Origin of the sequence: Dactylosporangium sp. NPDC048998 (assembly GCF_043197855.1) — a bacterium.
Taxonomy (GTDB): Bacteria; Actinomycetota; Actinomycetes; order Mycobacteriales; family Micromonosporaceae; genus Dactylosporangium.
In genome coordinates, this window is record NZ_JBICTV010000005.1 from 168,939 (window position 1) to 282,122 (window position 113,184).

At 73.3% G+C, this 113,184-nt stretch carries 100 protein-coding genes, 6 tRNA genes and 1 pseudogene (2 of these 107 running past the window's edge); 71 read left to right on the plus strand and 36 right to left on the minus strand.

The genetic code is table 11. From position 1 onward, the window contains the following. A protein-coding gene (locus ACGFI8_RS14485; RefSeq protein ID WP_392804383.1) for an SCO7613 C-terminal domain-containing membrane protein crosses the window boundary here: on the minus strand, nt 1–3,303 show its 5' portion. It extends 582 nt beyond the left edge of the window; the window shows 3,303 of its 3,885 coding nt (coding positions 1–3,303); the start codon lies at nt 3,301–3,303; its stop codon lies off the left edge, out of view. Nucleotides 3,304–3,449: 146 nt separating this feature from the next. Here ACGFI8_RS14485 and ACGFI8_RS14490 point away from each other — a divergent pair, with 146 nt between their 5' ends. Then, nucleotides 3,450–3,713, plus strand: a complete 264-nt coding sequence (locus ACGFI8_RS14490; protein ID WP_392804385.1) for a hypothetical protein — start codon at nt 3,450–3,452, stop codon at nt 3,711–3,713. Between the two features lie 4 nt (nt 3,714–3,717). Here the strand turns inward: ACGFI8_RS14490 and ACGFI8_RS14495 are convergent, their stop codons facing one another. From ACGFI8_RS14495 to ACGFI8_RS14515, 5 genes are all read right to left on the minus strand, one after another. After that, nucleotides 3,718–4,350: a response regulator gene (locus ACGFI8_RS14495; protein WP_392805365.1), complete on the minus strand. Its 633-nt coding sequence runs from the start codon at nt 4,348–4,350 to the stop codon at nt 3,718–3,720. Nucleotides 4,351–4,505: 155 nt separating this feature from the next. Next, complete coding sequence (locus tag ACGFI8_RS14500; protein WP_392804387.1) at nt 4,506–6,068, minus strand: DUF5931 domain-containing protein; 1,563 nt, start codon at nt 6,066–6,068, stop codon at nt 4,506–4,508. 1 nt (nt 6,069) lies between these two features. Next, nucleotides 6,070–6,744 carry a uracil-DNA glycosylase gene (locus tag ACGFI8_RS14505; RefSeq protein WP_392804389.1) on the minus strand — a complete coding sequence of 225 codons (675 nt, stop codon included), beginning with the start codon at nt 6,742–6,744 and terminating at the stop codon, nt 6,070–6,072. Nucleotides 6,745–6,902: 158 nt separating this feature from the next. After that, nucleotides 6,903–7,532 (minus strand): class F sortase, encoded by a 630-nt coding sequence (locus ACGFI8_RS14510; RefSeq protein WP_392804391.1) that lies wholly within the window; start codon nt 7,530–7,532, stop codon nt 6,903–6,905. After that, complete coding sequence (locus tag ACGFI8_RS14515) at nt 7,529–7,975, minus strand: hypothetical protein (RefSeq protein ID WP_392804393.1); 447 nt, start codon at nt 7,973–7,975, stop codon at nt 7,529–7,531. The genes ACGFI8_RS14510 and ACGFI8_RS14515 overlap by 4 nt, the downstream gene beginning before the upstream one ends. A 252-nt stretch (nt 7,976–8,227) precedes the next feature. Here ACGFI8_RS14515 and ACGFI8_RS14520 point away from each other — a divergent pair, with 252 nt between their 5' ends. Together ACGFI8_RS14520 and ACGFI8_RS14525 are read left to right on the plus strand one after the other, a co-directional pair. Continuing rightward, nucleotides 8,228–9,511, plus strand: coding sequence for a citrate synthase (locus tag ACGFI8_RS14520; protein ID WP_392804395.1), 1,284 nt, complete (start codon nt 8,228–8,230; stop codon nt 9,509–9,511). 123 nt (nt 9,512–9,634) lie between these two features. Further along, nucleotides 9,635–10,294: a hypothetical protein gene (locus tag ACGFI8_RS14525; protein WP_392804397.1), complete on the plus strand. Its 660-nt coding sequence runs from the start codon at nt 9,635–9,637 to the stop codon at nt 10,292–10,294. A gap of 286 nt (nt 10,295–10,580) precedes the next feature. Here the strand turns inward: ACGFI8_RS14525 and ACGFI8_RS14530 are convergent, their stop codons facing one another. Together ACGFI8_RS14530 and ACGFI8_RS14535 are read right to left on the minus strand one after the other, a co-directional pair. Continuing rightward, nucleotides 10,581–10,970: an STAS domain-containing protein gene (locus ACGFI8_RS14530; RefSeq protein WP_392804398.1), complete on the minus strand. Its 390-nt coding sequence runs from the start codon at nt 10,968–10,970 to the stop codon at nt 10,581–10,583. Between the two features lie 35 nt (nt 10,971–11,005). Next, nucleotides 11,006–11,971: a sodium:calcium antiporter gene (locus ACGFI8_RS14535; protein WP_392804400.1), complete on the minus strand. Its 966-nt coding sequence runs from the start codon at nt 11,969–11,971 to the stop codon at nt 11,006–11,008. 659 nt (nt 11,972–12,630) lie between these two features. Here ACGFI8_RS14535 and ACGFI8_RS14540 point away from each other — a divergent pair. The 10 genes from ACGFI8_RS14540 (at nt 12,631) to ACGFI8_RS14585 (ending at nt 15,003) form a co-directional block, all read left to right on the plus strand. Continuing rightward, the gene (locus ACGFI8_RS14540; protein WP_392804402.1) at nt 12,631–12,876 is read left to right on the plus strand and encodes a hypothetical protein; all 246 of its coding nucleotides are present in this window, start codon (nt 12,631–12,633) and stop codon (nt 12,874–12,876) included. An 82-nt stretch (nt 12,877–12,958) separates the two neighbouring features. After that, on the plus strand, nt 12,959–13,579 hold the full coding sequence (locus tag ACGFI8_RS14545; protein ID WP_392804404.1) for a hypothetical protein: 621 nt from the start codon (nt 12,959–12,961) through the stop codon (nt 13,577–13,579). An 88-nt stretch (nt 13,580–13,667) separates the two neighbouring features. Beyond that, on the plus strand, nt 13,668–13,793 hold the full coding sequence (locus tag ACGFI8_RS14550) for a hypothetical protein (RefSeq protein ID WP_392804405.1): 126 nt from the start codon (nt 13,668–13,670) through the stop codon (nt 13,791–13,793). Nucleotides 13,794–13,953: 160 nt separating this feature from the next. Then, a tRNA-Leu gene (locus ACGFI8_RS14555) sits at nt 13,954–14,026 on the plus strand. A 63-nt stretch (nt 14,027–14,089) separates the two neighbouring features. Next, nucleotides 14,090–14,533 carry an HNH endonuclease gene (locus ACGFI8_RS14560; protein WP_392804407.1) on the plus strand — a complete coding sequence of 148 codons (444 nt, stop codon included), beginning with the start codon at nt 14,090–14,092 and terminating at the stop codon, nt 14,531–14,533. Nucleotides 14,534–14,586: 53 nt separating this feature from the next. Continuing rightward, nucleotides 14,587–14,659: transfer RNA gene (locus ACGFI8_RS14565), tRNA-Ala, on the plus strand. 12 nt (nt 14,660–14,671) lie between these two features. Next, nucleotides 14,672–14,744, plus strand: a tRNA-Leu gene (locus ACGFI8_RS14570). Between the two features lie 5 nt (nt 14,745–14,749). Beyond that, nucleotides 14,750–14,835 (plus strand) — tRNA-Ser (locus ACGFI8_RS14575). 1 nt (nt 14,836) lies between these two features. Continuing rightward, nucleotides 14,837–14,909 (plus strand) — tRNA-Arg (locus ACGFI8_RS14580). Between the two features lie 8 nt (nt 14,910–14,917). After that, nucleotides 14,918–15,003 (plus strand) — tRNA-Ser (locus ACGFI8_RS14585). Between the two features lie 186 nt (nt 15,004–15,189). Here ACGFI8_RS14585 and ACGFI8_RS14590 read toward each other — a convergent pair. Further along, complete coding sequence (locus tag ACGFI8_RS14590) at nt 15,190–16,092, minus strand: glycosyltransferase family 2 protein (protein ID WP_392804409.1); 903 nt, start codon at nt 16,090–16,092, stop codon at nt 15,190–15,192. Nucleotides 16,093–16,239: 147 nt separating this feature from the next. Here ACGFI8_RS14590 and ACGFI8_RS14595 point away from each other — a divergent pair, with 147 nt between their 5' ends. Further along, nucleotides 16,240–17,562 carry a hypothetical protein gene (locus ACGFI8_RS14595; protein WP_392804411.1) on the plus strand — a complete coding sequence of 441 codons (1,323 nt, stop codon included), beginning with the start codon at nt 16,240–16,242 and terminating at the stop codon, nt 17,560–17,562. A gap of 29 nt (nt 17,563–17,591) precedes the next feature. Here ACGFI8_RS14595 and ACGFI8_RS14600 read toward each other — a convergent pair whose 3' ends face one another. Beyond that, nucleotides 17,592–20,732, minus strand: coding sequence for a DEAD/DEAH box helicase (locus ACGFI8_RS14600; RefSeq protein WP_392804413.1), 3,141 nt, complete (start codon nt 20,730–20,732; stop codon nt 17,592–17,594). Nucleotides 20,733–20,860: 128 nt separating this feature from the next. On the opposite strand from ACGFI8_RS14600, the gene ACGFI8_RS14605 reads away from it, so the two are divergent. Continuing rightward, the gene (locus ACGFI8_RS14605) at nt 20,861–24,007 is read left to right on the plus strand and encodes a penicillin acylase family protein (protein WP_392804415.1); all 3,147 of its coding nucleotides are present in this window, start codon (nt 20,861–20,863) and stop codon (nt 24,005–24,007) included. A 132-nt stretch (nt 24,008–24,139) separates the two neighbouring features. Here ACGFI8_RS14605 and ACGFI8_RS14610 read toward each other — a convergent pair whose 3' ends face one another. Next, nucleotides 24,140–24,676 carry an AAA family ATPase gene (locus tag ACGFI8_RS14610; RefSeq protein WP_392804417.1) on the minus strand — a complete coding sequence of 179 codons (537 nt, stop codon included), beginning with the start codon at nt 24,674–24,676 and terminating at the stop codon, nt 24,140–24,142. A gap of 86 nt (nt 24,677–24,762) precedes the next feature. On the opposite strand from ACGFI8_RS14610, the gene ACGFI8_RS14615 reads away from it, so the two are divergent. The 11 genes from ACGFI8_RS14615 to mgrA all read left to right on the plus strand — a co-directional run bounded on the left by ACGFI8_RS14615 (nt 24,763) and on the right by mgrA (nt 37,361). Continuing rightward, a complete protein-coding gene (locus ACGFI8_RS14615) occupies nt 24,763–25,146 on the plus strand; it encodes a hypothetical protein (protein ID WP_392804419.1) in 384 nt (127 codons plus the stop codon). 309 nt (nt 25,147–25,455) lie between these two features. Further along, nucleotides 25,456–26,466, plus strand: coding sequence for a LacI family DNA-binding transcriptional regulator (locus ACGFI8_RS14620; protein WP_392805367.1), 1,011 nt, complete (start codon nt 25,456–25,458; stop codon nt 26,464–26,466). Between the two features lie 19 nt (nt 26,467–26,485). Further along, nucleotides 26,486–27,301 carry an exodeoxyribonuclease III gene (locus tag ACGFI8_RS14625; protein WP_392804421.1) on the plus strand — a complete coding sequence of 272 codons (816 nt, stop codon included), beginning with the start codon at nt 26,486–26,488 and terminating at the stop codon, nt 27,299–27,301. Between the two features lie 495 nt (nt 27,302–27,796). Further along, nucleotides 27,797–28,798 carry an ABC transporter permease gene (locus ACGFI8_RS14630; protein WP_392804423.1) on the plus strand — a complete coding sequence of 334 codons (1,002 nt, stop codon included), beginning with the start codon at nt 27,797–27,799 and terminating at the stop codon, nt 28,796–28,798. 182 nt (nt 28,799–28,980) lie between these two features. After that, complete coding sequence (locus ACGFI8_RS14635; protein ID WP_392805369.1) at nt 28,981–30,741, plus strand: ABC transporter substrate-binding protein; 1,761 nt, start codon at nt 28,981–28,983, stop codon at nt 30,739–30,741. A 150-nt stretch (nt 30,742–30,891) separates the two neighbouring features. Then, the gene (locus tag ACGFI8_RS14640; protein WP_392804425.1) at nt 30,892–31,893 is read left to right on the plus strand and encodes an ABC transporter permease; all 1,002 of its coding nucleotides are present in this window, start codon (nt 30,892–30,894) and stop codon (nt 31,891–31,893) included. Between the two features lie 52 nt (nt 31,894–31,945). Continuing rightward, a complete protein-coding gene (locus tag ACGFI8_RS14645) occupies nt 31,946–33,025 on the plus strand; it encodes an ABC transporter ATP-binding protein (RefSeq protein WP_392804427.1) in 1,080 nt (359 codons plus the stop codon). Between the two features lie 107 nt (nt 33,026–33,132). Next, entirely contained in the window at nt 33,133–34,167 is a 1,035-nt protein-coding gene (locus ACGFI8_RS14650; protein ID WP_392805371.1) for an ABC transporter ATP-binding protein, read from the plus strand. Nucleotides 34,168–34,246: 79 nt separating this feature from the next. Continuing rightward, complete coding sequence (locus tag ACGFI8_RS14655; protein WP_392804429.1) at nt 34,247–34,507, plus strand: hypothetical protein; 261 nt, start codon at nt 34,247–34,249, stop codon at nt 34,505–34,507. Nucleotides 34,508–34,615: 108 nt separating this feature from the next. Then, the gene (locus ACGFI8_RS14660; RefSeq protein WP_392804431.1) at nt 34,616–36,313 is read left to right on the plus strand and encodes a S8 family serine peptidase; all 1,698 of its coding nucleotides are present in this window, start codon (nt 34,616–34,618) and stop codon (nt 36,311–36,313) included. Nucleotides 36,314–36,356: 43 nt separating this feature from the next. Continuing rightward, nucleotides 36,357–37,361 (plus strand): L-glyceraldehyde 3-phosphate reductase, encoded by a 1,005-nt coding sequence (gene mgrA / locus ACGFI8_RS14665; RefSeq protein WP_392805374.1) that lies wholly within the window; start codon nt 36,357–36,359, stop codon nt 37,359–37,361. Here the strand turns inward: mgrA and ACGFI8_RS14670 are convergent. Beyond that, a complete protein-coding gene (locus tag ACGFI8_RS14670; RefSeq protein ID WP_392804433.1) occupies nt 37,338–37,889 on the minus strand; it encodes a hypothetical protein in 552 nt (183 codons plus the stop codon). The genes mgrA and ACGFI8_RS14670 overlap by 24 nt on opposite strands. A gap of 132 nt (nt 37,890–38,021) precedes the next feature. Between ACGFI8_RS14670 and ACGFI8_RS14675 the strand changes: the two genes are divergently transcribed. Further along, nucleotides 38,022–39,401, plus strand: a complete 1,380-nt coding sequence (locus ACGFI8_RS14675) for an MFS transporter (RefSeq protein WP_392804435.1) — start codon at nt 38,022–38,024, stop codon at nt 39,399–39,401. A 2,355-nt stretch (nt 39,402–41,756) separates the two neighbouring features. Then, on the plus strand, nt 41,757–44,723 hold the full coding sequence (locus tag ACGFI8_RS14680) for a hypothetical protein (RefSeq protein ID WP_392804437.1): 2,967 nt from the start codon (nt 41,757–41,759) through the stop codon (nt 44,721–44,723). Between the two features lie 136 nt (nt 44,724–44,859). Here the strand turns inward: ACGFI8_RS14680 and ACGFI8_RS14685 are convergent, their stop codons facing one another. From ACGFI8_RS14685 to ACGFI8_RS14700, 4 genes are all read right to left on the minus strand, one after another. Beyond that, nucleotides 44,860–45,873 carry a transmembrane transport protein gene (locus ACGFI8_RS14685; RefSeq protein ID WP_392804439.1) on the minus strand — a complete coding sequence of 338 codons (1,014 nt, stop codon included), beginning with the start codon at nt 45,871–45,873 and terminating at the stop codon, nt 44,860–44,862. A 5-nt stretch (nt 45,874–45,878) separates the two neighbouring features. Further along, the gene (locus ACGFI8_RS14690) at nt 45,879–46,697 is read right to left on the minus strand and encodes an ABC transporter ATP-binding protein (protein ID WP_392804441.1); all 819 of its coding nucleotides are present in this window, start codon (nt 46,695–46,697) and stop codon (nt 45,879–45,881) included. 83 nt (nt 46,698–46,780) lie between these two features. Further along, the gene (locus tag ACGFI8_RS14695; protein ID WP_392804443.1) at nt 46,781–47,629 is read right to left on the minus strand and encodes a hypothetical protein; all 849 of its coding nucleotides are present in this window, start codon (nt 47,627–47,629) and stop codon (nt 46,781–46,783) included. A 58-nt stretch (nt 47,630–47,687) separates the two neighbouring features. Beyond that, nucleotides 47,688–48,587, minus strand: a complete 900-nt coding sequence (locus ACGFI8_RS14700) for a LysR family transcriptional regulator (RefSeq protein ID WP_392805377.1) — start codon at nt 48,585–48,587, stop codon at nt 47,688–47,690. Between the two features lie 80 nt (nt 48,588–48,667). Between ACGFI8_RS14700 and ACGFI8_RS14705 the strand changes: the two genes are divergently transcribed. After that, the gene (locus tag ACGFI8_RS14705) at nt 48,668–49,612 is read left to right on the plus strand and encodes a DMT family transporter (RefSeq protein ID WP_392804444.1); all 945 of its coding nucleotides are present in this window, start codon (nt 48,668–48,670) and stop codon (nt 49,610–49,612) included. 79 nt (nt 49,613–49,691) lie between these two features. Here the strand turns inward: ACGFI8_RS14705 and ACGFI8_RS14710 are convergent, their stop codons facing one another. Beyond that, a complete protein-coding gene (locus tag ACGFI8_RS14710) occupies nt 49,692–50,471 on the minus strand; it encodes an arylamine N-acetyltransferase (protein WP_392804446.1) in 780 nt (259 codons plus the stop codon). Between the two features lie 240 nt (nt 50,472–50,711). Here ACGFI8_RS14710 and ACGFI8_RS14715 point away from each other — a divergent pair, with 240 nt between their 5' ends. Next, nucleotides 50,712–51,515, plus strand: a complete 804-nt coding sequence (locus tag ACGFI8_RS14715; protein ID WP_392804448.1) for a class I SAM-dependent methyltransferase — start codon at nt 50,712–50,714, stop codon at nt 51,513–51,515. Nucleotides 51,516–51,749: 234 nt separating this feature from the next. Here the strand turns inward: ACGFI8_RS14715 and ACGFI8_RS14720 are convergent. The 4 genes and pseudogenes from ACGFI8_RS14720 to ACGFI8_RS14735 all read right to left on the minus strand — a co-directional run. Beyond that, nucleotides 51,750–52,883, minus strand: a pseudogene (locus ACGFI8_RS14720) (glycosyltransferase 87 family protein); the annotation flags it as partial. Then, entirely contained in the window at nt 52,859–53,500 is a 642-nt protein-coding gene (locus ACGFI8_RS14725; protein WP_392804450.1) for a class I SAM-dependent methyltransferase, read from the minus strand. The pseudogene ACGFI8_RS14720 and the gene ACGFI8_RS14725, both read right to left, overlap by 25 nt. Continuing rightward, complete coding sequence (locus tag ACGFI8_RS14730) at nt 53,497–54,156, minus strand: DUF2064 domain-containing protein (RefSeq protein ID WP_392804453.1); 660 nt, start codon at nt 54,154–54,156, stop codon at nt 53,497–53,499. The genes ACGFI8_RS14725 and ACGFI8_RS14730 overlap by 4 nt, the downstream gene beginning before the upstream one ends. 29 nt (nt 54,157–54,185) lie before the next feature. Next, complete coding sequence (locus ACGFI8_RS14735) at nt 54,186–54,839, minus strand: glycosyltransferase family 2 protein (protein ID WP_392804455.1); 654 nt, start codon at nt 54,837–54,839, stop codon at nt 54,186–54,188. A 113-nt stretch (nt 54,840–54,952) separates the two neighbouring features. On the opposite strand from ACGFI8_RS14735, the gene ACGFI8_RS14740 reads away from it, so the two are divergent. Both ACGFI8_RS14740 and ACGFI8_RS14745 read left to right on the plus strand, forming a co-directional pair. Beyond that, entirely contained in the window at nt 54,953–55,993 is a 1,041-nt protein-coding gene (locus ACGFI8_RS14740) for an NAD-dependent epimerase/dehydratase family protein (protein ID WP_392804457.1), read from the plus strand. A 75-nt stretch (nt 55,994–56,068) separates the two neighbouring features. Then, nucleotides 56,069–56,923 (plus strand): NAD-dependent epimerase/dehydratase family protein, encoded by an 855-nt coding sequence (locus tag ACGFI8_RS14745; RefSeq protein WP_392804459.1) that lies wholly within the window; start codon nt 56,069–56,071, stop codon nt 56,921–56,923. A 73-nt stretch (nt 56,924–56,996) separates the two neighbouring features. On the opposite strand, the gene ACGFI8_RS14750 is transcribed toward ACGFI8_RS14745, so the two are convergent. Next, a complete protein-coding gene (locus tag ACGFI8_RS14750; RefSeq protein ID WP_392804461.1) occupies nt 56,997–57,392 on the minus strand; it encodes a DUF2267 domain-containing protein in 396 nt (131 codons plus the stop codon). A 163-nt stretch (nt 57,393–57,555) separates the two neighbouring features. On the opposite strand from ACGFI8_RS14750, the gene ACGFI8_RS14755 reads away from it, so the two are divergent. The 4 genes from ACGFI8_RS14755 (at nt 57,556) to ACGFI8_RS14770 (ending at nt 60,559) form a co-directional block, all read left to right on the plus strand. Further along, a complete protein-coding gene (locus ACGFI8_RS14755; protein ID WP_392804463.1) occupies nt 57,556–58,131 on the plus strand; it encodes an Hsp20/alpha crystallin family protein in 576 nt (191 codons plus the stop codon). Between the two features lie 31 nt (nt 58,132–58,162). After that, the gene (locus ACGFI8_RS14760; RefSeq protein WP_392804464.1) at nt 58,163–58,981 is read left to right on the plus strand and encodes a DnaJ C-terminal domain-containing protein; all 819 of its coding nucleotides are present in this window, start codon (nt 58,163–58,165) and stop codon (nt 58,979–58,981) included. Between the two features lie 27 nt (nt 58,982–59,008). Beyond that, a complete protein-coding gene (locus ACGFI8_RS14765) occupies nt 59,009–59,584 on the plus strand; it encodes an HdeD family acid-resistance protein (protein ID WP_392804466.1) in 576 nt (191 codons plus the stop codon). A gap of 339 nt (nt 59,585–59,923) precedes the next feature. Next, complete coding sequence (locus ACGFI8_RS14770; RefSeq protein ID WP_392804468.1) at nt 59,924–60,559, plus strand: hypothetical protein; 636 nt, start codon at nt 59,924–59,926, stop codon at nt 60,557–60,559. 162 nt (nt 60,560–60,721) lie between these two features. Here ACGFI8_RS14770 and ACGFI8_RS14775 read toward each other — a convergent pair whose 3' ends face one another. Genes ACGFI8_RS14775 through ACGFI8_RS14785 form a run of 3 tightly spaced genes read right to left on the minus strand, consistent with a single transcriptional unit; the run spans nt 60,722 to nt 64,617 of the window. Further along, nucleotides 60,722–61,951, minus strand: coding sequence for a (Fe-S)-binding protein (locus ACGFI8_RS14775; protein ID WP_392804470.1), 1,230 nt, complete (start codon nt 61,949–61,951; stop codon nt 60,722–60,724). Further along, nucleotides 61,951–63,141 carry an FAD-binding oxidoreductase gene (locus ACGFI8_RS14780; protein WP_392804472.1) on the minus strand — a complete coding sequence of 397 codons (1,191 nt, stop codon included), beginning with the start codon at nt 63,139–63,141 and terminating at the stop codon, nt 61,951–61,953. Before ACGFI8_RS14780 ends, ACGFI8_RS14775 begins: the two co-directional genes overlap by 1 nt. A gap of 18 nt (nt 63,142–63,159) precedes the next feature. Continuing rightward, nucleotides 63,160–64,617: an FAD-linked oxidase C-terminal domain-containing protein gene (locus ACGFI8_RS14785; protein ID WP_392804474.1), complete on the minus strand. Its 1,458-nt coding sequence runs from the start codon at nt 64,615–64,617 to the stop codon at nt 63,160–63,162. A gap of 166 nt (nt 64,618–64,783) precedes the next feature. Between ACGFI8_RS14785 and ACGFI8_RS14790 the strand changes: the two genes are divergently transcribed. Next, nucleotides 64,784–65,992: an RNA-guided endonuclease InsQ/TnpB family protein gene (locus tag ACGFI8_RS14790; RefSeq protein ID WP_392804477.1), complete on the plus strand. Its 1,209-nt coding sequence runs from the start codon at nt 64,784–64,786 to the stop codon at nt 65,990–65,992. Between the two features lie 12 nt (nt 65,993–66,004). Here ACGFI8_RS14790 and aceB read toward each other — a convergent pair whose 3' ends face one another. Then, a complete protein-coding gene (aceB, locus tag ACGFI8_RS14795; protein ID WP_392804480.1) occupies nt 66,005–67,564 on the minus strand; it encodes a malate synthase A in 1,560 nt (519 codons plus the stop codon). 131 nt (nt 67,565–67,695) lie between these two features. Here aceB and ACGFI8_RS14800 point away from each other — a divergent pair, with 131 nt between their 5' ends. Continuing rightward, complete coding sequence (locus tag ACGFI8_RS14800) at nt 67,696–68,670, plus strand: FKBP-type peptidyl-prolyl cis-trans isomerase (RefSeq protein WP_392804482.1); 975 nt, start codon at nt 67,696–67,698, stop codon at nt 68,668–68,670. Between the two features lie 78 nt (nt 68,671–68,748). Here the strand turns inward: ACGFI8_RS14800 and ACGFI8_RS14805 are convergent, their stop codons facing one another. After that, the gene (locus ACGFI8_RS14805) at nt 68,749–69,969 is read right to left on the minus strand and encodes a hypothetical protein (RefSeq protein ID WP_392804485.1); all 1,221 of its coding nucleotides are present in this window, start codon (nt 69,967–69,969) and stop codon (nt 68,749–68,751) included. 65 nt (nt 69,970–70,034) lie between these two features. Between ACGFI8_RS14805 and ACGFI8_RS14810 the strand changes: the two genes are divergently transcribed. Together ACGFI8_RS14810 and ACGFI8_RS14815 are read left to right on the plus strand one after the other, a co-directional pair. After that, nucleotides 70,035–71,804, plus strand: coding sequence for a thiamine pyrophosphate-dependent enzyme (locus ACGFI8_RS14810; RefSeq protein WP_392804487.1), 1,770 nt, complete (start codon nt 70,035–70,037; stop codon nt 71,802–71,804). Nucleotides 71,805–71,811: 7 nt separating this feature from the next. Beyond that, nucleotides 71,812–72,069: a DUF6343 family protein gene (locus tag ACGFI8_RS14815; protein ID WP_392804488.1), complete on the plus strand. Its 258-nt coding sequence runs from the start codon at nt 71,812–71,814 to the stop codon at nt 72,067–72,069. Nucleotides 72,070–72,071: 2 nt separating this feature from the next. Here the strand turns inward: ACGFI8_RS14815 and ACGFI8_RS14820 are convergent, their stop codons facing one another. Continuing rightward, nucleotides 72,072–72,422, minus strand: coding sequence for a hypothetical protein (locus ACGFI8_RS14820; RefSeq protein WP_392804491.1), 351 nt, complete (start codon nt 72,420–72,422; stop codon nt 72,072–72,074). An 85-nt stretch (nt 72,423–72,507) separates the two neighbouring features. On the opposite strand from ACGFI8_RS14820, the gene ACGFI8_RS14825 reads away from it, so the two are divergent. Then, nucleotides 72,508–72,846 carry a DUF952 domain-containing protein gene (locus ACGFI8_RS14825; RefSeq protein ID WP_392804494.1) on the plus strand — a complete coding sequence of 113 codons (339 nt, stop codon included), beginning with the start codon at nt 72,508–72,510 and terminating at the stop codon, nt 72,844–72,846. 130 nt (nt 72,847–72,976) lie between these two features. Continuing rightward, nucleotides 72,977–73,492 (plus strand): gluconokinase, encoded by a 516-nt coding sequence (locus ACGFI8_RS14830; RefSeq protein WP_392804497.1) that lies wholly within the window; start codon nt 72,977–72,979, stop codon nt 73,490–73,492. A 26-nt stretch (nt 73,493–73,518) separates the two neighbouring features. Here ACGFI8_RS14830 and ACGFI8_RS14835 read toward each other — a convergent pair whose 3' ends face one another. Continuing rightward, on the minus strand, nt 73,519–74,028 hold the full coding sequence (locus tag ACGFI8_RS14835; protein ID WP_392804498.1) for a GNAT family N-acetyltransferase: 510 nt from the start codon (nt 74,026–74,028) through the stop codon (nt 73,519–73,521). A gap of 109 nt (nt 74,029–74,137) precedes the next feature. Between ACGFI8_RS14835 and ACGFI8_RS14840 the strand changes: the two genes are divergently transcribed. After that, nucleotides 74,138–74,563, plus strand: coding sequence for an SRPBCC family protein (locus ACGFI8_RS14840; protein WP_392804500.1), 426 nt, complete (start codon nt 74,138–74,140; stop codon nt 74,561–74,563). Here ACGFI8_RS14840 and ACGFI8_RS14845 read toward each other — a convergent pair. Continuing rightward, nucleotides 74,543–75,550: an LLM class flavin-dependent oxidoreductase gene (locus ACGFI8_RS14845; protein WP_392804503.1), complete on the minus strand. Its 1,008-nt coding sequence runs from the start codon at nt 75,548–75,550 to the stop codon at nt 74,543–74,545. The genes ACGFI8_RS14840 and ACGFI8_RS14845 overlap by 21 nt on opposite strands. 128 nt (nt 75,551–75,678) lie before the next feature. Here ACGFI8_RS14845 and ACGFI8_RS14850 point away from each other — a divergent pair, with 128 nt between their 5' ends. From ACGFI8_RS14850 to ACGFI8_RS14880, 7 genes are all read left to right on the plus strand, one after another. After that, the gene (locus tag ACGFI8_RS14850; RefSeq protein WP_392804506.1) at nt 75,679–76,788 is read left to right on the plus strand and encodes an amidase family protein; all 1,110 of its coding nucleotides are present in this window, start codon (nt 75,679–75,681) and stop codon (nt 76,786–76,788) included. Between the two features lie 93 nt (nt 76,789–76,881). Then, complete coding sequence (locus ACGFI8_RS14855) at nt 76,882–78,165, plus strand: hypothetical protein (protein ID WP_392804508.1); 1,284 nt, start codon at nt 76,882–76,884, stop codon at nt 78,163–78,165. A 76-nt stretch (nt 78,166–78,241) separates the two neighbouring features. After that, on the plus strand, nt 78,242–79,450 hold the full coding sequence (locus ACGFI8_RS14860) for an AAA family ATPase (protein WP_392804509.1): 1,209 nt from the start codon (nt 78,242–78,244) through the stop codon (nt 79,448–79,450). After that, nucleotides 79,447–80,676, plus strand: coding sequence for a VWA-like domain-containing protein (locus ACGFI8_RS14865; protein ID WP_392804511.1), 1,230 nt, complete (start codon nt 79,447–79,449; stop codon nt 80,674–80,676). The genes ACGFI8_RS14860 and ACGFI8_RS14865 overlap by 4 nt, the downstream gene beginning before the upstream one ends. Nucleotides 80,677–80,810: 134 nt before the next feature. Further along, on the plus strand, nt 80,811–81,560 hold the full coding sequence (locus ACGFI8_RS14870) for a metallophosphoesterase (RefSeq protein WP_392804513.1): 750 nt from the start codon (nt 80,811–80,813) through the stop codon (nt 81,558–81,560). Nucleotides 81,561–81,696: 136 nt separating this feature from the next. Further along, entirely contained in the window at nt 81,697–83,049 is a 1,353-nt protein-coding gene (locus ACGFI8_RS14875; RefSeq protein ID WP_392804514.1) for a glutamine synthetase, read from the plus strand. Continuing rightward, nucleotides 83,050–84,165, plus strand: a complete 1,116-nt coding sequence (locus ACGFI8_RS14880) for an amidohydrolase family protein (RefSeq protein ID WP_392804517.1) — start codon at nt 83,050–83,052, stop codon at nt 84,163–84,165. Nucleotides 84,166–84,197: 32 nt separating this feature from the next. On the opposite strand, the gene ACGFI8_RS14885 is transcribed toward ACGFI8_RS14880, so the two are convergent. After that, a complete protein-coding gene (locus tag ACGFI8_RS14885) occupies nt 84,198–84,917 on the minus strand; it encodes a hypothetical protein (RefSeq protein ID WP_392804519.1) in 720 nt (239 codons plus the stop codon). A 75-nt stretch (nt 84,918–84,992) separates the two neighbouring features. Between ACGFI8_RS14885 and ACGFI8_RS14890 the strand changes: the two genes are divergently transcribed. Further along, on the plus strand, nt 84,993–85,859 hold the full coding sequence (locus tag ACGFI8_RS14890) for a LysR family transcriptional regulator (RefSeq protein WP_392804521.1): 867 nt from the start codon (nt 84,993–84,995) through the stop codon (nt 85,857–85,859). A 112-nt stretch (nt 85,860–85,971) separates the two neighbouring features. Then, complete coding sequence (locus tag ACGFI8_RS14895; protein ID WP_392804524.1) at nt 85,972–86,505, plus strand: glycosyltransferase; 534 nt, start codon at nt 85,972–85,974, stop codon at nt 86,503–86,505. 61 nt (nt 86,506–86,566) lie between these two features. Here ACGFI8_RS14895 and ACGFI8_RS14900 read toward each other — a convergent pair whose 3' ends face one another. Next, nucleotides 86,567–87,031, minus strand: coding sequence for a hypothetical protein (locus tag ACGFI8_RS14900; protein ID WP_392804526.1), 465 nt, complete (start codon nt 87,029–87,031; stop codon nt 86,567–86,569). A gap of 49 nt (nt 87,032–87,080) precedes the next feature. Between ACGFI8_RS14900 and ACGFI8_RS14905 the strand changes: the two genes are divergently transcribed. The 4 genes from ACGFI8_RS14905 (at nt 87,081) to ACGFI8_RS14920 (ending at nt 90,140) form a co-directional block, all read left to right on the plus strand. After that, complete coding sequence (locus tag ACGFI8_RS14905) at nt 87,081–87,764, plus strand: response regulator transcription factor (RefSeq protein WP_392804529.1); 684 nt, start codon at nt 87,081–87,083, stop codon at nt 87,762–87,764. Continuing rightward, the gene (locus ACGFI8_RS14910) at nt 87,761–89,011 is read left to right on the plus strand and encodes a sensor histidine kinase (protein WP_392804532.1); all 1,251 of its coding nucleotides are present in this window, start codon (nt 87,761–87,763) and stop codon (nt 89,009–89,011) included. The genes ACGFI8_RS14905 and ACGFI8_RS14910 overlap by 4 nt, the downstream gene beginning before the upstream one ends. Nucleotides 89,012–89,089: 78 nt before the next feature. Further along, nucleotides 89,090–89,413: a hypothetical protein gene (locus ACGFI8_RS14915; protein ID WP_392804535.1), complete on the plus strand. Its 324-nt coding sequence runs from the start codon at nt 89,090–89,092 to the stop codon at nt 89,411–89,413. Between the two features lie 16 nt (nt 89,414–89,429). Beyond that, entirely contained in the window at nt 89,430–90,140 is a 711-nt protein-coding gene (locus ACGFI8_RS14920) for a class I SAM-dependent methyltransferase (RefSeq protein WP_392804537.1), read from the plus strand. Nucleotides 90,141–90,270: 130 nt separating this feature from the next. Here the strand turns inward: ACGFI8_RS14920 and ACGFI8_RS14925 are convergent, their stop codons facing one another. Beyond that, on the minus strand, nt 90,271–90,648 hold the full coding sequence (locus tag ACGFI8_RS14925; RefSeq protein WP_392804540.1) for a MarR family winged helix-turn-helix transcriptional regulator: 378 nt from the start codon (nt 90,646–90,648) through the stop codon (nt 90,271–90,273). Nucleotides 90,649–90,756: 108 nt separating this feature from the next. Between ACGFI8_RS14925 and ACGFI8_RS14930 the strand changes: the two genes are divergently transcribed. Further along, nucleotides 90,757–92,178: an MFS transporter gene (locus ACGFI8_RS14930; protein ID WP_392804543.1), complete on the plus strand. Its 1,422-nt coding sequence runs from the start codon at nt 90,757–90,759 to the stop codon at nt 92,176–92,178. 68 nt (nt 92,179–92,246) lie between these two features. Here ACGFI8_RS14930 and ACGFI8_RS14935 read toward each other — a convergent pair whose 3' ends face one another. Then, a complete protein-coding gene (locus ACGFI8_RS14935) occupies nt 92,247–93,485 on the minus strand; it encodes an MFS transporter (RefSeq protein ID WP_392804545.1) in 1,239 nt (412 codons plus the stop codon). Between the two features lie 76 nt (nt 93,486–93,561). Here ACGFI8_RS14935 and ACGFI8_RS14940 point away from each other — a divergent pair, with 76 nt between their 5' ends. Together ACGFI8_RS14940 and ACGFI8_RS14945 are read left to right on the plus strand one after the other, a co-directional pair. Then, nucleotides 93,562–94,386, plus strand: a complete 825-nt coding sequence (locus tag ACGFI8_RS14940) for an AraC family transcriptional regulator (RefSeq protein WP_392804548.1) — start codon at nt 93,562–93,564, stop codon at nt 94,384–94,386. A 4-nt stretch (nt 94,387–94,390) separates the two neighbouring features. Next, a complete protein-coding gene (locus ACGFI8_RS14945; protein ID WP_392804550.1) occupies nt 94,391–95,149 on the plus strand; it encodes a GNAT family N-acetyltransferase in 759 nt (252 codons plus the stop codon). Between the two features lie 246 nt (nt 95,150–95,395). On the opposite strand, the gene ACGFI8_RS14950 is transcribed toward ACGFI8_RS14945, so the two are convergent. Continuing rightward, a complete protein-coding gene (locus ACGFI8_RS14950; RefSeq protein ID WP_392804553.1) occupies nt 95,396–96,700 on the minus strand; it encodes an ATP-binding protein in 1,305 nt (434 codons plus the stop codon). A gap of 143 nt (nt 96,701–96,843) precedes the next feature. Between ACGFI8_RS14950 and ACGFI8_RS14955 the strand changes: the two genes are divergently transcribed. Then, nucleotides 96,844–98,256 carry a hypothetical protein gene (locus ACGFI8_RS14955; RefSeq protein WP_392804556.1) on the plus strand — a complete coding sequence of 471 codons (1,413 nt, stop codon included), beginning with the start codon at nt 96,844–96,846 and terminating at the stop codon, nt 98,254–98,256. An 87-nt stretch (nt 98,257–98,343) separates the two neighbouring features. Here the strand turns inward: ACGFI8_RS14955 and ACGFI8_RS14960 are convergent, their stop codons facing one another. Further along, nucleotides 98,344–99,294: an LCP family protein gene (locus ACGFI8_RS14960; protein ID WP_392805379.1), complete on the minus strand. Its 951-nt coding sequence runs from the start codon at nt 99,292–99,294 to the stop codon at nt 98,344–98,346. Nucleotides 99,295–99,864: 570 nt separating this feature from the next. Here ACGFI8_RS14960 and ACGFI8_RS14965 point away from each other — a divergent pair. The 11 genes from ACGFI8_RS14965 to ACGFI8_RS15015 form a co-directional block, all read left to right on the plus strand. Next, nucleotides 99,865–101,520 (plus strand): sugar transferase, encoded by a 1,656-nt coding sequence (locus ACGFI8_RS14965; RefSeq protein ID WP_392804558.1) that lies wholly within the window; start codon nt 99,865–99,867, stop codon nt 101,518–101,520. A gap of 87 nt (nt 101,521–101,607) precedes the next feature. After that, the gene (locus tag ACGFI8_RS14970) at nt 101,608–103,161 is read left to right on the plus strand and encodes a serine protease (RefSeq protein WP_392804560.1); all 1,554 of its coding nucleotides are present in this window, start codon (nt 101,608–101,610) and stop codon (nt 103,159–103,161) included. 66 nt (nt 103,162–103,227) lie between these two features. Beyond that, nucleotides 103,228–104,361 (plus strand): glycosyltransferase, encoded by a 1,134-nt coding sequence (locus ACGFI8_RS14975; RefSeq protein WP_392804563.1) that lies wholly within the window; start codon nt 103,228–103,230, stop codon nt 104,359–104,361. Then, nucleotides 104,348–105,847, plus strand: a complete 1,500-nt coding sequence (locus ACGFI8_RS14980) for an O-antigen polymerase (RefSeq protein WP_392804565.1) — start codon at nt 104,348–104,350, stop codon at nt 105,845–105,847. The genes ACGFI8_RS14975 and ACGFI8_RS14980 overlap by 14 nt, the downstream gene beginning before the upstream one ends. Continuing rightward, complete coding sequence (locus ACGFI8_RS14985; protein WP_392804568.1) at nt 105,844–107,046, plus strand: glycosyltransferase; 1,203 nt, start codon at nt 105,844–105,846, stop codon at nt 107,044–107,046. Before ACGFI8_RS14980 ends, ACGFI8_RS14985 begins: the two co-directional genes overlap by 4 nt. Further along, complete coding sequence (locus ACGFI8_RS14990) at nt 107,043–108,296, plus strand: hypothetical protein (protein ID WP_392804570.1); 1,254 nt, start codon at nt 107,043–107,045, stop codon at nt 108,294–108,296. Before ACGFI8_RS14985 ends, ACGFI8_RS14990 begins: the two co-directional genes overlap by 4 nt. 19 nt (nt 108,297–108,315) lie before the next feature. Beyond that, nucleotides 108,316–110,850 (plus strand): glycoside hydrolase family 28 protein, encoded by a 2,535-nt coding sequence (locus ACGFI8_RS14995; RefSeq protein WP_392804572.1) that lies wholly within the window; start codon nt 108,316–108,318, stop codon nt 110,848–110,850. 267 nt (nt 110,851–111,117) lie between these two features. After that, nucleotides 111,118–111,612 (plus strand): 2-oxo-4-hydroxy-4-carboxy-5-ureidoimidazoline decarboxylase, encoded by a 495-nt coding sequence (uraD, locus tag ACGFI8_RS15000; RefSeq protein ID WP_392804575.1) that lies wholly within the window; start codon nt 111,118–111,120, stop codon nt 111,610–111,612. A gap of 227 nt (nt 111,613–111,839) precedes the next feature. Then, the gene (gene uraH, locus ACGFI8_RS15005; RefSeq protein WP_392804578.1) at nt 111,840–112,142 is read left to right on the plus strand and encodes a hydroxyisourate hydrolase; all 303 of its coding nucleotides are present in this window, start codon (nt 111,840–111,842) and stop codon (nt 112,140–112,142) included. A 3-nt stretch (nt 112,143–112,145) separates the two neighbouring features. Then, nucleotides 112,146–113,003, plus strand: a complete 858-nt coding sequence (gene pucL, locus ACGFI8_RS15010; protein WP_392804581.1) for a factor-independent urate hydroxylase — start codon at nt 112,146–112,148, stop codon at nt 113,001–113,003. Next, nucleotides 112,991–113,184, plus strand: partial view of an FAD binding domain-containing protein gene (locus tag ACGFI8_RS15015; protein WP_392804583.1) — the beginning only. Its footprint extends 682 nt past the window's final position; only the first 194 of its 876 coding nucleotides appear in the window; it begins with the start codon at nt 112,991–112,993; its stop codon lies off the right edge, out of view. Before pucL ends, ACGFI8_RS15015 begins: the two co-directional genes overlap by 13 nt.

Sequence of the window (113,184 nt, forward strand, 5' to 3'; positions counted from 1 at the left end):
GGTCGTGAGCAGGGCCGCCACCAGGGCCGCGGCGTGCGCGACGGCGTCGAGCAGGCGCCCCTCGAGCCCCGCCTTCCCCGCGCCACGCCCACCGGCAGACCCGGCCGGCACCGGTCGGCCCCGCAGCAGCCGGCCGGCGGCGAGGGCGATCGCGGCGGCGAGCAGCACCCAGTACGCCGACGCGCGCAGCGGCAGGTCCGCGGCCCGCGCGGCGGCGAACGCCAGCCACGCGCCGCTCACCCCGGCGACCGGCCAGGCCAGGACGCGGGCGGCGGCGGTGCGCCCGAGGAGGCCGGCGAGCACCGCGGCCGCGACGATCGCGCCGAGGGCGGACAGCGTCGCCGCCGGCGTGGCCAGGCAGCCGGCCAGGCCGGGCACGATGCCGGACCAGCACGTCACGGCGCCGAACGCGGCGCCCGGCGAGGGGCGGCGCAGCGCCGCGGCGAGCGCGGTGGCCAGGCCCGCGGCGAGGGTGACCGCCGGCACCACGGGCCACGGTGCCCCGGCCGCCACGCACGCCAGGACCAGGCCGAGGGCGGCCGGCGGCGCCGCGAGGTTCCAGGCCGCCGCGCCGACCCGCCGGGCGACCGGCACCGCCAGCACGGCCAGGACCGCGAGGGTGGCGGCCGCCGCGGCCGGACCGAAGGCGGGCGGGGTGTCGGCCCACCATTCGGTACCACGGGGGCCAAGCCCCACGCCCGCCGGCGCGCCCCGCCAGACGGCGCCGAGCCAGGCCAGCGGCCGCAGCAGCGCCTCGGCGACCGCGGGGACCAGCGAGACCACCGCCAGCACCACCGGCACCGCCGCGGGCGCCGCGTGACCGAGCCGCACCGCCGAGCAGGCGTCACCGGTGGGCGGCGTCTGGGCATCGCCGGTGGCCGGCGCTGCCGTTGCGGGCGGGGTTTCCCCGGCGGGCAGTGGCGCCCCGGCGGCGGGCGGTTCGGCGGCGTTGCCGGCGGGCGGCGGCGTCCGGGCCTCCTCACCGGCGGGTGGCGTCCAGGCCGCGTCACCGGTGGCCGGCGGTGTCGTTGCGGGCAGGGTTTCGCCGGCCGGCAGGGGCGCCCGGGCGGCGGGAGGCTCCGCGGCGTCGTCGGTGGCCGGGGCCGTCACCGGCGGGCGGAAGCCGCGGGCGGCGAGCCAGGTGCCGGCGAGTGCGGCGGCCGCGTACGTGCCGAACCACGTCGTGCCGCCGTTGCCCGCCGACAGCAGCGTCGCGGCGACCGTCACGCCGGCGCCGGCCGTGGCGGTGGCGATCGTGCCGGCGACGCGGGCGCGGTTGCCCAGCAGCAAGGTCGCGGCGGTCAGGGCCGCCAGGCCGGCCGTGGCGCCGACGAGGGCGGGCGGGAGGGGGCCCGATTCCGCGGTACCGAGGCGGAGGAGGCGGAATGCGGCGGCAGCCGTGACGGGCAGGCAGAGCAGGGCCACGGCGGCGGCCGGGAGGCTCAGGCGGCGATCGGCCGAACGGACGGCGACCACTGTGGACAGTCCACCGAGGACGGCGTACACCAGCAGGGTCGCGAGCGGGGTGGCGAGGCCGGCGAGCGCCAGATGTGCGGCCACGAACGGGATCGCCGCGGCGGCCCCCCGGGCGGACGTGAGCGCGATCGTGACCAGCGCCACCAGTACCGCCGCATCCACAATAGACACCAGGGCGGTGGTGGGGGACGGGAGCGCCGCAGGGGCGGCGAAGGCGACCAGCACGGCGGCCGTCACCGGCACCGCGCGGTGGCGCAGCAGCAGCCAGAGCGCGGCGGCGAGCAGGACCAGCGCGACCGGCTCCTGCCAGCCGAACAGGCGCTGCGACAGCAGGCCGCCGAGCGGCGCCTCCTGCGGGCGCCACGCCGGCAGCGCACGGGCGGCGGTCTGGACGGCGGCGAGGGCGGCGAAGTACGCGTATGGCGCGGCGAACCCGCCGGCCACCACCAGGGCGCCCACCCGGACGCCGCGGCGGACCCGTTGCGGCATGACGATCGCGGCCGTGGCGACGAGCAGCGCGAGCGCGGCGAACGCGGCGTAGCGCTGGTGCGGGAACACCTCCGCGGCCAGCCGCGCTCCGGCCACCGCGACGATGCCGGCCGCGACCCCGGCGCCCGCCTGCGCGGTACGCTCGTGCGACAGCCCGGCCACGACGACCAGCGCGGCGAGCAGCACCATGACCCCCGCGGCGCGCGCGGCCGCGGGCACACCGTCCACAGTGGCCAGCGCGTGCAGCGCGGGCGGCAGCGCCGACAGGACCGCGAGGCCCGCCGGGATCCAGGCGACCTGCTCCACGGTACGGCCCAGCAGCACGCCGATCGCCGCCACGCACACGAACACCAGCGTCCAGCCGACCGCTCCGAAACCGCGGTGCAGCGCCAGCAGCGGCAGCACGGGCTGGAGCGCCGCGACGGCGGCCAGGCGCGGCGCGCGCAGGCGGGTGAGGGCCGCGTAGCCGCCGGCGACCGCCGCGCTGAACGCGAAGGTCAGCCCCGCGTACGTGGCCGGGCTCGTGGTCTGCGCGAGGCCGGCGAGGTCGACGTACCGGGCGGCGTACCCGTCGAGGAGCACCAGCAGCACCCCGAGCGCGGCGAACGTCTCCGCCGTGGCCCGCAGCCGCCGGGCGAGCGCGACCGGCGGCACGGCGAGCGTGAGGAGTGTGACGACGGCGAGAATGGCGGCGCGGCCGAGGACGCCGAAGCTGGCCCAGGCGACGGCGGCGAAGACGATGGCGGCGCTGCCGAGGAGCATGCCGCCGAGGATGAACAGGATGTTCTGGACGGTGCGCGGGCCGGCCTCGGGCCGCTGCCCGAGGATTGTTGCCGCAGCCCCCACCGCCCCGGCCGGACTCCCAACAGCCGCCGGCGTCGGCGCGGCGCCGGTCGCGGCCGCGTTTGCCTGCGCGGCGCGGGTCCCTGCCGCCTGCGCGGTGCCGGTCCCTGCCGCCTGCGCGGCGCGGGTTCCCGCCGGCTGCGCGGTGCCGGTCCCTGCCGTCCCTGGTGTGGGCGCGGCTCCGGTGCCTTCAACCGGAAATTTCATGACATCAGGCGCTATGCCCGGAATTTGCGGTTTCGTCGGGCCCGCGGCGGCGACGGCGGCCTTCACCCGGGCGGCGAGCATGTTGCGCTGTGACTGGACGGCGTTGAACCGCTGCACCGCGGCGCCGTAGCGGGTGCGGGCCGCCTCGACCTCGGCGTACAGCTCGATGGTGCGTCCGTTGAGTCGCACGACCTCGGCGGCGTCGGGATAGGGCGGCCGGCCGCAGCCGCTACAGCCGGCGTCGAGCCCGGCGGGCGCGCCGCAGAACGGACAGGGGTAGCTCACCATGCCGCACAGCATGAGGCCCGGCGGCGACGGGGCGAATCGGGTGTGCTACTCAACCGCGCCTGAGTACCTGCCACTTTTCTGTGCCGCCGCGATACCGGCATGCTGACGTGATGCGATTACTCACCGAGGCTGAGTACAGGGCGACGATGGAACCCGAACCGATACGCATCGGTCCGGAGGACGAGCCGCCGTTCGACTTCTGGCCGTATTTCGACGAGATCCCGGAGGCGGACCTCGGCGGCCACGACTTCTCGCAGGGCAGCATCACCTACGCCTGGCACATGCCACACGGCAACCTGCAACACGTCCTGGTCAACTGCGAACGGCCGAACGTCTTCCTGGTGCTCGTGCTCGACCTGAACACCGCGACCGTGCTCGGCCACTACCTGCTGGACATCTACGGCGTGTAGCCGGTCACTCGTCGAGCCCGCGCTCGATCGCGTATCGCACCAGGTCGACCCGGCTGTGCAACTGCAACTTGCCGAGCGTGTTCTGCACGTGGTTCTGCACCGTCCGGTGGGACAGCACCAGCCGCTCGGCGATCTCCTTGTACGTCACGCCCTTCGCCACCAGCCGCAGCACCTCGGTCTCACGCTCGGTCAGCCGCGGCGCGTCGGGGTCCTCGGCCCTCGTGACGCTCGCCAGCCGCCGGAACTCGCCGAGCACGAGCCCCGCCAGCCCCGGCGTGAACACCGGATCCCCCTCCGCGGTCCGCCGCACGGCCGCGAGGAACTCCGCCCGGGCCGCGGACTTCACCAGATAGCCCGTCGCCCCCGCCTTGACGGCGTCGAGCACGTCCTGCGGCTCGCCGCTGGCGGACAGCATGAGGATGCGCGCGTCCGGGCAAGAGATCAGAATGCCCTGGATGACCTCGACCCCGGACCGGTCCGGCAGCTGCAGGTCGAGCACCACGACATCGGGCCGGACCGACCCGGCGATCCGCACCGCCTGGGCCCCCTCCCCGACGGCCGCGACCACTTCATACCCACCCTCGGCGAGGTCACGGGCAACTCCCTCGCGCCACATGGGATGGTCGTCGACCACCATCACCCGCAGCTTCGCCCCGACGTCCACGCAAGCACCATAGACGCCCCCGCGCCCGGATCCCCGCTCCCGGCACCGTGATCCCGGCAATGCACCAGCCCACGACCGGGGCGACGGTTGCGAATGTGCAGCGGCCGATGTGCGGCGACGGTGTGGGCTCAGCGGGGGATCTGCAGTTCGACCTCTGTGCCGGCGGTCGGGCTAGATGTGACAGTGACCGTGCCGCCCAGGTCGCGGATGCGGCCGCGGATCGACTGGGCGACGCCGAGGCGGCCGGCGCGCTGCGCCTCCGCCAGGCGGCCGTCCGGGATGCCCGGGCCGTTGTCGCGCACCGTGACCGCGACGGCGTCGTCCAACTCCTCCACCAGCAGCCAGGCCTTGGCCTCCGGGCCGGCGTGGCGGGCGACGTTGTCCAGCGCCGCGGCGACGGCGGCGACGATCTCGGCGGCGACCGGCGCCAGGAGCAGCACCGGGGTCGCGGGCGAGGCGATCGTGACCGCGGGCGAGGCGTGCGGGTCGAGCAGCGTGCGCAGGTCGACGAGGTCCGGCGGCGGGGGAGCGGGAGCCGCGCGGGAGCCGGCGCGCCGGCCGCCCCGGCGGAAGCCGGCCCGCCAGCCCGGACGGACCCCGGGACGGCCGGCGCCTCCGGCCAGGGCCGGACCCGAGACCGGCGAACCGGGCGCCGGGCGGCCGGTGAATCCCGCCGGATCGAAGGGTCCGGCGGCGCCTGCGGCTCCGGCCGCCTCAGCGGACGCGGGGGCGCCCGGGGTCCCGGCGGGGTCAGTAGGCGCCGGGGTGCCGGTAGGCCCCAGGTCGGGGGCGGTGGAGTCGGGCGCGGGGGCAGGGGACGCCAAGGGAGCGGGGGACGGCGCGAGGGCGGGGGACGCCGATGGGGATGGGGACGCCGCGCGGGAAGGGGACGCGATAGAAGAGGAGGACGCGGCGGGAGAGGGGGATGGGTTGGGGGTCGGTGGGCGTGGGGGTGGGGGTGGGGGTGCTGACGTGACCAGGGCGCGGAGTACGGCCTCCTGTTCGCCGGCCAGGCGGCCCAGGTCGGCGGCCTCGCCGCCCAGTTCGGCGCCGCGGCGCTGGACCAGGGCCAGGACCTGCAGGACTGAGTCGTGGATGCCGCGGGCCAGGCGTTCGCGTTCGCGGGTGGCGGCCTCCAGCTCGATCGCCCGCTGCATGCGGGACTCGGCGTCGATGGCCAGGCGGGCGATGTGGCCCACGCCGATGCCGGCCAGGATCATCAGGACCGGGCCGTTGGCGGTGGCCTGGCTCAGGCCGTCGCGCACGACCACGTCGCCCGCGCTGAGCAGGATCGCGGCGATCGCGCCGCGGCGGCGGCCGCCCGAGATGGCCCAGGCCACCACCGGGCACGCGACCCAGGCCATCGGCAGGGTGGGGGCGCCGACGACCAGGCCGCCGGGGTCGACGATCCAGCGGGAGGCGAGCAGGCAGCCGGCCGCGACCGCGAGGTCGGCGGTGAGCAGCGGCCAGCCGCGGCGCTCGGGGCGCGCGTAGGCGAGGCTGCTCACCGCCGTCCAGACGACCATCACGCCGACGATCAGCCAACCGCCCGCGGGCCACGCGTAGTGGCGGAAGTTGTTGATCATCAGGGCGGCGGCGTAGCCGAGCGCGGCGATGCGGAAGACCAGCAGCGCCCGCCACAGCGGGCCCTCCAGGCCCGGCACCGTGTCCCGCTCGCCCCCGCGGACCATGTCAGACCCAGTGCACAGGGGGCAGGCCGACCTCGTCGAGCGCCGCGTTGATCTTGCTGAACGGGCGGGAGCCCAGGAAGCCGGCCGGGTTCATCGGGCTGGGGTGGCCGGCCTCGATGACCCGGTGCTGCGGGTTGGTGACCAGCACGGCCTTCTTCCGCGCATACCCGCCCCAGAGCACGAACACGACCCGCCGCTCGAAGGTGTTGAGGGCGTGGATCGCGGCGTCGGTGAAGTGCTCCCAGCCGCGGCCGGCGTGCGAGGCGGCCTTGCCGGCGCGCACCGTGAGCACCGCGTTGAGCAGCAGCACGCCGTCGGCCGCCCACGGCGTGAGGTCGCCGTTGGCGGGCGGGGCGACGCCGAGGTCGTCGCGCATCTCCTTGTAGACGTTGCGCAGCGACGGCGGCACGGACACGCCGGGGCGCACGGAGAAGCTCAGCCCGTGGGCCTGACCCTCCTTGAAATAGGGGTCCTGGCCCAGGACGAGCACCCGGGCCTGGTCCGGCGGGCACAGCCGGAACGCGGTGAAGAGGTCGGGAAGCGGCGGATACACGGGGCCGGCCGCATACTCGCCCTCCACGAACGTCTGCAGGCGTTGCACCACCTCGAGGTCGAGGTGCGGCTTCATCACGTCACGCCAGCCGGCGGGGAGGAGCTCCAGCAGATCCAACGACATGCACGGCACTTTACGAGCCGGGTACGACATTCTTGGTACCGGGTGAAAAGAGTATTTATCCGGATAAAATGGGACCATGGCGCAGCGCAACGTCTCCCCGCGCCGCATCCGCGCGGTGACGCTGCCGGAGCCGGTCAGCCCGGTCAACTCGGCAACGGTCAGCCAGCCGAGAGCAGCGAGGCGGTGACGACGGTGTTGCCGAGGTACGTGCCGCGGTGCCGGTCGAACGTGCCCCCGCAGGTCACCAGCTCCAGGCGGGCGTCGGGGACCGGTCCGTACACCTGCCCGGCCGGAAAGGCCGTCTTGTCGAACAGCTGCACCGCGTCGACCCGGAACGTCGCCGACGACCCGTCCTCCCGGGCCACCGTCACCGCGTCGCCGGGCTTGAGCCGGCCCAGCTCGTAGAAGACCGCCGGGCCGGTGGCGGCGGTGTCGACGTGCCCGACGAGCACCGAGTTCCCGCGCTCGCCGGGGCTCGGCCCCCTGCTGTACCAACCGACGGTCTTCGGCTCTTTCAGCGACGGCGGCTGGAGCATGCCGTCGGCGTTCACGTCGACGCGCTGCACGGGCGCGTCGACCCCGATCGTGCCGATGGACACCCGGACCGGCGGCGACGATCGGGTCAGGTAGGTCCCCGACCCACCGGGGAAGCCGGACCCGGCCGGGACGATCGGCGGCGAGGAGCCCAGCGACGTACCGATCATCCACACCCCGGCGACGACCAGCGCGATGATGAACAGCGCGGGCAGCCCGCGCCACCGGCCGTCCGGCCGGACGAGAAACCTCAAGCCGGCCGGCGCCGCAGCACCAACGCGCCCGCGGCGCCGATGACCAGCAGCCCACCGCCGGCGGCCATGAGCATGTGGTTGGGCTCCCGGGCCGTGGCGCCGTCGCCGGTGGGTACCCCGCCCGACGGCGAGACCACCACCTGCACGACCGTCGACGTACCGTCCCCGCAGTCGATGCTGACGTTGAATGTCCCCTGCTGCGTGTTGCTCGGGATGCTGACCGTCACGGAGAAGGCGCCCGAGGACTTCCCCGGCTCCATCGGGATGCGCTCCGACAGCCCCAGCGCCGAGCCGGCCACGTCGGCCGAGCGAACCTCTTCGGCGCAGACGACGCTGAACGTGACCTGGCTGCCCGGCGTGACCGTGTTCGGTGTGACCGCGCCGCTCGGGCTGGCCGAAGGGGCGAGCACGACGGCGCCGAGCGCAGCGAGGAGAGTCTGCATGCCGTACATCTCATCGGAAATCCGGGTGAAAGCCGCACACCCTTCCAAGGCGACCACCCCACGGCGGCCTTATCCGGGTGCGACGATGGGAGTTCGGGTGTCACGAGTTGGAAATGTCGCAGTGACGCGCCCCGCCTCCCCGTCGGGCGCGTTCATCTGAAATCCTGCCCGAAGGGCGCCATAAGCGCCGGTCGCGGGCGATGGCGGCCGCGGCCACGAGCCGGACTGCGGGACGAGACGGGAACGACGCGCATGAGTGAGTACAACATCACATACCCGGACGGTGAGCTCGAGCTCAAGGTACGCAAGGCGACAGAGGGACCGTCCGGGCTGGAGATCGGTTCGCTGCTCAACAAGACCGGCCAGGTCACGCTCGACACCGGCTTCGTGAACACGGCTTCATGCGTCTCGTCGATCACCTACATCGACGGCGACGAGGGGATTCTGCGCTACCGCGGCTACCCGATCGAGCAGCTCGCCGAGGGCTCGACCTTCCTCGAGACCTCCTACCTGCTCATCCACGGCGAGCTGCCCAGCCCGACGCAGCTCGAGCAGTTCACCACCCGCATCCAGAACCACACGCTCCTGCACGAGGAGATGCGCCGGTTCTTCGACGGCTTCCCGCGCGACGCGCACCCGATGGCGGTGCTCTCCTCCGCGGTCAGCGCGCTGTCGACGTTCTACCAGGACAGCCTCAACCCGTTCGACGCGGAGCAGGTGGAGATCTCCACCATCCGGCTCCTGGCGAAGGTGCCTACCATCGCGTCGTACGCGTACAAGAAGGCCATCGGCCAGCCCATGCTGTACCCGGACAACTCCCTGGGCTACGTCGAGAACTTCCTGCGCATGACCTTCGGCGTGCCCGCCACGCCCTACGAGATCGACCCCGTCGCGGTCAAGGTCCTCGACATGCTCCTGCTGCTGCACGCCGACCACGAGCAGAACTGTTCGACCTCCACGGTCCGCCTCGTCGGCTCCAGCCACGCCAACCTCTTCGCGTCGGTGTCGGCCGGCGTCAACGCGCTCTTCGGCCCGCTGCACGGCGGCGCCAACCAGGCCGTGCTCGAGATGCTGCAGCAGATCCAGGCCGACGGCGGCGACGTCAACTCGTTCGTTCGCAAGGTCAAGAACAAGGAGGACGGCGTCCGGCTCATGGGCTTCGGGCACCGGGTCTACAAGAATTACGACCCGCGCGCGGCGCTGGTCAAGAAGGCCGCCCAGGAGGTCCTGGGCCGCATGTCGCAGCCCGACCCGCTGCTCGACCTGGCGATGCAGCTCGAGGAGATCGCGCTCGCGGACGAGTTCTTCGTTTCCCGCAAGCTGTACCCCAACGTCGACTTCTACACGGGCCTGATCTACAAGGCCATGGGCTTCCCGACCACCATGTTCACGGTCCTGTTCGCGCTCGGCCGGCTGCCCGGCTGGATCGCCCAGTGGCGCGAGATGATCAGCGATCCGGACACCAAGATCGGTCGTCCCCGGCAGGTCTACACCGGCTACGGCGTCCGGGATTACACCCCGATTGCTGCCCGGTAAAGACCCGCTGCGCCGAGCGGTTCTTGCTCGTTTGTCTACTTGACGGAGATCGACCCCAGCTGTCTCATACATGAGTCTGTCTGGGGTCGTTGTCCGTTTTCGACTGGGAGCATTCGGAGCAGCATGAGCGCGCCAACGTTGTCGCCGCTACTGACCGCGGCAGTGCAGGACCGCACGTCGGGAGCCACCGGCGTGGCCCGGCAGGTGCTCGACGGCCTGGCCGAGTTCGTGCACGACCCCGCGACCCTGCGCGCGATGGTGGCGCCGCTGCCGGGGCTCCTGCCCGGGTATGCCTCGATGTGGCACATCGCCCGAGCGGCCAACGGCGCCGACCCGGGCCCCGCCCTGCGCGCGATCCGCGAGCAGCTCGACCACGACGTCGAGCGCTCGGTGTCGATGGCCACGCGCGTGCTGCGGCAGCGCGGCGGCTGGGTGCGTACCGCCCCGAGCAGTGCCCTGGTGAAGGCCACGGTCGCTGGCCTGCCCGCCGGCACCGTGGACGCTCCCGGCACCGAGGGCCTGGAGCCGGTCACCGGCCTGGCCGGTGCCGACGCGATCAGCCCCACCCGGGTCCTCAACATCAAGGGCACCCTGGCCCTGGCCGCCGGCATCCCGACGATCGTCGTCACGACGTCGCTGAAGCTCGTGCCGGAGGACGTGTTCGAGGGCCTCGGCTCACCCCTGTTCGAGCGCATCCCGCTCGAGGCCTTCTGGGCCGTGGTCCTCGACGGCGAACTGCTGACCCCGGCCGAGGCCGGTCGCCGCGCCGCCCAGCTGAGCTGACCCGTCACCCGGGCGTACAACCGTAAATCTTCTTTCGAGATGGTGCCGGCCGGAAACCCTGGCAGGGCAACGGCTTGTGCGATCGTGTGCGGTCGTGTGCTCCACATTGGACAGATCCACACGGTCGGGAAGACGGCACGAATTGGGGGGTGTGCAGTGGCTCCCCGGGGGAGTACATTTCCTCCAACCCAAGGACGGCCGGGGCCGCCGCTTCCCCCGTGGCGGCGGCCCCGGTCCTTGGTTGCCCCCGTCGCCGACGTCAAGGTCGTCCGGACGCGGGCAACGCTCAGGACTTCTGGGGACGACCCAAGTCCGCGGGCGCGCCCGACACCGGTGCGTCCTCGGGCATGTCCGGCAGCCCGAACAGCTCCGTCAGCCCGGTGATCTGCAACAGCCGGTGCACGAACGGCGAAGGGCTGCTCACCTCCATCGCGCCGCCCACCTCGTGCGCCTTGTTGTTGACGGCGACGAGCGTCCCGATGCCGATGGAGTCCATGAACGGCACCCGGCGCAGGTCGACGGTCAGCACCCGCGGACGGTACGTCTCCACGGCGTCCAGCACCACGGAACGGAGCGCTCCCACGGTCGCCGCCTCCAGCGGCCCCAGCACTTCCACCACGATCGTGCCGCCCGGAACGTCGCCGGAGCGGTGTGTCCGGACCATCGCGTCGCCCATTCGGCCCGCGTACCCAACCCGCGGACCGGGAAACGTCACGGACTGGCCGAGATCAACAACGGCAGCATGAGCGCATACGCGCACAGCAGCACGCACGCCTCCGGGCGGGTGATTCGGCTGCCCCGCTTGAGCAGCAGCCACGCGAGCACCCCGGCGCCGACCATCGCGCTGACCGCGGCGAAGCCGAACGGCGCGATGGTGTCCCTACCGGCGGCGAGCCCCACCACCGCCCCGCCGATGAGACTGTTGAACAGGTTGCTGCCTAGTAGGTTGCCCACCATCAGGTCGCCCTCGCCGCGCCGCTGCGCCTGCACCGACGTCATGAGCTCCGGCAGCGACGTGCCCCCGGCGACCAGGGTGAAGCCGATGATCGTGTCGCTGACGCCCCACTGGTGCGCCAGCGTCGAGGCGTTGTCGACGACCAGCTGTGCCCCGCCGAGCGTCGCGGCCAGCCCGAACACGGTCCGGATCACCTCCACCCACCAGCGGCCGGGCCGGGGCGGCGGCTCGACGAACGCGGCGACGTCGTCCGGCAGGGGATCATCCGGCGGTACCCGGGACAGCCGCACCAGCAGCACCAGCGCCCCGATGCTCAGCACGGCCAGCAGTACCCCGGCCACGAACTTGAGCCCGACCAGGGCGAACGCCCCGAACACGGCGACCCCGGCGACCATCAGGGGCGCCTCGCGAACCGGCACCGAGGAGCGCACGAGCACCGGCGACACGACCGCGACCGCACCCAGGATCAGCGTGAGGTTGAGGATGTTCGAACCGACGAGGTTGCCCAGCGCCAGTCCCGCATTGCCCTGCAGCGCGGCGGTCCCCGAGACGACGAACTCGGGCGCGCTCGTGCCCAGCCCGATGACCACGACGCCGACGATCACCGGCGCCACGCGCAGCACCGTGGCGAGCCGCCCGGCGCCCACCACGAGCTGGTCGGCGCCGACGGTCAGCAGCACCAGGCCGGCGATGCCGAGCCCGGCCACGAGCAGGATCGACATCCGCCTCCTCCCAGTGATCGCCTGGCACGACACCATACCGGCCCCGCCCATGTGCGGTCCGCCCCGTGGCGCGGTCCGCGGCCCGGGCAGCGCGCACCGTCACCGCGCGGTGGCGCAGCAGAGTGGGTGGAAAGATCAACGAGCGTCACGGTCGGAAATCCGAAACCGGTTCCGCCGGATTGACCCCTCTCACCGCTGGCGGAAATCCGCGGAGGGCTCTACAGTTTTCATCGAGACCGGCGTCTTCCCCCGTGGATGCCGGTCTCACCATTTTTGGGGGCCGTTTCTGGGGCGCCGCACCGCTCCGAGCCGGCGCGGGCGTCGCCCGGACGGGGCTGCCTCCACAGTGGACGCCACGGCAGATCGGCCCCGGCGGAGGGAGCGATCGAGTGCGATGTCCACGTTGCGGCGTCGAGGGCGTCGACGCCGCCGGCTACTGCGTCAACTGCCGGCTCCATCGCGGCCCGACCGCCCAGGCGCCCCAGTTCCAGCCATTGCCCCAGCCTCAGATGCCCCAGCCTCAGATGCCCCAGCCTCAGATGCCGCACCCGCAGGCCCCGCAACCCCAGGTCCCGCAATCCCAGGGGCCGCCGCGCCCGCAGGCTCCGCCGCCGCAGTCGCCGCAGTCGCAGGTTCCGCAGCCGCAGCCGGTACCGCCGATGCCGACGGGCCAGTCCCACGCGATGCCGCCCACCGGTCAGTTCCCGGCCGGCATGGGACAGCCGCCCATGGCGCCCGCGGCCCGCAACCCGCTGCTGAGCGAACACGGACAAATCGTGCGAGCCCTCGCCGCCGGGGCGCACGAGTATGTGATCAAACCGTTCACAGCGGAAGCTATCGTCGACAAGTTGACGTACCTGGGACCGGTCCCGCTCGCCGGCGCGGAGCCCGCCGTGCGCGCCTGATCTGGGATCTTGACCTGAAACGCAATGTTCTCGGTCCGATAGGCGACGGAAGAACCCCAGACGCCGAACTACCGTGCGACACATGACGATCGACTTCCCGCACGGCTGGTGGGGTACGGACCTGGGCGCCGCCCGGGCGAGCATGGGTACCTACGAGCTCTACCCCACCGAGAGCCTGCCGGTAGTGGACGAGTCACGCTTCGACGGCTCCTTCTCCTGGCTGGTCCCCGACGCCCCGCACGACCCGCTACGGGCGATGGAGGTCGCGGCCCTCGCCGAGCACGTCGCGCTGCCGGCCCCGTTCAAGCGGTTCATGGGCAGTCAGGTGCTGATGGACGCCATCCCGTCGTGCACCGGCTGCGACTTCGACCTTGCCCCGCGCCCGGTCCCCAGCCCGGTGGAGCCCGGCGCCCAGCTCGTGCGCTTCCTGCGCGACCAGCAGGACGCCGTCATCTGGTACCTCTACCTGCGCCCCGGCGGCCAGCCGTTCGTGATCGCCTCACCGTGGCTGCTGGAGATCATCGGCCTGGAGGACGTCGACCGCGACACGCTGGTCGCCAACATGGTTCGTGCCTCCGACGGATTCGAGCAGTTCATCCACCGCTTCTGGCTGGAGAACTCGCTGTGGTTCAGCGTCAACGAGGGCGACGAGCCGACCGACGAGATGAATCTCTACCTCGCGCATTACACGGCCGCTATTTAATCCCTTGCACCACCTGCGCGGCGCACCTATCTTTGAATACGTCAAGGCGAGAACGAAGACAAGATCGGCGATGGGAAGGGATCGGACGATGAACGGGCACCGCGAGCTACGACTGGACGCGCCGGGCGCGCGCCGTCGCGCCGTGCTGTCCGCCGGCGCCCGGTCCTGGCTGCTCGGCAGCCTGTCGGAGTCCTCGGGTAGGTGGCGAGGCTAGGGGTTTCCCAGCCACACCAGCCGCCCGGGCCCCGTCTGGGCGGCTTTTTCGTGTCCCTGAATCACATTTCCGGCGGTTGTGGGTTCGATTTCCTGCCGCTCGTGCATTTCCATGCCCAGTGCATTGAACGAGTTCGTTGAAAAATGCATATCCGTACCACGCCGTGGTAGCCCAAAGGCAGAGGCGCCCCCCTCAAAAAGGGGTCAGTGCGGGTTCGACTCCCGCTCGCGGCACGCAAGATCGTTTGGTTCCGTATGTCGGTTTCACCGTATGTGCAGATGAAGGGAGGAGGCCCGGTGACCGCGGTTCTCGTACTCAACGCCGACCTCGGACCCCTGCACCGGGTCACTCTCCGCCACGCCATCCGCATGATCCTGCGCGAGGTGGCCGTCATCCATGAGGCGGAGCCGGACCGGTCGATCGGGGTCTACCCGCTCCCGCGGGTCGTGCGGCTCGTGTCCTACGTCGTCACCCGCTGGCGCTTCACCGGCGGGCCGGCCTGGTCCCGCGCCGGCGTCCACGCCCGCGACGGCCGCCGCTGCGGCTACTGCGGGGCCGAGGCCACGACCATCGATCACATCCTGCCCCGCTCGCGCGGCGGCCGGAACACCTGGAAGAACACCGTTGCGGCCTGCACCGGCTGCAACCAGCGCAAGGGTGACCGCACCCCCGCCGAAGCGGGCATGGTGCTGCGCGTCAAGCCGTCGGTTCCGACGTGGGGCGCGCTCGTCCAGCGCTGAGACAGGACCCCGGCGGCCGGCTCCTTCGCTACCGCCCGCCGCCGGGGCCCAACGGGCTCGTAGCTCATCTGGTAGAGCGCCGCTCTTGCAAAGCGGAGGCGGCCGGTTCAAGTCCGGCCGGGTCCACGCCTGTCCCAAGCCCGGGTAGCCCAACGGAAGAGGCGTCTGATTCAGGGTCAGAAGGTTGGAGGTTCGAATCCTCTCCCGGGTACGCATGGAAAGTTGGCCGAGAGGTAAGGCTGCGGCTTGCTAAGCCGTCGACGGGGGACGACCCCGCGGGGGTTCGATCCCCTCACTTTCCGCGCCCTTGTAGCTCAGTGGAGAGAGCGCCTGGCTACGAACCAGGAGGCCGGAGGTTCGAATCCTTCCAGGGGCACGGTCAATGGGAAGGCCAGCCGATTGGTGCCGGCACCCGTCTCGAAAACGGCGTTGGGTTCACGCCCGTGTGGGTTCGACTCCCACCCTTCCCGCTCTCCCCGCACTCTGCCCCACAGCCCCCGGCACCGTTGCGCCAGGCGGCCCAGGCTCGCCTCCGCCACCAGCCGGTCCGCGCCGCTCGGCGTCATCTCCTGCCACGTCGGCAGCATCGTCGCGCCCCCTTCGCCGATCCTTCGTCGTCACAGCTACGACGAACGACGGGGGCGGATCCGGACGTGCTACCGCGGGCGGGGGTTGCCGAACGCGTACCGGGTCAGCACCCGCACGCTCCCGGTGCTGCGCTGCCGCGCGGCCGCCGGCAGCATCGTGAGCGCGTGGATGCGCGAGGACAGGTGCCAGCGCGCGGCCCGCCCGGCGCGCGGCCAGCCATGGGCGTCCATGCGCGCCGCGGCGGCGAGGAAGAACTCGCGGGCCTCGCTGAACCGGTTGCCCGTCACCGCCGAGGACGCCGACAGGCTCTCGCCGTGCCGCCGGTACTGGAACACGACGTCGTCGTCGGCGACGAGCGTGCCGCCGCGGGTCACCAGCTGCAGAATGAGCTTGAGATCCTGGATCACCTTGAGGTCCGGGTCGAAGCCCACCGCCTTGATTTCCTCGGTACGCCACACCAGCGACGGGAAATACAGCCAGTTGCCCCGCAGGAGGCTCACCGCGAGCTCCTCGCCGGCCATGGTGACCGTCCCGGCGAACCGCGGCGCGTACACCCGCCGCTTCGTCGTGTCCGCCAGCGTCCGCACCACGGCCCCGTCGGCCCCGATGACCTCGACTCCCGGCTGCACCAGCACCGCCTCGGGGTGCGCGTCGATGAGGGCGTGCACACGCTCGACGTACCGGGGCAGCATCACGTCGTCGCAGCCCATGATGATCATGAACGGCGCCGTGGCGAGGTCGACACCCTGCTGGAAGTTGCCGGTGACCCCGAGATTGCGGGGATTGCGCAGGTACCGCACGCGCGGGTGCCCGAGCGCCGCGAAGTACTCGGGAATGCCGGTGTCCCGCTCGACGGGGTTGTCGTCCATCACCGTCAGCTGCCACCGCTCGTCGGTCTGCGCCGCGATGCTCTCGACGGCGATCTTGAGGAGGGTCAGCTCGCCGTAGTGCGGCAGCATGATGTCGAGCACCGTGCGATCCTAACGACCCGCGCGCACCGGCGATCCGCCCACCGCGACGCCGGCCCCGTTTTCGACGCATCACGGAGTACCCGATGCGAGCGGCGCGCGAAAGCTACCATTGCGGGTCGGCGCGTACCGGACGGAACGGAGCACATCGTGAACGCGTGGGAGCAGGTCGAGGCGCTGCGGTTCCCGGGGCGGGAGTTCGACCCGTCGACCGGGGTGGCGCGCTTCCACTACGCGCTCGGTGACCTCGTGCTCACGGAGACCGTCGACTTCGGGTCGCCCGCCGCCGGGCATCCCGCGCTCGATCGGGTGCTCGACCTGCTGTATGTCGCCGCCTCCACCTCGTACTACAAGATCGCCGCGCCGAAGCGGGTCGAGCTCGGCGGGCTGGCCCTGGCCGAGGGGGCGCTGCCCTGGGCACGGGCGCTCTTCCACGACGGGCTGGGCGAGTTCGCCTACCGCAACAAGCTTGAGTACGTGCTGGACCTGCCGATCGAGGCGGAGCGCACCGCGGCGCCGCCGGAGCGGCCGCACACGCCGGACGGGCCGCCGCTGGCCGCGGTCGGCGGGGGCAAGGACTCGATCGTGACCATGGAGGCGCTGCAGCGGGCCGGGCTCGACCCGGTGCTGTTCGCGGTCAACCCCAACGCGATCATCCGCGGGGTGATGGCGGTGTCGCCGCAGCCGGTGCGCACCGTGCGCCGGCAGCTCGACCCGCGCATGCGCGAGCTCAACGAGGCCGGCGCATACAACGGGCACATCCCGGTCACCGCGATCAACTCGCTGGTCGCGGTCGCTGCGTCGCTGATGCACGGGCTCGGGCCGGTCGTCATGTCCAACGAGAGCTCCGCCTCGGTGCCGAACCTGAGCTGGCTCGGCCGGGACATCAACCACCAGTGGTCGAAGGGGCTGCCGGCCGAGGCGCACCTGCGCGCCGCGCTGCTGGCCCACGCCGGGCTGCAGGACGCGTACTTCTCGCTGCTGCGCGGCCTGTCCGAGCTGCACATCGCCGGGCTGTTCGCCAAGTTCACCGCGTACGACGAGGTCGTCACCAGCTGCAACGCCGCGTTCAAGCAGCGCGACGCGAGTGAGCGCTGGTGCGGGCACTGCCCGAAGTGCCGGTTCGTGTTCCTGGCCCTGGCGCCGTTCACCGGCCGGGAGCGGCTGGCGCACATCTTCGGCACCGACGTGTTCATGGATCTCACGCAGCTCGAGGGGTACCGCGAGCTGATGGGCCTGACCGCGCACAAGCCGTTCGAGTGCGTGGGTGAGATCGAGGAGTCCCTCGTCGCGCTGCGGCTGCTCACCGAGCACCCCGACTGGCGCGACACCCCGATCGTGAAGGCGCTCGTCGCCGAGGTGCCGGCGCTGCCCACCGACGCCGAGGTGGACGCCGCGTTCCGGGGCGACGGCCCCAACGTGGTCCCGCCGCGCTACCTCGACGCACTCAACGCCCTGGGACGACCCCGGTAGCCGAGACCTCTTCGTTGAGCGCGTCCGGGTCAGTCGGCCGCCGCGCCGGGGTCGAGGGTGAGCAGGGAGCGCAGCTCCGCGGTGGACAGCTCGGTCAGCCACTGCTCGCCGGTGCCGACGATCTTCGCGGCGAGCCCGCGCTTGTCCTTGATCAGGGCGGCGATCTTCTCCTCGACCGTGCCGGCCGTGACGAACTTGCGGACCTGCACCGCGCGGCGCTGGCCGATGCGGAACGCGCGGTCCGTCGCCTGGTCCTCCACGGCCGGGTTCCACCAGCGGTCGGCGTGGATGACGTGGTTGGCGGCGGTCAGGGTCAGGCCGGTGCCGCCCGCCTTGAGTGACAGCACGAACAGCGGCGGCGAGGATGGGGACGCCTCCTGGAAGCGGGCCACGAGCGCGTCGCGCGACGCCTTGGGCAGGCCGCCGTGCAGGAACGCGACCTCGCGGCCGAAGCGGGCGGAGAGCTCGGCGCGCAGCATGGCGCCGAACTCGGCGTACTGGGTGAAGACGAGCGCCCGCTCGCCGGCGGCGAGGATCTCCTCGGCGATCTCCTCCAGCCGGGCGAGCTTGCCGCTGCGGCCGGGCAGGCGGCTGCCGTCGCGCAGGGCCAGGGCCGGGTGGTTGCAGATCTGCTTGAGCCGGGTCATCGTCGCCAGCACCAGGCCGCGGCGCTCGATGCCCTCGCTGCTGTCGATGCGGGCCAGCATGTCGTCGACCACGGCCTGGTAGAGGCTGGCCTGCTCGCGGGTCAGGCTGCACACCACGTCCATCTCCAGCTTCTCCGGCAGGTCGGAGATGATGGCGCGGTCGGTCTTGAGGCGGCGCAGGACGAACGGCTGGGTGATGCGGCGCAGCCGGGCGGCGGCGTCGGCGTCGCCGAACCGCTCGATCGGCTCGGCGTAGCGCTCCTTGAACTTCGTCGCGCTGCCCAGCAGGCCCGGGTTGGCGAATTCCATGATGGACCACAGGTCGGCGAGGCGGTTCTCCACCGGCGTGCCGGTGACCGCGACGCGGTGCCGGGCGGGCAGCCGCCGCACGGCCGCGGCCTGTTTCGTCGCGGCGTTCTTGACCGCCTGCGCCTCGTCGAGCACGACGCGGTGCCACGGTACGGCCCGCAGCTGTTCCGCGTCGCGGGTGGCGACGGCGTAGGTGGTGACGACGAGGTCGAACGCGGCCGGGTCGAGCGCGCGGGCGCGGTCGGCGCCGTGGTGGACGTGCACCCGCAGCCGCGGCGCGAAGCGGGCCGCCTCGCGCTGCCAGTTGCCGACCAGCGACATCGGGCAGACCAGCAGCGTGGGGCCGGTGCTGAGCCCATGGTGACCGGCCCCTCCGCTCCGCTGCGGACCGGTCACGCCGGGCGCGTCCCCGGCGATGAGAGCGAGCAGCTGCACCGTCTTTCCGAGACCCATGTCGTCGGCGAGGATGCCGCCGAGGCCCGCGGCCTCCAGGAACCGCAGCCAGTTCAAACCCCGCAGCTGGTACGGCCTGAGACTGCCCTCGAACGCCGCGGGCACCCCGGCGTCGCCGACGCGCAGCTCCGCTTCCCCGCTGAGCAGGTCGCCGAGCCAGCCGTCGGCGGCGACCTCGACGACCGGCAGGCCGCCGGGCCCCTCGGCCGCGCCGCCGGCCAGGTGCAGCAGGTCGGCGACGGTCATCGACTCCTGCGCCCGGTGCCGCTCCAGGAACGACAGGCCCTCGGCGAGCCGGCGCGGGTCGAGCTCGACCCACTGGCCGCGCAGCCGCACCAGCGGGGCCTTGAGGTCGGTGAGGCGGCGCAGTTCGTCCTCGGTGAGCGGCTCGTCGCCGACGGCGAGTTCCCACCGGTAGTCCACGACGGCGTCCAGGCCCAGCCCGCTGTCGGTGGCGACGGCGCCGGGCGCGGCCGAGCCGGAGCCGCCGGCCCTGAGCCGGGCGCCGAGGCGCGCCGACGCCCGGCGCCACCAGCCGGGCAGCACTACGCCGAACCCGGCCGCGGCCAGCAGCGGCGCGGACTCGCTGAGCAGCCGGTGCGCGCCGTCGGTGTCCAGCGTCAGCGCGACCGGGCGGGCCTCGCGCAGCGCGTCCTCGAGCGCGGGGTACAGCCGGCTGGCCCGGCCGAGCTCGGCCAGCAGCGTCTCCTGGGGCGCCGGGATGTGCCGCTGCAGGGCCTTGAGCGCGCCGCGGGAGCGCCACACCCGGGCGGCGTCGACGACGAGGGTGGGCTCGTCGGCGGCCTGCAGCGCGAACTCGAGGGTCCACCGCGGATCGGCGGGCGGATCCTCGCCGTCGCCGGGCTCCGGCGGCTCGACGAGGCGGAAGCAGGCCCGCACCGCGCCGCCGACCGCGTCGGCCTCCCAGGTGGCCAGCTGTGAGCGCAGCCGCTCGAGCGCGGCGGGCGCGACGCCGGCGATGCGGCGGTCCCGGCCGGTGAGCGCGGCGAGCCAGGCGCCGGCGGCGTCGCCGGGGCGGTGCTCGGCGGCCCGCGGTCCGGCGTCGGCCGGCAGCGCCGCCCGCGCGGCGGCGTCGGCGAAGGCGTCGAGGACCTCGGCCAGCGCGGCGGCGCGGGTGGTGTCCGGGCCGGTGGCGAGCGCGGCCTGGGGCAGCGCGAGGGCCAGGGCGCGGGCGTAGGCGGCGTCGCGGCCGGTGAGCACCGGCAGCCAGCGGGCCTCGTCGCCGGCGGTGCCGGCCGCGCCGGCCGTGCCGGCCGGGCCGGCCAAGGCGGGCAGCATGCGGCCGCGGGCGACGAGCCCGGCGGCGAACGCGGCGACGCCGGCGAACCAGCGGGTGGAGTCGCCGAGCACGACGTCGTCGCCGGCGGCGGACGCGAGCCCGCGCAGCAGGCCGAGGGCGTCGTCGGGGTCGTACTCGACCGTCTCGACCGCCCACCGCCGCAGCGCGGGCCGGCCGCCTTTGACCGGCCGCTCGACCGACCCGTCGATCGGCCCCTCGAGCGGTCCCTGGACCGGCCCCTGGACCGGCATGGACGCGGCCGGCGAGGGCTCGGGCCGGCCGCCGCGGGTGGGCAGGGCCAGGGTTCGCACGGCGGTCGTGCCGGTGCCGCCGTCGAGGTCGAGCCCGGCGACCGCGAACGGATGCCGGCGGCCGGTGCGCGCGCGGTCGAACGGGATCGACGGGTCCTCCGCCCACAGGGCGACCCGGCCGCCGACCCAGAGCGCATGGACCACGAGCACCCCGGAAGCGTAGTGGAGCCCCTGCGTATCGACGGTGTGACACCTCTGTTCAGTGACGGGCGTCGTTGTTACCATCCGGTAATCCGAGTCATTTTCATATTGACTCGCAACCACGGAAGGGATCCGCCATGTCCCTGCCTCTCCTCAAGCGCGCCCTGGGGGCGTTACTGCTCGCCTCCGCGGTGCTCGTCGCCCCCGCGCTCGCCGCGCCCGCCCGGGCGGCCGTCCTGGCGCCCAACGACTACTGCCTCGAGCAGTGCGACGACATCCTGCCGCCGGGCCAGAACGGCAACGCCACGCTCGCCGACATCCTGGCCCACCAGGCGCTGGGCTTCCGGCCGGCGCACTCGGCCGACCAGCTCGGCCCGTACGCGAACCTCGTCGCGGCCTACACCGGCCTGACCGACGAGCAGATCTCCTCCTTCTACAACAGTGCCTCGTTCGGCGTACCGGCCGGTCAGGTGGCGCGCAGCTACAGCCCGCGCTCCGACGTGACGATCGTGCGGGACAAAGCGCTCGGCGTGCCGCACGTGACCGGCACGACGCGGGCCGGGACGATGTTCGGCGCCGGGTACGCCGGCGCGGAGGACCGGCTGTTCGTCATGGACCTGATGCGCCGGGTCGGCCGGGGGAAGCTGACCCCGTTCGCCGGCGGCGCGCCGGGCAACCGGGAGCTGGAGCAGAGCATCTGGCGAAGCGCCCCGTACACCGAGGCCGACCTGCAGGCGCAGGTCGCGGCGCTGCGGACCAAGGGTGCGCGCGGCGCGCAGCTCTACGACGACGTGCAGCAGTACGTCGCCGGCATCAACGCCTACATCGCCGCCTGCATGGCCGGGCGCAACTGCCCCGGCGAGTACGTGCTCACCGGCCACCTCGACGCGATCACCAACGCCGGTGGGCCGGAGCCGTTCCAGATGACCGACCTGATCGCGATCGCGGGCGTGGTCGGCGGCCTGTTCGGCGGCGGCGGGGGCGGCGAGGTCGAGTCCGCGCTGGTGCGGGTCACCGCCCGGGCCCGCTACGGCGCCGCCGAGGGCGACCGGCTCTGGGCCGCCTTCCGCGAGCAGAACGACGAGGAGGCGGTGCTGACCCTGCACAACGGGCAGTCCTTCCCGTACGGCGCGGCCGACCCCGACGCCCCCGGCGTCGCGCTGCCGGACCTGGGCAGCGTCGCCGCGCAACCCCTGGTGTTCAACCCGAGCGGCTCGGCGACGACGACCGCCGGCCTCGCGCCCGGCGCGGCGACGAAACGCGGCATGTCCAACGCGGTGGTGATCGACGCCGCGCATTCGGCGACGGGGCACCCGATCGCCGTGTTCGGGCCGCAGACCGGGTACTTCTCGCCGCAGCTGCTCATGCTGCAGGAGCTGCAGGGACCCGGGGTCAGCGCGCACGGCGTCGCGTTCGCCGGGCTCAACCTCTACGTGCTGCTCGGCCGCGGGCAGGACTACGCCTGGAGCGCCACCTCGGCGGAGCAGGACATCACCGACACGTACGCGGTGCCGCTGTGCAACACCGACGGCTCCGCGGCCACGACGCAGTCCTCGGCGTACCTCTTCCACGGCGTGTGCACGCCCATGGAGGCGCTGGTGCAGTCCAACGCCTGGACGCCGACCGTCGCGGACTCCACGCCCGCCGGGTCCTACCAGCTCATCACGTACCGCACGAAGTACGGCCTGGTCGCCTGGCGCGGGACGGTCGGCGGGCAGCCGGTCGCGTTCACCCAGCTGCGCTCGACGTACCGGCACGAGGCCGACTCCGCGATCGGCTTCCAGGCGTTCAACGACCCGGCCGCAATGGGCACGCCGGCCCAGTTCATCGCCTCGGCCTCCGACGTCGGGTACGCCTTCAACTGGTTCTACGTCAACGCCACGGACACCGCGTACTTCAACTCCGGCAGCGATCCGGTGCGCAAGCCGGGCGCGAACCCGAACCTGCCGACGAAGGCGGACGCCGCATATGAATGGTCCGGATGGAATGCGGATACGAATACGGCCGACTACATTCCGGTGACCCAGCATCCGCAGTCGACCGAGCAGGATTATTTCGTCTCTTGGAATAACAAGCAAAGTAAGGACTTCGGCGCGGCGGACGGAAACTTCAGTTTCGGCGCCGTGCATCGCGCGGATCTGCTCGACAAGCGGGTCAAATCCGCGCTCGGCGCGGGCAAGGTCGATCGGGCCGGGGTCGTGCGGCTGGTCGAGGACGCCGCCGTCACCGACCTGCGGGCCGAGAACCTGCTGCCGGAGCTGCTGCGCATCCTCGATCCGTCCGGTACGAGCACCGACCCCAACGTCGCCGCGCTGCGGGCCTGGCAGGCGGCCGGCGCGAGGCGGGTCGAGACCTCGCCCGGATCGCACGTCTACCAGCACGCGGCCGCGATCCGCACCTTCGACGCCTGGTGGCCGAAGCTGATCGAGGGGGCGTTCCGGGCCGGGCTCGGCGACGACGTCTACGCCGCGCTGACCAGGGCGCTGCAGATCGACGAGTCGCCCTCCGGGGCCACCGGGCCGACCAGCGCCGGCTCGCTGAACCAGACCCAGACCCACAAGGGGTCCTCGTTCCAGTACGGCTGGTGGGGCTACCTCCACAAGGACCTCCGCTCGGTCCTCGGCGACCCGGTGCGCAGCGGCCTGGGCCGCACCTACTGCGGCGGCGGCTCCCTGACGGCATGCCGGCAGGTGCTGGTCACGACCCTCGCGGCGGCGACCGCGGAGCCCGCGACCACCACGTACCCGGGCGACAAGTACTGCTCGGCCGGCGACCAGTGGTGCGCGGACACGATCGTCCAGTCGCCGCTGGGCGGGATCACGCACGACAAGATCTCCTGGCAGAACCGGCCGACGTACCAGCAGGTCGTGTCGTTCCCGGCCAGGCGCGGCGACGACCTGACGAACCTGGCGCAGAGCCGGGCGGTCACCGCCAGCAGCACCCAGCTGGGCTACAGCGCCGGCGCGGCGGTCGACGGCAACCCGACCACGCGGTGGGGCAGCGGGTGGAGCGACAACCAGTGGATCACCGTGGACCTCGGCTCGGCACGCACGGTGGCCCGGGTCATCCTGCGCTGGGAGGCCGCCTACGGGTCGCGGTACCGCATCGAGGTCTCTGCCAACGGCAGCAGCTGGAGCGCCGCGGCCGTGGTCGACGCCGGCAACGGCGGCACCGACAACGTCACGTTCGAGCCGGTCAGCGCCCGGTACGTGCGCATGGCCGGGGTGGCCCGCGCCACCGGCTACGGCTATTCGTTGTGGGAGATGGAGGTGTACTCCAGATAGCTCAGCGGCTCACAGCACCGCGCGGTGGCGGCCGACCGGCAGCTCGTCGGCCCGGACCTCGGCCGCCGCCCAGGTGAGGTACTGCCTCGGCCGCCGCAGCGCCTGGTCAATTCCGGCTGGCGCGCCCGATGTTCAGGTCGTGCGCCAGCCGGTGATGAGCCCCTGGACCTCGTCGGCGACCTCGTCCGGGGCCAGCTCGTCGGTGTCCACGACCGCCCCCAGCGCGCGCAGCTCGCGCCGCGCGGTGAGGTAGGCGCCGAGGCTGTCCAGCCGCCAGCCCTGCGGGCTGGGGTCGTCGTCCGCCTCGATCCGCTCCACCAGGACGGGCGCGGAGACGTCCAGCAGCACGTGGCGCACCTCGTGGCCGCGGCCGTGCAGCCCGGCGACGATCTCCTCGAGGTAGCGGCGGCGCAGCACGGTCATCGGCACCAGCAGCGGGTCGGCGCCGCGCGCCTGCCAGGCCGCGGCGGCCACGGTCGCCGCCCGCCAGGCCGGCAGGTCCTGGTAGTCGCCGTGGCGGACCCCCTGCCGGACCCAGCCGAGGGTCCGCTTGAGCACCCAGCCGATGCGCTCGGGGTCGAACGCCCGCGCCCGCTGCTCGCGCCGGCACAGCTCGGCGGTGAGGGTCGACTTGCCCACGCCGAACGGGCCGTTGATCCACACGATCACGGGCAGCCTCCCTGCGGTCCCGCCCTTCCAGGATTCTCGCAGGCGGGGCCAAGGGTGGTACCAGGCCGACACGCGATAAAGGAGGCATGACGATCGTGACCCTCCCCAAGCGCACCCCCGCCGCCCACGCCGTCGAGCACGTCGACGTCCTGCTCATCGCCCCGGCCGGCCGCCACGCCGACCTCGAGCGGCACCTGCCCCACGGCTGGGTGGTGACCCGGCGCCACGAACCGCCGGCCGGCTGCCGCGAGCCCGACATCGTGCTGCTCGACGACCCCGGCCCAAGGACGGTCACCGCCGCCTGCCTGCGCCACCCGGCCGCCTCCATCGTGGCCGTGCTCAGCCCGTACAGCGACCACCAGGCCGTCGTCGACGTGCTGGAGGCCGGCGCGGACGCCTGCGTGCGCTCGTCCACCACCGCGGTCATCGCCGCGCACCTGGAGGCCTGCGCGCGCCGCCAGGCGGCATGACGGTTTTGGCGTTTCCCACAACATATTCGGGAGAGCGCTCTCAACCGATTCTGTGATTGACATTGGGCTAGTCATGGGCCAGTCTGATTGCAGTCTTGAGAGCGCTCTCCGGCCGAGCGGCGGCCCGGGTGACCGGCTTGGGTTGATCGACGCAGTATGACCGGCGAAATCGTGATCAGGGTGTAACCGGTGTGAGGGTGCGACGGGCGGTGGAGCGACATGCTCCATCGCCCGTCCTTTTTATGCGCTACACAATGCCGAGCTTCAGTCATGATGGTCCGCGGAACAGATATGGGGGACAGAATGGTGCTGTCGGGGCGGGACCGGCCCACACTCGAAAACGTCGCGCAACGCGCCGGGGTGTCGCGGGCCACGGCCTCCCGCGTGGTCAACGGGTCGACCTCCGTCGCTCCGCACATCCGCGACAAGGTGCTCAGCGCGGTCGAGGCGCTCGGCTACGTGCCCAACCAGGCCGCGCGCAGCCTCGTCACCCAGCGCACCGACTCCATCGCGCTGGTCGCCTCCGAGACGGCCAGCCGGGTGTTCTCCGACGACCCGTTCTTCTCCAGCATCATCCGGGGGGTGAGCCTGGAGCTGGAGGCCGTCGACAAGCAGCTCGTGCTCATGATGGTGGGCCCCTCGGGGCCCAGCCACGACCGGGTCGAGCGCTACGCGACGGGCGGGCACGTCGACGGCGCGATCATCTTCTCCATGCACGGCGCCGACCCGCTGCCCGAGCGGCTCAGCCGGGCCGGCGTGCCGGTCGTGTGCAACGGGCGCCTGCTGATCCAGTCCTCGGTGCCGTACGTCGACGTGGACAACGAGGACGCGGCCCGCGCGGCGGTGCGCCACCTGCTCGACACCGGGCGGCGGCGGGTGGCCACGATCGCCGGGCCGCAGGACATGAGCGCCGGCATCGACCGGCTCAAGGGGTACCGCTCGGCCATGCAGGACAGCGGCCGGCGCTCGCTGGTGGCGGTCGGCGACTTCACCCGGCAGTCCGGCGCCCTGGCGATGAGTCAGCTGCTCGGCGACGACCCGGACCTCGACGCGGTCTTCGCCGCCTCCGACGCGATGGCCGAGGGCGCGCTGCGGGCGCTGCGCCAGGCCGGCCGGCGGGTGCCCGACGACGTGGCCGTGGTCGGCTTCGACGACATGGACTTCGCGCGCGACACCGAGCCGCCGCTGACCACCGTGCGCCAGCCGATCACCGACCTCGGCCGGATGGCGGCCCGCCAGGTGCTGCGGATGACCGCGGGCGAGCAGATCGAGCCCGTGTTGCTCTTACCCACGGAGTTGGTGAAGCGCGAGTCGGCATGAAGCTGGCATTGTGGCAGGGGTGAGACTTGCCACCTGGAACGTGAACTCGGTGAAGGCCCGGCTGCCCCGGCTACTGGAGTGGCTGGAGCAGGCCCGGCCCGACGTGCTGTGCGTGCAGGAGACGAAGGTCGCCGCCGACGCGTTCCCGGCCGCCGAGGTCGGCGAGTTGGGGTACACCACGGCGCACCACGGCGAGGGGCGGTGGAACGGCGTCGCGCTGCTGTCCCGGGTGGGCCTCGACGACGTGCGGCGCGGCTTCGCCGGCGACCCCGGCTGGGCCGGCGAGCCCGGCGGCGACGAGGCCCTGTTCGACCAGCCGCGCCAGGAGGCCCGCGCGGTGTCGGCGCTGTGCGGCGGGGTGCGGGTCTGGTCGGTCTACGTGCCCAACGGGCGCACGCCGGAGTCGGCGCATTACGGGTACAAGCTCACCTGGCTCGAGGCCCTGCGCGCCGCGGTCGCGACGGACCTCGCGGGCGGCGGCCCGGTCGCGGTCTGCGGGGACTTCAACGTCGCCCCGGCCGACTCCGACGTCTTCGACCCCGCCGCCTTCGTCGGCGCCACGCACGTCACGAAGCCGGAGCGCGACGCGCTCGCCGCCCTGCTGGACACCGGACTCGCCGACATCGTGCCCAAACCGATGAAAGGCTCCAATCCATTCACGTACTGGGATTACCGGGCGGGGATGTTCCATCAGGACAAGGGCATGCGGATCGATCTGGTCTACGCGAGTCCGTCGATTGCGGACGCGGTGACGGGCGCCTACATCGACCGGGAGGCGCGCAAGGGCAAGGGCCCCTCGGACCACGCGCCAGTCGTGATCAATTTCGATATTTGAGCACGCTGTGTCACCATGCTTCCTGACCGGACCGTACTGTTAAGTGTGAAACGATCAACGATCGTCCTGGATAGCCCGTTCTCGTCGGTCTTGCCGCTATGTTTCCGCCACATTGCGTGATCGCACCGTTACGATTCGACGGTAATTCGCCCGTTTAGGGGGTGTATGATCCAAAAGTCGCTGTGCTTGGATCACGCCCTCATCACGGCGCGGCGTGGACTTGGTTACAGGACAGGGGGTGACCCTTGACGGGCGGCCGAACGGGAGACAGGGTTCCTGCAACGAAGGCGACACCACCACGTCGGCTTCGTGCACGCTCTGCCCGTGGACCGAACCTGCGGATAGGGCACCAGGAGTCCACGAAGACACAGCCGATCGGCTGCTGACTGCCACGGGCCCCGGTCTGGCCGACGCATGCTCGCTTCACGGTGCGACGGCCATCGCTGGCGGGTTCGTGATGGCGGGCAGGCGGCCGGGGAGAGGGGCACCACGCCCATGACTATGGGACCCGTCACGTCGAAGAGCGACGAGCAGGTGCCGACGGTCGACGAGGCGACCGCAACGCCTGCCGGTGTTCCCGCGAAGGCCATCGAAGGTCGCTCGCTCAGTCAGATCGCGTGGACCCGGCTCAAGCGCGACAAGGTCGCGCTCGTCGGAGCCGGGTTCATCATTTTCCTGGTGCTTGTCGCGGTGTTCGCCCCCCTGATCAACAAGGTGTGGGGGCACCCGGTCAACGACTTCCATCAAGACAAGATCGATCCGCTGCTCGGCGGCATCCCGCCCGTCGGCACCTGGGGCGGCGTCAGCAAGGAGTTCCTGCTCGGCGTTCAGCCGGTCACCGGCCGCGACCTGTTCTCGCAGATCATCTACGGCGCCCAGGTCTCGTTGCTCGTGGCGCTGGCCGCGACCCTCGCGGCGGTGACCATCGGCGTGGTCCTCGGCATCGTCTCCGGCTACTTCGGCGGCGCGGTCGACAGCCTGATCAGCCGGCTGATGGACCTGATCCTCGCCTTCCCCTACCTGCTCTTCTCGATCGCGCTGATCTCCGTCGTGCCGGCGAGCACCGGCTGGCGCATCGGCGTGGTCATCTCGGTCATCGCGTTCTTCAGCTGGCCGTACATCGGGCGCATCGTGCGCGGCCAGACTCTCTCCCTGCGGGAACGCGAGTTCGTCGAGGCGGCGCGCAGCATCGGGGCCGGCCCGAGCCGGATCCTCTTCCGCGAGCTGCTGCCGAACCTCGTCGCGCCGATCCTGGTGTACGCGACGCTGATCATCCCCTCGAACATCCTGTTCGAGGCCGCGCTGTCGTTCCTCGGCGTCGGCGTGCTGCCTCCCACGCCCTCGTGGGGCCGGCTGCTCTCGGACGCCGTGCAGTTCTACCAGTACGACCCGATGTACATGTTCGTGCCCGGTGTCGCGATCTTCCTGATGGTCCTCGCCTTCAACCTGTTCGGCGACGGCCTGCGTGACGCTCTCGACCCGAAGTCCAACCGGTAGCCCGCAAGGGCCGCCGGCCGGGCTTCGGGCCCGTCGCGCGAACCTGGCACCGCCACGTCCGGCCCCGCCCGCCAGCCCGGTCGAACCCTGTGCATACCCCGATCTTCACTCGCACAGCAGCACAGCTCGGACGGCCCGTCCCTCGGCGGGTCGCGCCAAACAAGGAGGGAAACCCAGTGAGAATGAGGACAGGGGCACTGGTGGCCGGCTCGGCCGCCGTCGCCCTGGTGTTGTCCGCCTGCGGATCGGGCGGCGACACGAAGACCAGCGAGAGCTCGGCCCCCCAGGGTGTGTCCGGGTTCAACGCCGCCACCAAGGGCGTCGTGAACCCTTCCGACAAGAAGGGCGGCACGCTCAAGCTCGTCAACAGCGCTGACCCGGACTCGTTCGACCCGGCGCGTGCCTACTACGCGTACGTGTGGAACTTCATGAAGGGCTACTACGTCCGCACCCTGCTCACCAACGAGTCGAAGCCTGGCGAGGACGGCCTCAAGCTGGTTCCCGACCTGGCCGCGGACATGCCGACGATCGCCGACGGTGGCAAGACGTACACCTTCAAGCTCAAGCCGGGCCTGAAGTTCGAGGACGGCTCGCCGATCACCTCGAAGGACGTCAAGTACGGCGTCGAGCGCATCTTCGCGCAGGACGTGCTCTCCGGTGGCCCGACCTACCTGGTGGACGTGCTCGACCAGGGCCAGGACTACCCCGGCCCGTACAAGGACACCGACCCGGACAAGCTGGGCCTCAAGTCCGTCGAGACCCCGGACGACACCACGATCGTCTTCCACCTGAAGGAAGCCCTCTCGGACTTCCCGTACCTGCTCGCCATGCCCGGCGCCGGCCCCGTGCCGAAGGCCAAGGACAACGGCGACAAGTACGGCGAGAAGCCGGTCTCGACCGGCCCGTACAAGTTCCAGTCGTACGACGCGGGCAAGAAGGCCGTGCTGGTCCGCAACGACCAGTGGGACCAGAAGACCGACACCGTGCGCAAGGCGCTGCCGGACCAGATCGACTTCACCATCGGCACCGCGCCGGAGGAGATCGACAACCAGCTGCTGTCCGGTGACATCGACATCGACACCGGCCAGACCGGCGTCCAGCAGGGCAGCCAGCCGAAGATCCTGCTCGACCCGGAGAAGAAGAAGAACGCGGACACCCCGAACACGGGCTTCATCCGCTACTTCTCGATCAACACCAAGGTCGCGCCGTTCGACAACGAGCACTGCCGCAAGGCCGTGCAGTACGCCACGGACAAGGTCGCCATGCAGACCGCGCGTGGTGGCGCCGAGGCCGGCGGTGACGTCGCCTACAACATGCTGCCGCCGAACATCGCCGGTCACGACGACTACGACCCGTACAACACCAAGTCGGGCAAGCCGCAGATCGACAAGGCCAAGGAAGAGCTCGCGGCCTGTGGCAAGCCGAACGGCTTCGACACCGTCATCGCCACCCGCAACGCCGGCAAGGAGCCGAAGACGGCCGAGGCCCTGCAGGCGGCGCTGAAGAACGTGGGCATCAACGCCCGCCTCGACCCGACCGAGCCGTCGCTGTACTTCCGCTCGACCATCGGCTCGCCGTCCAACGTGCACGCCAAGGGCTACGGCCTGATGATGGCCGGCTGGGGCGCGGACTACCCGACCGCCGCCGGCTTCCTGCAGGTGCTGGTCGACGGCCGCAAGATCCAGCAGTCGGGCAACAACAACTACTCGGAGATCGACGACCCCGAGATCAACAGCCTGATCGACAAGGCCCAGGCCGAGAGCGACCCGAAGAAGGCCGCCGACATCTGGGCTCAGATCGACCACAAGGTCATGGACGCCGCGATCTACTGCCCGTTCGTCTACGACAAGGCGCTCAACTACCGCAACCCCCGCGTCACGAACGTCTTCGTGACGGAGTACTACGGCATGTACGACTTCGCCAGCCTGGGCGTCGCGAGCTGACCTGCGGGTCGGCAAACGCACCAACTGCTGAAGCAGCAAGCCTGAACAGCCGGTAACCCGCCCTTCACGAGTACAGAAGGCAGGTGAGGGCCACGGCGCCGGCCGGTGCGACGGTAACCTCGTCGAGCCGGCCGGCGTCAGGCCGCACACGTGATCAACTACATCCTGCGCCGCCTGGTCACCGCGGCTCTGCTTATCGTGGCCGTCTCCATGGTCACCTTCGCGATCTTCTTCCTGATCCCGAAGGCGGCGCACGCTGATCCGGCTGAGATGTACGTCGGTAAGACGGCGACCCCGCGCGACGTGGAGGCCACCCGCATCAAGCTCGGCCTGGACCAGCCCATCTACATCCAGTACGCCAGGTTCGCGAAGGGCCTCGTCGTCGGGCGGGACTACGACAGCGGGCCGAGCGTCACCCACTGCTCGGCGCCGTGCTTCGGCTACTCCTTCCGCACCGACCGCGAGGTGTGGCCGCTGCTGCTCGACCGGCTCCCGGTCACCATCTCCCTCGCCATCGGCGCGGCGATTCTCTGGCTCTTCGGCGGCGTCGCCGGCGGCGTCATATCCGCGCTGAAACGCGGAAAACTCTCGGACCGGGTGGTGATGGTGCTGGCACTGGCCGGCGTCTCCCTACCGATCTACTTCACGGGCCTGGTCTTCCAGTCGCTGTTCGTGCACCAGTGGAAGATCTTCAAGGGCGGCGAGTACGTCAACTTCGTCGACGACCCGCTCGGCTGGGCCAACAAGCTCTTCCTCGCCTGGGTGAGCCTGGCACTGCTGTTCGCCGCGACCTACGCGCGGCTGACGCGGGCCACGATGCTCGAGACGATGAGCGAGGACTACATCCGCACCGCCCGCGCCAAGGGTCTGAAGGAGCGGGTCGTGATCGGCAAGCACGCCATGCGCGCGGTGCTCACCCCGATCGTCACGATCTTCGGCCTCGACCTGGGCACGCTGCTGGGCGGCGCGATTCTCACCGAGCGGGTGTTCAGCCTGCCCGGCATCGGCAAGCTGAGCGTCGACGCGGTGACGCAGAAGGACCTGCCGATCATCCTCGGCGCGACGCTGTTCGCCTCGTTCTTCATCGTCATGGCCAACCTGATCGTGGACGTGCTCTACGCCGTGATCGACCCGCGGGTGCGGCTCTCATGACCCTGCCCGCGTCCCGGTCCCCGCTGCACGGCACCCCTGGAAAGGAGTGAGCATGTCCAGCAGCCTGCTCACCGACGTCAACCCGAGCCCGGGCGGCTCCGGCCCGCAGCCCGCCGAGGCCTTCCTCGACGTGCGCGACCTGCGGATCCACTTCAAGACCGACGACGGCGTGGTCAAGGCCGTCGACGGCCTGACGTTCCAGCTGGAGCGTGGCCAGACCCTCGGCATCGTGGGCGAGTCCGGCTCCGGCAAGAGCGTCACCAGCCTGGGCATCCTGGGCCTGCACCGGCGCGGCTCCGCCAAGATCTCCGGCGAGGTCTGGCTCGACGGCGAGGAGCTCATCCGGGCCTCGCCCGAGCGGGTCCGCCTGCTGCGCGGCGCGAAGATGTCGATGATCTTCCAGGACCCGCTGACCGCGATGCACCCGTACTACACGATCGGCGCGCAGATCATCGAGGCGTACCGGGTGCACCACAAGGGCAGCAAGGCCGAGGCCCGCAAGCGGGCGATCGAGATGCTCGACCGGGTCGGCATCCCGCAGCCCCAGCGGCGCGTGGACGACTACCCGCACCAGTTCTCCGGCGGCATGCGCCAGCGCGCGATGATCGCGATGTCGCTGGTGAACAACCCGCAGCTGCTCATCGCGGACGAGCCCACGACGGCGCTCGACGTGACGGTACAGGCGCAGATCCTGGACCTGATCCGTGACCTGCAGACGGAGTTCAACTCCGCGGTCATCATCATCACCCACGACCTGGGCGTCGTGGCCGAGGTGGCCGACGACATCTTGGTGATGTACGGCGGCAAGTGCGTCGAGCACACCACCGCGGAGACCATCTTCCGCCGCCCCGAGCACCCGTACGCCTGGGGCCTGCTCTCGTCGATGCCCCGCGTCGACCGGGAGGTGCGCGAACGGCTGGTGCCGATCAAGGGCAACCCGCCGTCGCTCATCAACCTCCCGAGTGGCTGCTCCTTCCACCCGCGCTGCCCGTACGCGCAGCGCGACGGCATCCCTTGCAAGACGGTCGAGCCGACCCTGGCGGAGGGCACGCGCGAACACGGCGTCGCCTGCCACATTCCGCCGGCGGACCGCGCGGCCATCTTCAAGTCGGACATCGCCCCGAACCTCTGAGGAGCACGACAGTGTCGACGAGCACCCAACCCCAGCCGGCGGCGGCACCGCACCGCAGCGGCGAGAACCTCCTCGAGGTGCGGGGCCTGGAGAAGCACTTCCCGATCATGCGGGGCGCCTTCATCAAGCGGAAGGTCGGCGCCGTGCGCGCGGTCGACGGCATCGACCTGGCCGTCAAGGCCGGTGAGACGCTCGGCCTGGTCGGCGAGTCCGGCTGCGGCAAGTCCACGACCGGCCGCCTGATGACCCGCCTGCTGGAGCCGACCGGCGGCCAGGTGCTGCTGGAGGGCCGGGACATCTCGCACCTGGGCGTGGGCGGCATGCGCCCGCTGCGCCGCGAGGTCCAGATGATCTTCCAGGACCCGTACTCCTCGCTGAACCCGCGCCACACGGTCGGCTCGATCGTCGGCGCGCCGCTGCAGGTGCAGAACATCAGGACTGCGCACGGGCAGAAGCGGGAGGTCCAGCGGCTGCTGGAGCTGGTCGGGCTCAACCCCGAGCACTACAACCGCTACCCGCACGAGTTCTCCGGCGGTCAGCGCCAGCGCATCGGCATCGCCCGGGCGCTCGCGCTGCAGCCGAAGCTGATCATCGCCGACGAGCCGGTGTCCGCGCTGGACGTGTCGATCCAGGCGCAGGTCGTCAACCTGCTCGACGACCTGCAGCGCGAGTTCAATCTGACGTACGTGTTCATCGCGCACGACCTGTCGGTCGTCCGGCACATCTCGGACCGGGTCGCGGTCATGTACCTCGGCAAGGTCGTCGAGATCGGCGGGCGCAACGGGCTCTACACCCAGCCGCTGCACCCGTACACCTTCGCGCTGCTCTCCGCGGTGCCGGTGCCCGACCCGGGCCGCCGGGACAAGGCACAGCGGGAGCGGATCCTGCTCACCGGCGACGTGCCGAGCCCGATCGACCCGCCGTCCGGCTGCCGCTTCCGCACCCGGTGCTGGAAGGCGCAGGACCTGTGCGCCCAGGAGGAGCCGCCGCTGCGCGAGCTCGCGCCCGGGCAGACGGTCGCCTGCCACTTCCCCATCACCGAGGAGGAGCGCTCGGCCCGCGGTGCCGCCGCGGCCCGGGCCGCGGCCGCGGAGATCCCCGCCGACACCGCCGAGGACCCGTCCGCCGAGCCGATCGGCTGAGTTTTTCCGACACTTCGGGGAGCCGCCTACTGGCGGCTCCCCGACTCTTTTGCTTGCCCCCGCGCAATACTGTGTCGGGATGTACACCGAAGAAAGCATTCAGCTGCTCCGTGAGCGCCTGTTCCGCGCGGAGCGCCAGGTCGCCTTCCTGTACCGCCATTTCGGCCTCGACCCGCAGCTCGCCGACACCTTCTCGGGTGTCGCCAACATGCCGCCGGAGTTCACGGAGGCGCTGCGGCAGCAGAACCTCCTCGCCGCCATCAAGATCTACCGGCAGGTGACCGGCGTCAGCCTGGCCGAGGCGAAGGACGCCGTGGAGCGGATCGCCGGATCCGTCTGAACAACGGCGCATGCGCCGCCCTCGCATCGAGAATCTTGGACAGAAAGGGTTTCGCCCCCGCAAGAGCTCTTGTTCTCATATCCCCATCCCCTCGACCAGGGAGGTTATGTGGGATTCAACAAGAAGCTCACCGGCGCCGCGGTCTTCGCCGCGACGCTGACGGTGACGGCGGCCGGCCTCATGTCGGCCCCGGCCAGCGCCGAGTCCACGGCGACGACGCAATACACGGTCGTCGCCGCGGACAACGTCTCCGCCTCCGACGCGGCCGCCGCCATCAAGCGGGCCGGCGGCACGGTGGTCGGCAGCAACGACACGGTGGGCATGTACACGGTGCTCGCGCCGCAGAACGGCTTCGTCGAGAAGGCCGCGGCGGCGCCGCAGCTCGTCGGCGCGACGCACCAGGTCGCCATCGGCAAGGCCCCGAAGAAGGACCGGCCGAGCAACGTCGAGCGGGAGGCCCAGCGCGCGGCCGCCGCCGCCAAGAAGAGTGAGAAGAAGCCGGCCACGGCCGGTATGGACCCGCTCGACGACAAGCTGTGGGGCCTCAAGGCGGTCAAGTCCGACAAGGCGCGCAAGGTCAACGCCGGTGACAAGCGGGTGACCGTCGGCATCCTCGACACCGGCGTGGATGCCTCCAACCCGGACATCGCCCCGAACTTCAACTGGGCGCTGTCGAAGAACTTCGCGCCGGACCGGCCCGACATCGACGGGCCGTGCGAGGTCCCGAGCTGCCTCGACCCGGTCGGCACCGACGACGGCGGCCACGGCACGCACGTCGCCGGCATCATCGGCGCGGCGGCCAACGGCGTCGGCGTGTCCGGTGTCGCGCCGAACGTGTCGCTGGTCGAGCTCAAGGGCGGACAGGACTCGGGGTACTTCTTCCTGGAGCCGACCGTCAACGCGCTCGTGTACGCGGGCGACAAGGGCATCGACGTGGTGAACATGTCCTTCTACGTCGACCCGTGGCTGTACAACTGTACCGCCAACCCGGCCGACTCCCCGGCCGCGCAGGCGGAGCAGCGCACCATCATCAAGGCGATGTTCCGCGCCCTGACCTACGCGCACTTCAAGGGCGTGACCCTGGTCGCCGCGATGGGCAACAACCACGAGGACAAGGGCAAGCCGCGCACGGACATCTCCAGCCCGGACTACCCCGATGGTGCCGCGTACGACCGGCCGATCGACAACAAGTCCTGCTGGGACCTGCCGACGGAGGGCCCCTTCGTCATCGGCGTGTCCTCGCTCGGCCCGTCGCTGAACAAGGCCGACTACTCCGACTACGGCCTGGAGCGCATCGGCGTCTCGGCGCCGGGCGGCTGGTTCCGGGACGGGCTCGGCACCGACACCTACCGCACCTTCGGCAACGAGATCCTGTCCTCGTACCCGAAGAAGGTGCTCCAGGAGGAGGGCTCGGTCGACGCGGACGGCAACGTCCTGCCGGAGTTCGCCGACTCCGTGTTCAAGGACTGCAACGCGGCCGGGCAGTGCGGGTACTACACGTACCTGCAGGGCACCTCGATGGCCTCGCCGCACGTGGCCGGCGTCGCCGCGCTGATCATCAGCGCGCACGGCAGCCAGCACGGGAAGAACTTCGGCCTGGAGCCGTGGAAGGTCGAGTACCTGCTCTACAACACGGCGGCTCAGCACGCCTGCCCGAACCCGCCGCTGGTGTCGTACGTCAACGTCGGGCGCTCGGCCGAGTTCGACGCGCTCTGCGAGGGCACCAAGCAGTTCAACGGTTTCTACGGCTTCGGCATCGTCGACGCCTACGCCGCGGTGACCGCGCACGCCTGGTGGGAGCACTAGGCAGCACCGTACCCAGGGCCGTCTCGTGCGCGCGACTAGGATCATGGTCGTGGCGTACGAGGCGGCCCCGGGCCGATACCAGGACATGCTCTACCGGCGCAGCGGGCGAAGCGGGCTCAAGCTGCCGGCCATCTCGCTGGGACTCTGGCACAACTTCGGGAGCGAGCGGGCGTTCGAGACGCAGCGCCAGATCGTGCGGCGCGCCTTTGATGCCGGCGTGACCCACTTCGACCTGGCCAACAACTACGGGCCGCCGCCGGGCTCGGCCGAGGAGACCTTCGGGCGGATCCTCGCCGAGGACCTGCGCCCGTATCGCGACGAGATCATCGTCTCCACGAAGGCCGGCTACGGCATGTGGTCGGGTCCGTACGGTGAGTGGGGCTCGCGCAAGTACCTGCTAGCCTCGCTCGACCAGTCGCTGGCGCGCATGGGGCTCGAGTACGTCGACATCTTCTACTCCCACCGGCCCGACCCGGACACGCCGCTGGAGGAGACGATGGGCGCCCTCGACGCGGCGGTGCGCGCCGGCAAGGCGCTCTACGTCGGCATCTCCAACTACAGCCCGGAGCAGACCGCCGAGGCGGCGCGCATCCTGCGTTCGCTCGGCACGCCGCTGCTCATCCACCAGCCGCGGTACTCCATGCTGGACCGCTGGATCGAGCCCGAGCTGCTTGGCGTGCTCGAGGCCGAGGGCGCGGGCTGCATCCCGTACTCGCCGCTGGCGCAGGGGCTGCTGACCAACCGGTACCTCGACGGCATCCCGGACGACTCGCGGGTGCGCACCAGCCAGTTCCTCAGCGAGAGCGACCTGACCGCCGCGCGGCTGCAGCTGATCCGGGCGCTGGACGAGGTGGCCCGCGAGCGCGGCCAGAGCCTGGCCCAGCTGGCGCTGGCCTGGGCGCTGCGCGACCCGCGGGTGACCTCGCTGATCATCGGGGCGTCGAGCGTGCAGCAGCTGTACGACAACCTCGGCGCCCTGCGCAACCCGGCCCTTTCCCCCGAGGAGCTCGCCCGTATCGACGGGCTACTTGCTCAGGAAGCCGCCTAGCGCGCTGATCACCGGCTGGAGGGCGGGCGGGATCGCGCCGTCCTTCGCCGTGATCTGCCGGCCGGAGTAGGTGATCGTGTACGTGTAGCCGTCGGCCACCGCGCCGTTGTCGTTCACGGTCGGCATCTTGTTGAAGTCGGTCGAGGCGAGCGCCGCCTTGAGCGCGCTGAGCTCGTCGGCGCTCAGCTTGCCGGTGCGGGTGCCCTGGCGGGTCTGGATGGTGTACGAGCCGTCGGGCCCCACGATCAGCGAGTCGCTGACGCCGGCCAGGCCACCCGTACGGCTGAACGCGATCAGGGCGTCGACGGCGGTCGCGTTGCCGCCGGTGTTCGCCGAGGAGCTCGGGTCGGTCTGCGGGCCCGCGCTCGGGCCGGACCCGGCGCCGGCGTCGCCGCTCGCGCTACTGCCGGCGACCGGAGCACCGCTGGACGCGCCGCCGGTGGCCGCGGCGCCCGCGTCGCCGGTGTTGTCCGAGCAGGCGGCGAGGGCGAGCGTGAGCAGGGCGGCGGCGAGGATCCGGGACTTCATCGTGGTTCAGCTCCATCCATAGGTCTTGCTGATTGGACTGCGGCCCGCCGCCTCCGGTTCCCGGGTGACGTGCGGCACAGTCCCGCGGAATAATCCCGCGTTTTTGTCGTACCTCCACGACATGATGACCCCATGCGTCTCGACCCCTACCGCCGCGTCCTCGCCCTACCGGGCGTGCGGGCCCTCATGGTGCTGGGCCTGCTGGCCCGCATCCCGATCACCGCGATCGGGGTGACCATGACCCTCCACGTCGCCCAGGACCTCCACCGGGGCTGGGGCGCAGCGGGGCTCGTCGGCGCGGCACTGACGGTCGGCACGGCGCTGGGCGGCCCGCTCAACGGCCGCTTCGTGGACCGTCGTGGCCTGCGGCCGATGCTACTGGTCACCACCGTGGCCGAGGCCGCATTCTGGTCCGCTGCGCCGTTCCTGTCCTACTCGGCGCTGCTCGTCGGCGCGTTCGTCGCCGGGGTGTTCTCGCTGCCGGTGTTCTCCGTGATCCGCCAGTCGCTCGCCGCGCTGGTCCCGGCCGAACAGCGCCGCCAGGCATATGCGCTGGACTCCATGTCCGTGGAGCTGTCCTTCATGGCCGGCCCGCCGCTCGCCGTGCTGCTCGCCAGCGCCCTCTCCGGCCGCGTCGCGATGTGGTCGATCGGCGCCACCCTGGTCCTCGCCGGCGCCGCCCTCTACCTCGCCAACCCGCCCGTCCACGAGGCCTCCGCCGAGTCGGCCGCCCCCGGCGCCGCCGCAGTGCGCCGCCGCGACTGGCTGACCCCGCGCTTCCTGGCCGTGTGCGCCGCCGCGGCCGCTACGACGGTCGTGCTGGCCGGCACCGACCTGGGCATCGTCGCGATGCTGCGCAACGCGGGCCAGGTCGGCCTGATCGGCGCCCTGCTGGCCGCCTGGGGCATCTACTCCCTGGTGGGTGGCTTCGTCTACGGCGCCCTGCCCCGCGCCGTGCCGCTCGTGGCCCTGCTGGGCGGCCTGAGCGTGTTCACCGTGCCGGCGGGCGTGTTCGGCGACGCCTGGCCCCTGCTGTTTCTCACCCTGCTCCCGGCCGGCGCCCTGTGCGCCCCCACGCTCAGCGCGAGCGCCGACCTGATCAGCCGCCTGGTCCCGGCCCCGGCCCGCGGCGAGGCCATGGGCTGGCACGGCTCGTCGCTGACCGTGGGCCTGGCGATCGGCTCCCCGCTGGCGGGCTGGGCGATCGACCACGGCTCCCCGTCGTGGGGCTTCGCCGCCGTCGGCACGCTGGGCGCCGTGATCGCCGCGTCCCTGCTGACGTTCCGCCACCTGGACCGCCCCCTGACGCCTGCCACCGAAGCCCCCACCACCGCCTCACCCGACGCCTCGCCCGTTTCGCCCGACGCCTCGCCCGCCGTTTCGCCCGGCGCCTCGCCCGCCGCCTCACCCACTACCACGGCCACCACCACGGCCCCTGCCGTCTCACCCCTTGCCGCGCCGGCCGTCACCCCGGGCACCGCCACGCTGGGCACCGCCACCACCGCCGCGTAGGGCACCACCATGGCCCCCGCTGTCTCGGGTTCCGCCGCGCCGCCCGCCGTTTCGGGCCCCGCCGTGCAGCTCAGCGCGAGGGCGCCGCACCGCCCGCGTTCGCGCCGCCCGCCGCCGCCTTCGGGCCCCGGGCCGCACCGCGGCCATCGCGGCCGCACCGCCGGCCGTCGCCTGGGCGCCGCCGCCGTCAGGCCTCGCCGCGTCAGGGCACTGCCGCGGTTGCCGCCGCTGAGAACGACCGCCAATTGGCCGGTGGCGCCAGTCCGTCAGCAAGTCTCCGTGATCACGCGCCCGGCGGCCGCGGTGCGCGGGGGTCGTCCGTGATCGCGGAGTGAACGTGCTGCTCCTTGTACGTTTCCGCTCCGTGATCATGGCCAACGGGGCGGGCGGCGCGCGAGCGTCACTCAATTTGAATGGCGCGGCCGAGTGACCGGCCGGCAACGCCGTCGCCGAGGCCCTCGGACGGGTCGCGGCGGAAGCGGAGCGCCGGCAGGTGCGGCATGGCTGTCGAGCGTCATGCCGCCGCCCGGGCGCTGTGTGTTTGCCCAGCGCCACGCGGCCGGGCGGTGAGCGGGCGTCGTCCGGTGTCGCGTCGTCGTCAGAGGCGGGGGCGTGGTCCGGGATCCGTTGGAGATCCTCGAGGGGCGGCAAGCGACACGCGGTCGGAGTCGATTTCACGACCGTGAGCACGATCGGGCCGAGGTGATGCCGCAGGTCTCGTCAGTTAATACTGAAAGACTGGAGGGTTTCCAGTCTTCGGATTGCGCACGTCCGCGCTCACAGTAACAAACTGGGCGGGGGCGAACGCATGGCCCAATAACTGTATGCCTTCGATCAACTGCGGTAAGTATTCTAAGCCCAGGAACGGGTGGCAGCATCCGGACGCTGTGCTGGTTAAATCTTTGTGTTGCAACGTTTCCAAGTGTTTCGGGGATGGCCCGGCGTACTCTATGCGTCTTTTACGAGGTATGGGAAGAACTGGATCACGGAGCGTGTTCCGGTCCCGCCCGGGCGCCGAGGCAAGCGTGCGAGAGTCCGTCGCGCTGGCCATGTAGTGCGGAAGCTCCCAGATGTCCGGGAATGTGAGGCCGCCTTCGTGCACTCCCGCCGGGGCCGGGCCGTCGAGCGCCACCGAGTCGGCGGCGTCCACATGGGGCGGGAGAACTCGTAATCCTCGGAGTTGACGCCGTACGGATTCGGCGCGCCCGTGAATTCGTGCGTAAAGCGTGCATGATCAGCGCTCCGTCGGGCGCTGCCATGGAGCGCACGGCCTCGACGACCTGCGGTGATCCGCTCAGCGTGCAGTACGCGGCATGCTGCCGGAATTGACGCCCGTGGCGTCGTGATGAACGGGGAAAACCGCCACGGCGAACGGAACATTACGGGGCTGCGGACAATCGGCGATCTGGCGCGGCCGGGCGGGATCGGAGCGCGGGTCGACGTCCTGCCGACCCGCACCGCCCGCGGTGCCGTCGTGCCGTCCGCGCGCACCGCCTCGGCCAGGGCGTCGCATACATGCCCTGGGCGGATGATCTCCGTGGCGACCGCATCGGCGATCGTCGGTGTCTGAAAGTCGATTCCCGAGCGCAGCATGGGGCGTGCCGGCGGCGACGTCGGCCAGGAACTCTGGGCGGCAAGGGCTCGTCGTGCGTCGATCAGATGTGGATCGCCAGCAGGTGTTTCTGTGCCGATCCGGACGTGTACTTCGTCACTGGCCCGGCCTCCCGGTGATCGAGGTGCGGCGCCAGATTCCCTGCTTGCGCCGCGTGCAACTCGCCCGGCGGCTCGTATTGCCCGGAGGTGTCATACAGGACGAGGACCCCGCTCGCCGGGTATGCAGGAGAACGGCCCGGCGAAGGCCCGGGCCCGAGATGTACCGATTGGAGAGGCTTTGCAGGCACTGAGCGAGAACGCGGCGGCGATGACCAGCGCGATCCCGATGACCATGACGGCGAGGCGCCGTTCGGGCCCGAAGGTGACAGCCAGTATTCGGCGGAATGCGGCTCGATGCATGCACAACTCTCCGGAAAACTCGCCATCAACCCGAGCGAATCGGGCGCAATCGGCTCGCCCGTCGGGCTTATCTGGCGGGTCCGCCGACAAGCAGGATGGTTGCGTCCGTCACTCAGCGCGGTACGATCCGGCAGAGCCGCCCTGCGGTGATCGGTGTGGAACCCCCTCCGCACCGCACCGCTCGTGGCACACCCGACGGAGGGCGATCTTGACTCGTTGCTGCCCGCTTGCAGCTCGCACGCCGATCACGCTGGGCCGTTCGCGGCCTCCAGCCGGGACGGCGGCCACGCGGCCGGCAGCCGCCCTCGTCGGGGCAGGGCTCCATAGTGCTGAGAGGTCCGCATGAGCACGGCGATGCAGGTGCGGCTGCGGCACTGGCCCGGGATGAAGGTGTCCTGGCTCGGTGCCGGTGCGGTCGTCCACTCCGGTGAGGAACCGAGCCCGGGCGCGGCGGCGCTGGTCGTCTCGCCGCACGGGTCCACCGAGTGCGCGGTGGTGATCAGTTCCCACACGGTCAAGCTGCAGCCGGCGATGATCGAGGAACTGGCCGAGGTACTCGCGAACGGCCTGCCCCGCGGGTTCACCGCGATGCGGTTCGTCGCCTGGGACGGCGCCTGCGCCACCAACGAGCGGCCCGCCGCGGCCCACTTGATCGCCATGCGCCTCGGCATCGACGTCATCGCCGCCGCCGGCCCGCTGCTGGGGGTGCCCGGCGGCTCGCTGTTCGCCCCCGTGGGGCGCGGCGAGCAGCGGCCCGGCGGCTTCTGGCGCTTCCGCACCGGCGTCCAGCCGGTCCGGGTCGGCTGGCGCTTCCCCGCCCCGGCCTGGGAGTCCGACCTCTGCACCGAGATACCGGAGCTGCCCGGCGACCTCGTGCTCGACCAGATCCCGGCCGGCCTGTGGCTGCACCGCCGCCGGGTCGGCAGCGTGACCGACCTGGTCTACTCGGTGCCGACCGACCACGCCAACCCGGCGCTGATCCTGGGGCACCCGGGCGACCAGCCGCTGCACCGCGACGAGCTCGCACACGCGGTCTCCGCCGTCACGACGCTCGCCGCCGATCGTTGCGTCTTCACGCCGTACGGCCAGAATCCCATCGCCGACGGCCCGGTCGGCCCCGTCGTGGCCGACGTCCTCGGCCGCGCGGTCCACGTGCGCACCGGCCTGCCGCTGTGCGCGCCCGCCGGCCAGCGCGCCGTGGTCACCATCGACGCCAAGGGCCTGCCCCGCTGGCGCACGTTCGCCCGCGAGCTGTGGCACGCGCCCCGCACCGGCGCGCCGCGCCCGGTCGACTGGGTCAACCCGTGCCCCGACGTGCTCGACACCCCGGCCGGCCAGGCGACGTTCGCGCTCGGCTCGGGCTGGGTGCTGGAGGTCGTGCAGGCGGGCCTGTGGATCCGCCCGGAGCACCTCAACGACCCGGCGGACTGGATCCGCGGACTGCCGGTCGACGTCAACCGCTGCGCCGTCATCGTGGGCGCGCCCAACGCGGCCGAGTTGCCGCCGCCGGCGCACGCGATCGCCGAGGTACTCGAGAAGCTGCCGATCGACGCCCGCAAGCGTGCCTACCTGACCGTGCCGCGCGGCGCCGCGCCCAACGTCTTCATCCTCGCCACGGGGCTGCGCGACTCGCTGCCCGAGCCGGGCGAGGTCGAGCTGGTGGCCCCGTCGGCGTCCGCGGGGACGACGACGGGCTCGTTCCCGGCGGTGCAGGACGCGCCCCGGCACGCGGGTCAACCGGCCGGTGGCCGTCGTGGCGACGCGAACGGGCCCTACCTTGTCGACGGTCGCCCCGCCAACGGCCACCCCTCCGGTGCGCACCCGACGGTGTCGCGCCCGGACACGTACGAATCGGGCTACGACAAGCGTGACCTCGAGGACGGTCGTGGCCTCGAGGACAACCGCGGGTACGAGGCACGCCCCGACTACGGCGCCGCGGCGCACGGCGGCTACGCCGAGCCGCGCACGTCCTCGTTCGACGGCCCGCGCTCGAACGGCTTCGACGACCGCGCACCGCGCACCGGCGCCTTCCCGGCGGTCGACCCGGCGGCGAACGCGTTCGACGCGCCGCGTGGCAACGGCTACGAGGACGGCCCCCGTGGCCAGCGCACCGGCGCTTTCCCGGCGGTCGACCCGGCGACGAACGCGTTCGACGCGCCGCGTGGCAACGGCTACGAGGACGGCCCCCGTGGCCAGCGCACCGGCGCTTTCCCGGCCGTTGACCCGGCGGCGAACGCGTTCGACGCGCCGCGTGGCAACGGCTTCGACGACCGCGGCCAGCGGACCGGCTCGTTCCCGGCCCAGCCGGACGCCTCGGCGACGGGGACGTTCGCGCCGGTGACCCCGAACGGCACGCAGCGGCCCCCGCGCCCGGGCGGCTACCCGGCCGAGCCCCCGATGCAGCAGCCGCGGCAGCGCCCGGCCGACGCCACGGGCGCGTTCCCGGCGGCGGGCGGGTTCCGCAACAACCCGGACGCCACCTCCCCGACGGTTCCTGTCGTACCCGGCCCGACCCCGAACGGCGTCAACGGCAACGGGCACGGCGGCAACGGGCACGGTCACGGCGGTGCCAACGGTCACGGCGGCCCGAACGGTCACGGCGGCCCGAACGGTCACGGCGGCAATGGACACGGCGCCTCCGGGCACGCCCCGGTGTACAACAGCTTCAACGGCCCGGGTCACAACGGCAACGGCGGCCACAACGGCCACCCCGGTGCCCCCGGCCTCAACGGCCACCCCGGCGCCGCGCCCAGCGGCCACGGCGGTCCGGGCCCCAACGGTCACGGCCCGAACGGGCTCAACGGCAACGGCCACCCCGGGCCGGCGCACAACGGCAACGGCTACGGCGGGATGCACCCGGACCTGCACGTCGCCCCGCCGCACGCGTTCCACCGCGAGGACCAGCCGCTGCCCCCGGCTGGGTCGAACGCGCCGCACGGGTACAGCTTCGACGCGCCCGACTACGACGAGCACCACTTCGACCCGGTCACGCCGCCGACCCGGCATCACGAGGAGCCCACGGGCCGCATGCCGGCGCAGCGGCCCCCGATGGACGAGCAGAACGAGCCGGCCGAGGAGACCTCCTCGATCAACACGGGCCGGGAGATCCGCTCGCACAACAAGAAGGGCAAGGCCACCCGGGCCGACGACAAGACGAGTACGCAGGAGCTCGACCGGCTGCTCGGGTTCTTCGACGAGATCCGCCGGGCGAAGGCGTGGGACGAAGACCCGAACTCCCCGGAGGAGCAGGCCGCCAAGCGCGCCGCGGCGGGCCAGCCCCCGGCCGGTCCGCGGCGAGCCCGGCACTGAACTAGACGCACCGAACCGGCCCATCCGTTGACACGGGTGGGCCGGTTTTTTGCGTGCGCTCCGAAGCTCCGCGTAACCGAAATATCGGATATATCCGAAAAGTCGTAGTGCGAAGCGCCCGACTTTTCGCAGGGAGTCAGGTGCGGTGGCGGATGCGCCACAGAGCGAAGCCCGCCAGCAGGGCGGCGACGGACAGATAGAGCGCCGTCTCCAGGTACTGGAAGCGCCAGAAGCGGTCGTTGGGCTGGTACGCGATGTCCAGGTGCAGGTCGTGCGCGGCCAGGCACGGCGATATGTCGCCGAAGGTGCCCGTCGCGCCCGTCTTCGGCGCGCGCATCAGGCAGTCGTCGAACGCCCGCGGGTCCAGTGGGCGGCCGTCCGCGGTCAGCAGCTCGCTCGTCGCCGTCACCCAGGCGCCGGGTACCTCGATGCCTCTGACCACGGGGGCGCTGCCGAGCGTGCCCAGGCCGTGGGCCTCGTCGATCGCCGCTGCCGTCATCGGGCGGGTGGCGTGCAGGGCGGGCATGAGGTGCGGGCGGACCAGGTTCGGCATCACGAAGAGCACGGCGATGACGGCCACGCCGGTCAGGGCCATCGCCGGTACCGTGCGGCGTAGGAACAGCCCGGTCACCGCGCCCACGAGGCTCGCCAGCGCGGCCTGGCCGATCGGGGAGAGGTCCCGCGCGCCGAAGTTGACCGTGCCGAAGCGGTCGCCGGCGATCGCGTCGACCGGGGACGCGGCCCAGGTGAGCAGGGCGCTCGCGACCGCCGCGACGAGCATCGCGGCGAGCACGACCGTGGCCAGGCGCACCGCCAGCCAGCGGCGGCGGGTCACGCTCTGGTTCCAGGCCAGGCGGTGGGTGCCGGTCTCGAGCTCGCGGGCGATCAGGGGCGCGCCCCAGAACATGCCGACGAGGGCGGGGAGCAGGCCGAGCACCCCGGCCAGGAGCAGCAGGCGGGTGCGGTAATCGCCGACGAGCCGGGCCAGGGCGTCGGCGCAGTCGCCGGTGGCCCCGGTGGCATGGCACTGCGCGAGGTACCCGGTGCGGGCGTCGCGGATGTCGATCCCGGTGGAGATCAGGTACGCGGCCAGCGCCGCCAGCACGAGCGCGCCGACGAGGGCCTGGATGCGGAACTGCCGCCAGCTCATCCAGATCATCGCGCGGCCCGGTTCAGGTAGGCGAGCACGAGCTCCTCCAGCTCGACCGGGCCCGCGTCCGGGGGCGGGGCCGCGGCGCGCACGACGGTGCCGTGGACGCGTTCGGCGCCCGCGGGCAGCGGGCCGGTGCCGGGCATCCGGTGGTGGGCGGCGAGCAGGTCGGCCACGTCGCCGGCGAGCTGCACCCGGGAGCCGGCCAGCACGATCAGGTGGTCGCAGACCCGCTCGACGTCGGCGAGCAGGTGGGAGCTGAGCACCGCGCTCGCGCCGAGCTCGGCCACGGACTCCAGCAGGCTGCGCAGGAACCCGTCGCGGGCGAGCGGGTCGAGCGCCGCGGCCGGCTCGTCCAGGATCAGCAGCTCGGGCCGCTTCGCGGCGGCGAGGGCCAGGGCCAGCTGGGCGCGCTGGCCGCCGGAGAGCCGGCCGGCCCGCTGGGTCATCGGCAGACCGGCCTGCGCGGCGCGGTCCCGGGCGAGCGGAGCGTCCCAGCCGGGGTTCATCCGCGCGCCCATGCGCAGGTGCTCGGCGACGGTCAGCCCGGCGTACACCGGCGCGTCCTGCGCGACGAACCCGACCCGGGCCAGGTGCGCCGCGTCCGCGGCCGGGCGGGCGCCGAGGACCCGCAGCGTGCCGGTGCTCGGCTCGATGAGGCCGCAGGCCAGCTGCAGCAGCGTCGACTTCCCGGCCCCGTTGGGCCCGACGAGGCCGATGATCCGCCGGGCCGGGACGTCGAGGTCGACTCCGGTCAACGCCGCCCGTCGGCCGTAGCGCTTGGAGAGCGCGGTGGCCCGCAGTACCGAATGATGGTTTGGCATGCCCGCAATGCTCGGCGGCGGCCGGGGCCCGGGCATCGTGCCAAGGCGGGGGCGGCCCCCTTCTTTCGGCCGATGCAAAGCGGTCAGCGGTACCAGCGGCGCAGGGTTCGCAGGGTCTCCGCGCCGCCGAGGTCCGCCGGTGGCGTCGGGAGCTGGCGCAGCAGCAGGTCGCGCTCGGTGACGTACGACGGTTCCGGGTCGGTCAGCGGGACCGGCGGCAGCCAGAACCGCTCGATCTCCACGTCGGGCTCGGTGAGGCCGGCCAGGGCGCCCGCCGTGCCGATCGGGGAGAGCGCGGGCACCGGCTCGTGGTCGTCGCTCTCCCCGATCGGCACGGCGGGGCCGCCGGCGCGCAGGGTGCGCAGCGCCGACAGCAGGGCCTCGCGCGAGCGGCCGCGCCACAGCAGGATCAGGAACGGGTCGGCGTCGAAGCGCTCGGCCAGCAGGTAGCACGTGGCCGCGAGGTGTTTGCACGGTACGGCCTGGTCGGGGCACGAGCAGCGCATCGCGAGGTCGGCGAAGCGGGCCGGGAACAGCGGCGCCGACGCGGCGCCGAAGACGTCCTCGACGTGCGGCGGGAGCTCGCCGGCGAGGAGCTTCGCGGCGCCCAGCGCCTCGGCGGCCAGGGCGCGCTCGACGGCCGACCAGACGCTGTCGGGGAAGATGGTCAGGCCGATGGAGACCTTGTACGGCGCGGGGCGCGAGCCCTGCACCGTCGCAGTCACCGCGCCGGGGGCCACGTCGAGCTGCAGCACCTGGCCGGCGCGGGCGTAGTTGCGGCCCCGGGTCAGGCGGGTGCCGAGCGCGAAGGACTCGAGCACGGCCAGGAACCGCTTGGACCACCAGCTCTCGCCGATGGCGCCGCGCGTGCTGCGGGCCCGGATGCCGCCCTCGACGCGGACGGTCCGGGACCCCCAGTACTCCGGGTTCATCGTCCTATTTTACGCAACCGCGGAACGCCGCGATGTCCGCGATGGCGTCTGCGCGCTTTCACGGAGCGTATGTGGCCGCCTGGGTGACCAGTGCTTGCATGAGGCGTTCGGCGGTCCTGTTGGCCCGATGCCGGCGGGGGAGGTAGGCGCCGACGTGCCGGGTGGTGTTCTCCACGAGGTTGATGGCGCGGACGCGAGGGTGGTCGCAGAGCGCGAGGTGAGGGATGAGAGCGACGCCGACGCCGGCGCCGACGAGGGCGCTCATGAAGCGGTAGTCGCTGGATCGGCAGGCGACGTTGGGATGGAAGCCGGCGTGGGCGGCGAGGGTGTCCAGGACGCTTCCGGGCTCGCCCCAGCCTTGGACCCAGCGTTCGCCGACGACCTCCCCAACGCTGACGGCGGTTCGATCGGCCAGGGGATGGCTGGTCGGGACGACAAGCCGGAGGTGGTCGACGAGGAGAGGGGTGTAGGCGCCGAAACCGGCGGTGCCGGGCCAGTGTCGCGGCGGTTGGGGGGTGTGGAAGTGGTAGACGAGGGCGATGTCGGCTTCACCGCCGCGGATGGCGTGGAGGGCCTGGTCAGGTTCGGCTTCGATGACGGTGACCTCGACGTGGTGGCCGGCGGCCATCGCGGTCAGGGCGGGCGCGAGCAGTGGTTCGCCGGCGCTGGGGAAGGTGACGACGGTCAGGGTCGAGGGGCCGTCGGTTCGCAGGTTGTTCAGCTGCCGCTCGGCGGCCAGTACCTCGGCGTGGATCGTGTCGGCGGCCGCGAGCAGGATTTGACCGGCGTCGGTGAGGACGACCCCGCGGGTGCTGCGTTCGACGAGGGTGACCCCGGCGCTTCGTTCGAGGGCGGCGATCTGCTGCGAGACGGCTGACGGGGTGTGGCGCAGCGTGGCGGCTGCCCCGGCGAAGCTGCCGCACCGGGCGACCTCGCGGAGCACGGCGAGCCGTTGCACGTCGATCAACAGTTCTCCTAATGGTCCCAGCCTGAGGTTACTAGTTCCGCTGATCACCTGTCCCGGCGACGCTGCCTGTCATGGCGATACTCGGCAGGGATGAACGGACGGGCGTAGCGCTGGCGGTGGGGGCGGTGCTGCTGGTCGGGGGGTCGGTGGCCGCTTCCCGCATGGTGGCCGGCTACCCCGTCCTGGGCGGCCAGGGGGCGCGCTACCTGGTGGCCGGGATGCTGCTGGCCGGCTGGGCGCGGCTGCGCGGCAAGTCGCTGGTTCGTCCACGCGGGCACGAATGGGCCTGGCTGGGAGGCTTGGCCGTGGTCGGCCAGGCCGGCTGCAGTGTGCTGCTCATCGCGGCCACCCGCGTCACCGATCCGGCCGGGGTCGGCGTCGTGATCGGCGCCGCTCCGCTGGTCATCGTTGTCGCCTCCAGCCTCGCGGCGCGACGCCGGCCCTCCGGCCGGATACTGACGGCCGCCGTGGTGGTTGCCGCCGGCGTCACCGCCGCCCAACTCGCAGCTGCCGGCGGCGGCCCGGCCTGGACCCCGCAGGGGCTGTTGCTGTCACTCGGAGCCCTGGCGGGCGTGGTCGGCACGACGCTGTTCGCCGCGCCGCTGCTGCCCCGGTTGGGCGCCCTCGCCGCCACCACGTACGCGTCGAGCCTTGCCGGCGTCACGCTCCTGGCCGCAGCCACGCTCGTCGGCGCCACGCATGGCGAAGCCGTCCTGCGGGTGCCGACCCCGACCGAGTTGCTGGCACTGGCCTACCTCGCGGTTGCCGTCACCGCGGTCGTGTTCATCGCCTGGTACGGCGCGATGGAACGGCTCGGAGCCCAACGCACCGGCCTCTTCAACGGTCTGATCCCGCTCACGTCGCTCCTCGCCGTCGCCGTGACCGGTACCGGCACCGTCACTGCGGTCCTTGTCCTCGGCGCCGCCGGGATTCTCGCAGGAGTGGTCCTCGGCCTTACACGAGGAGCCGGCACGGCGGCGCGATCGCCGAGCGTCGCTCGCCGTCTCGACGGGTGACGTTGTGAAGTTCGGTTCGTCGTTACGGATGGGTGGCGAACGGCCTTTCCCGGCGGGCGGGCGTCAGCGTGTGAACCGCTCAGTCATCGCCGTACCCGTCCAGCATGGTGATCTCGGTGTCGCTCAGCCGCAGCCCGAAGTCGTCGCGCAACACCGCGCCCAGCCGGTCGCCGGGAATCCGGCGCTTGTGGTCCGGCCTGCCCGGCCGCTCCTCGCTGAGCTCATGGCCGACGAGGCTGCGTACGCTCGTCTCGTCCTTGCGCACCACGATGCCGCGGCGCACGAACGGCGAGGCAGGGTTCGTGCTGGTGTTGTAGTTGGCGACCTCGACGTCGACCGGGTACTGCGGCTCCTCCGTGAACGTCATCAGCGTCGTCCAGTCGCCGCCGCGCATCTCTTGCAGCCGCCACGCCCCGTCGGCGCCGGTCATGAGCCGCAAGTCCCACACGCCCTGCCGGTGCGGCTCGTTCTCGACGAGCGGGATCGGCTCGAGCAGACCGGATCCGAAGCCGACGTCGGCCAGCCAGACGCGGTCGCCCTCGGCGACCCGCAGCACCATGTGCGAGCGCGGACGCGGCTCGATCAGCGGGTCGCCCATGCGCGCCAGCAGCCGGTCGACCCGGAAGCCGAGCCGCTGCAGCACCGCGCTGAACAGCACGCCGTGCTCGTAGCAGTACCCGCCACGCCGCGCGACGACCAGCTTGCGCTGCACGCTGGGAAGGTCGACGGCGATGCCGCGACCGAGCGGGATGTCGAGGTTCTCGAAGGGGATTCGTGCGATGTGAGCACGATGCAGCGTGGCGAGCGTCGCCGTCGGCGGCGACCGGTCCGTCGTGGCCGATCCGGGCCAGGTACGCACCCATGTCGAGGTCGTCGATCTGCCAGGTCACGGTGTGCATCTTTCTGGTGCGGATCCGGTGCTCGAGCTGATGCCCGACTGGATGCGCAAGATCAGTGACGCCCTCCCGCTGACGTACGCGATCGAGTCGCTGCAATGGGCCTGGCTCGACCACGGTGACTCGATCGGCGTCGCCCTCACCGTGCTGGGCGGCACCGTCGTGGTCTGCGCCGCCGGCGCCGCCTGGCTGTTCCGCTGGGAATGGACCCGCTCGTCGACCGGACCGTGCAGGCCACCGCGTACGCCGCGGCGGCCTGCCGGGCGGCGGAGAGCCGCCGTCCGCACCCCCGGCTGTCGGACCCGTTCGCCGAGCTGTTCACGCCCGGCGGCGCCGACGCGCAGGTCGCTCGCCTCGCCGACGCCGGGGTGGACGAGGTTGTCGGCCGTACCGTCCTCATCGACCGGATGCTGGTCGCGGCGCTGGACCGGTGGCCCGGGGCGACGGTGGTGAACCTCGGCGCCGGCTTCTGCACGAGGCCCTACCGGATGCGGCTGTCCGGATGCCGCGAGCTGGTCGAGGCCGACGACCCGGCCGTCATCGAGCTCAAGGGCCGGACCCTGCACGGCCGGCGGCCCAGCTGTCCGATCCGCCGGGTCGGCCTCGACGTTCGCAACGAAACCGCGGTGACCGCCGTGCTGGACGACGCCGGACGATCGGGCGCGGTGATCGTGATCACCGAGGGCCTGCTGGTGTACCTGCCGACCGTGGCGGTCACCGCGCTGGCCGGCACGCTCGCGAGCCGGCCAGCAGTCGTGCACTGGCTCGCCGACATCGTCAGCGAGAGCTCCGCCGGTCAGATGCGGACCATCGCCCGGCGCGTGCCGGGCGGGCTAGCGCTCTTCGGGATCGACTCCCTCGCCCCGCTGGAGGAACCGGGCTGGCAAGTGGTGGGCTACCGGGCCCTGCCGGTGTCGCGACCACGGTACGGCCCAGCTCCCGGCACCTCCAGTCGCGCGCTGGTCGACGGCGTGGTCGCCCTGGAGAGGCGACTGGTCGAACGCTGAGCGCCGGTTGATCCTGAGCCGCGCCCGCAGCAGCAGCCCGGCGAGGATGACGGCCAGCGCCACGCCGTAGCCGATCCGCTGGGCGGCGCCGGTGGACAGGCCGAGCTCGCCGGCGAACTGGGCGAGGTATGCGGCCAGGGCCACGGCCAGCCACTCGGCGGGAGCGCCGTAGGTCACGAGCATGACGAGCAGCAGCGAGTACCACGGGTAGGCGGGCGCGGCGACCAGCAGCGTGACGGTCACCATCGCGGCCGCCGCGCGCCACGGGCGGTTCGGGTCGGCCCGGCGCCACACCAGCACCGCGGTCGCGGCCAGCACGACGGCGGCGGCGGGTGCGGTCAGCGGCCCGGGCGCGACCAGGCTCAGCAGGGCGAAGCGGCTGCCGTCGGCGTACCCCTCCTCGTGCAGGTATCCGGGCAGGTACCCCAGCACGGCGGGACCCACGGCCAGTACGTGCGGCAGGTAGACGACCGCGACCGCGCCCGCCGCGGACAGCGCCACGGCCAGCGGGCGGCGGCGCAGCAGCGCGGGGCCGAGCACGGCCGGGGTGAGCTTGGTGGCGACCGCCAGGCCCAGCACGGCGCCGCCGAGCGCCGCGCGTCCCCGGGTGCGGGCCGCCGCCAGGATCCACACCGCGGCCGCGGCCAGGCCCACCGCCACGACGTCGACGTGCGCGTTGTTGCCGGCCTCCAGCGCCACCAGCGGGCACCACGCCCACAGCACCGCGCGGCGCGGGTCGCGGCCCAGGGCGGCCAGGGCGGCCCACAGCAGGGCGCCGGTGGCGGCGGCGAACCCGGCCATCGCCAGCTGCATCGGGCGCTCCCGGGCCGCGCGCGGGGCCAGGGTCGCGACGCCGGCGAAGAGGGCCTCCGCCACCGGGGGATAGATGGTCGGTACGGCCGGGCGGTTGATCAGCGTGCAGGCGCCCGGCACGCACCAGCGGGCGCCCGGCGGCCAGAGCGAGTCGTCGCGCAGCGGGGCGAGCTGCGGGGCGACCGGCGGGTAGCGGTACGGGTCGACGCCGGCGAGCTGCACGCGGCCGTCCCACACGTACCGGTACACGTCGTCGCTGCTGTTCGGCGGGCGGGCGGCTGCGGCCAGCGGGAGGGCGATCGCGCCGAGCAGCACGAGGACCAGGGCGGCGCGGCGGCCGACCCGCGGGACCAGCCAGGCGCCGGCGGCGAACGGCACCCACGACGCCAGGTACCAGCGGCCGGGCAGCAGCAGCGCGCCGAGCACGGCGGCCAGGCACGCGGCGGCGGCCAGCAGCCGCGCGGGGCCGGGCAGCCTCACGCGGCCGGGCAGCCTCACGCGGCCGGGCAGCCTCACGCGGCCGGGCGGCCTCATGCGGTCAGGCGGACGAACCATCGGCCGGCCTCCGTCCAGGTTTCGGCGAGCCGCAGCGCGGCCCGCTCGGCGATCGCGGCGATGTCGTCGGCGGCGACGAACGCCCACGCGAACGGCGCGCTGGTGCGCCCGGGCCCGGCCAGGGCCACCGGGCCGCTCCAGCTGCCGGCGCCGGGCGGGTCGACCTCCACCAGCACCGCGCCGGCCGGCCCGACGAGCCGGCGGCACCGGCGCAGCAACCGGGCCGGGTCGCCGCCGATGCCGATGTTGCCGTCAGCGAGCAGCGCGCCGGTCCAGCCGCCCTCGCCGGGCAGCGGGCCGAACAGGTCCTGGCGCAGCACAGGGGCGCCGTGGCGGCGGGCGTAGCGGACCGCCTGCGGGCTGAGGTCCACGCCGAGCACGCGGCGCCCGCTCGCGGCCAGGGCGCCGATGAGGCGGCCCGGCCCGCAGCCGAGGTCGACGGTACCGTCGGGGCAGCGCGCCACGAGCCCCCGGTCGCCGGGGCGCAGCCCGGCGTGCCAGGCGTGCGGGTCCAGGGCGCGCACCGCGCCGCCCGGGCCGATCAGCCGCAGCCCGGCCGGCTCGCCGCGCTCCGCCCGGCGCAGGGCCGCCCCGAACACGGCGACGGGTGCGGTCATCGTTCGGCGTCCACTGTGGACGTCGAGGGGTCCATGGTGGACAGCGCCCGGGCGAACCGGCCGTCGGGCCGGGCCGCGGCGGCCGCGGTCGCGTCGGCGGCGGTGTCGACGTCGCGCAGCGTCGCCGCCGTCGCCACCCGCAGGCCGCGTCCCCGCAGCGCGGCGCGGGTGAGCGCGAAGGTCTGCGGGGTGGACATCGGCACGCCGGCGAGGACCTCGGCGGCGGCCGGGTCGCGCAGGCCCAGCGTCCACCAGCCGCCGTCCTCCGCCGGGCCGAGGACCGCGTCGCAGCCGGCCAGCGCGGCCCCCGCGGCGATCAGGTCACCGACGCTGAGCTGCGGGGTGTCCATGCCGACCAGCAGGGTGGCGACGCCGGGGCGGGCGGTGTCGGCATACGCGGCCGCGAGCCGCGGCCCGAGCCCGTCGCCGCGCTGCTCGCGCCGGCCCCAGCCGGCCGGGGCCGGCAGCGCGCCGTCGGCGACGAGCGTGCGGGCGACGGCGGGCGTCGCCGAGAGCACCTCGACGGTGTCGGCGATCGCGGCGGCCGCGAGCGCCGCCGCCTGCGCGGGTGTCCACGGTGGACAGAGCCGGGTCTTGACCCGCCCCGGCACGGGCGCCTTGGCCAGCAGCAGCAACTGGATCCTCGGAACGCTCACGCCGACACCTCCGCTTCGCTCCGGACCGCTCACGCCGACAGGACCCGGGCCATGTCGCGGACCGCGCGCAGCGTGCCGCGCACGGTGCCGGTCACCTTCGACCGGCCGCCGGTGGCCCGGGGCGCGTAGTCGACGTCGACCTCGCCGATGCGCCAGCCGGCCTCGGCGGCGCGGACCATCATCTCCAGCGGGTAGCCGAAGCGCCGGTCCGTGAGGCCGAGCGCCAGCAGCGCCTCGCGGCGGGCCGCCCGCATCGGGCCCAGGTCGTGCACGAGCATCCCGGTGGCGCGCCGCAGCCGCCACGCCACCAGCGCGTTGCCGGCCCTGCCGTGCAGCGGCCAGGCGCCGCGGGTCGTCGGCCGGCGCCGGCCCAGCAGCAGGTCGTGCGAGCCGGCCGCGACCGGCCCGGCGACCCGGGGCAGCTGCCGCGGGTCGAACGAGCCGTCGGCGTCCATGAAGCACACGACGTCGGCGGTGGCGGCGGTCAGGCCGGCGTGGGCGGCGGCGCCGAAGCCGCGCGGGGCGGCGTGCACGACCGTCGCGCCGAAGGCGGCGGCGATCGCCGCAGAGTCGTCCGTGGAGCCGTTGTCGGCCACGATCGCGCGGTATCCGGCCGGCATCCGGGACAGCACCCACGGCAGCGCGGCCGCCTCGTCGAGGCAGGGCAGTACGACATCAGGCACGGCCGGGACGCTACCCACGATCGCGGCCGAAGGATCTTACGAAGGGGTGACCGACCATTACGAACCGCGAACGTGCGCCCGCGCCGCGGCCCGGGCGCCCCTAGCGTGAGGACATGCGAATCCTCGTCACCGGCGGCGCCGGCTTCATCGGCGGGCACGTCGCCGCCGCCCTGCGCGGGGCCGGGCACGACGTCGTGGTCCTCGACGCGCTGCACCCGAAGGCGCACCGCGCGCCGGTCACCCCCGGCGACGGCGCGTTCGTGCGCGCCGACCTGCGCGACGCCGCCGCGGTCGCCGCCGCGCTCGCCGGCGTCGAGGTCGTGGTGCACCAGGCCGCGGTCGTGGGCATGGGCGTCGACCTGGCGGACCTGCCCGAGTACGCCGGGTGCAACGACCTCGGCACCGCCGTGCTGCTGGCCGAGATGGCCCGCGCGGGCGTCGGCCGGCTGGTGCTGGCCAGCTCGATGGTCGTCTACGGCGAGGGCGCGTACGCCTGCCCGCGGCACGGCCCGGCCGAGCCCCGCGACCGGGCCGCGGCCGACCTCGCGGCCGGCCGGTTCGAGGCACGCTGCCCGTCGTGCGCCGAGGTGCTCGAACCCGGCGAGGTCGGCGAGGACGCCCCGCTGCGGCCGCGCAGCGTCTACGCCGCGACGAAGGTGGCGCAGGAGCACCTCGCCTCGGCGTGGGCGGCCGCGTCCGGCGGCGCCGTGGTGGCCCTGCGCTACCACAACGTGTACGGCCCCGGCATGCCGCGCGACACGCCGTACAGCGGGGTCGCCGCGATCTTCCGCTCCGCGCTGGAGTCCGGCCGGCCGCCGCGCGTCTTCGAGGACGGCGCGCAGCGGCGGGACTTCGTGCACGTCGCCGACGTGGCCGGGGCCAACGTGGCCGCCGTGGGTGCGACCCTGGGCGGGGCGGGCTTCCGGGCGTACAACATCGGCTCCGGAAGGCCGACGACGGTCGGTGCGATGGCCACGGCCCTGGCGGCGGCGATGGCCGGCCCCGAGCCCGTCGTGACGGGCGAGTTCCGGGCGGGCGACGTGCGTCACGTGGTCGCGTCGCCGGCGCGGGCCCGGCGCGAGCTGGGTTTCGCCGCCGCGATCGGCCCCGACGAGGGGATGCGCGAGTTCGCCACCGCCCCGTTGCGGGGCTGAGCGCGGATTATTCCGCCCGGCGGGGAGGCGTAACCCACGTCCCGCGCGGGGCTCCACCGATCTAGCGTCGGGGCCATGAGGATCGTGTTGACCGGCGGGACCGGGTACATCGGCTCCGCCGCGCTGGGGCAGTTCATTGCCGGCGGCCACGCCGTCACCGCGCTCGTGCGCGGCGAGGAGGCGGCCCAGAAGGTACGCAAGGCCGGCGCCGAGGCGGCGGTCGGGGATCTGCTCGACACCGCGTGGACCGCGGACCGGTTCGCCGAGGGTGACGCCGTCGTGCACCTCGCCGCCACCGGCGACGGCGAGCCCGCGCGCTTCGACCGGGCCGTCGTGGCCGCGGCCGTGCGGGCGCTGGGCGGCACCGGGAAGCCGTACGTGCACACCAGCGGGATCTGGCTCTGGGGCGACAACGCCGACATCACCGAGGAGTCCCCGCTGGCGCCGCCCGCGCTGACCGCTTGGCGGGTCGAGGTCGAGCGGTCGGTGCTCGACGCCGACCTGGCGGCCACGATCGTCGCCCCCGGCATCGTCTTCGGCCACGGCGGCGGGATCCCCGCCGGGGTGCTCGCGGCGGCCCGCGACGAGGACGGGCGCGTCCGGCTCGTCGGCGACGGCTCGCAGCACTGGACGACCGTGCACGTCGACGACGTCGCCGCGCTCTACCGGCTTGTCGTCGAGCGGGGGGAGCGGCTCGGCCGCCTCATCGCCGCCTCGGGCGTCAGCCCGACCGTCCGCGAGATCGCCGAGGCCGCCTCGGGCGGCGCGGGCGTCGCCCCGGAGACCGCCGAGGCGTCCCGGGCGCGCCTGGGTGCGCCGTTCGCCGACGCGCTGCTGCTGGATCAGCGGGCCACGGGCGCCAAGGCCAGGTCGCTGGGCTGGGCCACGTCCGGACCGGCGCTCGTCGAGGAGCTGCGCGCCGGACGGTAACGCTCTCACCTGGGTCGGGGAGCGCGGCGGGGGCCGCGCTCCGTCGCATTGTTTCCGGCGGTCGTACCGCCGATCAGACCGGCAGCAGCGACGAGTCCGCCTCGGTCAGCACCAGCACGTCGCTGGTCAGCGGCTGGTAGACGCGGCGCAGCAGGGCCGGGTCGCAGGTTCCCGCCACGGCGGCGAACACGGCCCGGGCCAGGCGCTCGGCGTCGGCCGGCGCGACCGACGCCCGGGCCGCGACGTCGGCCAGGAAGTCGAGGTGTACCTCCTGGTCGTACAGGTGCTGGTAGCCCCACAGCGGCTCGGCCAGCGTCGGCGGGAGCTCCGCCGCCAGCTGGTGCACCCAGCCGTCGGGCAGCCGGTTGGCCAGGGCGTGCAGCACGCCGCGCAGGGCTCGGCGGGCGCTTTCGGGGTCGCTGATGCCGGTCTTTTCGCGTACCTCCGCGATGAACACGTCTTCGTACATGCGCCGAACGCTGCCGGGCGAGCAGGTGAGCGGCCATCACTCGCCGGGGACGGCGCTGGCGGGGGAGCGGTGTCGGGTCATCCGTCGCGGGTGGGACCGCCTCACCCGCTCCTCGCCCAGCATGGCGGGGTACGTGCAGCCCGCACTTTTGGGAGGCGTCACCATGACACTGCTGGTCACCCGTCCCCGCCGGTCGCTTGCCATGTATCCGGCGCTGGGCATGCCCGTGACGAGCGGCGCGCCCGTCGACGTCGAGGAGACCGGCGACGCGTTCCGGGTCGAGCTGGACCTGCCGGGAGTCGCGCCCGACGACATGGAGATCGAGCTGCGCGACAACGAGATCCGGGTCTTCGGCACGTTCGGCGAGCGCCACCGCGAGGGGACGCTGCGCCACCACGCGCGCAGGACCGGTGAGTTCGAGTACATCGTCGCCCTGCCCGGCGACGTGGACCCCGAGGGCGTCCAGGCGGACCTGGACGCGGGCGTGCTCACGATCGTGGCGCCCAAGGCGCACGTGCAGCAGGCGCGGCGGATCGAGGTACATCGCAAGCAGCAGATCGTGGACTCCTCCGTGGTACCGCAGGAGCCGTCCACGCAGCACCTGAAATCGCCGGACAATCCGGCCGCGCATGCCAAGCAGATGAAGGAGCGCCAGAAACGGCCCGGCCCGGCGAGCCAGCACGCCGGCTTGTCGGGCACCGGCAGCACCGGCCAGGTCGGCCGCAGCTCGATGGGTTGAGGCGGGCCACAGGGACCCAGGACGGGCCGTCATGGCGGTCGACTTCCGCGACCCGTACGAGGTGCTCGGCGTCGCGCGGGGCGCGGGGCAGGACGAGGTCCAGCGCGCGTACCGGCGCCTGGCCCGCCGCTACCATCCCGACGTCAGCTCCGAGCCGGCCGCGGAGGAGCGGTTCAAGGAGATCACCGCGGCGTACGGCGTGCTGGCCGACCCGAAACGGCGGCGCGAGTACGACGCGGGGCGGCGCGGCCGGCAGCAGCAGTACCGCGGCGGCATCGACGTCGACCTGTCCAGCGGGCTGTTCCGCGGGGCGCGCGGCACCGACACCCGGGGCGAGCTCACGATCGGCGTGGAGACCGCCTACACCGGCGGCCGGCGGCGCGTCACGCTGCCGGGCCCGGCGGGACGGCCCCGGCAGTACGACGTGAACGTCCCGGCCGGCATGATCGACGGCGAGCGGCTGCGGCTGCCCGGCCAGGGCGCGCCCGGCACGCGGGGAGGCCCCCCGGGGGATCTGCTCCTGGTCGTACACCTGGCGCCGCACCCGAGATTCAAGGTCTCCGGTCGCAACGTGATGGTCGAGGTGCCGCTCAGCCCGTGGGAGGCGGCCCTCGGCGCGGTCGTCCCGGTCGGCACACCCGGCGGGGAACTGCACCTGGACGTGCCGGCGGGCTCGTCCTCGGGCCGGCGCCTGCGCCTGCGCGGCCAGGGCCTGCCCAACCCGCGCGGCCCGGCCGGTGACCTGTTCGCGGAGATTCGCATCGTGGTGCCGGAGCGGCTCACCCCCGGCGAGCACGCGCTGTACAGCTCGCTCGCCCGAGAGTCGCCCTTCGACGCCCGGCTCATCTAGACACAACGCAGGAAGGCAGGGGATCACATGCTGAAAAGGGAAGCTTGGCTGCTGGGTATCCGCGGTGTGCTCGCGATACTGTTCGGCATCATCGCGGTGATCTGGCCCGGAGTGACGGTGATCGCGCTGGCGTTGGTGTTCGGCATCTTCGCCATCGTCACCGGGGTCGAGCAGCTCGTCCACGCGATCCGCCCGTCGCCCGGGCCGTCGAACGTGGTCACCGGTTTCGCCGACGGCACTGGGCCGAGGGTGGCCCGCGGCGTGGCCGGGGTCGTCGGCCTCGTGCTCGGCATCCTGGCCATCGTGTGGCCCGGGATCACGGCCATCGTGCTGGCCATCATGGTCGGCGTGTGGGCGGTCGTGACGGGCCTGGCCGACCTCTGGCTGGCGACCCGCCAGCACGGGGGCTGGTCGATGGCGGTCATCGGCGCGCTCGCGATCGTGGCCGGGCTGTTCATCATGGTCCGACCCGCCGCCGGGGCGCTGGCCATCGCCTGGGCCATCGGCATATACGCGATCATCAGCGGCGTGCTGCTGCTCGTCGCCGCGTACCAGCTGACGCACCAGGGGACCGGGCGGGGCCGGATGGCGGCGGCGCACTGAACGACGCCGCCTCGGCACAGTCGGTTCGTCATGATCACGGAGCGGACACGTACAAGGAGCAGCACGTTGCAGCACGTTCGCTCCGTGATCATGGAAACCGCCTCGGCCTCGCGGCGCGGGTTCAGCGCTCCTCGACGAGGCGCTCACCCGGCTCCGCCGCGCCGCCGAGGATCTCCCGGGTCAGCCGGGACACCGCGAGCTCGACCAGGCTTGCGCTGGCCAGCTCCCCGGTCTCCTCCATCGGCACAGTGTCGCAGACCCCCTGAACGGACCGGAGTCCGTGTGGAGGCCGGGGAAGTGGGGCGGAAAACGTCGTACCCGCGTTGTAGCCTGCACGTCATGACGCAGCCACCGTATGGAACCCCCAATCCGTATGGGCAGCAGGATCCGTATGGGCAGCCGTCGCCGTATGGGCAGCCGGTGCCCTACCCGCAGTCCGACCCGTACGGCCAGCCCGCGCTGCCGCCGCCGATGTCCAGCCCGCCTGCGTCCGGCCAGCCGTATTCGACGGCCTACCAGATGCCCCCGGTCTCGGGTGCCCCGACGTCGGGCGGCTTCGACCCCTACGGCCAGGCCGCCTACGCCCAGCCCGGTTATGCCCAGCCCGGTTATGCTCAGCCCGGTTATGCCCAGCCCGTGGGCTATCCGGTCGCCGTGGCCGCCTACGACCCGCTGACCGGCCAGCCGTATTCCGACAAGAGCAAGCTCGTCGCGGGCCTGCTGCAGCTGCTGCCCGCCCTGTTCCTCGCCATCGGCGGCATCGGCCGGCTCTACGCGGGCAACATTGCGCTCGGCGTGACCCAGCTGATCCTGAGCTTCGTCGTGGGCTGGGTCTCCTTCGTCTGCGCCTTCCTCCTGTTCGGCCTGCCGTTCATCATCACCGGCGGCCTGTGGCTGTGGTTCGTCATCGACGGCATCATGATGCTCGCCGGCCGCCCGGTCGACGGCCAGGGCCGCCCGCTGCGCCCCAACTGACCCACGCGCGCCGGTCTTCCCGCGTTCAACGGCCCCGGCGGCGGTGCGGCAGCATCTCCGACGGGCCGAAGAACCAGTGCCCGGCCGCGCAGCGCACGCGCCCCCGCTCCGCCGCGCTCACAACCGTCACCGACCCGGCGCCTGGCTCTGGACCGGCCCCACCTAACCCAGCGTCTCCGGGCGGACGCCGCGGATCGATGCGTCGAGGACCTGGGCGGTGTGGGCCAGGCGCAGCGGGGCGCCCACGCGGGAGGCCGCGGCCGCGATCTGCATCAGGCAGCCGGGGTTGGCCGTCACCAGGAGGGACGCGCCCGTGGACAGGACGTCGCGGGCCTTGCGGTCGCCCAGTTCAGCGGCGGGGCCGGGGTTGAGGATGTTCCAGATGCCGGCCGAGCCGCAGCAGATCTCCGGGTCGGGGATCTCCCGCAGGTCCAAGCCCGGCACGGCGCGCAGCAGGGCGCGGGGCTGGGCGCGCACGCCCTGGGCGTGCCCGAGGTGGCACGCGTCGTGGTAGGCGGCCGTCACGGGGACCGGGTGGCGCGGGGCGACCGGGGCCAGCTCGACCAGGAACTCCGACAGGTCGCGCACCTTCGGGGCCAGGGCGGCGGCGCGTGGGTCGTCGGGGAGCAGTTCGGCGATCTCCTTGAGCGCCGAGCCGCAGCCGGCGGCGTTGACGACCAGCGCGTCAACGCCGGTGAACGCGTCGAGGATCGCCGAGGCGAAGCGGGCGGCCTCGTCGCGGCGGCCGCTGTGCAGGCTCAGCGCGCCGCAGCAGCCCTGCGCCGGCGGGATGACCACGTCGCAGCCCTCGGCGGCCAGGACGCGCGCGGTCGCGGCGTTGACCGACGGGAAGAAGGCGTGCTGGACGCAGCCGGTGAGCATGCCGACGCGCGCGCGGCGCGGGCCCAGCGCGTGCACGAGCGGCGGCAGCGGGACCGCGCGGCGCAGCGGCGGGGCCAGGTCGACGAGCGTGCGCAGGGTCGCCGGCAGGCGCCGTCGCAAGGGCATTCCGAGCATCCGGTACCCCACGAGCGGCGCCTTGGCGACCCGCAGCCGGCGGTGGTACGGGAAGAGCGCGAAGACGGCCGCCCGCAGCGCCCGGCCCGACGGCGGGCGGACCTCCTCGACCATCGCGCGGGTCTCGGTGATGAGCTTGTCGTACCGCACCCCGGACGGGCACGCGGTCACGCACGCCATGCAGCCCAGGCACGCGTCGAAGTGGCCGGCCATGGTTGCGGTGAGCGGCTCGCCCTGGCTCTCCTGCAGCATGAGCTGGATGCGCCCGCGAGGGGAGTCCATCTCCTCGCCCCACAGCACGTACGTCGGGCAGGTGGGCAGGCAGAAGCCGCAGTGCACGCAGTCGTTGATGAGCTCGGAGCGGTCCGCGGTCATCAGATGCCCCCGACGAAGCGGCCCGGTGCGAGCGTGCCCGCGGGGTCGAACTGGTCCTTGACCCGGCGCATGAGGTCCAGGCCGTCGACGTGGCCCCAGATGTCGATGCGGGAGCGGACCGCGGCCGGGGCGGTCAGCACCACGCAGTGCCCGGCGCCGGCCCGGGTCGCCGCGCGCAGGTCGCTGACGACGCCGGCCACCACGCCAGGGTCGGTGCCGGCGGGCAGGCCGGCGTAGAGCACGCCGGTGCCGGCCGAGCCGCGCACCCGCAGCGGCACGTCGTGCAGCTGCGCGGTCACGCCGGCGGCGGTGAGCAGGTACGACACTCTCGAAAGGGCGCAGGTCAGCTTGATGCCGACATCGCCGGGCGACCACGGGTACGCGCCCCAGCCCGGCGGCGGCGTCTCGCTCTGCACGGCATCGTCGCCGAGCAGCTTCTCCAGGTCGGCGGCGCGCCGCTCGACGCCGGCGGGGACGCCCTCGACCAGGGCGGCGACGGTGAGCCGGCCGGCGTCGGCCATGTCGAGCTCGAGGGCGCTGGGCACGACCTGCGAGCCGAGGACCGCGGCCACGGCCCGGCTGGCCTCGTCGGGGCCGCCGGCGGGCGCCGACACGAAGCGGGCGGCGGCGGGCAGAGGATGCAGCCGGAACGCGCACTCGGTGATCACGCCCAGGGTGCCGTACGAGCCGGCGACGAGCTTGCCCAGGTCGTACCCGGCGACGTTCTTCACCACCTTGCCGCCGGCCCGGGCCACCAGCCCGTCGGCGCGCACCACGGTCACGCCGATGAGCAGGTCGCGGACGGTGCCGTAGAGCATCCGGCGCGGGCCGGACGCGTTGACCGCGACGGTGCCGCCGACGGTCGCGCCCGGCAGCGGCTCGTCCAGCGCGAGCTGCTGGCCCGCCGGGCGCAGCGCCTCCTGCACCTCGCGCAGCGGCGTGCCGGCCCGCACCACCGCGACGAGGTCGCCGGCGGCGTGCTCGACGAGGCCGCACACCCCGCCCATCTCCAGGATCAGGTCGAGTCGCTGCGGCGGCAGCGCCCAGTCCTGCCGGGTACCCGTGCCGCGGGCGACCAGGGCCAGCCCGTCCCGCGCCGCGCCGCGCACCACCTCGGCGACCTCCGCGGTCGACGCGGGCGAGGCCACCGCCGCGGCGGGCACCCCGGCGATCTCAGCGCGCACCGTCACCGTGTGACCACCTCACCCTCAGAACACCTCCGCCACGCCGGACTCGTGCAGGGGATGGACGCCCTTGCGCCGGCCGGGCACCTCGCCGCACAGCCGCGGGGTCGGGAACACCTTGCCGGGGTTGGCCAGGCCGCGCGGGTCGAACGCGCACCGGACCAGCTGCATCGTGTCGAGGTCGGCCGGGGAGTACATCCGCGGAAGGTGTTTGGCCTTGTCGACCCCGACCCCGTGCTCCCCGGTGATGGAGCCGCCGTGCTCGACGCAGATGTCGAGGATCGCCCCGGACACCGTCTCGGCCCGCTCGGCCTGCCCCGCGACCGACTCGTCGAACAGCACCAGCGGGTGCAGGTTGCCGTCGCCGGCGTGGAAGACGTTGGCGACCCGCACCCCGTGCTCGCGGGCCAGCTCGCCGATGCGCGTGAGGACCCGCGGCAGCGCGGTGCGGGGGATGACCCCGTCCTGCACGATGTAGTCGGGGGAGATGCGCCCGACCGCGGCGAACGCGGACTTGCGCCCCTTCCAGAACAGCGCCCGCTCGGCGTCGTCGGCGGCGATGCGGATCTCGAACGCGCCGTGCGCGCGGCAGAACTCCTCGACCGCGGCGAACTGCGCGTCGACCTCCGCGGCCGGACCGTCGAGCTCGACGATGAGCACCGCGCCGGCCCCGCCCGGGTAGCCGCAGTGCACGGCGGCCTCGGCCGCCTCGATCGCCAGGGCGTCCATCATCTCCACGGCGGCGGGCACCACGCCGGCGGCGATGATCGCCGAGGTCGCGGCGCCGGCCTCGTCGGTGCCGGCGAACGCGGCGAGCAGGGTGCGCACGGTCTCGGGCAGGCGCACCAGGCGTACCGTGACCTCGGTCGCGATGCCGAGGGTGCCCTCGGAGCCGACGAACGCGCCGAGCAGGTCGTAGCCGGGCGCGTCGGGCGCCCGCCCGCCGAGGCGGACCAGGTCGCCGTCCGGGGTCACGATCTGCAGGCCGGTGACGTGGTTGACCGTGAAGCCGTACTTCAGGCAGTGCGCCCCGCCCGAGTTCTCCGCGACGTTGCCGCCGATCGAGCAGATCTGCTGGCTGGACGGGTCGGGCGCGTAGTAGTACCCGTGCGGGCCGGCCGCCCGGCTGACCTGCAGGTTGATGACTCCGGGCTCGAGGACGGCCCGCTCGTCCTGCGGCGCCATCTCGCGGATCGCGCGCAGCTGCGAGGTGACGATGAGCGCCCCGTCGGCGTGCGGCAGCGCGCCGCCGGACAGCCCGGTGCCGGAGCCGCGGGCGACGAACGGCACCGCGGTGGCGACGCAGGCGCGGACCACGGCCGCGCACTCCTCGGCGGTGCGGGGCAGCAGCACGATGCCCGGCACGACCCGGTAGTGGGTCAGCCCGTCGCACTCATACGTGCGCAGCCGCTGCCGGTCCGTGATGATCTGCTCCGGGAGCAGCACCTCACGCACCGCCCCGGCGAGCGCATCTACGGTCATCTGATTCCTTCCGTGGATACCCCGGCCTACAGGCCAGGGAGGAAGCCGGGGAGGAAACGGACCCCTGCGCAGCAGGACAGGGATAGCCGATCCGCCGCCAGGGCGGATCGGTGTCTGCCCGCGTGTCACCGCAAGGGTTCCCGGTCAGCATGCTAGTTATGGGGACATGGCCAGGACCGTGAAGCGGGCGTTCAAATACCGCTGCTACCCGACCGACGCGCAAGCCGCCGAGTTGACTCGTACGTTCGGCTGTGTCCGGAAGGTTTACAACCTGGCTCTCGCAGCCCGCACCGAGGCGTGGACCCAACGCCAGGAACGGATCAACTACAACGCCACCTCGGCCATGCTGACCGCGTGGAAGAAGACCGGCGAGCTGGCGTTCCTCAACGACGTCTCGTCGGTCCCGCTCCAGCAGGCACTGCGGCACCTGCAAGTGGCGTTCACGAACTTCTTCGCCAAACGTGCCCGCTACCCGAGCTTCAAGACCAAGAAGAGGTCTCGGAAGTCGGCGGAGTACACCACCAGCGCGTTTCGCTACCGCGACGGCAAGCTCACCCTGGCGAAGATGGCCGAGCCGCTGCACATCGTGTGGTCCCGGCCCCTGCCTGAGGGCGCGCAACCGTCGACGGTGACCGTCAGCCAGGACGCGGCCGGGCGCTGGTTCGTGTCGCTGCTGTGCCAAGAGGTGATCGCGGCCGTTGCCGCACCGAACGCGGCCGTCGGCATTGATGCCGGCCTCGACAACCTCCTCACCCTCTCCACCGGGGAGAAGATCAGCAACCCGCGGCACGAACGCCGCGACCGCGCCCGGCTGGCCCGCGCCCAGCGGAAGTTGTCCCGCAGGGAGCAAGGCTCCGCGAACCGGGCCAGGGCCCGGCGCAGGGTGGCCCGGATTCATGCCCGGATTGCGGATCGGCGCCGTGACCACCTGCACAAGCTGAGCACTCGGCTCGTTCGTGAGAACCAAACGATCGTGATTGAGGACCTGGCCGTGCGCAACATGGTCAAGAACCGCCCGCTGGCCCGCGCCGTCTCGGATGCGGCGTGGCGGCAGTTCCGCACCATGCTGGAGTACAAGGCGGAATGGTACGGCCGTGAGGTGATCGCGGTCGACCGCTGGTTCCCATCCTCCAAGCTGTGCTCGGCCTGCGGCGCGATGGCCGAGCAGATGCCGCTGCACGTGCGGACCTGGACGTGCCGGTGCGGCACCGTCCACGACCGTGACGTCAACGCGGCTCGCAACCTGTTGGCCGCCGGGCTGGCGGTGTCTGCCTGTGGAGCTGGTGTAAGACCTCAACGGGACTCCTCCCGGACAAGGCGACCGGCAGTGAAGCAGGAAAACCCAAGGGCGACCGCGGGGATCCCCGTCCTTTAGGACGGGGAGATGTCAAGGCATCCTTTCGTACGCCGGAATGGTCAGGAAGTCCACAAAGTCGTCGGCCACGGCCACCTCCATGAACAGCGCGCGGGCCGCGGCCAGATCCCCGCCGAGCGCCGCCAGCTCCTCGTCGGCGATGCGCTCGACCAGCTCCCGGGTGACCTTCTCGCCCGAATCGTCCAGCGTGACGTCGTTGTGCAGCCACTGCCACACCTGCGAGCGGGAGATCTCGGCCGTCGCCGCGTCCTCCATCAGGTTGTTGATCGCGACCGCGCCGGTGCCCTTGAGCCACGCGTCGAGGTACCGCACGCCGACGCTGACCGCGTTGCGCAGCCCAGCCTCGGTCCGCCCGCCCGGCGTCTGCCCGATGGCCAGCAGGTCGGCCGCGCCGACGGAGACGTCCTCGCGGAGCCGGTCGAGCTGGTTCGGCCGGTCGTGCAGCGCCGCGTCGAAGACCTCCCGGCAGACCGGGACCAGGTCCGGGTGGGCGACCCACGAGCCGTCGAAGCCGTCGCCGGCCTCGCGCGTCTTGTCCGCGGTGACCTTCTCCATCGCCACCCGGTTGACCTCGGGGTCGCGCCGGCTCGGGATGAACGCCGCCATGCCGCCGATCGCGTGCGCGCCGCGCTTGTGGCAGGTGCGCACCAGCAGCTCGGTGTAAGCGCGCATGAATGGCACCGTCATCGTCACCGAGTTGCGGTCGGGCAGCAGGAAGTCCCGGCCGCGGGTGCGAAACTTCTTGATCACGCTGAACATGTAGTCCCAGCGGCCGGCGTTGAGCCCGGCGGAGTGCTCGCGCAGCTCGTAGAGGATCTCCTCCATCTCGAACGCGGCCGGGAACGTCTCGATGAGCACCGTGGCGCGGATCGTGCCGGTCGGGCGACCGTAGCGCTCCTCCGCGAAGGCGAACACGTCGTTCCACAGCCGCGCCTCCAGGTGCGACTCCATTTTCGGCAGGTAGAAGTACGGCCGGGTGGCGAGGTGGTTGTGGAAGAAGTACAGCCCGAAGTCGGTCAACGACCCGGAGGTGCGCTGCCCGTCGACCAGGATGTGCTTCTCCGGCAGGTGCCAGCCGCGGGGCCGCACCACGATGGTCGGCCGCGCGCCGTCGGTCAGCGCGTAGCGCTTCCCCTCCGGCGAGGTGTACTCCAGCCGGCCGGCGATCGCGTCGCGCAGGTTGAGCTGGCCCTGCACGACGTTGTCCCACAGCGGGGTGTTGGCGTCCTCGTGGTCGGCGAGCCAGACCTTCGCGCCGGAGTTCAGCGCGTTGATGGTCATCTTCGCGTCGGTCGGCCCGGTAATTTCCACGCGGCGGTCCTCCAGGCCGGGCGCGGGTTCGGCGACCCGCCACTCGCCCTCGCGCACGTCGAGCGTCTCCGGCAGGAAGCCGAAGGTGCCGCCGTCGGCGAGCGTGGCCTCGCGCTCCTTGCGCAGCGCGAGCAGCTCCAGGCGCCGCTCGTCGAAGCCGCGGTGCAGATCTGCCAGGAAACTCAGAGCCTCGTCGGTGAGGATCTCGGCGAAGCGTTCGCCGAGCGGTCCGGTAATCTCGACGCCCGTAGCGTTGCCCATACGACCGACCTTAGGCCATATCGGGTGGGTACCCCGGTGCGTGCCGCGAAGCGTGTGGTATGGGAAGCTCTGCCGAACAAAACTCAGGTCCGTCCGTGTGCTGGGCCGTCCACCAGGGGAGTCGACGAACTGTGAGCGATCGGGGCAGAAACCGCCGCCCGGCAAGGTCGACCAAGGCCACCCCGCCGCAAGCGGCGGAGCCGGCCGAGCCGGACGCATCGACGGAGGCTGAGGAGTCGGCGTCCGTCATCACCGACACGACCGCCGCCGAGCAGACCGCGTCCGAGCAGACCGACTCGGACGAGACCGCCGCCGACGCGACGGACGCCGATGGCGACGCCGGTGACGATGCTGACGCCGGCGACGATGCGCCGGAAGAGCCGGAAGAGTCCGAGAAGTCCGAGAAGACGGACAAGTCCGACAAGTCGGCGAAGTCGAAGAGCAAGGCGCCCGCGCCGCTGACGAAGGCCGACAAGCGCGCCGCCGCCCGGGTCGCCGCCGCGAAGACCGCCCGGCGCCGCCGCACCGGCCAGGCGATCGCCGGCACGCTCATCGTCCTGCTCGCCATCGGCGGCGCGTTCGCCGGCGTGTGGTACTTCGGCAACCGCGCCGAGGAGCAGAAGACCCTGTGCAAGAAGCCGAACGAGTCCTCCTACCCGCCGCTGCTCGGCGGCTTCGACAAGCGGCTGGCCAAGGAGCCCACGACGGAGGCCGGCAAGGAGCCGAGCGTCGGCGTGCGCCACGTCGACGTGCTCATTCAGGGCAAGTGCAAGGCCGTGAAGCCCGGCGACACCATCGTGGTCAACTACGTCGGCCTGACGTACAAGGACGGCAAGGTCTTCGACTCGTCCTGGGAGCACAAGCAGACCTTCCCGGTCCAGGTCGGCATGGCCGAGCAGAACCAGCAGCCCCAGGTCATCGAGGGCTGGGACCGCGGCCTGGTCGGGCTCAAGGTCGGCAGCCGGGTCATCCTCGACATCCCGGTCAAGGAGGCCTACAACAACGCCCAGGGCTACCCGCAGGGCGACCTGCGCTTCTACGTCGACATCCTGGACATCCAGGCCCCGGACGCCTCGGGCGGCCTCACCGTCCCCGGCGGCAACTAGCGCATCGGTACCGCGCGGACCGGGCCCGGCTCCGCGCGGTACCGCATCCGGGCCGTGACCTCAGGGACCTCAGGGACCTCAGGGCCGGGTCGCGACCCGGCGCAGCCGTTCGACCACGCCGGGGTGGGGCCACTCGCGCAGCCGGTAGCGCTCCGGCGCCACCCCGGGCTCCGGCTCAAGGTCCACCTCGCGGGCGACCGCGTCCCATGCCACGAAGAACGTGTCGGCGACATCGGCCGAAGACTCGGCCCAAGACGCGGACGGGAACGCCACGAAGTCGGCGCGCGGCAGCAGCGTGTCGACCCCCTCGGCCCAGCTCGCGACCGAGAACACCGAGCCGTCGGGGCGCTGCGCGACCGTGCACGACGCCACGAACGCCTCGGTCTGCAGGTGCTCGGCCTGGGCCGAGTACTCCGACGACGCCGTCAGCACCTCGGTGCGGTGCGTGATCTCGTACATCGGGTCGCCGGGCGGGGCGAGGAACGGCACCACGGCGCCGTCATCGCCGACCGTGAGCGCCATCGGCGAGATCGGCCGGGCCGCCTCCAGATATTCCCGCTCGACGAGCTCGAACAGCTTGCCCAGGCCCTCCTGGGTGTCCTCGGCGGTGCGGCCGACCAGCATCACCCCGGTCGTGTCGGGCACGAACAGCAGCGGGGTGCCGCCGACCCGGGCCCGCTGGGCCGCGAGCCAGCCGTCGACGAACAGGTGCGAGGCCCAGTACGCGTCCCCGGACTCGACCATGCGGATCAGCGACCGGGGGCCGGGGCCGTCGCTCGCGTCGCTCGTGCGCCGGGCGAGCTCGGCCATGTTGCGCCGGGCCCGGTCGTACACGGTGCGCTCGGTGACGCCCCACTCCACGACCTGCTTCGCCGTCACGTAGATGATCGACGTGGGCTGGTCGACCACCACGAACTCGGCCAGGTACGGCCACGCCGGGCGGTGCAGCGGGCGCGCGGCGGGCGCGGCCATACCGAATGTCACCGTGCGCAGCAGCGGCCGCAGCAGCGGGGCGACCTCCTCCCAGCTCTGCGGCGCGCCCGGGTTGAAGATCACGGCGGCCAGGAACGTGGCGATGCGCTCCCGGCGCTCGGCGCGGCCGGCGCGGGCGCACTCGCGGAAGAGGCTGCCGAGGTAGGCGATCCCCGGCGAGTCCGTCTTCGAGTCGCGGCGCACCTCGATCGCGAATTGTTCCGGCAGATAGCGCGCCTGAGCCACGCCCGCGTCGCGCATCGCGGTGAGCACCCGGCGGGCGAAGCGGTCGTGCGGGGTGCCGCGGAGCCGGTCGAGCAGTCCCATGTGGCTGCACGGTACCGGATCGCCGCCGGAGGTTTGGATGCGACGGATGCGGCAAAGCGCACCGTATGACGAAGCAGACCGTGGGCGAGGCGATCATCGCTCGGCTGGCCGCCTGGGGCGTGGACACCGTGTTCGGGTTGCCGGGCGACGGCATCAACGGCCTGATGGAGGGCTTGCGGCGCAACGCCGACCGGGTCCGGTTCGTGCTCGTGCACCACGAGGAGGCGGCCGCGTTCATGGCCGTCGCGCACGCCAAGGCGACCGGCCGGCTCGGCGTCTGCATGGCCACGTCCGGGCCCGGCGGCATCCACCTGGCCAACGGGCTCTACGACGCCAAGCTCGACCACGCCCCGGTGCTGGCGATCACCGGGATGCAGGAGTCGGGCGTGCTCGGGACGGCGTACCAGCAGGAGGTACACCTGGACCGGCTCTTCGAGAACGTGGCCGAGTACAACGAGCCGATCGTCAATCCGGCGCAGGTGCCCGCGCTGGTCGACATCGCTGTGCGCACCGCCCTGGCCCGCCGCGGCGTGGCACACCTGACCGTCCCCAACGACGTACAGGTCGCCACCGCGGGTGACAACCCGTACGAGGAGGTGGGGCCGGTCCGCGGGCCCGCGACCAAGCCGGTGTGGGTCTCGCCGCCCGCCCGCCCCGCCGACGACGACCTGCAGGCCGCCGCCGACCTGCTCAACGCGGCCGACCGCCCGGCGATCCTGGCGGGCGTCGGCGCGCGCGGGGCCGGCGCCATCGTCGAGCTCACCGCCGACGTGCTCGGCGCGCCGATCGTCAAGTCGCTCCTGGGCAAGATGGTCGTGCCCGACGATTCGCCGTTCGCCCTCGGCGGCCTCGGGCTGCTCGGCACCGCGCCGAGCGAGGACCTCATGGACGAATGCGACGCGCTGCTCATGGTGGGCACGAACTTCCCCTACACGAAGTTCCTGCCCGAGCCCGGGCAGGCGCACATCGTGCAGATCGACGCCGAGGCCACCCGCGCCGGGACGCGCATCCCGACCGACGTGCCGCTCGTCGGCGACGCCGCGGCCACCCTGGAGTCGCTGCTGCCGCGGCTGCGCCGCCGGGAGGACCGCAAGCACCTGCGCCGGTACCAGGAGAAGATGCGCGACTGGCGGGAGCGCATGGCGGGGCTGGAGAACGCGGAGCGCTCGCCGATCGCGCCGCAGTACCTCGCCGCGGCCCTGAACCGCGCCGCCTCCACCGACGCGATCCTGTGCTGCGACTCTGGCACGGTGGCCACCTGGGCGGCGCGGCACTGGCAGATCGTCGGCCGGCGCGAGTTCTACATGTCGGGCACGCTCGCCACCATGGCGCCCGGGCTGCCCTACGCGATCGCGCTGCAGCACGAGTACCCGGGCCGGCAGTGCATCGCCTACATCGGCGACGGCGGCTTCGCCATGCTCATGGCCGAGTTCCACACCGCGGCCCGCTACGGCCTGCCGATCAAGGTCGTCATCAACAACAACAACGCGCTCGGCATGATCGTCTGGGAGCAGATGGTGCTCGGCTTCCCGGAGTACGGCGTCCGCTTCGGCGACCCCGCCCCCGACTACGCCTCGTGGGCGCGCGGCTGCGGCGGCTTCGGCGTCCACGTCAGCGAGCCGGGCCGCCTGGAGGAGGCGCTACGCGAGGCGCTCGCCTACGACGGCCCGGCCCTCGTCGACGTCGCGGTCGACGCGAACGAGCCGCCGATGCCCGCGAAGGTCACCTACCAGCAGGCGGTGCGCTTCGCCGAGGCGTTCCTGCGCGGCCAGCCGCATCGCGCCGCGATCGCCACCACCATCCTCGAGGACAGGATCACGCAGCTGAAGGGATGATCGAACGATGCGCGCCCAGCCCCGGGGCGCCCGCGGCGACATCGGGCACCCGTACAGCGCCCTGAACCTCCGCCTGGTCCTCGCGCTCTTCGGCCTCGTCGTCGGTGTGGCGCTCGGCGTCCTCTCGCTGACCGCCGGGCTGACCTGGCTGGCGGTCGCGCTGTTCGTCCTGGCGGCGACGGCGCTGGTCGACTCGGTCGTGGTGGTGCTGCGCCGCCGCGCCCGCTCCCGCGAGGGCGGCGGCCGCGGCTCGCTCTTCGAATAGCGTCAGCGGTGCTCGGTAGCGCGGTGCACGCCGGTGCGGCGGACCGAGCGGTACCACAGCCTCGACCGCGCGACGCTCATCGAGACGCCGCCGGGCACGCGCATCCCGCCCAGGCCGACGACGCCGCCGACCAGGACCACGCCGGCGAATGCCAGCAGGCCGGAGCCGGCGAGCACGGAGATGATGCGGTCGTCGCTCTCCGTGACGGCGGTGGTCCCGTTCGGGTGGACGGTCGTGGCGTTGGACCGCTCGACCATCGGCGGCGGATCCGGTTCGCGTGCCGCCTCCGCCGCGCTCAGTGTGCCCACCATCAGCGCCGCGCTCGCGACGCACAGCCATGCCCTGGTCTTCATCGCGGGGCACGCTAGGCGGCGGCCGGGTGAGCCGTCGCCGCCCGCCGCCCACCCGGCGGGGGTGAATCGTGGCAGAGTGAGGCGCGTGCCGATCTACAAGATCCTGCTCCCCGCAGAGTGGTCCGCGTTCGAGGCCGCCGGAGCGTCCGGCGTGTTCGAAGGCTCGCCGCTGGACCGGGCCGACGGGTTCGTCCACCTCTCCGGCGACGACCAGGTGGCGGGCACCGTCGGGCGGTACTTCGCCGACCAGCCCGAACTCGTCATCCTCGCCGTCGACCCGGAGCCGCTCGGGGAGGCGCTCAGGTGGGAGCCGAGCCCGTCCGGCGGCACCTACCCGCACCTCTACGCGCCGCTGCCGAGATCCGCGGTCGCCGCCGTTCACCGGATAACGGATACATCCGATCTGTCGGCCGTGTTCGGCTGATCACGTCGGGCCGGCCCAGCGCGTCGTGGCGATCGCGGTCATGGCTGGTACCTCCCCCTCGAGCCTCCGTACCGCTCGGCGTAGCGGGGATCGACGTGTGGCGAGCCCGGCGCGCGGGTACGGTGTCGGCATGCCAGACGCGCCCCCGGTGTTCATCGTGATGGGCGTCGCCGGCACCGGGAAGACCACCGTGGGCACGCTGCTGGCGACCCGGCTCGGCTGGCGCTACGCGGAGGCCGACGACTTCCACCCCGCCGCCAACGTGGCCAAGATGGCCGCCGGCATCCCGCTCACCGACGCCGACCGGGAGCCCTGGCTGGCGGCGATCGGCCACTGGATCGACGAGCGCGCCACCGCCGCCGAGCCGGGCGTCGTGACGTGCTCGGGCCTCAAGCGGGCGTACCGCGACCGGCTCCGCGAGGACCGGCCGCAGGTGCACATGGTGTTCCTGCAGGGCTCACCCGAGCTGATCGCGCGCCGGCTCGCGGCCCGCCACGGCCACTTCATGCGCGTGGAGATGCTCGACAGCCAGTTCGCCGCCCTGGAGCCGCCGGCGCCGGACGAGGCCGCGACCGAGATCTCGGTCGAGCGACCGCCGAACGAGATCGTCGACGCGATCCTGAAGGCCCACCCGGACGTGACCTGACCGCCGGCCCCTTCGCGGGGCGGGCGTCAGCGGTCGCCGCGGAGGCGGCCGTAGACGAGGACGTCGCGCCAGGCGCCGTCGCGGAACTCCGCCGAGCGCAGGATGCCCTCGGCGAGGAAACCCACCTTCTCGAGGGCCTTCTGTTCGGGGATGTTCTCCGGCTGGATGCGCGCCTCGATGCGCTGCGCCGGGGTGCTGGCGAACAGGTAGTCGCACAGCAGCGTCTGGGCCCGCCAGCCGACGCCGCGGCCGCGCCACTCCGGCAGCAGGACGATGCCGACCCCCCAGTACTGCGCCAGGCCCGACCCGATGGCGAACCAGTGCACGAACCCGGCCGCGGTCTCGTCCGCCTCGACCATGAGGCGGCCGTCCTCGGCGCCGAGGTATCCGTCCTGCGCGAAGCGCCGAGCCGGGCCGTTCGGCTCGTGATAGCCGGTCCAGGCCGCCCCCGCCAGGCCCGGCTCGGTGGCGAACCGGCGGAACATCGCCAGGTCGCCCTCCAGCACCGGCCGCAGCCGCACCCAGGTCTTGTTCACAGCCCCCACCTCACTCGACCTGCAAGATCGCCCGCCATCTTCGCTGATGATCGCGGTCGCCGCCATCCGGCGTATCGTCCGTAATCGCGTGACGCTACCGTCTCAGGCCATGGCCGTCGATGTCTTCGCGCACTCGTTCGTCGTCGCCGCGGCGCCCGGGGAGGTGCGCGTGCACTTGGCCGACCCGCACTCCTACGTCGGGCTGTCGCCGCTGGTGGTGGCGGTGCGCGACGTGCGGCGCGACGGCGACGTGGTGCGTTACGTCGCCGTGGAGCGCTTCGGCCTCTACCGCAACGCGATCCGGGTGACGATGACGGTGGGCGAGGCGCGGATCGTCAGCGAGGTGGTCAGCCCGGGCCGGGTGCGGCTGCGCGCCGAGGTGGATCTGGCGCCGCACGGGGACGCCGCGGGGCACACCGCGGTCACCGAGACGATCACCGTGCGGTCGCCGGCGCTGCTGCGGAGGTTCGTGGTCCGGCAGGCCCGGGGCGTCCAGCAGTCCCGCGCGCTGGAGCTAACCCGCCGCTTTGCGTAGCGCGGGCGCGACCTCGGTGCGGATCAGCTCGAACGAGCGGGCCCGGGCCTCCAGGTCGTACACCATGCAGGTCAGCATGAACTCGTCGGCGCGGGTCGCTTCCAGCAGCTCGATCAGCTGCTTGCGGACCGTGTCCGGGGAGCCCAGGGCCTGCCCCTCGCGGCGCTGCAGCACGAACTCGCGCTCGCGGTCGCTGTAGGGATAGGCCGCCGCCTCCTCGGGCGTGGCCAGCGGCTCCGGCCGCCCGGAGCGCAGCCGCAGGAACGACAGGGCGCTCGGCCCGGACAGGAACTCGGCCTCCTCGTCGGTCGGGGCCGCGATCGCGCTCACCGCGACCATCGCGTAGGGCTCGGCGAGCCACCGCGACGGGCGGAAGTTGGTGCGGTACAGCGCCAGCGCCGGCAGCGTGTTCTGCGCGCTGAAGTGGTGGGCGAACGCGAATGGCAGGCCGAGCGCGCCGGCCAGCTGCGCGCTGTAGCCGCTGGAGCCGAGCAGCCACACGTCGGGCTTGTCGCCCTTGCCGGGAGAGGCGAGGATGCGCCCCTCGCCGTCGAAGTAGGCGATGAGGTCCTGCAGCTCCTCGGGGAAGTTCTCCGCCGAGAGCCCCTCCATCGTGCGGCGCAGGGCGAGCGCCGTGTACTGGTCGGTGCCGGGCGCCCGGCCGATGCCGAGGTCGATGCGGCCCGGGTGCAGCGCCTCGAGCGTGCCGAACTGCTCGGCCACCACCAGCGGGGCGTGGTTGGGCAGCATCACCCCGCCGGAGCCGACCCGGATCGTGGACGTGGCGGCGGCGAGGTGCGCGAGCAGGACGGCGGGCGAGGAGCTCGCGATGGCCGGCATGTTGTGGTGCTCGGCGACCCAGAACCGGCGGTATCCCAGCGCCTCGACCCGGCGGGCGAGCTCGGTGGTGTTGCGCAGGGCCTCGCCGTTGGAGCCGTTGACAGCGACCGGCGCGACGTCGAGCACGGAAAGCGGAAGTTCACTCACAGACCATGGTCAACACGGGGCCGGGCGGCGATATTCCCCGCAGTCCTGAGCAACGCCGACGGGCAAGGGGCCCTCGCCGCCGCGGCGTGGCAGGGCGCGCCGGGCTGGTAGCGCAGTACCCTGCTCACGTGACAGCTGACCCTAGCGTCTGGCGGGTCAAGGGCATGCCGCTGGCGCCGGCCACCGGCCACGGCCCGCTGGACGGGCTCCGCCTCGCGGTCAAGGATCTCTTCGCCGTCACCGGCTTCGCGGTCGGCGGCGGCAACCCGGCCTGGCTCGCCGAGGCCCTGCCGGCGGCCGAGGACGCCCCGGCGCTCGCCCGGCTGCGCGCCGCGGGCGCGCACGTGCAGGGCATCGCGCACACCGACGAGCTCGCCTACTCCCTGTCCGGCAGCAACCTGCACTACGGCACGCCGCCCAACCCGGCCGCGCCCGGCCTCGTCACCGGCGGCTCGTCCAGCGGCCCGGCCTCGGCGGTGGCCACCGGCCACGCCGACGTCGGCCTGGGCACCGACACCGGTGGCTCGATCCGCGTGCCGGCGTCGTGCTGCGGCCTGTTCGGGCTGCGGCCCACCCACGGGGCCGTCCCGACGCAGGGTGTGCTGCCGCTCGCGCCGTCGTTCGACACCGTCGGCTGGATCACGCGCGACGCGCGGACCCTGGCCGCGGTGGGCGACGTGCTGCTGCCGCCGGGCCCGCAAGGCCCGCCGTCGCGCATGCTCTGCGTCGGGGGTACGGCGGAGGCCGCGGCCCTGCTCGGCCCGCCGGTGACCGAGGTGACGCTGTCCACCTGGGACGACCCCGACCCGCTGCTGCTGGCCTTCCGGCAGGTGCAGGCGGCGGAGGCGTGGCGGGCGCACGGCGCCTGGATCGAGGCCCACCCGCGCGCCCTCGCCGCCGACGTCGAGGGCCGGTTCCGCTTCGGCGCGCAGGTCTCGGCGCAGGACGAGGCCGGCGCCCGGGCGCGGCTGGCCGCGTGGCGGGCCGAGCTGCTCGACCTGCTCGGCGACGACGCCTGGCTGGCCCTGCCGGCCGGCGGGCCCGGCCACCCGCGCGAGCTTAGCCCGGCCGGCCGCGACTCGTGGCGCCGGGAGACGCTGCGCTGCGCCGTCCCGGCCAGCGCCTACGGCCTGCCGAGCGTCTCCGTGCCGACCGGCGCCTCGCCGCCGGCCGGCATCGCGCTCGTCGGCCCGCCCGGCAGCGACCGTGCCCTGCTGGGGCTCCTCGTTGGACGGTGAGGCCTGACAGGCGGTGCGGGGGCGTTGTACGCTACCCGCGATGCTTACCTACAAGCGCAGATCGGGGGTCCCGTCCGCCAAAGGTGAGTGCTGATGCGCACTCACGAAGCGAACGGTGAAGCCCGGCTTCTCTTCTGGCTGCGGATACGTGAGTTCGCCGTGCCGCCGCCGATGATCGAATCAGCCACCGCGCGGCGCGCCGCCGGGGACTGGGGCGGGGCCTGCGCGGCGGCGCGGGTCGACGTCGACCTCAACCTGCGCATCCTCGCGAAGACCCGCGGGCACGAGCTCGCCGGGCTGGTGCGGGCCGACCTGCGGCACCTGGCGCCCGACCTGCTGCGCTGGCACATGCCGCGGATCGCGCCGGACGGGCTGCTGCGGCCGGGGCTGACCGTGGCCCTGGCCCGGTACGAGCCGAGCGGCACGGGCGGGCTGCATCTCGTCGCCCGCACGCCGCCCGCCTGGGCCGGCGCCGGGCAGCGGATCAGCCTCGCGCTGTGGGACGGGGGCGGCTCGTGCGGGCACCCGCATCCGCGGCCCGACCGGCACTTCCGGCTCGACCTGCACCGCCACCTCTGGGACGCCCGGCGGGCCGGGGAGCTTCCCGAGCGGTCCGGCGGGCCGGGCCGGTGGGCGGCGGAGGCCGAGATCCTGCGGCGGGCCGACGGGCGGGGCGACGACGAGGCCGTGGTCGTGCGGCTCGGCGGGCGGCGCCGGCTGCTGCTCGAGCGCTCCGGCCGGACCCGGCCCGCCCGCCGGGGCGGCGCGGCGCCGCCGGTCCTGCCGCACGCGGCGACGTGGGAGCCGCCCGACGCCGGCCTGCTGCGCGCCGGGCTGATCGACGCCGGTCGGCTGCATCCGCTCGTCGCGCAGGCGCTCACACCGAGACAGGCGCCCCGCCGCCGCGACGACGACAACGGTGGTCCGGGCGGCGACGGCGGGTCGCGGTATGTCGACTGCCGCGGTGCCCGGCACCGGATCGGGCTCGTGGACGGGGCGCTCATCGCGCTCGACCACGACCCCGGGCAGTTGCGCCGGGAGGAGCTGCTCGCCGCGCTCGGCGGGCCGCCGCTGCCCTGCCTGCAGGCCATCGACGAGGCGCACCGGCGTCCGGAGTGCCTCGACGACGTCCGCGCCCGGCTCGACCACGGCGACGCCGACGGGGCGCTCGCCGCCGTCGAGGGGCTGCTCGGGCCGGGCGTGCTGCCGCGCAGCGGCGCCCTGCGCGACGCCCTGGAGACGGCGGCGCGGCGGCGCCTCGCGCACGGCATGTTCCGCGCGGGGCTGGACCCGCGCGCGCCGGACGCGCCGCCCCGCCGCGATCCCCGCCGGCGCGGCGACGTCCGCGCCCGCCCGCGCAACGCTGAGAAACCCTGAGCAACGCCGACGGCCGCCCCGTCGCGGCCCCTGAAGCTCGCCACCGTTTCCCTTCACACACCCAAGGTGATGCCGCATGCCCACCCTCGATGTCGCCGCCGACCTGCTCGCCCTGCTGCGCGACACGGACACCGAACCGCGCGCCGACGCGCAGCTGGAGGCCCTGACCCTCGCCGTCGCCGCCGATCTGCCCGTGCTGCTGTGGGGCGAGCCGGGCATCGGCAAGACCGCCGCGCTCAACCAGCTCGCCGAGGCGCTCGACCTGCCCCTGACCACGGTGATCGCCAGCGTCCACGAACCGTCTGACTTCGCGGGGCTGCCCGTGCTCGGGGACGATCCCGCGGTGCACGGCGTGCCGATGGCGCCGCCGGACTGGGCCGTACGGCTGGTGCGGGCCGGCCGCGGCCTGCTCTTCCTCGACGAGCTGTCCACCGCGCCGCCGGCCGTGCAGGCCGCCCTGCTGCGCCTCGTGCTGGAGCGGCGGGTCGGGGCGCTGCGCCTGCCGCCCGGCGTGCGGATCGTGGCCGCGGCCAACCCGCGCGCCTCGGCCGCCGACGGCTGGGAGCTCAGCGCGCCGCTGGCCAACCGGTTCGTCCACCTGCAGTGGACGTACGACCACGACGTCGTCGTGCGCGGGCTCGGCGGCGTATGGCCGCGGGCCGCCCTGCCGCGGCTGGACCCCGGGCGGCTGCGCGAGGCCGTCGCGTACGCCCGGCGCGCCGTGTGCGGGCTGCTGTCCGCCCGGCCGGGCCTGGTGCACAAGCTGCCCGGCGGCGAGACCCGCCGGGGCGGGGCGTGGCCGTCGCCGCGCAGCTGGGACATGACGCTGCGGCTGGTCGCGTTCGCCACCGCCGCGGGCACCGACCGCGACGTGCTGTCGATGCTGGTGCGCGGCACGGTCGGCGACGGCCCCGGGCTGGAGCTGCTAGCGAGCCTCGACCGGATGGACCTTCCGGACCCCGAGCAGCTGCTCCAAAACCCTTCCGCGGCGGTACTGCCGGAGCGCGGCGACCTGCGCCAGGCCGTCCTCGACGGCGTGGTCGAGGCGGTGCGCCGGCGCCCGGACCGCGCCCGCTGGGAGGCGGCGTGGGCGCTGCTGGCCCGCGCCGCCGAGACCGGCCCGGCGGACCTCGTGGTCGTGCCGGCCGCCACGCTCGCCGCGCTGCGCGACGACGAGTGGGAGGTACCGGCGGCGATCGAGCGGCTGGCCGGCGCGGTGTCGCTGTCCCAGCGCGCCGACCGGGCGCAGGTCCGCGAGGAGGCGACCGCGGGGGCCGGCCGATGACCGAGCCCGCGCTGGACCTGCCGAAGCTGCTCGCCGCGCGGCTGCACGCGACGCGGATGCGCCCGTACCTGGCCACGGCCCTGTTCGCGCTGCACCCGGTGCCCTCCCGGCTGGTGCCGACGATGGCGGTGGACCGGCACTGGCGCTGCTACGTCTCGCCCGCGTTCGTCGAGCGCACCCCGCTGGAGGAGCTCGCCTCGGTCTGGGTGCACGAGGTCTCGCACCTGCTGCGCGACCACCACGGCCGCGGGGACCGGTTCGCCGCGCGGCGCGACCTGTCCGGCCCCGGAGAGCGGCTGCGGATGAACATCGCCGCGGACTGCGAGATCAACGACGACGCGTACGGCGACGGGCTGCCCAGCCCCGAGGGTGCCGTCGAGCCCGCGACGCTGGGCCTGGCCGCGGGCGAGCTGATGGAGGACTACCTGCTGCAGTTCCGCCTCGGGCCGTACACCCAGGAATGGGTCTGGCTCGACTGCGGCAGCGGGGCCGACGGCCTGGACCGGGCGTGGGACCTCGGGCCCGACGGCGCGCACGGGCTCAGCGCGCAGGAGCGCGACGCGGTCCGGTTCCGGGTGGCGGAGGGCATCCGCGGCCGGGGCGACGTGCCGGGAGGCTGGCAGCGGTGGGCGGAGGAGGCGTTCCACCCGCCGCAGCCGTGGCGCGACCTGCTGGGCGCGGCGGTCCGCGCGGCCGCCTCCGCCGCCGGGGCGGGCGACGACTACACGTACGCCCGCCCGGCGCGCCGGTCCGCCTCCCTGCCCGGCGTGATCCTGCCGAGCCTGCGCCGCCGCCCGCCGCGCGTCAGCGTGGTCATCGACACGTCGGGCTCGGTCAGCGACGCCGAGCTGGGCAGCGCGCTGCTGGAGGTCGCCGCGATCGCCCGCGCGGTCGGCGGCCGCCGCGACCTGGTCACCGCGGTGCCCTGCGACGCCGCGGCGCCGCTGGTGGTCCCGCTGTGCGGCGCCGAGGGCATCCCGCTGACCGGGGGCGGCGGCACCGACCTGCGCGAGGGCTTCGCCCGGGCGCTGCGCGGCACGCCGCGCCCGGACGTCGTCGTGGTGCTGACCGACGGCCAGACGCCGTGGCCGGAGCGCCGGCCGCCGTGCCGCACGGTGGTGGGCCTGTTCCCGCGCGCCACGGCGCGGCGGCGCTGGAGCGAGCAGGACCCCGATTACGTGCCGGACTCGCCTCCGGCGTGGGCCCGGGTGGTCACGATCGGCTGACCGACTCCCGGCGTGCCGCGCTGTTCACCGCGCGGCCACGCTGCGGTAGGCCGCGGGCGCGGACGGCGTCGTGGTCTGCCGCGGTACCTTCGACTGGAGCGTGCGCCGCCGGCTCGGCTGAGGAGGGTGCCCCGATGGCCACCATCGCGATCATCGGCGACGTGGGCGGCTGCCTGGAGCAGCTCGCCGCTGCCGTCGCGGCGCTCGACGACCCCGACACCATGGTCATCCAGGTCGGCGACCTGGTCGACCGTGGCCCGGACAGCGCCGGCGTGCTCGCCTACGTGGCCGGCCGCCCGCCGCGGCGGTGGATCCAGCTGGCCGGCAACCATGACGCGCAGTACTTCGGCGCAGAGCCGTTCTGGCCCGAACGCCTGGGCGTGGCCGAGGCCGCCGTTCTGCGCGACTGGTGGCTGCGCGACCGGCTGCGGGTCGCCGCCGCGGTGCGCACCGCCGACGGCGAGGAGCTGCTCGTCACCCACGCCGGCCTGACCGCCGGCGCGTGGCGCGAGCTGGGCGAGCCGGTCACCGCGGCCACCGCCGCCGCCCTGCTCAACACCCGCCCGGAGCCGCTGCTGTGGCGCGCGGACGGCCCGCTGTGGGCCGAGGCGGCGACCCGGCTGTACCCGTCGTGGCTGGAGGCCGGCCCGCCGATGCCGTTCTCCCAGGTACACGGCCACTCCACCATCGTCGACTACGGCCTGCGCGCCTGGCGCTGCCGCGAACGCATCCAGCAACGCTCCACAGTGGACTGGCAGGCGCGGCACACCGTCACCCGGACCGCCGCCGCCCGCTTCGTCGCCGTCGACCCGAGGCACGGCCACCACGGAGCCCCGTCGTGGGCTCCGCTGATCCTGCGCGACGCGACGCTGCTCGACGGGTGAGCGACGGGCAGGAGGCGGCCATCCTCGACGAGCTGCGCCGCCGGCAGGCCGACGCCGTGGTGGTCCGCGCGCCCTCACCGGGTGATCGAAGCCCGCGGGCCGAAGTCTGCCGGGCAAACTCGGACAGAATGTCCGCATGGACCGGGCACATCTCGCCGAACGGGCCCGCGACTCCGCCGCGGCGCTCGCCGCCCAGGGCGTCCACGCCGTCGCGCTGACCTGGGTCGACAACGCCGGAATCACGCGGGTCAAGACCGTTCCCGCCGGCCGTCTGCCCGACGCCGCCGCCTGGGGCGTCGGCATGTCCCCGGTGTTCGACGTCTTCTGCCTCGACGACTCCGCGACCACCAGCCGGCACATCGGCGGCCCGACCGGCGATCTGCGCCTGCACCCCGACCTGGACCGGCTGACCGTGCTCGCCGCCCAGCCCGGGTGGGCCTGGGCGCCGGTCGAGCGCTGGACCCAGGAGGGCGAGCCGCACCCGGCCTGCCAGCGCCGGTTTGCCCGGACCATGGTGGAGCGGGCCGCGGCGGCCGGGCTCACCCTGCGGATGGCCTTCGAGGTGGAATGGTTCCTCGGCGCCGACGCCGAGGACCCGCGGCCCGCCGGCACCGGCCCCGCCTACGGCATGACCCGGCTCGTCGAGCTGTCCGACTACGGCGACGACCTGCTCGCCACGCTCGCAGCGCAGGGTGTCGCGGTCGAGCAGTACCACCCCGAGTACTCACCCGGTCAGCTCGAACTGTCGGTCGCGGCCACCGACCCGGTCGCCGCGGCGGACGCCAACGTCCTGGTGCGCCAGACGATCCGCGCCGTGGCCGCCCGTCACGGCCTGCGGGTGTCGTTCGCCCCGGTCGTCACCGCCGGTCAGGTCGGCAACGGGGGGCACCTGCACTTCTCGGTGCGCGACGCGGACGGCGCCCTGTTCGCGGGCGGCGCCGGCCCGTACACCCTGACCGGGCGCGGCGAATCCGTCCTCGCCGGGGTGCTGGCGCGGCTGCCGGCGCTGTGTGCGATCGGCGCGCCCGGCGTGGCCAGCTACCTGCGACTGGTGCCGCGGCGCTGGGCCGGCCCGTACCAGTGCTGGGGCCGGGAGAACCGCGAGGCCGGGCTGCGGTTCGTCACCGGCGTGGCGGGCCACGGCGACCAGGCCGCCAACGCGGAGCTCAAGTGCGTCGACGGCGCGGCCAACCCATATCTCGTGGCCGGCGCGCTCTGCGCCCTCGTCCTGGACTCGGTCGGCGCCGGGCTGCGGCTACCGCCCGAGATCACCGTCGACCCGGCGTCGCTGCCGGACGTCGACCGGCCGCCCCGGCTGCCCGCCTCGCTGCCCGAGGCGATCGGCCGCCTGGAGGCAGACGACGGCCTGCGCGCCGCGATGGGCGAGGCGCTGTTCGATGCCTTCCTGGCGGTACGCCGGGCCGAGGTGGACCTGTTCGCCGACGCCGAGCCCGCCGACGTCGCGGCCGCGACGCGGTGGCGGTACTGAGTGGTCCACATCCCGGAGCTGGTCGACGCGCACTGCCACGGCGTCGTGGCCGACGCCGTCGACGCGGACGCGTTCGCGCTGTGGTGCAGCGAGGCGTCGGTGCCCGCCCCGCCCGGCGTGTCGTACCTGGACGGCCCGCTCGGGCTGGCGGTGCGCCGGTGGTGCGCGCCGCCGCTGGACCTGCCGGCGCACGCCCCCGCCGCGGCCTATCTGGCCCGCCGCGCCGAGCTCGGCGCCGACGAGGTGACCCGCCGGATGCTGCGCGCGGCCGGGCTCGCGACCCTGCTGGTCGACACCGGGTTGCGGGCCCGGGCGGATCGGTGGCTCGGCGCCGACGGGCTCGGCGAGGCCGCCGGCGCCGAGGCGGCCGAGGTGGTACGGCTGGAAACGGTGGCCCAGCGGGTCGCGGCGTCCGGCGTGACGGCGTCCGGCTTCGCCCCCGCGTTCGCCGCGGCCCTCGCCGACGCCACCCGCGGCGCGGTGGCCGTCAAGTCGGTGCTCGCGTACCGGCACGGCCTCGGCATCGACCCGGAGCGGCCGCCGGCCCGCGCGGTCACCGCGGCGGTCGGCGAGTGGCTGCGCGTCGGCGGCGGCCGGCTCATCGATCCGGTGGTGCTGCGGCACGTGCTGTGGTGCGGCGTCGACACCGGGCTGCCGGTCCAGGTGCACACCGGCTTCGGCGACCGCGACCTGGCGCTGACGCGCGCCGATCCGGCGCTGCTGCAGCCCTGGCTGGCCGCCGCCGAGCCGAGCGGCGTGCCGGTCGTGCTGCTGCACTGCTACCCGTACCATCGGCACGCCGGCTGGCTCGCGCAGGTCTATCCGCAGGTGTACGTCGACGTGGGGCTGACGCTCGGGCACGTGGGCGGCCGGGCCGGCCCGGTGCTCGCCGAGTACTTCGAGCTGGCCCCCTTCGGCAAGCTCCTGTACTCCTCCGACGCCTACGGCCTGGCCGAGCTGTTCCTCGTCGGCGCCGCCCAGTTCCGGGCCGCCCTGACCCAGCTCGTGACCGAGTGGACCGGCGCGGGCGTACTCGCCGCGACCGACGCGCGGCGGCTGGCCTCCGCGGTCGCCGCGGACAACGCCCGGCGGGTGTACCGCCTGCCGGGGGCGTAGGTTCCGGCCCGATGTGACGGGCCGGCCGCCGGTCAGTGGACCGTCGCCGCGCTCGTGGCGACCGCGGCCTCGGCGAAGGCGCGGATGACCGCGTGGCAGCGCGAGCCGTCGCCGGCCAGCTCCGGCTGGAACAGCGTGCCGAGCATGAACGGGTGGCCGGACAGCTCCGCGATGCGCACCTCGCCGGTGCCGTCGTGGCCGGTGAAGCGCAGGCCGTGCGCCTCCAGCAGCGGCAGGTAGGCGTGGTCGAGGCCGTATGCGCAGTGGTACCGCTCGACCGAGCGCTCCACGCCGAAGATCCGCTCCGCGAGGCTGCCGCGCGTCAGGTGCACCGCGCCCTCGTGCCCGACGAGCGAGCACGACAGCGGCACGATGAGCGGCCGCTCGCCGCCCGGGTCGCTCTCGGCGTGCGTGGCGTCGGCCAGGCCGCACAGGTTCCGGGCGATCTCCAGCAGCAGGTGCTGGAAGCCGCCGCAGGTGCCGAGGAAGGCGATGCGGTGCTCCCGGGCGGCCCGCACGGCGGCGAGGGCGCCCGCCTCGTCGCGGTACGGCGAGCCCGGCAGCAGCCAGATGCCGTCGAACCCGGCCAGCCCGGTGCCGGCGACCTCCTCGGTCGGGATCCAGTACGCGTCCAGGGCCAGCCCGTGCTGCTCGCGCAGGACGTCGATCAGGCCGGGGACGCGGGTGTGCGAGCGGACGTGGGCGGACCGGTCGCCGATCAGCGCGACGCGGGCCGTGCGGGTTGTCGTCATGGCTCGAGCCTGCCGTGAGCTGCCTTCATCAGTCCAACGACTCTTTGCGGTACCGACATAAGGAATCATGATGTCGTGGACCCGCACCTGCTGCGCACCTTCGCCGCCGTGGCGCGGCTGGGGTCGTTCTCCGCCGCCGCGGACGAGCTCGGCTACACCCAGTCGGCCGTCTCCCAGCAGATCGCCGCGCTCGAGCAGGACGTCGGCGCGCCGCTGCTGCGCCGCCGCCCGGTCGCCCTCACCGATGCCGGCGCGCGGCTGCTCGAGCACACCGGCCCGATCCTGCTGCGGCTGGCCGCGGCGCGCGCCGACGTCGCCCGGCTCTCCGGCCCGCCGCCGGCCACGGTGGTCCTCGGGGCGACGCCGCTGTGCGGCCTGGACGCCGGACGGCTCGTGGCGGTGCAGCGCGCCATGCCCCGCGTCGCGTTCACGCTGCGGGTCGCCGGGCGCTCCGAGATCGCCACCGGCGTCGCCACGGGCCGGCTCGACCTGGGCCTGGTCGACGGCGTCACCGCACCGAGCGACCCGCTGTCGCTGCCGGACACCGGCCAGCTCGACACCGCGGTCGTCGCCGAGCGGCCGGTGGTCGTGGCGCTGCCGGCCGGCCATCCGCTGGCGGGGCGCCGCTCGCTGCGCCTGGCCGACCTGGCCGACGCGGTCTGGCTCGACGCACCGGAGGCCGCCACGCCGCCCGCGCAGCTGCGCGCCCTGGCCCGCGCGGAGGGGTTCCGGGGCGGGCTGGCCTACCCGGGCACCGACACCGGCGCGCTGCTGGCCCTGGTCGCCGCCGGCGCGGGCCTGGCGCTGCTGCCGGCCTCGGCGCTCACCCCGGCGCTGCGCGGGGTGCCGGTGGCCGAGCCGCGCCTGGTGCACCGCACCGAGCTCGTCCACGGCTCGCTGACCGGCCCGGCCGCCGCGCTGCGCGCGGCGCTCAGCGCCTGACGAGCCTGCAGACGAACGGTGAGTTGTGGCTGTCGATATCTGATTCCTAGACTGCCGCGGCAGGAGTAATCCGTCGGCGACCTTGGGTCGGGTGTGCTTGCGTTGGATCGGCATGGCTGAGCGGCAAGAGCTTGCCCACCCCGAATCCCATCCCCGATACGTGTTGGTCACCGCGGCCCGGGACGAGGGCGAGCGACTCGTGCGCACCATCGCCGGCGTGCGCGCCCAGACGCGGCCGCCGCTGCGCTGGGTCATCGTCGACGACGGCTCGGTCGACGACACCGCCGACGTGGTGCGGCGCCACATCGAGGGCGCCGACTGGATCACCCTCGTGCGGCGGACCGCGAACCGGCCGGCCGACTTCGCCTCGAAGGTGTTCGCCGTGCGCGACGGGTTGGCGCGGCTGGAGGGGCTGGATTACGACTTCGTCGGCACGCTCGACGCCGACATCGCCGTCGGCGCCGACTACTTCGAGCGGCTCTTGGACGTGTTCGCGGGCACGCCGCGGCTCGGCATCGCCGGCGGCCAGCTCGTCGAGGAGTACGACGGGCGCAGCGTCCGGCAGCGCATCACAAGGTCCGAGCGCTCGTCGACGACCACCGCGCCGGCCGCCACGACCACCATAAGATCATCTTCAGCCTGGTGAGCCTGGAACTCTGGCTCCGCCGCGCCGCGGTGTCCCTCTGACAGCCGCCCCTCCCGGGCGGCTATTCGTCGCCGACGATGGCCAGGGCCGGGTCGCCGTCCTGGCAGGTCACCCGGGCGCGCACGGCGCCGCCGCCGGAGCGGGCCTTGAAGCGCAGCGACACCGCCGGGGCCGGGCCGCGCGCCACGTGGTCGGCCTCCCAACCGGCCCGCGGGATCCACGAGACCAGCGTGGCCAGGCCGTCCGTGCACGACGCGACCAGGCTGCCGCCGTCGGTGGTCAGGGCGCGCGTCGCCGCGGACGGTACGGCCGGGGAACCGGACGGCGTCGCGGAACCGGACGGCTCCGGTGGCGGCAGCGACGGCGTCGGCGACAGCTGGGCCTGCACCTCGGACTCGCGCAGCGGCTCGTCCGACAGGCCGAACAGGCCGCGGCGCAGGGAGTTCACCGCGCCGATCGAGGCGGCCGTCGCCAGGGCCGCGGCCGCCAGCCACGCCCCCACCGCCAGGGGCCAACGCATCCTCATGCCGACCAGTCTGCGCGGGGGCACGCTAACGAATGGTTAACCTCCCCATATGGCGAAGGTGCTGATCGTGGAGGACGACGCGACCATCCGCACCGGCATCGTGCGGGCCCTCGCCGGGCGCGGGCACGTGGTGGTGCCCGCCGCAACCGCGCTCGACGGCCTCAAGCTGGCCGTCGCCGAGGCGCCCGACGTCGTGCTGCTCGACCTCGGCCTGCCCGACCTCGACGGGCGCGAGGCGCTGCGCATGCTGCGGGCGGTCAGCCAGGTGCCGGTCATCGTCGTCACCGCGCGGCGTACCGAGGGCGAGATGGTGCGGGCGCTGGACGCCGGGGCGGACGACTACGTGGTCAAGCCCTACGGCGCCGACCAGATCGATGCGCGCATCCGCGCCGTGCTGCGCCGCACCGCCCGGCCCGAGGAGCGCGACCCCACGGTCGAGGCCGACGGGGTGCGCATCGACCCGCGGGCCCGCACGGCCACCCTGGACGGCGCGGGCCTGGACCTCACGCCGCGCGAGTTCGACCTGCTGTACTTCCTCGTCGCCCGCGCCGGCGAGGTCGTCTCCAAGCGGGAGCTGCTCACCGAGGTGTGGCAGGTGGCGTACACGGCCGCGGACAAGACCGTCGACGTCCACCTGTCCTGGCTGCGGCGCAAGCTCGGCGAGACCGCGCAGGAGCCGCGGCGCATCCACACCGTGCGCCGCGTCGGCGTGCGCTTCGGGCTGCTGCCGTGAGGCGCCGCCTCGCGCTGCTGGTCAGCGCGGCCATGGCGCTGGTACTGGTCGCGTTCCTGGTGCCCCTCGCGCTGCTGCTGCGCGCCGCGGCCGAGGACCGCGCGGTCGCCGCCGCGGCGGCCCAGGCGCAGGCGCTGGGCGCGCTGGTCGCCACCGCCGATTCCCAGTCGCTGCGGCTCAGCGTCGAACAGGCCAATGTGGACGGTGCGCACCCGGTCACCGTGTTCCTGCCCGACGGTACCGTCGTGGGCGCCCGGGCCGAGCGGACCCCGGCGGTGCGCCTCGCGGCCCAGCGCGGCAGCTTCACCGTCGCCCATCCGGACGGCCGGGAGGTCGTCGTCGCCGTGCAGGGCCTGCCCGGCGGCACCGCGGTCGTCCGCTCGTTCGTCCCCGAAGCGGACCTGCGCCGCGGCGTCGCGCGGTCCTGGCTCGTGCTCGCCCTCGTCGGCGCCGGGCTGCTGCTGCTCGGCCTCGCCGTCGCCGACCGGCTCGCGGTCGCGGTCGTCCGTCCGATCAGGACACTCGCCGCGGTCTCCGAGGGGCTCTCCGCCGGCGACCTGGACCGCCGCGCCCCGGCCGGCGCCGGGCCGCCCGAGGTGCGCGCCGTCGCCGCCGCGCTCAACCGGCTCGCCGCGCGGATCCGCGACCTGCTGCGCCAGGAGCGCGAGGCCGCCGCCGACCTCTCGCACCGGATGCGCACCCCGATGACCGCGCTGCGCCTGGACGCCGAGGGCCTCGCCGACCCGGCCGAGGCGGCGCGGATGCTCGAGCACGTGGCCGCCCTGGACCGGGCGCTCACCGCGGCCATCGAGGACGCCCGGCGGGAGCGCGGCGCGCCCGCGTGCGACGCTGCGGCGGTCGTCGCCGAGCGGGTCGCGTTCTGGGCGGTGCTCGCCGAGGACCAGGGCCGCGCCGTGCGCACGGAACTGGACCCGGGCCCGCTGCCGGTCGCGGTGTCCGCCGCCGATCTCGCCGCCGCCGTGGACGCGCTGCTGGGCAACGTCTTCGCGCACACCGACGAGGGCGTCGGGTTCGCGGTCGCCCTGCGCGGGATCGCGCGCGGCGCCGCGCTGGTCGTGCAGGACGACGGCCCCGGCTTCGACCCGGCGGCCGGCGCGCGCGGCGTCAGCGGCGGCGGCTCGACCGGCCTGGGCCTCGACATCGCCCGCCGCACCGCGGAGTCCACCGGCGGCCGCCTCACGGTCGCGGGTTCCCGGGTGACCCTGGAGCTCTTAACCGATCCTTAGCCCCGCGCCAGGACCCCGTTGACGCAACGCCCGGCACCGTTTGTGGCACAAGCACAAGCGATGGAAGGTGTACCGCACATGCGCAGACTCCTGGTGATCAGCGCCACGACCGCCGCGGTCCTGGCGATCGGCGGCACGGCCCTCGCGGCCAACGGCCCGGGTTCTGGCTCGGGTTCTGGCTCGGGTCCGGGCCGCCACGACGACGACCCGGCCCGGGTCGTCGTCGACGATTCCGCGACCCGCGGCACGGCCGACGACAACCCCACGCCGCACGGCAGCCGCACGCCGGGCGGAACCCCGTCCGCCGGCCCGTCGATGGACGACCACGGCGGCCTCCGCGGCGGGCACGGCTCCGACGACCCGGCCGGGGACGATCATGGGGGTTCCCGCCACCGGCATTAGCTGCGATCATGTCGCGGTGCCCCTGCTCGACGACGACGCCCTCGCCGGATCGGCAGTGGTGGCGAACTCCGCGATGAACCGCGAACGGCAACTCTCCGGCGTCAACAGCTACGAGCGGGAGCTCGGCTTCGACCCCGTCGACGTGCTCGCGGCCCTGCTGCGCGTCACCGGTGCGCCGGACACGGTCGCCTGGCTCGACCTGTGCTGCGGCTCCGGCCGCGCGCTGATCCAGGCGGCCGGCCGGCTGGACGAGCAGGGCGTGGCCGGCCGGGTGCTGGTGCAGGGCGTCGACCTCGTGGACGCCTTCGACCCGGCCCCGGACGTGCCCTGGCTGCGGCTGACCGCGGCGCCCGTGCTCGCATGGGCGCCGCACCGGCGGTACGACCTCATCACCAGCGTCCACGGCCTGCACTACGTCGGCGACAAGCTGGGCCTGCTGGCCCGCGCGGCGGGGTGGCTGACCGACGGCGGACGGCTGGTCGCCGACCTCGATCTCGCCGCGGTGCGGCTGGCCGACGGTTCCCCGGCCGGCCGGCGCCTGGCCACGGACCTGCGCGAGGCCGGCTTCAGCTACGACGGCCGCCGCCGGCGGATCGGGCGGGACGACCGCGGCGACGTCGCGCTGCCGTACGAGTACCTCGGCGCCGACGACCGGGCCGGCCCCAACTACACCGGCCAGGACGCCGTGCACTCCCACTACCGGCGCAGGAACGCCGGCGCGGCGTAGCCCAGCCGATCGGCGAAGACGTCCCCGCCGACCTTGCCGACGCGTCGGTGTGCGGTGGCGGCGGCGATCCTGGCCGGCGTGACCGAGCCCGACGCGGTGCGCCGGCACCGCCGGGTCGGGTCGAACGGTGTCAGGCGGGCTGCAGGTGCTCGGCGAGGATCGCCAGGTGGGTCCGGCGCGCGGCGGTGTGCCGGGCCAGGCCCTCGTCCGTGAGGTTGACGAACACGCCGCGCCGGTCGGCCTCGCACAGCGCACGGCCGACCAGGCCGTGCTTCTCCAGCCGGGCGACCGCGCGGGACAGGGCGCTCTGGCTCAGGTACATGTCCGCGGCGAGATCTTGCATGCGTCGCTTCTCACAGTCCTGCGCGAAGAGACGGTCGAGGATCTCGAACTCGCTCATGGTCAGCCCGTGGCGCTCCTGCAGGGCCCGCTCGAGATGCCCCGCGACCTCGTTGTAGCTGGTCAGCAGCGAGCGCCAGCGCTCGATCAGGGCTCCCTCGGACCTCATGCGCGGCATCCTACTCCTCCCCGTATGCGATTGCACCTGCATTAAATGCGCGCGGATTTAGTGCATGGACATTGAATGCACACGCATCTAGCGTCTCCGCTCGTGACTATGACACTCACCAAAGCACCACGGGCGGCAGAGCAGGTCTGGACTCCACGGCTCTGGGGCGTGCTGGCGGTGCTGTGTGCCGTGCTGTTCCTCGACGGGCTCGACGTCTCCATGGTCGGCGTGGCGCTGCCCTCGATCGGCAGCGAACTCGGCCTGTCGACCACCTCGCTGCAGTGGATCGTCAACGGGTACGTGCTGGGGTACGGCGGCCTCCTCCTGCTCGGCGGGCGCACCGCCGACCTGCTCGGCCGGCGCCGCATCTTCCTCGTCGCGCTCGGCGTCTTCGCCGTCGCGTCGCTGATCGGCGGCCTGGTCGACGACGGCGGACTGCTGATCGCCACCCGGTTCGTGAAGGGGCTGGCGGCCGCGTTCACCGCGCCGACCGCCCTGTCGATCCTCACCACCACCTTCCACGAGGGCCCGGCCCGCAACCGCGCGCTGTCGGTGTTCTCGGTCTTCGGCGCGAGCGGGTACTCCTCCGGCCTCATCCTCGGCGGCCTGCTCACCAGCGTCGGCTGGCGCTGGACGTTTCTGATCCCGGTCCCGCTCGCGGTGGCCGCGCTGGCCGCCGGCATCGCGCTCATCCCGCGCGACCGCCCGGCCGCCGACGGCGGCCACGACCTGGCCGGCGCGGCCACCTTGGTCGGCGGCATGCTGCTGGCCGTCTACACGGTCGTGTCGGCCCCCGCGCGCGGCTGGCTCGCCCCGGCGACCCTGGGCTTCGCCGCCGCGGCGGTCGCGCTGCTGGCCGGGTTCGTGGCCATCGAGCGGCGGGTGCGCCATCCGCTCATCCGCCTGGGCATCCTGCGGATCGGCTCCGTCGTGCGGGCCAACCTTGCCATGATCGCGCTGTTCGGGTCGTACCTGAGCTTCCAGTTCATGATGACGCTGTACCTGCAGGACGTCCTGCACTGGTCGCCGTTGCGGATGGCCCTGGCGCTGCTGCCGGCGGGCCTGCTCGTGGCGTTCGGCTCGCCGTTCGTCGGCCGGCTCATCACCCGGCACGGCACGCCCCCGCTGATCGTCGGCTCGATGCTGTCGATGAGCCTCGGCTACGGCTGGTTCCTGCTCACCGCGGGCAGCGCCCCGCACTACGCGGTCACCACGCTGCCGACGATGCTGCTGCTGGGCGGAGGGTTCGCGTTCGGCTTCAGCTCGATCATGGCCCAGGCCACCGACGGCATCGCCGACGCCGAGCAGGGTCTGGCCTCCGGCCTGGTCCAGACGTCCGGCCAGGTCGGCGCGGCCCTCGTCCTGGCGGTCGTGACCGCGCTGGTCGCGGCCGGCGCCCCGGCGGGCGGCGCCGACTTCGGCCAGTTCCATCCGGGCATCAACCTGGTGACCGGGGTGGCCGTGGCCGGCCTGCTGCTGAGCCTCGTGCCGCTGCTGGGCCGCCGCGCAATCGGCGCCCACCGCGTCTGATTCGGGCCTGATCCGGGCCCGGCCCGCGCGGCCGGCCTTCCCCGCGAAGGCCGGCCGCGCGCCGACGGTCAGGCGGTGATCGCGGGAGGTTCGGGGACCGTGCGCAGGGCCAGCCAGGCCAGGGCCGGCATCACGATCAGCGGGGCCAGGGCGGCCCGCAGCGACGTGGCGTCGGCCAGCGCGCCGATCGCCGGGGCGGCCACCCCGCCCGCGCTGACGGCCAGGCCGAGCGTCACGCCGGCGGCGGTGCCGACGCGGGTCGGCAGGTAGTCCTGGCCGAGCGTGACCTGCAGCGAGAACGGGACGTACAGGCCGGCCGAGGTGGCGGCGACGAACAGGTACACCGCGGGGCCCGGCACCAGCACGATCCCGGCCACGGCGGCCACGGTGAGCAGGTACGCGTGGCGTACGACCGTGACCCGGTCCCAGCGCTCGGCCAGCCGGCCCCCGGCAACGGTGCCGAGCGCGCCGCCGAGGTAGAGCACCACGAGCGCCGCCGTGCCGGCCGCGGGGCCGCCGCCGAGTTGCTGCCGGGCGTACACCGCGATGAACGTGCTCAGGCCGACGAACGCGACCGACCGGAAGACCACGGCGGCCGTGAGCCGGGCGAACGAGCCGCGGTCGTCGGCGTGAACCGGATTTTTCGTACTAGGAGGCGAAATTTCCGATTTAGCGGAAGTGTCAACGCCAGTGCCGCCGCCAGTGCCGTTGCCTGCGCCGCCGGCCACGCCGGCCACGCCGGCCACGCTGGCGGCCGGGCCGCCGCTCGCGTCCGCGGCGAGCGCGCGCAGCACCGGGACGCACAGCGCGGCGCCCGCCAGCGCGGGCACGACCAGCAGCGGGGACAGCCGCAGGCCGCACGCGGCGACCAGCAGCGGCGCGGCGGCGAAGCCCACGTTGCCGCCCAGCGAGAACCAGCCCATCGCGACGTGGCTGCCCCGCCCCGCGCGCCGGGCCACCCGCGCGGACTCGGGATGGTAGGCGGCCACCCCGAGTCCGGACAGCGCGACGCACGCGAGGGTCAGCGGATAGGAGCCGGCGACGCCGGCCGCCGCGATGCCGAGGCCGCCGAGCACGGTGCTCGCCGGCAGCAGCCACGGCAGCGGCCATCGGTCGGTCAGCGCTCCGAACAGCGGCTGCGCCACCGACGACAGCAGCGTCGCGGCGAGCACCACGCCCGACGCGGCCGCGTACGTGTACGCCCGCTCGGCCACGAACAGCGGCACGAGGGCGGCCACCGCGCCCTGGTACACGTCCACGCAGGCGTGCCCGGCCGCCAGCAGGACGATCGATGTCTTCTTCCGCACCGGACCATGCTCGCCGTGCCCGGCCTGACCGGCTTCCGATAAACCGCCAACCAATGCCGATAAACTGCCAAGTACGATGCCGGAGATTCGCCACCAGCCCGTCGCGCCGACCCGCGCGCGGTGGCTCGCGCCCGGCGACGCGATCGAAGCCCACCGCCACGACGACCACCAGCTCGTCTACGCCGCGGGCGGCGTGCTCACCGTCACCACCGACGCCGGCTCGTGGATCGCGCCGGCCACCCGGGCGATCTGGGTGCCGGCCGGGACCGTGCACGCCCACCAGGCCCACGGCGAGCTCGAGCTGCACCTCGTCGGGCTGCCGCCGGGGGAGGGCCCGCCAGGGTGGGACCGGCCGACCGTCGTGGGTGCGGGGGCGCTGCTGCGGGAGCTGATCCTGGCGTACACCCGCGAACCCCACGACGACGGCCCGGCCCGCCGCCGGCTGCGGGCCGTCCTGCTCGACCGGCTGGCCGCCGCGCCCCGCGAGCCGCTGCACCTGCCCGCGCCCGCCGACGAGCGGCTCAGGGCGCTGTGCGCGATCCTGTGCGACGACCCCGCCGACGGCCGCACCCTGGCCGCGCTGGGCTGGCAGGTCGGCGCGAGCGAGCGGACCCTGGCCCGGCTGTTCCGGGCCGACCTCGGCATGACGTTCCCGCAATGGCGCGCCCGGCTGCGCCTGCACCGCGCGGCCGTCCTGCTGGCCGAGGGCGCGGCGGTGACGGCGGTCGCGCACGCGTGCGGCTGGTCCTCGGCGAGCGCCTTCATCGACGCGTTCCGCCGGACGTTCGGCCACACCCCGGGGGCGCACCGGGCCTCCGCCCCGGCGGCGCGCACGCCCGCGGCTGCGTCGCCGGCGGCGCGGAATTCGGTTGCGGGGCCAGGGGCGGCCGGTGTCGGGTGAGCCCATGAACGCCGACGAGATCCTCGCACGGTTCGACCGGGAGATCCGCCAGCGGCCGCAGGAGGGCCCCGGCGCGATCGTCGAGCGCGAGCCCGGCATCGTGCGGGTCGTCTCCGCCGACGACGGCTGGGCCGGCATCACCTGGTCCGACCTGACCGGCCTGGACGCCGGCGCGGTCGTCGCGGCCCAGGTCCGCCGCTTCGCCGCGGCCGGGCTGCCGTGGGAGTGGAAGCTGTACTCGCACGACCGCCCAGCCGACCTGCCCGCCCGCCTGCTGGCGGCGGGCTTCGAGCCGGATCCGCCGGAGTCGCTGCTCGTCGCCGAGATCGACGCGCTCCCGCGGTCGGTGGAGCTTCCCGATTCGGTACGCCTGGTGCCCGTCACCGGCGAGCGCGAGGCCGACTTGCTGGTCCGCGTCCACGACGAGGTCTTCGGCGGCGACCACTCGGCGATCGGCCGGCACCTGCTCGCCCGCCCCGACATCGTGCAGGCCGTCGTCGCCATGGCCGGCGACCGCCCGATCTGCGCCGGGCGGGTCGAGTTCCACCCGGGCACCGAGTTCGCGAGCATCTGGGGCGGCGGCACGTCCCCGGACTGGCGCGGCCGCGGCGTCTTCCGTGCCCTCGTCGCGCACCGCGCCGCGCTGGCCGCGGCGGCCGGCTACCGCTACCTGCAGGTCGACGCCTCCGACGACAGCAGCCCGATCCTGCAGCGGCTCGGCTTCGTCCGCCTGGCCACCACGACGCCGTACGTCCACGCCTGACGGGGTGGCAGCCCCCGGTGCGGATCGATGCGGTCCCCCTCGCATGTGGGATCGAGGAACGCCTCACGGCCCGTGCCGCGCGCTTGCCGCGTCGGCGATGAAAAATCGCTGTCCGGTTGCCGGGGCACGGCCGGTGAGCTGGTCCTGCTCGTGGCCTGGGACCCGGATGAGTAGGAGGTGACGCTGCGCCACCTCCAGGCGCCATCTGACGCTGGGACTACGACGACGCCGACGGTGCGGCGGGCGTTACGCGCCGGTCTCCGCGCTGCGCAGGCGGGTGACGGCCGCCAGGAGGTCGGCGTGGGTGATCGGGCCGGCCGGGGACCCGGAGCGGGCCTCGCGCATCGCCTTGTCCAGCTGGGCGCGGCGCAGCGCCTCCTTCAGGTCCGCGCCGGTCAGGCCCGTCGCGGCGGCGGCCAGCTCGCCGGCGTCCACGTCGTCGGCGAACATCCGGAAGGCCGGCGTCTCGTGCCGGGAGATCAGCGTGCGGATCAGCTTCGTCAGGATGTCGGCGCGGGCGCGGCTTGACGGCAGCGGGATCGCCAGCTTCAGGTCGAAGCGGCCGGAGCGGACCAGCGACGCGTCCACGCGGTCGGGGAAGTTGGTGGTGGCCACGACGATCACGTTGGGGTTGGCCTCGATGAGGGTGTTCATCTCCTGCTTGAAGATGCCGGCCACCGCGTTGATCATCTGCCCGGCGGCGTCGAACGCCGTGCCGGTGTAGCTGATGATCGAGTCGAACTCGTCGAAGAGCAGCACCGCGGGCGCGCGCAGGGCGCGGGCCTCGGTGAAGATGCGCTGGATGTTCTTCTCGGAGTTGCCGACCCACTTGTCGAGGATCTCCGGGGTGCGGATCTCGCGCAGCTCGGCGCCGATCTCGTTGGCCAGCGCCTGGGCGAGCATGGTCTTGCCGGTGCCGGGCGGGCCGTAGAGCAGGATGCCCTGCGGCCGGGTGGCGCCCCACCGGGCCATCACGTCCGGGTGGCGGAACGACACGGCGACGTCGCGGAACTGCGCCACGACGTCCTCCAGGCCGCCGACGTCGTCGAGCCGGACCCCGGCGGCGGTCTCGGGCAGCGCCGCGGGGCTGACGGTGACCGGGCCGGTCGTGTCGGTGAGCTCCATGACGGCCAGCACGAGCGAGGGCAGCGACGCCGAGCGCAGCACGAGGTCGGGGCCGTCCTCCTGGATCGTCACCGCTGGGTCGGTCACGTCCTCGGGCCGGGCCGGCCGGGTGGCCCGCGCGACCCCGACCGCGACGATCGTGCCCAGCACCGCGCCCGGCAGGCCGAACAGCCGGAACAGCGCCCCGCCGGCCGCGCCGCCGGCGAACAACCGGGCGAACGCGGGCAGGCTGAACGTGCTGCGCATCCAGCGGGCCTGATAACCGGTGGCGTCGACGCTGAGCTCCACGCCCCGGTGCGGCAGGTCGTGCCCGATCGCGCGCGGCTCGCCGGCGTCGGCCGCGATCAGGTGCCCGTCGACGATCCGCACCACGCGCCCGCCGATGTCGACAACCTCCACGGCGGGCCGCAGCTGCGTCTCCGGCATGCATCCGAGTCTGCCACGGATCCGCCCCACCGGCCCGCGGCCGGACGCGCCGGACCGCCCTGGGTTGGGGGCGCGACCGGCCGTTCGGCCGAGTCGCGATCGGCCCATGGAACACCTGTGCGGGCGTTGGTACCCTGCGGCCTGTGAGTGACGAGGCGCATCAGCAATCGGGATCCGGCTATCCCCCGCAGGGGATGCATCCATCGTCGCCGTGGGCGGTGCCGCCCGAGGCCCGGCCGGGGCAGTCCGAGTGGGAACAGGCCACCGAGCCTCTGACGCCGCCGTCCGGCACGCCGTCGAGCGCGCCGCCGCAGCCGTTCGATCCGGGCTCCGGGCAGTATCCCGTGTACGTTCCGCCGCAGCCGGTCGATCCGAACGCCGGGCAATATCCCGTGTACGTTCCGCCGCCGCCCGGCGATCCGAACGCCGGGCAGTATCCCGTGTACCCGCCGCAGACGTCGGACCAGTATTCCCAGTACCCGCCGGCCCAGTACTCGCCGCAGCCCCAGTACCCGGCGGCGCAGTACCCGCCGCAGCCCCAGTACCCGCCGGCGCAGCAGCCGCAGCCGCCGGCGCCGCAGCAGGGGTACGGTCCTGCGTACGGGCAGACCTCCGCGCCGCCGTACGGGCAGCCGGTGCCGCCGCAGCAGCCGCCGCAGGCCGGGCCCTGGAGCGGCCCGGTGTCGGTCCCGCCCCTGCCGGTGTCGGTTCCGCCGCAGCCGGTTTCCGTGCCGCCGCTGCCGGTGTCGGTCCCGCCGCAGCCGGCCTCGGTGCCGCCGGTGCCGTTCGCCCTGGGCGGGCAGCCCGCCCAGAGCTCGTGGCCGCCGGAGATGCAGCCGGCGCAGCAGCAGGTGCCGCCGAGCTGGTCCGCGGCGGCGACGGAGCCGCCCAAGGCCGAGCAGCCGCCGGGCGGCGGCCGCAAGGGCCTCGTCTGGGGCATCGTGGCGGCGGTGGTCGTCGGCGCGCTCGCCGGTGGCGGCGGCTACCTCGTGGGCAGGGGCGGGTCCAGCGGCGGCGAGCCGCACGCCAGTCCGAGCGGCCAGCCCACGCCGACGCCCAGCCCGACCCCCGGCACGTTCGCGAAGACGCAGCTCGCGCTGAACAAGCCCAAGTTCGACGGCGACCTGGAGCCGCTGGCCGCGCCATGGCTGGCGGACATGGGCGGCTGCGCGACCGACACCGAGCCGGGCGGCCCCAAGCTGTCGGAGGGCCAGGCCAAGCGCGTCTACTGCCGGTACAACGGCGTCACGCTGAACTTCGTGCGGTACAGCTCGCAGGTCGACCGCGATGCCGCCCGCAACTACCGCAGCCGGCTGAACGGCACCGGGGCCAGCCTCGCGCCCGGCCAGTCGTCGCCCGGCCCGAAGAGCGGCGGCGGCGGGAAGCCCGGGTCGTACGTCGAGTACGCCCTGACGAGCAGCGAGGGCCGGAACCTGTGCGGCATCTGGTGGAACCTCGACGAGGGCAACTCGGCGCTGTACATGGAGGCCGCGTGCGCCGAGGTCCTCGGCGGCGACTGGGAGCCGCTGCGCGAGCTCTGGCGCGAGCACAGCTGAGATCGGCACGAACAACGACCGGGTCCGCCGAGGGGGTTGAAGCCTCGGCGGACCCGGTCGTTTCGTCCGTTTCGTTGCAGAGCGGGGTTACTTGGTCGGGGTCGGGATCGGGTTGTCCTCGCGCAGGGCGTCGTAGAACGGCTTGACCTTGTCGTTGTCGGCCAGCACGACGCTCTGCGAGCCGATCATCCCGGTGCCCTTCGTCGGGCTCGTGTAGAAGCTCAGGTCGTCGCCGCGCAGGTTTCGCAGCTCCATCGCCATGTCGAAGATGTTGAGCGTGTCGTCGACGATGACCGCGTCCGCGGTGGCGTGCAGGAACGAGTTGAGCTTGGTCGGGCTCGTCAGCGTGCCGCCCGAGGCCGCCTTGTTGAGGATGGCCTTGATGACCTGCTGCTGGTGCTGGATGCGGGCGAAGTCGCCGTCCTTGAACGCATACCGCTCGCGCGAGTAGTCCAGCGCCATGGCGCCGTCCATCGTCTGCAGGCCCTTGTCGAAGTGCCGCTTGCCGTCCGGGTTGAGCGAGTGCGTCGAGTTGAAGCTCTCGGTCACGTTGATCTCGACGCCGCCGAGGGCATCCACGATCTCCCTGAACCCGGAGAAGTCGACGATGGCGACGTGGTCGATGCGCACCCCGGTGAACTTCTCCACGGTCTGCACGACCAGGGGCACACCGCCCCAGGCGTACGCCGCGTTGATCTTCGCGTCGGTATTGCCGTACTGGCTGGTCTGCGACTTGGGGATGTACACCCACGTGTCGCGCGGGATCGACACCATCTGCGCCTTTTTGTGGCCCTTGTCCAGGTGCAGGATGATGATCGTGTCGCTGCGCGAGCCGTCCTTGCTGTCCGGGTCCCGCGTGTCGCTGCCCAGCAGCAGGAAGTTCATCGCGTTCCCCGCGACCTTCGTCGGCCGGTCCGCCTCGGGGACGTCCTTGAACGCGTCGACCCGCTTGACGTCCCCGGCCACCGAGTTGAGCCAGAGGCTAACCCCGAGCAGGCTGACGCCGATCACCACGACCAGCGACGCGGCGATGATCAGCAGGATCTTCTTCCGGCGGCGCCGAGGCTTGGGTGCCGTCGTGCCGCTGCCCGGATTGCCCGGATCGTTGCGGTCCGGCCCGTCGCTGCGCCGCCCGCGCCGGGGCGCAGGAATCCGCTCGACGACGGTCGTGTCACTGTCGGTAAACGGTTCTCCCGTTGGCATGGCGAGGATGGTACTGACACCGGCCCGGATCCAGGTACCGGCCGGTCGGGTCAAGGGTGTCGCGTCGGGCCCCGCGCCGACGTCACCGTCCGTGCAATGGGGGTGTCTGTCCACATTGTCCGAAATATCAAAGTAATGAAATGGAGTAATGGCCGCTAATCCGACATGACGGCCGCAGCGATATGTCCCTTGTCGCGCCAAGTAAATGTGACGCGTCTCTCATAGGTGCTGGTCCTGCAACCGGGCAGGGTGGTGAAAGCCGACGGCTTGGTCTTAACATCCACAACCATCGGACGCGACGAGGCGGTTCGTCGCTTGGCGGGGGAAATCATGCAACTGGAACCAGGACGAATTGCGCCCACTGCCGACGACGAAGCCAATCCGATACCGCGACCGGTGATGGGGATGCACGACGACGACCTGATCGATCACGAGCGAACTGGCCGCGACCGCGCCGGGACGGCGGCCGGCGATCTCTGGGTGCCCGCGCAGCGTGACGGCGCCGACGACGGCATCGACCTTGACCGGACCTTCGAGTACGCACCGGCCGACGCTCCGCGCCGCGAGCCGCGGATCCCCCAGCAACCCCAGGAACCCCGGCAACTCCAGGAACCTCAGGAGGGGCGGCACCGCGGCGACCCCTCGTCGCGGCCGTCGCCCGACCTGGCGGCCCGGATCGCCGGCTCGACCGTCGTCATGCCCTACCTCGGCTCGCCGGTGGCCCGCAAGACCCGCGCGCTGCGCATGTGGATGCTCTCGATCCCCCTCGACATCACGGCGTTCGCCCTGCCCGCGCTGCGCTACCAGCAGCACTGGAAGAGCATCCTCGTGGCGGCCGCGCTCAGCGCCGCCCTGTTCGCCGTCGGCGGCCTGTACAGCGCCCGCCGGCACCTGAGCTTCCTCGACGACCTGCCCACGCTGATCGGCCGGATGCTCATCGCGTGCGCGATGGTGAGCCTCGTCGTGGCGATCCGGCACTCCTCCCCCGAAAACCTGGCGTCCTTCCTGCGCGTGGTCGCCGTGTCGGCGACGTTTGTGCTGCTCGGCCGCGCGATGAACTACACGTCGGTGCGCTTCGCCCGGCGCAAGCGCTGGGTCGAACACAGCGCGATCATCCTCGGCGGCGGCCCGGTCGCGATCGAGCTGGCCCGGCTGCTGCGCCGCTACCCTCAGTACGGGCTGCGCTTCGCGGGCTTCGTCGACGTCGAGACGACCGTCCACGACCTCAAGGAGAGCACGCCGCTGATCGGCCTCTTCGACGATCTGGAGGAGATCGCGAAGATGGTCGACTGCGACGTGATCATCATCGCGGACATCGACTGCCCCGAGTCCAGGCTGCTGCCGGTGGTGCGCTCTCCCGAGACGGCGCGGTACGACCTCTGGATGGTCCCCCGGCTGCGCGAGTTCAGCGCGCAGGGCAGCAGCCCCGACCACATCGGCGCGATCCCGGTGGTGCGCGTGCGCCGCCCCACGCTGAGCGGCCTGAAGTGGTTCGTCAAGCGCGCCTGCGACGTCGTGCTGTCCTCGATCGCGCTGCTGGCGCTCACCCCGATCCTGCTGCTGTGCGCGATCGCCGTCCGGCTCGAGGGCGGGCCGGGCATCTTCTTCCGGCAGCAGCGCATCGGCCGCTACGGCAAGCCTTTCCAGCTCATCAAGTTCCGCTCGATGCGCCCGGTGAACGAGAAGGAGTCGCAGACCAACTGGTCCGTGGCGCACGACCCGCGGGTCGGGCCGGTCGGGCGTTTCTTGCGCCGCACCTCCCTGGACGAGCTGCCCCAGCTGTGGAACATCCTGCGCGGGGACATGACGATCGTCGGGCCGCGGCCCGAGCGGCCGTACTTCGTGGACCAGTTCTCCGCCGAGCACCCGGACTACGCGATGCGCCACCGCGTGCCCGTCGGCCTGACCGGCCTGGCCCAGGTCAGCGGCCTGCGCGGGGACACCCCGATCTCCGACCGCGCCCGCTTCGACAACTACTACATCGAGAATTGGTCGATCTGGCTCGACGCGAAGGTGGTGCTGCGGACGGTGGCCGAGGTGTTCCGCGGCGGCGGTCGGTGACGGCCGGCCGGGGGTCCGGTACCGGTCGCGGAACGCCTAGAATGCTCTCTGAACGGCGGCACCCACCCCTCGCCGTCCGGAGACGACATGTTCATTAGCCTGGCGTTGCGGCGCCGACGCGGCACCTTCGCGGCGACCGTCGCACTGCTGGGCACGCTGCCGGCCGTCACCGTGTGTGTTCCCGCGGCTGCGGCCCCGTCCCCGACGTACACCCGCAACGAGCCGGCGATCGCGGTCGCCGGCCCGTCCGTCGTGTACCTCGAGGCGACGTACACAGGCGTGCTCCGCGACACCAAGACCGGCCAGCCGCGGGCCAAGGAACCGGTGGTCGTGGTGCGCCGGTGCAGCGGCGTCGTCGTCGACACGCAGGGCGACGTGCTGACCACGACCCTGTGCGTCCAGCCGAGCGACGAGATCCTTCTCGTCAACGCGCTGTACCGCCTCGGTCGCGACCTCGTCACGCAGGGGCAGCTCGCCGCCGACAAGGTCGACGAGTACGTCACCTCGATGCAGGCGACGTCGTCGTTCACCGGCGAGAAGGCGACCGCCAAGCCGCAGGTGGCGGTGTGGGGGCAGTTCGACATCGCGACACCGGAGCTCAACACCGACCCCGCCATCCCCGGCACGATCCAGTCGGCGCTGCCGGCCGACGGCGGCAACGCGGCGGTCGTTCGGCTGCAGGGGGAGCACCTGCCGGTCGTCGAGCTGGCCCCGGACGCCGACCCGCGGCCGGGCGACACCGTCATCGGCATCGGCTACGGCACGGCGAGCAGCGAGTCCGCCGCCGGCTCGTACACCGTGCGTGCCAAGACCGTCACCGTGACCGGCCGCACCGCGACCAACCGGATCGGCATCAACGGCGACGTCGGCCCCGACGCCCGCGGCGGCGCGGTCGTGGACACCCGCGGGCGACTGGTCGCCCTGCTCGACACCGACCCCAACTCGCCGGGCGAACCGACGCACGACCTCATCACGCAGCTGCACCTCAGCAGGCTGCTGGAGCAGGCCAAGGTCACCAACGACCTCAGCGACGTCGACCGGGCCTACCGCGACGCGCTGGCCGCCTACTTCGACGGCCGCTTCTCCGTCGCGGTCGGCAAGTTCGACGCGGTGCTCAAGATGGACCCGAAGCACATCGCGGCGCACACCTACCGCGACCGGGCGGCGCAGCGGCTGGACACCGAGGGCGACTCGGTGGCGAACCAGGCGACCTGGCTGCAATACCTGCTTGCCGTCGTGATCGGCGCCGCCCTGGTCGTGCTGATCAGCCTCGTCGCGCAGCGCGTGGGGCGGCTGCTGGCCGCCCGGCGGGCGCCCGAGCCGAGCGCCGGGACACAGCGGCCCGTGCCCGTTCCCTTGGCCGAGCCGGAGTCGCAGCCGACCGTGCTCATGCCGGCCGTGCCCATGCCGCCTGTTCCCGTGCCGCCTGCGCCGGTGCCGCCCGTGCAGCCCGTGCAGGTGGACGCCGATGCCACCGTCGTGCTGGCCCGCTCGGACCTCGGCGCCGGCCCGCCGGGCCGCGCCGACCCGGACGCGACCGTGGTCATGCCCGCCGTACCGGCCAACGACGAGACCGTCGTGCTGCCCTGGCGGACGCTGCACGACGGGCCGGCCGACCGGCGCCAGGCGGCCCGGCCGTGATCGCGCCGGCGGGACCACCCCGCGCCGGCAAAACACCGCACAGCTCGGATTCAGGGAGGATTCGCCGTGGATGACCTGCGGGAGGGCGTCGCGGGCGCCGGAGCGCGACCCGTGCTACTGCCGGGGAAGTCGATCGCGCTGGTGCACGAGTGGTTCGCCGTCACCGGCGGATCCGAGAACGTCTTCGTCGCCATGCACGAGGTCGTTCCGCAGGCGAAGCCGTTCGTGCTCTGGCGCGACGCGGACGCGCAGCGCGGCGCCGGGTTCCAGGAGTCGTGGCTCGCGCGCACCCCGCTGCGCCACGCCAAGCCGCTGGCGCTGCCGGTGATGCCGCTGACCTGGCGCACGCTCACCCGCGAGCACTTCGACGTCGTCATCTCCTCCAGCCACGCCTTCGCGCACACCGTCAAGATGGGCAGCCCCGAGGAGACCCGCTACCTCAGCTATGTGCACTCGCCCGCGCGGTACGTCTGGAGCCCCGACTTCGACGGCCGCGGCTCCAACGGTCTGCTGACGCTGCCGCGTAAGGCGCTGCAGGCCGCCGACGTGCGGCTGAGCCGGCACGTGCACAGCTACGCCGCCAACTCGCGGGAGGTGCAGACGCGGCTGCGGCGCTTCTGGAACCGCGACTGCCGGGTGATCCACCCGCCCGTCGACGTGCAGTACTTCGCCGAGGCGCCCGAGCACCAGCGCCGCCAGGAGCGCGGCTACCTGCTCGGCGTCGGGCGGTGGATTCCGTACAAGAACTTCGACGTCATCATCCGGATCGCCAACGCGTCCGGCATCCCGCTGGTGATCGCCGGCTCCGGCCCGGAGGAGGCGAATCTGCGGCGCGCCGCGGAGGCGGCCGCCGTCCCGGTGCGCTTCGAGCGCCAGCCGTCGCGGGAGCGGCTGCGGGAGCTGTACTGGGGCGCTTACGCGCTGCTGTTCCCCGCGCACGAGGACTTCGGCATCATCCCCGTCGAGGCGCAGGCCTGCGGCACGCCCGTGCTCGGCGTGAGCCGCGGCGGGCTGCTGGAGACCGTGGTGCAGGGCGAGACCGGCTTCCTGCTCGACTCGCTCGAGCCGGTGGAGTACGCGGCGGCGCTGCGCCACGTCGGGCAGCTCGACCGTGACCGGATCCGCGCGCACGCCTGGAACTTCTCCGCCGACGTGTTCAAGGCGCGGATCGCGTCGTGGATCGCCGATGACGCCTCCTGACGGCCGGCAACCAAGGTTTCGGCACGCGGCCCGGCAGCGGCCGCGCGCCTCCTCGGTCGTCGCGGCGGTCGCCGGCGCGGCGGTCATCGCCCTGCTCGGCGTCCTGCTGGTCCTGCCGCACCCGACGCTCGCGGGTGCGCTCGGCCTCGTCGCCGTCGCGGTCTGTCTCACCGCGCTCTACCAGGTCACCTTCTCCGGCTCGTTCGCGCCGGTCGCCGTCACGTTCTGGTCGTTCGTGACGGTCTGGGTGGGCGTCGCGCCGCTGATCCAGCTCCGCGACAACGTGATGCCCTGGCCGGACCTGCCCCTGCGCCAGTACTACGTGACCGCGCAGATCATCCTGCTGGTGGCCGTGGTCACGTACTGGGCGGGGTACGGCCGCGGCGAGCCGGCCCTCAGTGTGCCGCGGGCACCGCGGTTCACCGTGACGATCGAGAAGGCGATCGTGGTGACCGGCCTCGCCGCCCTGCTGACCGCCGTGTGCCTGCCGCAGACCGGCGGCCTCGTGGTCCGCTTCACCACGCGCGACGACCTGCAGGGGGCGATCAAGCGCGCCGGGCTGGTCGACGGCAAGGACCAGGCGCTCGCCGGGCTGCTCAGCACGCTGCCCGCCGCCGTGTGCCTCGTCGCCCTCGTGCTGTGCCTGCTCTGCGTGCGCGACCGCAACCACGCGACCCCGAAGGCCAGGCAGATCCTCCTGGCCACCACCGCCGTCGCCGCGCTGCTCAACATCATCTACAACAACCCGCTGACCGCCAACCGGTTCGCCACCTTCACCGTCATGCTCGCCGCCGTGTTCGCCCTGGTGCGCTTCAACCGGCAGCTGTGGCGGACCCTGTTCTCCGCCGGCATGCTCGGCGGCCTGGCGGTCGTGTACCCGCTGGCCAACCTCTTCCGCAACGACAAGTCCCGCGGCAGCCTCCGGCTGGGCCTGGACGCCTATTACACGTACGACTTCGACGGATTCCAGCAGACCGTCAACTCCGTCTACTACGTGCACGCGCACGGCCACACGTGGGGCCGCCACCTGATCTCGGCGCTGCTGTTCTTCGTGCCCCGGTCGATGTGGCCGGGCAAGTCGATCGCGGCCGGCAACGTGGTGGCCGCCAGCCGCGGCTACACCTTCCAGAACCTGGCGCTGCCGTTCTGGGCCGAGGTCGCCGTCGAGTTCTCCATCGCCGGCGTGGTGGTGGTGTTCTTCTTCTACGGGCGGCTGGCGGCCCGCCTGGACCGCTCCGTCGACAGCGGCCGGATCGGCCTGCTGATGGCCGTGGCGGTATTGTTCGCCGCGTGCCAGATCGGGATGCTGCGGGGCCCGCTGGGCGCACAGATCCCGCTCGTCGGCGCGGCGTTCGGCCTGCTGGTCGTCGCGGTCGTCGGCTGGCGCTTCCGGTCCTGGGGCCTTACCAGGCCACCCGATCCAGACGACGCCCGCGGCGGTGCGCGCCCGGCCGGGCGGCGGATTCCAGCGAAGGCAGGGGCATGAACGGACCGACACCGAAGATCGCGGTACTGGCCGACTGGTGGTGGCCGGAGACGGTCGGCGGTGCCGAGCGCTCCGCCCGCGCCGCGGCGATGGAGCTGTCCCGATTTGCCCGGGTCGAGATCTTCGTGCCCGCCGCGCAGGAGCGGGAGTACACCGACGGCCCGCTGACCGTGCATGCCGTGCGCCGCCCCTTCGCCCGCCGCGCGCACGTGGACTCCAAGGCCCGGCGCGGCATGGAGTTCCTGACCGCGTGGCTGTGGCCGCCCGTCGCACGGCGCCTCGCGCGGCGGATCAGGGCGTTCGGGCCGGACGTCGTCGTCGCGACCAACGTCTCCCGGACCGGCCCGTGGCTGGTGCGCAACGCCCGGTCCACCGGGACGCGGTTCGTGCGCGTCTACCACGACCTGAGCGACACCTGCTGGCGGCGCTCCCGCCTCAAGGGCGGCTCCTCGTGCGCCAGCGTGTGCGGCGAGTGCGGGGTGAAGACGCGGATCATGCGCGCCGCGCAGCCGGAGTCCGGGATCGGCGTCTGCGTCTCCGGGTTCGTGCAGACCGAGCTGGTCGCCGCCGGCCTGACGACGCCCGCCACGAGCCTCGTCGGCTACCCGATGCTCGGCGCCGCCATGCCGCCGCGGGCCCCGCGCCGGGTCGCCGGCGACCTCGTCACGGGGTACATCGGCCGGATCGACGCGGTGAAGGGCATCGAGTCGGCCATCCGCGCGACCGCCGCCTACCGCCGCGGCACCGGCAAGGCGGTGTCCATGCTGGTGGCCGGCGAGGGCGACCCCGGCTACGTCCGGACGCTCGTCGCGCTGGCCGAGCAGGAGTCGCTGCCGGTCGAGTTCGCCGGCCACATGGAGGTCGACGCGTTCTGCGCGCGGGTCGACCTGGTGCTGATCCCGTCCAAGTGGATGGAGCCGTTCGGCCGGGTCGCCGTCGAGGTGGGCCGGCGCGGGCTGCCCATGCTGATCTCGCCCGTGGGCGGCCTGCCCGAGGCGGCGGCGGTCTCCGGCGGCCGGTTCGGCTTCGCCGACTTCGACGACCCCGCCGCGGCGGCCCGGGCGCTGGCCGCGCTCGTCGACGGTGCGCATGGCGGCGCGGCGCCGCCGGCCCGGCCGCAGTCCACACTGCCCCTGGAGCACGCCGTCGCCCTCGCCGTCCAGCGCGTCCTCGCGCCGCGCGCGGAGTCGCGCCGATGAGTCCGTCGTTACGGGGGCGGCTGAGCAAGGCGGCCTGGCCCAGCCTCGCCCTCACGTTGAGCCAGCTCGCCCTGATGGGCACGAGCCTGGTGTTCAGCCTGTCGCTGGCGTACGCGGGCGGGCTCGAGGCGGTCGGCGCCACCGCCGGCGCGGTGCTGGTGTTCCAGCTGACCTGCGGCGTGCTGCAGCGCAGCCTGTCCGAGGCGACGCTGCTGACCGACGCCAACGCCGAGCGGCGCGCCGATCCCCGCGCGTGCCGCTGGTCGGTCACGGCCGCCCTGCTCGGCGGCCAGGTCGGCGCGGCGGTCGCGGTGCTCTCGGCGGTGCTCGTGCCGGCCGGCTCGCCCGGCTACGCGATCGTCTACGCCGCCGGCATCCCGTTCGCGATCGCGCTGGACATCGGCCGGTCGGCCGACGTGGCCAGCGGGACGCCCCGCGCGGCGTTCGCCGACGCCGGCCTGTGGCTCGTCGCGCAGGCGGGGCTCATGGCCGTGTTCGCGGCCATGCACATGCCCATGGGCGTCTGCCTGTCGTGGGCCGGGGTCAACATCGCGTTCTTCCTCGCCGCCGCGCTGCGCGTGCACCGGCGGCCCCGGCTGCGCGGCCTGTCGGCGTGGGTGCGCTCGCGCCGCGGGCTCATGGGCTCGGCCTCGCTCGACGCGCTCCTGGTCGGCCTCACCCCGGTCCTCGCGCTGCAGGTCACCGCGTTCGTCGCGGCCCCGGCCACACTCGGCGCGGTGCGCGTCCTGCAACAGGTCTTCGCGCCGCTGTCGTTCCTGTCCATCACCCTGCGCCGGGTGCTCATCTACCGGCGCAAGGCCGAGGTGCTCACCACGACGGCCCAGGACCTGCGCGACGGCGTGGTGTCGGCCGGGCTGATGGTGCTCGGCGGCGGGCTGCTCGCCCTCGCGGTGTTCGTCGGCCGCGGCATCGTCCCCGCGTTCGCGTTCATCCCGGTCGGCGCCGTGCTGGTCGCGGCGGCCGCCGAGAAGGTCGCGCTCGGCCTGTCGTTCGGCACCTCGCTGAGCAAGTTCATCCGCGGCGAGTTCGCCGTGCTGCTGCGGGCCCGCTGGGTCATGCTGGTGCTGGCGGTCGTGCTGGTGCCGCTGGCCACGGTGTGGTGGGGTCCGGTCGGATACCTCGCCGGCTCGTCGTTCGCCATGGTCGTGTACTCGTTCGTCGTGCTCGCGCTGCCCAGTGCCCGGCAACCCGCTCCGGTGCCGGCGGCCACCGTCGCGGCCCGATCCTGAACCGGCTGGGGGAGATGGCGTGAGAAGCCGGGCACTCGTCGCTACCGTCGTGCTCGCGGTCGCCCTGACCGCGGGCGGCTGCACCGGTGACTCCGGCGACGGCGCCGAGCGCAACCCCGGCGGGGGCGGCGAGAAGCCGGTGACCAACGGCGTCAGCCCCGTGCACAGCTGGTCCTACGACGCGAGCGACTTCAACGGCGGGGTGCTCGGCGGGCCGCCGCAGGGCTGGAAGGTCGACGGCGCGGGCGGCGCCGGCGTCGTGCCGTTCCCCGACGAGACCGACCGCAGCCTCAAGATCGGGGCCGGGACGCGCGTGACGCGGAGCTTCGCCACCCTGGAGGGCACCGTGGAGGTCGCGGCGCGGGTCTGGGTGGAGCAGACCGACGGCCGCCTCGACGTGCTGACCGTCAAGGGGCCTGAGGGGCAACCGGTGGCCACCGTCGCGGTCCGCGACGGCCGGTTGGCCGAGATGGCCACCGGCCGCGACGCGACCCCGGCCCAGGCGCAGCGGTGGTACGCGCTGCGCCTGGTGCTGCGGACCGGCGACCAGCGGTACGACCTCTACGTCGACGGCCGCCGCGCGCTCGCCTCCCAGCCGTGGCAGAGCCGGGCCGCCGGCATCGCCAGGATCACCGCGGGCGGCGGCAACCCGGGCACGATGTACCTCGACGACGTCAACGCCCATCGCATCCCCGACCCCTCGGTCGACTACCTCGTCCTCGACCAGTTCGACGACGCCTCGCTGGGCTCGCGGCCCACCGGGTACGAGCTGAGCCGGGACGGGAGCCTCCAGGTGGCGGCGGTGCCCAGCAACGACGACCGCAGCGCCACGCTCACCCGGACGGGCGCCGGCGAGGCCACGGCCGTGCGCCGGTTCGACGCGCAGCGCGGCACGGTGATCGCGCAGGCCACGGTGCGCACCGACACGCTCGAGGGCGCCCGGACCGCGCTCGGCGCGCAGACCTCGCAGGGCCGCACGGTCGCGGCGATCGAGTTCAGCGACGGCTGGCTGGTGTACGACAACGGCCGCTCGCGCAGCCGGCTCGTCTCGTTCACCGCGGACGAGTGGCTCACGATCCGGCTCGTGCTCGACGTCCCGACCCAGCGCTTCGACGTGTTCGTCGACGGCCGCCGCATCGACCCGCCCGCGCAGAACCAGCAGCTGGTCCCGCGGTGGGCGTTTCGGGACCAGGCGGACGACATCGGCCGGCTGCTGTTCGGCGTCCGCGACGCGGGCGGCCTGACCTTCGACAAGGTCATGGCCTTCACCAGCCCGGTGCAGTCCCCGCCGGGCACCGTCGTCGACGTGCGCAAGGCCCCCTACAACGCCGCCGGCGACGGCGTCACCGACGACACCGCGGCCATCCAGCGGGCCATCGACGACGTGCCGGCCAACGGCTCGGTTCTGCTCTCCGGCGGCGTGTTCCTGTCCGGCACGATCCGGCTGAAGTCGAACATGACGCTGTGGGTCAACCGCGACGCGGTCCTGCTGGGCACCCAGAACGACGACGCCTACCCCTTGTTCGACGCCACCACGGCGGGCACGCCGTCGATCGGCGGGCGGCGGCGCACGCTGATCCTCTCCGCGGGCGCCGACAACATCGGCATCGACGGCGGCGGGACCATCGACGGCAACGGCACCAAGCCCGAGTGGGCCATCGAGCGCAGCGGCGGCAACGACACGATCCGCCCGACGCTGATGTTCCTGACCAAGGGCCGCAACATCAGCGTCCGCAACGTCTTCATCCGCAACGCCGCGGCCTGGGCGATCGTCCCGGCCGAGGCCGACGGCGTGCTCATCGCCGACGTGAACATCGACAGCAACCTGTACGCCAACCGCGACGGCATCGACATCGTGGACAGCCGCGGCGTGCTGATCGAGCGGGTCAACGTCTGGTCCGACGACGACGCCATCTGCTTCAAGTCCTACACCACCGGCGTGGACAGCGCGCTGGTCCGGCTGTCCTCCGTCGGGCACTCCCAGCGGGCCAACGGCGTCAAGTTCGGCACCGAGAGCCGCGGCTCCTTCCGCAACGTGGTCGTCGAGGACGTGCTGGTCAAGAACGTCGACAAGGCCGCGCTCACCATCGCGTCGGTGGACGGCGCGACGGTCTCCAACATCACGTTCCGCCGCATCACCGTCGACCACGCGCTGCGGCTGTTCTTCGTGCTGGCCGGCAAGCGGGCGGAGTCGCCCAACCCGCCCGGCCCGATCGACGGCGTGCACTTCGAGAGCATCACCGGGACCGGGCTGGCCGCGCCGTCGATGGCCACCGGGCAGTCGCTGGACGGCACGACGTACCGGCTCTACGACGTCCTGCTCAGCGAGGTGCACCAGTGGGTGCCCGGCGGGGCGCGCACGGTGCCGCCGGAGCCCGCCGAGTACGCGGGGCTGTATCCGGAGAGCTCGTTCCTGACCGGGGACAGCCCCGCGTACGGGTACTTCTTTCGGCACGTCGACGGCGTCACGATCCGGGAGGCGAGCAGCGCACCGCGGCGCCCGGACGTGCGCCAGCACGTGGCACTGTCCGACGTGGACCAGATCGTGCGCTGACGAGCCGCAGGTCGACATCGGCGATCCGGCCGTCGGCGAGGGTGCGCCGCGCAGAACCGTCACGGGCGCGGCTCCCGTCCGACGCGATGTTGACGCACGCCAACAATCTCGACGCCTTGGCGGCATCGGCGGTTTCGCGTACATGACGCTTCCGTTTCCGCGCTCTCACCTCGCGGCTCCGGACAAAACGCGGATACTGGACATGATCCCGAAGGGCTGGACAAGAGACATCCCCGGAGTACTGTCCGGGGATACGAGAGGGGTGCCATGCTCGATCGGTTCAACGGCCTCGCGCCCGAGGCCGCCGAGGAGGCCCTGCTCGCGTGCTGCGCGTCGCCCGGCTGGGCCGCCCGCGTGGCCGCCGCCAGGCCGTATCCGACGCCGGCCGACCTGGTCGTGGCCGGTGTCAACGCGTTCGACGAGCTGGGCTGGCCCGACCTGGCGCAGGTGCTGGCCGCCCATCCGCGGATCGGGCAGAGACCCACCGGGGACGGCGCCGAGGCGGCCTGGTCGCGCCGTGAGCAGGCCGGGGTGGAGGGCTCCGCGCGCGAGCTGGCCGAGGTCAACGAGGCCTACGAGCGCCGCTTCGGCCACTTGTTCCTGATCTTCGCCACCGGCCGGTCCGCCGAGGACATCCTGGCCGCCGCCCGCGGACGGCTGGGCAACGACGAGGAGACCGAGCGGACGGTCGTCCGCGGCGAGCTGCGCAAGATCGTCGAGCTGCGCCTGGAGCGCCTCGCCGAGTCGGTCGAGGCCGCATGAGCGGTACGGAGCGGAGCGGAGTGGCCGCTCATCGGAAACGCAGATGCGACTCATGCCGCTGCCGGAGCGAAGCGGAGGTGACGGCATGAGCGGTACGGAGCGGAGCGGAGTGGCCGCTCATCGGAAACGCAGGTGCGACTCATGCCGCTGCCGGAGCGAAGCGGAGGTGACGGCATGAGCGATACGGAGCGCAGGTTTAGGTCATGCGGCCGTGGCGGAGCGGCCGCATGAGCCTGTCTACGCACGTCCTGGACACGGCCCGCGGCATACCGGCGGCTGGGGTGCCGATCCGGCTGGAGACGGCCGACCACATCTTCATCGGCGAGGGGCAGACCGACCTCGACGGGCGGTTGCGCTGGGAGGACGTCGGCACCGGCCGCTACCGGATGGTGATCGACACCGCCGCCTACCTCGGGCCGGACGCGTTCTTCCCCGAGGTCGCGATTACGTTCACGATCGCCGACGCGTGCCACCACCACGTGCCGCTGCTGCTGAGCCCGTTCGGATACTCGACCTACCGGGGGAGCTGAGGCATGCCGACCTTCGAGCTGGGCCCGAACCAGTACGGCAAGGCCGAGACCCGCCTCGTGCGCGTCGAGCGCGGCGCCGGCGGTGACCGCATCACCGATCTCAACGTCAGCGTCGCCCTGCGCGGCGACCTCGCCGCGAGCCACCTGACCGGCGACAACGCCGCGGTGCTGCCCACCGACACGCAGAAGAACACCGTCTACGCGTTCGCTCGAGAGTTCGGCATCGACGACATCGAGACGTTCGCGGCGCGCCTGGCCGAGCACTTCGTGTCGTCGCAGCCGAGCGTCCACGAGGCTCGGGTCGCCGTCGAGCAGTATCCCTGGCAGGACGTCGACGGCCGGCACACCTTCCGCCGCGACGGCGGCGAGGTGCGCACGGCGACCGTCCACCATGGACACTACGGCACCCGGACCGTCTCCGGCGTCACCGGCCTGGTGCTGCTGAAGACGACCGACTCGGAGTTCCACGGCTACGTCCGGGACCGCTACACCACGCTGCCGGAGACCCGCGACCGGATCCTGGCCACCTCCGTCGACGCCACCTGGCGCACCGCCGCCGGGCCGGCCGACGGCGCGAAGGCCCGGGCGGCCCTCGTCGAGGCGTTCGCCGACACCTACAGCTACGCGCTGCAGCAGACGCTGTTCGCGATGGGCTCGCGGGTGCTGGAGGCCTGCCCCGACGTGCTCGAGGTGAAGCTGTCGCTGCCCAACCGGCACCACTTCCTCGTCGACCTGGCGCCGTTCGGCCTGGACAACCCCAACGAGGTGTATTTCGCCGCGGACCGCCCGTACGGGCTCATCGAGGGCGTGGTGCGCCGCCCCGGCGTGGCGATCCCCGAGGAGGTCGCGTGGACTTTCTGAGACCGTCCACCTGGGACGAGGCGCTCGCCGCCAAGGCCGCCCACCCCGGCGCCGTGCCGATCGCCGGGGGCACCGACGTGATGGTGGAGCTCAACTTCGACCGCCGCCGGCCGGCCGCGCTGCTGGACCTGACCAGGATCGCCGAGCTCACCGATTGGGGCGCCGACGGGGACGTGCTGCG

Excerpts from the sequence above, each read along its gene's own strand:
- ACGFI8_RS14490 (WP_392804385.1), top strand. The coding sequence starts at position 3,450 with ATGGAACCCGAACCGATACGCATCGGTCCGGAGGACGAGCCGCCGTTC.
- ACGFI8_RS14495 (WP_392805365.1), bottom strand. The coding sequence starts at position 4,350 with ATGGTGGTCGACGACCATCCCATGTGGCGCGAGGGAGTTGCCCGTGAC.
- ACGFI8_RS14500 (WP_392804387.1), bottom strand. The coding sequence starts at position 6,068 with ATGGTCCGCGGGGGCGAGCGGGACACGGTGCCGGGCCTGGAGGGCCCG.
- ACGFI8_RS14505 (WP_392804389.1), bottom strand. The coding sequence starts at position 6,744 with ATGTCGTTGGATCTGCTGGAGCTCCTCCCCGCCGGCTGGCGTGACGTG.
- ACGFI8_RS14515 (WP_392804393.1), bottom strand. The coding sequence starts at position 7,975 with ATGCAGACTCTCCTCGCTGCGCTCGGCGCCGTCGTGCTCGCCCCTTCG.
- ACGFI8_RS14520 (WP_392804395.1), top strand. The coding sequence starts at position 8,228 with ATGAGTGAGTACAACATCACATACCCGGACGGTGAGCTCGAGCTCAAG.
- ACGFI8_RS14525 (WP_392804397.1), top strand. The coding sequence starts at position 9,635 with ATGAGCGCGCCAACGTTGTCGCCGCTACTGACCGCGGCAGTGCAGGAC.
- ACGFI8_RS14530 (WP_392804398.1), bottom strand. The coding sequence starts at position 10,970 with ATGGGCGACGCGATGGTCCGGACACACCGCTCCGGCGACGTTCCGGGC.
- ACGFI8_RS14535 (WP_392804400.1), bottom strand. The coding sequence starts at position 11,971 with ATGTCGATCCTGCTCGTGGCCGGGCTCGGCATCGCCGGCCTGGTGCTG.
- ACGFI8_RS14540 (WP_392804402.1), top strand. The coding sequence starts at position 12,631 with ATGCCGACGGGCCAGTCCCACGCGATGCCGCCCACCGGTCAGTTCCCG.
- ACGFI8_RS14545 (WP_392804404.1), top strand. The coding sequence starts at position 12,959 with ATGACGATCGACTTCCCGCACGGCTGGTGGGGTACGGACCTGGGCGCC.
- ACGFI8_RS14550 (WP_392804405.1), top strand. The coding sequence starts at position 13,668 with ATGAACGGGCACCGCGAGCTACGACTGGACGCGCCGGGCGCGCGCCGT.
- ACGFI8_RS14605 (WP_392804415.1), top strand. The coding sequence starts at position 20,861 with ATGTCCCTGCCTCTCCTCAAGCGCGCCCTGGGGGCGTTACTGCTCGCC.
- ACGFI8_RS14615 (WP_392804419.1), top strand. The coding sequence starts at position 24,763 with ATGACGATCGTGACCCTCCCCAAGCGCACCCCCGCCGCCCACGCCGTC.
- ACGFI8_RS14630 (WP_392804423.1), top strand. The coding sequence starts at position 27,797 with ATGACTATGGGACCCGTCACGTCGAAGAGCGACGAGCAGGTGCCGACG.
- ACGFI8_RS14635 (WP_392805369.1), top strand. The coding sequence starts at position 28,981 with ATGAGGACAGGGGCACTGGTGGCCGGCTCGGCCGCCGTCGCCCTGGTG.
- ACGFI8_RS14645 (WP_392804427.1), top strand. The coding sequence starts at position 31,946 with ATGTCCAGCAGCCTGCTCACCGACGTCAACCCGAGCCCGGGCGGCTCC.
- ACGFI8_RS14650 (WP_392805371.1), top strand. The coding sequence starts at position 33,133 with ATGCGGGGCGCCTTCATCAAGCGGAAGGTCGGCGCCGTGCGCGCGGTC.
- ACGFI8_RS14655 (WP_392804429.1), top strand. The coding sequence starts at position 34,247 with ATGTACACCGAAGAAAGCATTCAGCTGCTCCGTGAGCGCCTGTTCCGC.
- mgrA (WP_392805374.1), top strand. The coding sequence starts at position 36,357 with ATGGTCGTGGCGTACGAGGCGGCCCCGGGCCGATACCAGGACATGCTC.
- ACGFI8_RS14670 (WP_392804433.1), bottom strand. The coding sequence starts at position 37,889 with ATGAAGTCCCGGATCCTCGCCGCCGCCCTGCTCACGCTCGCCCTCGCC.
- ACGFI8_RS14675 (WP_392804435.1), top strand. The coding sequence starts at position 38,022 with ATGCGTCTCGACCCCTACCGCCGCGTCCTCGCCCTACCGGGCGTGCGG.
- ACGFI8_RS14680 (WP_392804437.1), top strand. The coding sequence starts at position 41,757 with ATGAGCACGGCGATGCAGGTGCGGCTGCGGCACTGGCCCGGGATGAAG.
- ACGFI8_RS14685 (WP_392804439.1), bottom strand. The coding sequence starts at position 45,873 with ATGAGCTGGCGGCAGTTCCGCATCCAGGCCCTCGTCGGCGCGCTCGTG.
- ACGFI8_RS14690 (WP_392804441.1), bottom strand. The coding sequence starts at position 46,697 with ATGCCAAACCATCATTCGGTACTGCGGGCCACCGCGCTCTCCAAGCGC.
- ACGFI8_RS14695 (WP_392804443.1), bottom strand. The coding sequence starts at position 47,629 with ATGAACCCGGAGTACTGGGGGTCCCGGACCGTCCGCGTCGAGGGCGGC.
- ACGFI8_RS14705 (WP_392804444.1), top strand. The coding sequence starts at position 48,668 with ATGGCGATACTCGGCAGGGATGAACGGACGGGCGTAGCGCTGGCGGTG.
- ACGFI8_RS14715 (WP_392804448.1), top strand. The coding sequence starts at position 50,712 with ATGGACCCGCTCGTCGACCGGACCGTGCAGGCCACCGCGTACGCCGCG.
- ACGFI8_RS14725 (WP_392804450.1), bottom strand. The coding sequence starts at position 53,500 with ATGACCGCACCCGTCGCCGTGTTCGGGGCGGCCCTGCGCCGGGCGGAG.
- ACGFI8_RS14740 (WP_392804457.1), top strand. The coding sequence starts at position 54,953 with ATGCGAATCCTCGTCACCGGCGGCGCCGGCTTCATCGGCGGGCACGTC.
- ACGFI8_RS14745 (WP_392804459.1), top strand. The coding sequence starts at position 56,069 with ATGAGGATCGTGTTGACCGGCGGGACCGGGTACATCGGCTCCGCCGCG.
- ACGFI8_RS14750 (WP_392804461.1), bottom strand. The coding sequence starts at position 57,392 with ATGTACGAAGACGTGTTCATCGCGGAGGTACGCGAAAAGACCGGCATC.
- ACGFI8_RS14755 (WP_392804463.1), top strand. The coding sequence starts at position 57,556 with ATGACACTGCTGGTCACCCGTCCCCGCCGGTCGCTTGCCATGTATCCG.
- ACGFI8_RS14760 (WP_392804464.1), top strand. The coding sequence starts at position 58,163 with ATGGCGGTCGACTTCCGCGACCCGTACGAGGTGCTCGGCGTCGCGCGG.
- ACGFI8_RS14765 (WP_392804466.1), top strand. The coding sequence starts at position 59,009 with ATGCTGAAAAGGGAAGCTTGGCTGCTGGGTATCCGCGGTGTGCTCGCG.
- ACGFI8_RS14770 (WP_392804468.1), top strand. The coding sequence starts at position 59,924 with ATGACGCAGCCACCGTATGGAACCCCCAATCCGTATGGGCAGCAGGAT.
- ACGFI8_RS14775 (WP_392804470.1), bottom strand. The coding sequence starts at position 61,951 with ATGACCGCGGACCGCTCCGAGCTCATCAACGACTGCGTGCACTGCGGC.
- ACGFI8_RS14785 (WP_392804474.1), bottom strand. The coding sequence starts at position 64,617 with ATGACCGTAGATGCGCTCGCCGGGGCGGTGCGTGAGGTGCTGCTCCCG.
- ACGFI8_RS14790 (WP_392804477.1), top strand. The coding sequence starts at position 64,784 with ATGGCCAGGACCGTGAAGCGGGCGTTCAAATACCGCTGCTACCCGACC.
- aceB (WP_392804480.1), bottom strand. The coding sequence starts at position 67,564 with ATGGGCAACGCTACGGGCGTCGAGATTACCGGACCGCTCGGCGAACGC.
- ACGFI8_RS14805 (WP_392804485.1), bottom strand. The coding sequence starts at position 69,969 with ATGGGACTGCTCGACCGGCTCCGCGGCACCCCGCACGACCGCTTCGCC.
- ACGFI8_RS14810 (WP_392804487.1), top strand. The coding sequence starts at position 70,035 with ATGACGAAGCAGACCGTGGGCGAGGCGATCATCGCTCGGCTGGCCGCC.
- ACGFI8_RS14815 (WP_392804488.1), top strand. The coding sequence starts at position 71,812 with ATGCGCGCCCAGCCCCGGGGCGCCCGCGGCGACATCGGGCACCCGTAC.
- ACGFI8_RS14820 (WP_392804491.1), bottom strand. The coding sequence starts at position 72,422 with ATGAAGACCAGGGCATGGCTGTGCGTCGCGAGCGCGGCGCTGATGGTG.
- ACGFI8_RS14830 (WP_392804497.1), top strand. The coding sequence starts at position 72,977 with ATGCCAGACGCGCCCCCGGTGTTCATCGTGATGGGCGTCGCCGGCACC.
- ACGFI8_RS14840 (WP_392804500.1), top strand. The coding sequence starts at position 74,138 with ATGGCCGTCGATGTCTTCGCGCACTCGTTCGTCGTCGCCGCGGCGCCC.
- ACGFI8_RS14855 (WP_392804508.1), top strand. The coding sequence starts at position 76,882 with ATGCGCACTCACGAAGCGAACGGTGAAGCCCGGCTTCTCTTCTGGCTG.
- ACGFI8_RS14860 (WP_392804509.1), top strand. The coding sequence starts at position 78,242 with ATGCCCACCCTCGATGTCGCCGCCGACCTGCTCGCCCTGCTGCGCGAC.
- ACGFI8_RS14865 (WP_392804511.1), top strand. The coding sequence starts at position 79,447 with ATGACCGAGCCCGCGCTGGACCTGCCGAAGCTGCTCGCCGCGCGGCTG.
- ACGFI8_RS14870 (WP_392804513.1), top strand. The coding sequence starts at position 80,811 with ATGGCCACCATCGCGATCATCGGCGACGTGGGCGGCTGCCTGGAGCAG.
- ACGFI8_RS14875 (WP_392804514.1), top strand. The coding sequence starts at position 81,697 with ATGGACCGGGCACATCTCGCCGAACGGGCCCGCGACTCCGCCGCGGCG.
- ACGFI8_RS14885 (WP_392804519.1), bottom strand. The coding sequence starts at position 84,917 with ATGACGACAACCCGCACGGCCCGCGTCGCGCTGATCGGCGACCGGTCC.
- ACGFI8_RS14895 (WP_392804524.1), top strand. The coding sequence starts at position 85,972 with ATGGCTGAGCGGCAAGAGCTTGCCCACCCCGAATCCCATCCCCGATAC.
- ACGFI8_RS14900 (WP_392804526.1), bottom strand. The coding sequence starts at position 87,031 with ATGAGGATGCGTTGGCCCCTGGCGGTGGGGGCGTGGCTGGCGGCCGCG.
- ACGFI8_RS14905 (WP_392804529.1), top strand. The coding sequence starts at position 87,081 with ATGGCGAAGGTGCTGATCGTGGAGGACGACGCGACCATCCGCACCGGC.
- ACGFI8_RS14915 (WP_392804535.1), top strand. The coding sequence starts at position 89,090 with ATGCGCAGACTCCTGGTGATCAGCGCCACGACCGCCGCGGTCCTGGCG.
- ACGFI8_RS14925 (WP_392804540.1), bottom strand. The coding sequence starts at position 90,648 with ATGAGGTCCGAGGGAGCCCTGATCGAGCGCTGGCGCTCGCTGCTGACC.
- ACGFI8_RS14930 (WP_392804543.1), top strand. The coding sequence starts at position 90,757 with ATGACACTCACCAAAGCACCACGGGCGGCAGAGCAGGTCTGGACTCCA.
- ACGFI8_RS14940 (WP_392804548.1), top strand. The coding sequence starts at position 93,562 with ATGCCGGAGATTCGCCACCAGCCCGTCGCGCCGACCCGCGCGCGGTGG.
- ACGFI8_RS14945 (WP_392804550.1), top strand. The coding sequence starts at position 94,391 with ATGAACGCCGACGAGATCCTCGCACGGTTCGACCGGGAGATCCGCCAG.
- ACGFI8_RS14950 (WP_392804553.1), bottom strand. The coding sequence starts at position 96,700 with ATGCCGGAGACGCAGCTGCGGCCCGCCGTGGAGGTTGTCGACATCGGC.
- ACGFI8_RS14965 (WP_392804558.1), top strand. The coding sequence starts at position 99,865 with ATGCACGACGACGACCTGATCGATCACGAGCGAACTGGCCGCGACCGC.
- ACGFI8_RS14970 (WP_392804560.1), top strand. The coding sequence starts at position 101,608 with ATGTTCATTAGCCTGGCGTTGCGGCGCCGACGCGGCACCTTCGCGGCG.
- ACGFI8_RS14980 (WP_392804565.1), top strand. The coding sequence starts at position 104,348 with ATGACGCCTCCTGACGGCCGGCAACCAAGGTTTCGGCACGCGGCCCGG.
- ACGFI8_RS14985 (WP_392804568.1), top strand. The coding sequence starts at position 105,844 with ATGAACGGACCGACACCGAAGATCGCGGTACTGGCCGACTGGTGGTGG.
- ACGFI8_RS14990 (WP_392804570.1), top strand. The coding sequence starts at position 107,043 with ATGAGTCCGTCGTTACGGGGGCGGCTGAGCAAGGCGGCCTGGCCCAGC.
- uraD (WP_392804575.1), top strand. The coding sequence starts at position 111,118 with ATGCTCGATCGGTTCAACGGCCTCGCGCCCGAGGCCGCCGAGGAGGCC.
- uraH (WP_392804578.1), top strand. The coding sequence starts at position 111,840 with ATGAGCCTGTCTACGCACGTCCTGGACACGGCCCGCGGCATACCGGCG.
- pucL (WP_392804581.1), top strand. The coding sequence starts at position 112,146 with ATGCCGACCTTCGAGCTGGGCCCGAACCAGTACGGCAAGGCCGAGACC.